Source organism: Nesterenkonia sp. NBAIMH1 (assembly GCF_007922635.1).
GTDB classification, from domain to species: Bacteria; Actinomycetota; Actinomycetes; order Actinomycetales; family Micrococcaceae; genus Nesterenkonia; species Nesterenkonia pannonica.
This window is the reverse complement of the sequence record NZ_CP042335.1, coordinates 1420349-1534302: the sequence shown is the minus strand read 5'-3', so window position 1 is coordinate 1534302 and position 113954 is coordinate 1420349. Positions and strand designations below refer to the sequence as shown.

Sequence of the window (113954 nt, the reverse complement as noted above, 5' to 3'; positions counted from 1 at the left end):
TCTCCGAGCTGTACCGGCAAGGCGGAATGGAAGGGAACGACGAGGCCGTGCATGCCGCCATGGGCAGAATCGAATCGGAGGCCACGCGGCTCGGCGACCTGGTGGAGGACCTGCTCACGCTCGCCAGGCTGGATGAGCAGCGCCCCATGACGCCGATGCCCCTGGACCTCAACATCGTGGCGCATGAGGCCATGATGGACATGAGCGTCAACGCTCCGGATCGTGAGGTGCGGGTCATCGGCCTCGACGATGGACCAGCTCGGCCGGCGCCTGTCATCGGCGATGAGGGGCGCATTCGACAGGTCGTCACCAACCTGGTGCAGAACGCCCTGCGCTACACACCTGCCGGCTCACCGATCGAATTGGCGGTCGGCACAGAGAGTCTGATCGAGGGACGGCCCGAATCCGTCATCCAGGTGCGCGATCACGGTGAGGGCATCAGCCATGAGGACGCGGAGAAGATCTTCCAGCGCTTCTACCGCGCCGACAGTTCGCGACAGCGTGAGACCGGGGGCACGGGCCTCGGTCTGGCAATCTGCGCCGCCATCGCGGCCCAGCACGATGGAAGCGTCCGCCACTCCGAGACGGAGGGCGGAGGCGCAACGATGACGCTTCGGCTGCCCAAGGCGGAAGCTCCCGACGACGACGGCTCCGATGACGATGCTGATGCCCTGGAGGAGGACCAGACCTTCGACACAGGAGACATTGAGCACCTGCGTGAGGCCGCTCTCCAGCACCGCAGCGACTGATCCCGCAGCACAGGCTCCCTCTTGCACAGGCGCGCAGACTCCCTGCCGACGCCCCACCTTCCCCACAGCTGAGGCCGAGGGCCTCGCCGCACCCCTTGCGCCTCCATAGCGTCGGCGCAGAAGGAAAAGCCTTCGAGGGACGCACGGAAGGGAACCGATCATGGCAGTTTTTCAGATCGACACATCAGACCTGCTGGCCAAGAGCCAGAACGTCGAGGCGACGCTGGGACGTATTCAGTCCGACGTCAATATGATGGAGGGCCAGCTCAGGCAGCTGCAGGAGACGTGGAAGGGATCAGCAGCCGTCGCCTTCCAGGACGTGCTCACACAGTGGCGCTCCACGCAGGCGCAGGTGGAGCAGTCCCTGGCCAGCGTCAGGCAGGCCATGGCCTCGGCGTCCAGCCACTACGAGGAGACGGAGTCCGCGAACACCCGCATCTTCGGCCGCTGAGCTGAGACCGCGCAGACCAACGACGAAGGGGCCCCGCAGACGCGTGGTCTGCGGGGCCCCTTCGTCGCATTGAGCGGGTTATGCGGTGATCACATCATTCCGCCCATGCCGCCCATCGGGTCCATGCCTTCGGCTCCGCCTCCGGCTGGGTGCTTCTCGGGAATGTCAGCCACCACTGCCTCAGTGGTGAGGAACAGCGAAGCGATGGAGGCAGCGTTCTGCAGTGCAGAGCGCGTCACCTTCACCGGGTCGTTCACCCCGGCCTCCAGGAGGTCCTCGTACTCGCCTGTAGCGGCGTTGAGGCCCACTCCGTCGGCCAGGCCCTTGACCTTCTCCGCCACAACGCCGGCCTCGAGGCCTGCGTTGACGGCGATCTGCTTCAGCGGGGCTTCGACTGCGAACTTCACGATGTTCGCGCCCGTAGCCTCGTCGCCCTCGAGCTTCAGGCTCGCGAAGGCTCGTGCGCCGGCCTGGATGAGAGCCACGCCGCCGCCGGCGACGATTCCCTCGTCCACGGCTGCCTTCGCGTTGCGGACAGCATCCTCGATGCGGTGCTTGCGCTCCTTGAGCTCCACCTCGGTGGCGGCGCCGGCCTTGATCACGGCCACACCGCCGGCGAGCTTGGCCAGGCGCTCCTGGAGCTTCTCGCGGTCGTAGTCGGAATCCGAGTTGGAGATTTCGGCCTTGATCTGGTTGACGCGGCCAGCGATCTCGTCCGCATCGCCTGCACCCTCGACGATGGTGGTCTCGTCCTTGGTCACGACCACCTTCCGGGCGGTGCCGAGCAGGTCGAGGGTGGTGTTCTCCAGCTTCAGGCCGACCTCTTCGGCGATGACCTGGCCGCCGGTGAGGACCGCGATGTCAGCCAGCATGGCCTTGCGGCGGTCGCCGAAGCCGGGAGCCTTGACAGCCACGGACTTGAACGTGCCCTTGAGCTTGTTGACCACCAGTGCGGCCAGGGCCTCACCCTCAACGTCCTCTGCGATGACCAGCAGCGGCTTGCCGGACTGCATGACCTGCTCGAGGACTCCGATGACGTCCTTCACGGACGAGATCTTGGAGTTCGCAATGAGGATGTAGGGGTCCTCGAGGACTGCTTCCTGACGCTCTGCGTCGGTGACGAAGTAGCCGGAGAGGTAGCCCTTGTCGAAGCGCATGCCCTCTGTGAGCTCGAGCTCCAGGCCGAAGGTGTTGGACTCCTCGACCGTGATGACGCCTTCCTTGCCGACCTTCTCGATCGACTGGGCGATGAGGTCACCGATCTGCTTGTCAGCAGCGGAGATGGAGGCCGTCGCAGCGATCTGCTCGGTGGTCTCGATCTCCTTGGCGGCCTTGAACAGCTCTGCTGTGACTGCCTCCACGGCCTTGTCGATGCCGCGCTTGAGTCCGACCGGGTCAGCTCCGGCTGCGACGTTGCGCAGGCCTTCCTTCACCAGAGCCTGTGCGAGCACAGTGGCAGTGGTGGTGCCGTCGCCGGCGACGTCGTCGGTCTTCTTGGCGACCTCCTTGACCAGCTCGGCCCCGATCTTCTCGTAGGGGTCCTCGAGCTCGATCTCCTTGGCAATGGAGACGCCGTCGTTGGTGATGGTGGGGGCGCCCCAGGACTTCTCGAGCACCACGTTGCGGCCGCGGGGGCCCAAGGTGACCTTGACGGCGTCGGCGAGCGCGTTCAAGCCTCGCTCGAGACCGCGTCGGGCCTCTTCGTCGAATGCAATGGTCTTGGCCATATGTGCACTGTCCTTCCTGGACCTTTTTGATCTGACGATATTGGGGGAACCCTGTCAGATGCCCGCGACGGACGGCCCGCTCCCGCGTCACCGGGAGCATGGAATGGCCTTCACCTGTCAGGTTCAGCTTTTAGCAGTCTCACTCTGAGAGTGCTAACACAATTTTTAGCACTCACCCCCGGCGAGTGCAAGGGAGGGGGCACCTGGAAGGACACCGTCCTGCCGGTATTGTTGGCGCGATGACAGCTGTGACAGTACGCCCCCTCTCTGCCCAGGAGCACCTTGACTTTCTGGCCGGCAGGCCGGAGGCGAGCTTCCTGCAGAATCCGCACTGGTCGCAGGTCAGCTCGTGGCGCTCCCAAGCCCTCGGAATCTGGCGAGGCGAGGAGCTCGTGGGCGCGGTCCTGGTGCTCGGCAAACGGGTGCCGCTCCCCGAGCGGGTGCCTGTGCTGGGACGCAAGCATTTTGCGTACATCCCTGAGGGGCCTGTCCTGGACACCTTTCGATGCTCCTACGCGGAGGCGCTCCCGCCCCTCGTGCAGCATCTGAAGGACAGCGGAGCCTTTCTGATCCGTATGGGTATGCCCACCGTTGCCCGCCGGTGGACTGCGGCCACCATTCGCCAGGCTCTGGCCGACGGGAGCGCCTCCACCATCCCGGACATCGAGCCCGACTATGTCGATGACCAGGCCCTGGCGCTTCAGGCCGACCTGCTCGACCTGGGATGGAAGGACCTGCCGATCAGCATGAGCCTGGAGGCGGGCTGGCCTCAGTTCCAGGCGCGCATTCCGCTGGCTGACGAGGACGGCCGATCCCGGGACCTGGACGGGGTGCTGTCGGGAATGAGCTCGAGTGCACGCAAGTCCATGCGAAAGTCCGCTCGAAGCGGCGTCGAGGTCAATCTCCACGGGCCGGAGGCTCTGGAGGACTTCTACGCCCTGCACCACCAGACCGCGCAGCGTCACGGATTCACTCCTCGCAGCAAGGAGGGCGTGCGGACCCTCATGGATGCGCTGGCCAGCTCAGGCATTGCTGAGACGAAGATCTTCCTCGCAGAGTTCGAGGGGGAGAAGCTTGCGACGAGCCTCTACGTGGGCCAGGGCGAGAGCGGCCACGCCCTGTATGCAGGCTCCTCGGAGCCGGAGGAAGCTCGAAGCTCCCCTCTGCCTGAAGATGCAGCAGATCGAGCACCTGCTGGCCAACGGCTCGCGCTGGTTCAATCTCGGAGGCGTGAGCCCGTCCTTGGACCCGGCCGCTGCGACCACCGGCATCACGCAGTTCAAGACGAAGCAGGGGGCAGAGCTGATGCAGACCCTCGGCGAGTGGGACTACGCCGCTGAGCCGGCCCTCGCGGCCCTGTACAACAGGTACCGTCCGCGCCGGTGAGAGCGCGCGGTGCCCGCCGGAGGGCGCGTGCTACTCCGCGTCCACGAACTGCTGAAGCTCGTCCGTGGAGTTCTGCAGGGAGTACTCAGGCCCACGACGATGACGGCAGTCTCCCACGCAGGGTTCAGGGATGTGTTCTCGAAGCCCATCGCCTCAGCGACCTCCTGAGCAAACTCCGCCTGACCCTCCTCGGGGTAGAAGACCACCGGCGTGCCGACTTCGCCCCATGAAGGCTCCCAGTCCAGGCGTCCCGTCACATTGAAGCCCTGCTCGGCCAGCCGGTAGTTCACATCGCTGGCCGACCAATCGGGCGCACCCGCGTTGGCGACGCGCACGGGGGTGTCGAGATCGACGCCCTCCTCCTCGTCCTGAGCGGCATCCTCAGCGTCCTCTTCCTCCTCGGGAGCAGCCTCGTCCTCCGCGGCCTCCCCTTCAGCCTCGTCGTCCGCTGCGCCCTCTTCAGCATCGTCGCCCGGCTCCTGCTCCTCGACCTCATCCTGGTCGCCCGCCTGGCCGGCCTCCGGGTCCTCGTCGGAGCCGAAGAGCGGCAGAATCAGGTACACGGCCACCACCGCGACCAGCACCACAGCAGCCGCCAGGCCGATCCACTTCATCGGACCGGAGGCTCCCGATGCCGCCGCCGCTCCGCCGCCGGCGGGATACGCTCCGTAGGCGCGGTGCTTTCCGGCCTCGCCTGAGGAATAGGGGGCGACGTCGTCGAACTCGTCGTGGGGGAACTGGCTCATGGACGCGATTCTACGGGCGCAGGAGCAGGCAGTCCCGCATTTCGCGGCCTGTTCCCGGCGGGTGCTTCATTAGGGTGGTCCCTATGGGAGTGAGTGATGAAGCATCTGCCCCGCTGGACGCGGGCTGGGAGCGAGCGCTCGAGGGGCTCGAGCCTCAGTTCGCGAAAGTCCGCGAGGAGCTCGTCGCGCGCCGCCGCGGAGGTGAGCAGATCCTTCCCGAGCCCCACCATGTGCTGCGTGCGTTCAGGCAGCCCTTCGAGCGCGTCAGAGTGCTCATCCTGGGTCAGGACCCCTACCCCACGCCGGGCCACCCGATCGGGCTGTCCTTCGCCGTGGAGGAGAGCGTGCGCCCCCTGCCGAAGTCGCTGAACAACATCTTCAAGGAGCTGGAGTCCGACTGCAGCGTGCCCCCGAGCCCCCACGGCGATCTCACTGGGTGGGCTGACCAGGGGGTGCTGATGCTCAACCGTGTCCTGACCGTGGCCGCGGGAAGGCCCGCCTCTCACCGGGGCATCGGCTGGGAGGAGATCACGGAGACCGCGATCCGGGCGCTGGCCGGGCGCGGCACACCTCTGGTGGCCATCCTGTGGGGCGCAGAAGCCCGTCGGCTCCAGCCGCTGCTCCATGAGGGAGCGAACACCCAGGTGATCGTCTCCCCGCACCCCTCTCCGCTGTCCGCCTACCGAGGGTTCTTCGGCTCTCGGCCTTTCAGCAGAGCGAATCAGGCCCTGGAAGCTATGGGTGCGGCGCCGGTTGACTGGCGACTGCGGTGAGACCGCCGATCAGCGTCGGCGGGAGCGCGAGCGTTCGTTCGACTTCAGCGCCGTGGTGAAGGGGCGCATGATGACGTCGCCCAGCACGATGCCGGCGGCGATCGCCATAATGATGATGAGCGCGTTGAACAGCTCGAACAGTCCGCCGATCATGGAGGCCGTGGTGTTTTCGATGGCCAGCTGATACATGCCGCGGAAGACCATCAGTCCAGGCAGCATGAACATCATCGCCGGGACCGCCACCACCAGCTGGGGGGCGCCCAGCCGCAGCGCCACCACACGCCCGAGGGCCCCGACGATCGCCCCTCCGATCACAGGAGTGAAGCGCTCGCTGAGGCCGATGAGCTCGCCCGCGTAGAGCCCGCAGAAACCCAGAGCCCCCACTGCCCCCGTGGGAAGGATGAGCACCGGTCGGCTCTGCTCGACCACTGCAGCGGCGGAGCAGGCCACGAATACCAGCGCAATGAGGATCAGCGGGTGGTAGATGCGCTCCAAGCCCTGCGCCAGCTCCTGCTGGCTGACCCCGAGCAGGTCGGAGATGACGACGGCAGCCATGATGCCGGCGGTCATTCCCGAGAAGGCCATCAGGGAGGACACGATCCTGCCCGCCGACGTCAGCGGAAAGCCGTTGATCGTATCCTGCAGGGCGCCCACGATGCGCACGCTCGGCAGCAGAATCATCAGCCCGCCGGCAACCACCATGGAGGGGGTGACCTCCGCATCCAGGCCGAACACCGTCATCGCGAACGCGGAGGCGATGAAGCCCCCCGCCGCGAGTGTGAAGAACTCTGGGACACGCCACGCGGCAAATTGCCGGGTGGCCCACAGGACAAGCAGCGTCGCCGTGAAGCCGGCGATCGCGTCGAAGATAGGAGCGCCCAGGTAGCTGACGAAGAATGAGGCGAAGATTCCGCCGCAGAGTGTGACGAGCCAGCGCGGATACGGCTTCGGCTCTCGCGTGATCTCCGTGAGCCTCTGCTCCGCCTCACTGCGAGTCAGCCGGCCGGACGTGATGTCCGTGACCAGCCGGTGAACGGCGGAGAGCGCGTTGAAGTTCGAGGACCACGACCGCACCACACGCACCCTGGAGTAGGGGATCTTGCCCTCGGGCGCCCAGTTCAGGCTGATGGACTGGTTGGTGATGTCCACCTCGGTGTTCTTCATGCCGAACGCGGCCGTGGCGGCGATGATCGATGTCTCCACCTCGAGCGCCCCAGCGCCGTAGCGGAAGAGCGTCTCACCCAGGTCCAGCACAAAGCTGATCGTCTCCAGCTCATCCGCCTGAACAGGAAGCTCCGCGTGCTGGCTCTGAGGAGACCGCTGGACATGCTCGTAAGGGGTTCCTGTGAGCCGGTCCACAATCGACATCTGGCGCGTCGCCAGACGCTCAGGCTTCATCAGCCTGTTGAAGACGTGCTGAGGGCTGACACGCAGGTCGAAGACCGTCCGGTCGAGAAGCTGTCCTTTGGATGCCTGGTGCCCGATTCGCTCCTTCAGCCATGAGGGATGCAGCACCGACCGTCGCCGCAGGGGCGAAGCAGGCGGCGGCTCGGAGCTCGCAGTCTCAGCGATGCCGAGAGCGGGCGTCCCGGGGGTGGTGGGATTCGGTCCCGTCTGCGGCTCGGCCGATTCGGCGAGGGAGAAGTCGTTGGAGTACGAGTGCCGCGTCTGCTGCTGCGTCTCGGCCTCTTCGAGAGCACGCGCGGCGGCTTCGGCGTCGTACTCCTCCCACTCGAGGGTCGCCTCCTCAGCCGCGGACTTCCAGGAGGAGGCGATGGAACCGGTGAGACTGGAGACGAAGCCTTCGTCCTCCGCAGGCACATCGGCGCTGGGCTTCACGAGCGGTATCAGGCTCGTGTCCACCTCAGGCTCTGAGATCACAGGATCGATCGGCTCTGACTCGTAGCCGGTCAGACCCGTCTCTGAGCTGAGGGGATCACGGGGCTTCTCTCCGGCGTTCGAGCTCCGGCGGTGCTCCTGCTCCACAGCACCCTCCTCCGGAATCATCACTGCGACTGCAGACGCAGCCAGAAACCCGACGGTCGTTCGGTGCTCGCCACTGGATTCGAACCAGTGACCTCACGCGTGTGAAGCGTGCGCTCTAACCAACTGAGCTAGGCGAGCGGACTGATGCCGCGAACGGCAACGCCCAACCTTATCAGGATTTTCGAACTGCCTTCCAGTTCAGCGGATCGCTTCGGCGATCGGGGTGCTTCCGTCGAAGAAGTTCACCCGGGTGCGCTCTGCGGCATCGCTCTGGAGGACGTGACGAATCACTTCAGCAACATTCTCGCGGCTGGTCGAGGCGACCTCAGCATCGTCGGCTTCGACGACGCGAACAGTCCCGCTGGCCGGCTCTTCAGTCAGCTTGCCGGGACCGAGGATCGCATAGTTCAGCTTCGTGCTGCGCAGGTGATTGTCGGCGTGGTGCTTGGCCGCCGCATACGGATAGAAGCTGCTGTCAGTGTCCAGGGTGTGGATGTCCGTCTCACTGCGGGCGTAGGAGACCATCACATACCGAGACACCCCGGCCTGCTCTGCGGCATCCATGCTTCGGATGGCCGCGTCCTGGTCCACCGCACGCGTCCGCTCGGGGTTGCCGCCGCCTGCTCCGGCGGAGAATACGACTGCCTCAGCACCTGCGAACGCTTCGGCCAGGGCAGCGGTGCCGGCCTCTTCGACGTCCAGGACGACGGGTTCTGCCTGCGCGCTGCGCACATCCTCGGCCTGCTCCGCCTTGCGGATCAGGGAGCGGACGGAGAATCCGGCCTCTGCCAGCTTGGGGGCGGCGAGCAGGGCAATCTTCCCGTGGCCTCCGATGATGACGACGGTTCCGCGTTCAGCCATGTGAATCCTCCTGTGTCGTGGTGACATGCCTCTCAGGGGCGTCAACACTCGACCCGGTGGCCTATTCCCGAGATTTACCAAGACAGGTATTTACTAATAGGGGAAGGCGTGTATAAGGTAGTCCTCACTTGGGTGCGACAAGAAAGAGGCCCGGCAGATGGTGCGTCTGCCGGGCCTCGCCCATGTTCGGAGCTTCTCAGTGCTCGCAGCTCAGTGCGAGGCCCCCTGTCGCTCGTCCGAGGGCTCCGCCGCCGGCGTGGCCCGCAGCGTGAAAGCCAGGATGAGCGTCAGCACGCTCAGCGCGGCCGCGAAACGGAAGGCCGTTCGGAAACCTTCGACCGCTGCCGCATCGGCGCTGAGCCCGTCTGCCGCCGCCATCGAAGCCCCCACCCCCATGACCGCAACCAGCGCCGCCGTGCCGATCGCCGCCGAGAGCTGCTGAAGGGTGTTGAGCACCGCCGAGCCGTGGGAGTAGAGCGCAGCGGGGAGAGGATTCATCGCGGTCGTGAACGCGGGGGTGAAGAGCAGAGCCAGACCCGTGGAAAGGATCAGGTGCCCCATCAGAATCATCCACCAGGGCGTGGTCTCGCTGATGAAGCCCAATGCCGTCATCGACAGCACGAGGACGCTGGCGCCGGGCACCACCAGGGGCCGCGGCCCGATCCGGTCGTAGACACGGCCGATGATGGGTGCCAAGAGCGCCATCAGCAGCCCGCCGGGCAGCATCATCAGCCCTGTGCGCAGGGGCGTGAGGCCGTACACCTGCTGAAGGAAGAGCGGCAGGAGGATCAGCGCCCCGAAGAGCGCAACCATCATCAGCAGCATCATCAGCAGAGCACGTGTGTACTGGGTATACGTGAAGGGCTTGAGGTTCAGCAGCGCAGACTCTGTCTTCTGGAGCCGCAGCTGGAGAAGCACGAACGCCGCCAGGAACACCACTCCGACGAGCAGCACTCCCACCGCGACCGGATCGACCGAGGCGCCTGCATCCTCCGGATCCAGCTCCTCGGTTCCGTGGCCGCCGCCGATCTGGCTGATTCCGTAGACGATCCCTCCGAAGCCGGGCGCTGACAGCAGCAGGGACGGAACGGAGAGGCGCTTGTCCCGCGTGCCGGGGTCCGCGTTCAGCCGGGGGCGGCCCAGCAGCAGCGCAGCCACAGCGATCGGCAGGATGGTCAGGAACATCCATCGCCAGTCGGCGATCTCCAGGATGATGCCGGAGACCGTGGGGCCGATCGCTGGGGCTACCGAGATCACGATGGCGATGTTGCCCATCACCACGCCTCTGCGATGCATCGGCACCAGCGTCAGAACGGTCGTCATCAGCAGCGGGAGCATGATGGCGGTACCGGCGGCCTGAATGACGCGCCCGGCCAGGAGCACCGGAAAGCCGGGGGCTGCGGCGGCCAGGGCGGTGCCCGCAGCGAAGAGGAGCATTGCGGCGGTGAAGACCCCGCGCAGACTGAACCGCTGGATGAGGTAGCCGGTGGTGGGAATCACCACCGCCAAAGTCAGCATGAACGCGGTGGTGAGCCACTGCACGGTCGGCTCGGGGATCTGGAACTCCTCCATCAGCGGAGAGAGCGCCACGTTCATAATCGTCTCGTTGAGGATCATGACGAACGTGGCCACCAGAAGGGCGCCGATGGTCAGTTTGTCCGCCCTCGGCATCCTCTCGGCGTCAGAGGCGGCGACGGGGGTATCGGTAGATTGCACAAGAGACCGCAACGCAAACCAGTGCCCGGGCATTCCTGAACGTGGCGTTCAGTTTTTCTGAGCCCCCTGCCGGGTTCGAACCGACGACCTGCTGATTACAAATCAGCTGCTCTACCAACTGAGCTAAGGAGGCACGGTACGGACGCTCAGCGGCGTCCGCACCAGGGATCGAGTCTAGCCCCGAAAGGGATCACTCGTCATCTTCGGGGACTTCGACCGCGCCCTCCTCGGCCTCATCCTGCTCCGCATCCGTCTCGGCGTCGGGGTCGACGTCCGCCTCGACATCGTCTCCGGCCTCAGCGGCGTACGCATCGATCTCCTCGCCCAGAGCCTCCATGAAGTCGAGGCCGTACTCCTGATCGTCGATGAAGACGGTAGGCGTGGCGAACTGCACACCCATCTGGGCCAGGGTGTCGCTGGCCTGGTTGGTGGTCCAGGAGCCGAAGGGCCGATAGGTGCCCTCCTCGACGCAGCTGGAGATGTCCGCGTCGTACCGCTCCTGAGCCGCCTGGGCCAGACCCTCGTTGCTGAGCTCATCCTGGGCGTAGGTGGCCGTGATGTCGGTCAGGTAGTCCTTGTAGTTCTCGGGCGACTCCTCAGCCATACACGCGAAGGCGTTCGACGCACGCGCCGAGTAGTTGGTGGGCGAGCCCACCACCTGGACCGACCGGAACTCCGCAGTGATCAGCCCCTGATCGAGCAGCTCGGCCATCGTGGAGCCGTAGGTCTCCTCCATCTGCTGGCAGGCCGGGCACCCCGGGTCCGTGTAGATGACCAGGTGCGGGGCCTGCCCCTCCTGACGGGGAGCGGTGCCGTTGTCATCCCGCTCCGGCACATCCTCTGCGTCCACGGTCCCGATGTCGGTGCCGTCGGCAACCTCTGTGGACGAGGTCAGCGTGATCCCGCCGTACTCGTTGGCCACCGAGGGCGCAGGCCCTTCGGTGTACGCGGCGTCATCGTCGTCGCGGTTGACCACCCACAGGACGAGGCCGGCCACCATTGCGACGGCCAGGACCACCACGATCACGGGCAGAAGCAGCGTGGATCGCTTCTCCTTCTTGGCCTGCTCAGCCTGCATCTTGCGGGCGCGCTCGCGTGCGTCGGCGCTTTCGGTGCTACGTGCCATAGGAAGGCGTCTCCCAGTGTGCGGATGGATACTCAGAACAGCATCTGACAGCGTACCTCTCGTGACCGCCCCACCGGCTCGACCAGGGGTTTTCAGCTGACGTCCAGCATATTCCTAGAGGGTGGCCGCATGGAGCACCAGGGGTATGAGTTTGTGGTCGTCGCCAATCGTCTCGCCGTCAACCGCGTCACGACGAATGAGGGCGCCACCGGCTGGGAACGCTCCCCCGGCGGACTGGTGACAGCTCTTGCTCCCATCATGGCCGCCTCTGAAGGCGCCTGGGTGGGCTGGCACGGCGCAGCCGACGAAGAGCTCGAGCCCTTCGACCATGAGGGACTGCATCTGCACCCCGTCCCGCTGACCGAGCGTGAGGTGCACGACTTCTACGAGGGCTTCTCGAACGACACCCTCTGGCCCCTGTACCACGATGTGATCGTCCGGCCCAGCTTCCACCGCCGCTGGTTCAATGCCTATCGAGAGGTGAATCAGCGCTTCGCTGAGGCTGCGGCCAACGTGGCGGGCCAAGGTGCCACCGTATGGGTCCAGGACTACCAGCTGCAGCTGGTGCCCCAGATGCTCCGCGACCTCCGGCCGGACGTGACCATCGGATTCTTCAACCACATCCCGTTCCCACCTCCTGGCATCTTCGCCCAGCTGCCGTGGAGGCACTCCGTGCTGCGCGGCCTCCTGGGAGCCGACCTCATCGGCTTCCAGCGCGAGTCGGACGCCAGGAACTTCCAGCGGGCCGTGCGCAGCCGCCTGGGCCACTACATCAAGTCAGACCGCGTCTACGTGCCCAATGAGTACGACTCGCAGGCCGGCTCGCCCCTGAAGGGCTTCGACGCCGACCCCGAGCGAGGCACTGCGCCGCGCCAGCTGTCCGCTCCGGAGGAGGGCACCTACCGCACTGCTGAGGCTCGGGCGTTCCCGATCAGCATCGACACAGAGACGATCCAGGAGCTGGCCCAGGATCCGTCGATCATCTCCCGAGCGGCTCAGATCCGGGCCGAGCTCGGCCACCCGAAGACGATATTCCTCGGTGTGGACCGCCTGGACTACACCAAGGGAATCCGTCACCGCCTCAAGGCCTACGAAGAGCTCCTGCGCGAGGGCGAGCTGCAGGTCGGTGACGTGACGCTGGTGCAGATCGCGTCGCCGTCCCGAGAGGGCGTGGCGTCATACCAGCAGCTCCGCGACGAGATCGACCTCACCGTGGGCCGCATCAACGGCGAGTACGACACGATGGGACACACCGCAGTCCGATACCTCCACCACTCCTACCCCCTCAGGGAGATGGTGGCGCTGTACCTCGCGGCCGACGTCATGCTGGTCACCGCCCTGCGCGACGGCATGAACCTGGTGGCCAAGGAATACGTCGCCGCCCGCAAGTCGGGTGACGGGGTGCTTGTGCTCTCCGAGTTCACCGGAGCTGCCGATCAGCTGCGCCAGGCCCTGCTGATCAACCCTCACGACATCGAGGAGCTCAAGGCCTCGATGGTCACGGCCGCCACGATGGACTCAGATCAGGCGCGCAAGCGCATGCGCAGCCTGCGTCGCCAAGTGGTCTCCAACAATGTCTCCCGATGGGCCAAGGAATTTCTTGAGAGCCTGTCGCAGCAGCACACCTCCGCATAACCCACTGCCGCCTCGATCCTTCCAGGAGGGACCCGTGAGCTTCACCCTGCCGAAAGACCTGCACCAGGCCCTCGAGACGCTGGCGTCCAAGAAGAAGGTGCTCATGTGCCTGGACTTCGACGGCTGCGTGGCCGAGCTCGTCGCCGACGCCTACTCAGCAGCCCCCGTTCCTGCGAACGGGGAAGCAATCGACCGCATCGCTGCACTCAACGACTCAGACATCACGCTTGCCTACGTCTCCGGCCGTCCCATCAGCGACCTGCAGCGGCAGGCATCCCCGCCTGCGGGCACAGTCCTGATCGGATCGCACGGCGCCGAGAAGCACATGGGGCCCGACTCCCCCGGCCTCCAGCTGACACGGGCTGAGGAGGCCTCACGCGAGGAGATCATCTCGGTCCTCCAAGGCATCGCCGACGAGCACGATGACGTGTGGGTGGAGCACAAGCCTGCCGGAGCGGCCGTGCACGTCCGGCATGTGACCGACCCCTCCATCCAAAACGCGGTGCTCAGCGAGGCCCACGCCGCACTCGCCCTGATCGACGGAGCGCATCAGAAGGAGGGCAAGCAGATCCTTGAGGCGGTCGTCCGGAAGTCGACGAAGGGCGAGGCCATCGAGGAGCTCCGCCGGGACCTTGAGCCTGACGTCGTCTTCTTCGCCGGCGATGATGTGACGGATGAATCCGGCTTCGCTGTCCTCTCAGGCGACGATGTCAGCCTCAAAATCGGTGAGGGCGACACCGGTGCCCGGTTCCGCGTCCCGGAGCCCGCCTCCCTGGCGGAGGTCCTCAACGCCTTCGCCGACCTGCGCTGACCCTCGGGGTCAGGCCCTCCGGCTGAGCTTTCGCCCTATCTCTGCCGCTGTGCGCGACATCAGCGGGGCAGCATGGCGGATGAACATGTCGTTCATACGGGCCGTGGGACCTGAGACGGAGAGGCCCATACGCGTCGGGCCGTGAGGGATCGCCACAGCCAGACAGCGGACCCCGAGCTCCTGCTCCTCATCATCCAACGCATACCCCTGCTGAGCGATCACCGGCAGCTGCTCGATGAGAGCGTCCGGCTTGGTGAGGGTCTTCGGCGTCATCGACGGCATGCCGGTCAGGGCCAGCACCTCACGGACCCGGTCACGCTCCATCGTCGCGAGCATCGCCTTCCCCACCCCCGTGGAATGCATGTAGGCACGGCGGCCCACCTCAGTGAACATACGCATCGAATGCGGGGACGGGGCCTGGGCGATGTAGACGACCATCTCCGACTCCATCGCGGCCATATTCACGCTCTCGCCGAGCTCGCCCACCAGCGACTGCATCTGTGGCACTGCCAGTCCGCCCAGCTGACGGGTCGCTCCCTCCCCCAGGGGCACAAGGTTCGCTCCGAGGGCATAGCGTCTGTCCGGCAGCTGGTGCACCATGCCGAGACCCACCAGCGTGTGCAGCAGCCGGTGCACCGTGGGCCCCGCCAGCCCGGATGCCTCTTTCAGCTCTCGGGCTGTGGCCGCCCCCTGACGCTGCCTGAGTGCTTCCAGCAGCCCGAAGGCGCGTTCGATGACCTGCACCCGCTGAGGATCACGAACTCCCCCCGAGTCCGCATTGCGGACTGCATCTTCCATATCGTGAATCATATGGCATAAGAATAGGGGGAGCCCAGGCTCTTCCCCCTGAGAACCGAAGGAGCACCATGAGCATCACCGTCAATCCGCCCTATGAGGTCGAAGGCACCGGCCTCATCATGACCGATGAGGCCCTGCAGTTCATCGAGGAGCTGCACGAGCGCTTTGCGCCCACCCGCGACGAGCTGCTCGGCCGACGCTCCGACGCTCAGGCCGAAGCCGCCCAGACCGGAGCCCTCGACTTCGACCCCGCGACCAAGGAGATCCGCGAATCGGACTGGACCGTGGCTGAGACGCCTGCATCCCTCCGAGACCGCCGCGTCGAGATCACCGGCCCGCCCGCTCCGGCCAAGATGGCGATCAATGCGCTGAACTCCGGCGCCAAGGTGTGGCTCGCCTGCTTGGAGGACGCCCTCTCCCCCACCTGGAACAACCTCGTGGACGCGCAGAAGAATCTCTACGAGTCAGCCCGCGGGACCCTGCAGTTCACCTCCCCGGAGGGCAAGGAGTACCGACTGCGCGACGACATCACCCTCCCCACCGTCGTCGTCCGGCCCCGGGGCTGGCACCTGCCGGAGAAGCACATCGAGATCAACGGCGGCCCGGCCGTCGCCGGACTCGTCGACTTCGGGCTGCACTTCTTCCACAACGCCAAGCACCTCCATGAACAGGGCACCGGCCCCTTCTACTACCTGGCCAAGCTCGAGCACTACCTCGAGGCGCGGCTCTGGAACGACATCTTCACCTTTGCCGAGGAGCGGCTCGGACTGCCCCACGGCATCGTGCGGGCCACCGTGCTCATCGAAACGATCCCTGCTGCGTTCTGCATGGACGAGATCCTCTACGAGCTGCGGGACCACGCCGCCGGCCTCAATGCCGGCCGCTGGGACTACCTGTTCAGCATGATCAAGTACTTCCGGTCCTCTGGGGAGAAGTTCGTGCTGCCGGACCGCGCCCAGGTGGGGATGACCCAGCCGTTCATGCGCGCCTACACCGAGCTGCTCGTGAAGACCTGCCACCAGCGTGAGGCCTTCGCCATGGGAGGCATGGCCGCGTTCATCCCCAACCGCCGCGAGCCCGAGGTCACCGAGCGGGCCATCGAGAAGGTCCGGGATGACAAGTCCCGGGAGGCCGCCGACGGCTTCGACGGCTCGTGGGTCGCCCACCCGGACCTCGTGGAGCTGTGCAGCGAAGAGTTCACGAATGTTCTGGGCGAGAAGCCCAACCAGGTCGACAGGAAGCGCCCCGAGGTCAGCGTCACCCCCGAGGATCTGCTCAGCACCGGCTCGGCAGAAGGCGACGTGACGGAGAAGGGCGTGCGCACCAACCTCTACGTCGCCACCTACTACACCGCCGTGTGGCTCTCAGGCAACGGTGCCGTCGCGATCCACAACCTCATGGAGGACGCTGCGACCGCCGAGATCTCACGCTCCCAGGTGTGGCAGCAGATCCACAACGGCACCATCACCTCAGACACCGGACACCAGGTGACCCGAGAGCTCGTCGACACGCTCCTCGAGGAGGAGGTCACTCGTCTGCGCGAGGAGATCAACGACCCGGGCACGTTCGCGTCCTACTTCGAGCCCGCCGCAGACATCGTTCGCAGCCTCGTCCTCTCCAAGGACTACGTCGACTACCTCACCCTGCCCGCCTATGAGCACCTCAGCTGAGCCGGGCTTGAGCACCTCACCCTGAGGGGCGGGCCTAGAGGTCGCGGAAGAGGCGTTCGTCGGGATCGGCGAGCGCCTCTTCCAGCAGCAGGCGGTTGCGGCGCAGCGTCTGCAGGTCCTTGCTCACCACGTCGTCGCGGGTCTTGGCCACGGCTTCGGCCATGAGGCTGATCTGACCCTTGAACTCTTCGGCGTGGCGCGGCTTGGCGGTGTTCGGCAGCTCGAGGAACAGTTCCAGGGTGCGGGGCAGGTGCCGACGAATGGTCATCGCGACCGCGTCCTGCTGCTCGGGCGCTCGCCGCAGCGCCTCCCAGCGCTGAATGATCTCGTCGAGCCCCACCACCATCATGCGCAGCTGGCCGTGGGTGGAGGGGGGAAGCTCGCTCTGCCGGGTGCGCATCGTCGTCTCAGTCCGCTTCAGCTGCTCCCGAAGGGACTCCTGCTCCGAGCTGATCTGGGTGGCCTCATGCCGGGCCTTGGTCTCTCGCCCGTAGAGGGTTCCGTAGGTGCCTGCGCCTGCGGCACCGCCCACGAGCAGGCCTGCCACGATGCCCCACGCATTGGGAAGCATCACCAGCATCACCGCTGCGGCCCCCAGCACGAAGGCCAGCACCGAGGCGGCCCAACGAAGCTGCTGGTCTCGGCGCGAAGGTTCGGATTCGTTCACCGAACCAGCCTATCTCTGCCGGGCCGAGAGCCCGCCCAGGCCATGCACGGGTCTCAGGAACGACGGAATCCAGCCGTCCGGGACGTCCACAGCGTCGCCGAAGTCAGGATCAGCGAGGCTCTCGATCCCCAGCGCGCTCGGATCGCCGATGTGGACCGGGGCCCCGTGGACACCCGGGTAGCGGGAGCTGATGCGCACCGCGTCGGAGACCATGTGAGGCGGCATGGGCCGCATGGAGACCACCATGGGGCCGGCGAGCGAACCTGCAGGCTCGCAGGCGATGCTCGTCCGGTACATCGGCACATTGACGCCCTGCTGGATGTGCGCGATGGGCAGGCCCGCCTCCTGCAAGGGCGCCTCGAAGGTGAAGCTGCAGCCGATGAGGAACGCGACGAGGTCCTCCCGCCAATGGCCGAGCACTTCGGAGACCTCGTCGACCAGTTCTCCGTGCCGATAGATCCGGTACGTGGGAAGGTCCGTCCGTATGTCGCCGCCGGCGCCTCCCAGCAGGGAATGCGACGTCAGCTGCCCCGCCTCCAGGACGCCCAGCACCGGGCAGGACTTGGGGTTGCGCTGGGCGAAGAGCAGCATGTCGAACGCCTGGGCGCTCGGCAGAGCGATGAGATTCGCCTGGACATGGCCGGAGCTGAGGCCGCTGGTGGGCCGTCGCAGTCCGGCGCGGAACTGTGCCCGCGCTTCCGCGGGGGATGTCTGAGCCCCGATGGGAGGCTGACCCGCTGTTCGGTTCGTCATAGGTGCCGCTCCCGATCCTCGCCTCAGCCCTGCGCCCAGAGGTCTGCGATGCCGGTCAGGGAGCTGACGCCCATGTAGATGGTCAGCAGCCAGATCACGGTGCCGCTGATCAGAAGCCACTTGGGGTAGTTGTAGCCGCCGAGGAGCGTGTCGCGCTTGAACCACGCGGCGATCAGGATGACCGCGAAGCCCAGCGGCAGCACCGCGCCGTTGAATGCCCCGGCCATAATCAGCAGGGTGGCGGGAGCCTGTCCGAGAATCAGGTAGATGCCGCATGTCAGGGCGAGGAAGCCGATGAACATGGCGGCACGGACCCGCGGAGACGTCTTCTGCGTGGTGATGAAGGAGACGGAGGTGTAGGTGGCGCCGAGGATCGAGGTGATGGCTGCGACCCAGAAGGCCACCCCGAACACCCGCAGTCCCCACTCGCCGAGCACCAGGAGGAACGCTGAGGCGGCGACATTGTCCTGGCCGGTGCCTTCGATCTGTGCGACGGAGTAGGCGGTGACCACTCCCAGGATCGCCAGGAAGAGCAGGTAGCGGATGACGCTGGCCACGATGATGCCCATGACGGACGTCCGAGCGATGGTGCGGGCGTTCTCCGGCCCGGTGTGGCCTGAGGCGATGACGCGGTGGGCTCCTGCGTAGGTGATGTATCCGCCTACGGTGCCGCCGATCAGCGTGGTGGTCACGAAGAAGAAGGTGCTCAGCCCCTCGCCCTCAGGCAGCGTCGGGGCGAAGGTCTGCAGGGCGGCCTCCCCCACCGGCGGGCTGGTGGCGATGGCCATGTAGCCCATCAGGAGGATGAGCACGGCGCCGCAGCCGACCACGATCCTGTCCAGGGCGACCCCTGCCCGCTTCGACAGGAAGATCGCCATGGCGATGAGCACAGACACGGCGCCGCCTATCTGCGGGTCCAGGCCCGTCATCGCCTGCACGCCCAGGCCGGCGCCGGCGATGTTGCCGACGTTGAAGACGATGCCGCCGAAGAAGATGAGTCCGGCGAGCGCCCACCCGAGGCCGGGCAGAATGCGGTTGCCCAGCTCCTGGGCGTAGAGGCCGGAGACGCCGAGGGTGCGCCATACGTTCATCTGGATTGCGATGTCCACGATGACTGAGATGAGAATGGCCGCTGCGAAGGCGGCGCCGAGCTGCAGGGTGAACTCGGAGGTCTGGGTGATGAAGCCCGGACCGACGGCTGAGACGGCCATGAGGAACATGGCGCCGAGCATCGCGGTGCGCCGAGTGGCGGTGAAGGTGGGGCCTTTGGGCCTCTGCTGCGCCTCTGCGGCGGGTGCTGCGGGTCTCGGCTCAGACATGATGGTTCCCCTCGGGACGACTGGTGCGGTCGGGCAGCCATGATCGCGATCACACTGCCTGGGCCAGACACTAGAGGTTGTTCAACAATCGGGGCAAGGGATTGTCCAACAATCGCGCGAAGTTTTACTCAGCCGTAACAGCAGAGGGCGCTCATGCCCGTTCCAGGTGCGCGATGAGGTCGTTCTCCGCAGTGACGAGGTACTCCATCAGATAGGTCTCCGCCTCCGCCCGCCTGTTGCCGCGCAGCAGCTCGGCCAGCTCCCCGTTGCGGCGCACATACCGGGTGTGGAAGTCGGACTCATGCCGACGAGTGAGGAAGGCCAGCCGCATGCGTGCCAGCACCTGGCTCATCAGGCTGTCCAGGGTGGAGGAGCGGGCCTGAGCAACGATCAGCTGGTGAAACTGCTGGTTAGCCTCGGCCATGCCGTGCGCGTCCCCCTCGGCGAGCGCAGCGTGCGCCCGATCGACGATCTCCTGGAGCGCCGCCGTCGCCTCCGCGGAGAAGTCGGCGGCACGCAGGGCCCCGGTCTGGATGACGCGGCGGACCCTGTAGAGCTCCCGGATGTCCTCGGCCTGGGGCTCATAGACGAAGACTCCGCGGTTGGGGCGACGCTGCACCAGGCCCTCGCCGGCGAGGATCTGGAATGCGCTGCGCAGCGTGTGGCGGGAGATCCCGAGCTGCTGGGTGATGCGCACCTCGGGCAGCTTGGCTCCGGGGACCGCGAGGCCGGCGGCGACCTGTTCGCGCAGTGCGGCCGCTGCCCGCTCGGGCAGGTGGGCGTGGTCCTCGGGCTCGGAGCCGATCGGCTGCAGCGAGGCCCAGACTTCGTCAGACATGGCCTCAAACCTACCCGCCGCGGGGACCTCAGCTGATGCGGGCGAGCACCTGGCCGCCGGTGACGGAGGCACCGGGGCTGAGGCTCTCCCTGGAGAGGACTCCTCCGGCCGGAGCTGTGACCCTCTGCTCCATCTTCATCGCCTCGACCACTGCTACCGGATCCCCTGACTGCACCTCGCTGCCGTCCTCGGCGAGCCAGGTCACCAGCGTGCCCGCCATCGGCGCGGTGACGGCGCCGGCGTCCTCGGACCGCTGGTCCGGATCGGCGGCTGCGTCGGCGGAGCCGAACAGGCTCAGCAGCGAGGAGGGCAGGCCCAGCTGCACGGCCCGGCCGTCGATCTCTACGGTGGCGCGACGCATGGTCTGCTCACGGTGCCGCACAGCGGATGCCAGATGCTCGGATTCGACGAGAGCGTCCTGGAAGTCCGTTTCGATCCAGCGGGTGTGAACGGCGAAGTCCTCAGCCCCGCGCTCAGCGGCGAAATCCTCAGCGTCGAGCACCGCGCGGTGGAAGGGCAGCACCGTGGGGATGCCTTCGATGCGCATCTCGGCGAGGGCCGTGCGCGCTCGGATCAGCGTCGTCGCCCGATCCGGCCCGGTGACGATGAGCTTGGCGAACATGGAGTCGAAGGCGCCGGAGACCTCGTCACCGGTGCGCAGCCCCGTCTCCACGCGGATGCCGGGGCCGGTGGGCGGACTGAAGAGCTCCACGCGCCCAGGAGTGGGGATGAACCCGAGGGCGGGATCCTCGGCATTGAGGCGGAACTCGAGGGCGTGGCCGACGGCCTGGGGGTCCTCGGAGAGGCTGAGCGGCCTGCCCTCGGCGATGCGCAGCTGCTCGGCGACAAGATCGATGCCCGCCGTCTCCTCGGTCACGGGGTGCTCGACCTGCAGGCGGGTGTTGACCTCCAGGAAGCTCAGCAGCCCGTCGGGGCTCAGAAGATACTCGACGGTCCCAGCGCCCACGTACCCGGCGGCGGCGCAGATGCTCCGCGCAGACTCGTGGATCCGCTGCCGCGTCTCATCGGTGAGGAAGGGAGCGGGGGCCTCCTCCACGAGCTTCTGGCTGCGGCGCTGCAGGGAGCAGTCGCGCGTGCCGACGACCACCACGTTCCCGTGGGCGTCGGCGATCACTTGGGCCTCCACGTGCCGGGGGCGGTCCAGGAAGCGCTCGACGAAGCACTCGCCGCGCCCGAAGGCGGACTCCGCCTCACGAACGGCGGAGGCGTAGCCCTCGTCGAGCTCCGACTCGCTCCGGATGATCCGCATGCCGCGGCCTCCGCCGCCGTGGGCAGCTTTGACCGCCACGGGCAGGCCATGCTCGGCGGCGAATGCCCGGACCTCCTCGGCCGAGGAGACCGGGCCGTCGGTGCCCGGCACCAGAGGGGCGCCCGCATCGACGGCGATCCGACGGGCGGTGACCTTGTTCCCCAGTGACTCGATGGTCTCGGGCCTGGGCCCGATCCAGGTCATTCCGGCGTCCGTCACGGCTCGGGCGAAGTCCGCGTTCTCCGAGAGGAACCCGTAGCCGGGGTGGACTGCGTCGGCTTCGAGGGTGCGGGCGGCCTCCAGGATCCGCGGAATGCTCAGGTAGGTGTCCGCGGCCGCATCTCCTCCGAGCGCTGCGGCAGCATCAGCCATTTCCACGTGCAGGGCGGCGGCGTCCTGGTCGGCGTAGACGGCGGCCGTGCTGTATCCGGCCTCGCGGGCTGAGCGGATGATGCGCACGGCGATCTCTCCGCGGTTGGCGATGAGGATGCGCTTCATGGTCGGGCCTCCAGGATGTGGGTCGGGGCGAGTGTGTCAGGGTCCACCGGCTGCAGGGAGACGGCGGTGCCGGGGGCCAGCTGGGCAGCGATGCTCAGGTCCTCGGGCACGACGACGCCGATCACCGGGTAGCCGGCGGTCACCGGGTGGTCGTTGAGGAACAGCACCGGACTCCCCTCCGGGGGCATCTGCAGCGAGCCGCGCGGCACTCCCTCGCTGGGGAGCTCGTCCTCCTTGGCGCGCCGGAGGGGACGGGCGTGCTCGTCGTCGGGGTCCGGCGCCAGCCGCAGGCCGATGCGGTCGGCCTGCGCAGTGACCTGCCAGTCCTGCTCCGCCAGGCGCGCCTGCTCGGCGCTGTCGAACCAGTCCTGGCGGGGCCCGTAGGTGAACCGCAGGACGGCGCGGCCTGCGTCGTCGGGCACGTAGAGGGTCGGCTGCTCCGGGACGCCCACCGGCGAGAGTCCCTGCGGCTCGGCGAGGGACAGGCCCTGGCCCTCCGCCAGGGGGGCCGGACCGAGTCCGGACATGGTGTCGGAGGATGCCGAGCCGAGCACCGGCTCAGCGTCGATCCCCCCGCGAACGGCCACGATGCTCCGCAGGCCCCGTGTCGGTGCGCGGAGGGTGAGGGTCTCACCCTCCATCAGGACGAACGGCGCGCAGAGCGGGGCAGATCGAACGGATTCGGGTCCGACGACCTCGGCCTGCGCCTGAGCGCCGGTGAGGGCGAGCACCACGGTCCGTGCGGCGCGCAGGCTCAAACCCCCCATGACGGCCTCAAGAACTGCTGCGGACTGCGGGTTGCCGACGAGACGGTTGGCCTGAGCGGCGGCGGCCTCATCCGCGACGCCCGCCCGCGAGACGCCGAGGTCGCTCAGACCGGCGCGCCCGAAGTCCTGTACGAGAGTCTGCATGCCGGCAGAGACGACCTTCAGCGCTGCGTTCTCTGAGCCTCCGTCAGGGCTCGCGGGCGCCGCAGCGGCGGCCTCCGGCAGAGCGTCGACGGCGCGGTAGCTGACGGTGTCGCCGGGGCGCACGAGGGCCGGGCTCTCCCGCTCCAGATCCCACATGGCAGCGCCGGTGCGCCCGATGAGCTGCCAGCCGCCCGGGGACCTGCGCGGGTAGATCGCCGAGAACTCCCCGGCGAGCGCTACGCTGCCCGCCGGCACGGCCGTGCGGGGAGACCTCCTGCGGGGCACCTGCATGCTTCGGCTGTCCGGCACGCAGTAGGCGAATCCTGGGGCGAAGCCGCCGAAGGCCGCCGTCCATGTGCGGGAGGTGTGCCATTCGATGAGCTGTTCGACGCTCATGCTCAGCTGCTCGGCGAGCGCGGGCAGATCTTCGCCGTCGTATACGACGTCGATAGTGACCTCGCGAGCTTCACTGCGCTGCCTCTCCGGCAGCGGCGTGCGCTCCAGCTCGGCCCGCCCTGCGGTGAGGGCTGCGGGTGAGGAGAAGCGGATCATGACGGTTCGGGCGGCGGCGACCAGCTCCTCCTGGCCGTGCAGCGGATGGCGGCTGAGCTGCTGGTGTGCCGCGAGGACCGTCTCCAGTGCGTCGAATTCCAGCAGCAGGGCTCGAGTGCCTGCGCGGCGGACGCTGGCGGCGGTGTGTCCGATGGTCATCGTGCGGCTCAGGCGTCGACGAAGCTGCGGATCTGCACCCCAGCGTCTTCGAGGGCGGCCCGGAGCGTGGCGGCCATCTGGGCGGCGCCCGTCGTGTCGCCGTGGGTGCAGATCGACTCCGCCTCGGCCTCTATGCGGGTGCCGTCGTGGGCGATCATCACACCGTCCTGAGCCAGTCGGAGCATGTTCTCCACCACGCGGCTGGGATCCTCGATCACCGCGCCGGGCTCGCGGCGGGAGACGAGAGTGCCGTCCGGGTTGTAGGCCCGGTCCGCGAACGCCTCCGAGACTCCCCGCAGCCCCTGGCGGCGGGCGTAGTCCAGTGCGTACCCGCCCGGCAGCAGCAGGACGGGCAGCGTCTCGTCGTACTCGCCGATGGCGTCGATGACCGCGTGCGCCTGATCCTCGTGGTGGACGATCGTGTTGTACATGCCCCCATGAGGCTTGACGTAGCGGATGCGGGTTCCGGCGGACCGGGCCAGCGCTTCGAGCGCCCCGAGCTGGTAGGTCACCTCAGCGGCGAGCTCCTGAGGGTCGTAGTCGATGAAGCGCCGTCCGAAGCCGGGGAGATCCCGGTAGCCGATGTGCGCCCCCACAGCCACTCCCCCGGCAGCCGCTGCCCGAAGCGTGCGACGAATCGTCAGGGGCTCGCCGGCGTGGAATCCGCAGGCGACGTTGGCGCTGGAGACGATGTCCAGCATGGACTCGTCAGGAATGGACCAGTTGCCGAAGGACTCTCCGACGTCGCTGTTCAGATCGATCCGGGTCACAGGTGTCTCCTTCGCTGACAGTGCACGTGCGATTGTTCAACAATAACAGCGGCTCTGTTTCAGCTCTGTGACTGGAGGAACCTGTAGACCTCCTCCGAATCCACCCCGGGGAACGCCCCCTGCGGCATCGCCGCCAGCAGATGCGTGTTCGCCCGCGCCGTAGGCCATGCGTGCCCGTCCCACACCTCGGAGAGCTCCGCGGGCGGGATGCGGCAGCAGGTGGGGTCGTCCGGGCACCGGGATTTGGACCGGAACCCGGTGGCGCGGCCGCGGAACCACTTGGCGTGCTCGAAGGGCACTCCGATGGAGAGCGAATACACCGACGAGGAGTGCGACTCGGTGCGCGCCGTGCACCAGAAGGTGCCGCGGGGGGTGTCGGTGTACTGGTCGAAGGAGCGGAACTTGTCCTCCACGTCGAACACCTCCCGGGAGGTCCAATGCCGGCAGATCGTCTGGCCCTCGATGGCCCCGGAGTGGTCGGTGGGGAATCGGACCCCGTCGTTCTCGTAGGCCTTATGGATGATCCCCGACTCATGGACCTTCTGGAAGTGGCAGGTGATGCCCAAGTGCTCGGTGGCCAGGTTGGTGAACCGGTGCGCGGCCGACTCGTAGCTCACCGCGAAGGCATCTCGCAGGTCCTCGATGGCCAGCTCCTTGGACCGCTTGGCCTGCTGCAGGAAGTCCGTGGTGGACGCCTCAGGCATGAGCAGGGCGCCGGCGAGATAGTTGGCGTAGACCCGCTGCCGGAGGAACTCCGAATAGTCCCCGGGCGCCTCATGCTTCAGCACCCGGTGCGCCAGCGCCTGCAGCAGCACCGACCGAGCGTCCCTGGCCCCCGTCGCAGACTGGGTGAGGTAGATGACCATGTTCCGCTGGTCGGTGACCGACTGCGTCTCATGGGGCAGCCGCGAGACGTAGCGGATCGAGTAGCCGAGATGCTCGGCGATGTCGGCAGCCTTGTGATGGCTCAGCGGCCGGTGCTGCCCCCCGGGGCCCGCGTCGTGGCGAACCGCTGCGAGCAGCTCGGCCGCCTGCTTCTCCAGCTCCGGGTAGTAGTTGTTCTTGGCGCGCTGCTCCTCGCGCAGCTCCGTGTTGGCCCGCCTGGCCTCCTCCGGCGTGGCAGCCTGCTCCTCGAGGCGACGCTTGAGCTCGCGCTGCAGAGCGACCAGCGACTCGAGGGCATCGGTGGGAAGCCGCGAGGAGATCCGCACATTGGGAAGGTTCAGGGCGGCGTAGAGGGGTCCGCGCTGCGTCTTCTCGAGCTCTATCTCCAGGGCCGCGCGACGGTTGGGGGGCTCTGCGCCGAAGAGCTCGTCGACCCCGACTCCGAGCGTCTTCGCGATCTGGCGAAGCTGGGAGAGCTTCGGCTCGCGACGGCCGTTCTCCAGCAGAGACAGCTGGGAGGGGACCGTCCCGACGGCCTCAGCGAGGTCATCGAGGGTCATCGGCTGCTTCTTGCGGAGGTGGCGGACGCGACGGCCCAGGGCAATCAGGTCGACGCCCTCGTCGCTCTCCTCGTCCACACTCCGCCCTGAGCGCATGTGAGTCATGCTACAGCTCCATCGTCCTGCTGAGAGACGGGACCGACCCCCAGAAGGACCTCGAAAACCTCTGGGGGCCGGTGGTTCCGGACGAGCCTGCAGGCTCTACACTGCCTGCGGACCGGCAGCCTCAGCATCGTCAGCATCGGTCGTCATGACGTGCAGTGAGGCGCGGGGGGCCTCAGGGACGCCGTTGATCAGGATTCCTGCAGCGCTCATGGTCATTCATCTCCTCAGTGGAACTGTCCCTCTTCGGTCGACCCCTTGAGGGCGACCGTCGAGGAGTCAGGGTTCAGGGTGGTCGAGATGGCGTCGAAGTAGCCGGTGCCGACTTCGCGCTGGTGGCGGGTGGAGGTGTATCCGCTGCCCTCAGAGGCGAACTCAGCCTCCTGCAGCTCCACGTAGGCCTTCATCTGCTCCTCCTTGTAGCCCTTGGCGAGGTTGAAGGAGGCGTAGTTGAGGCTGTGGAAGCCGGCCAGGGTGATGAACTGGAAGGTGAAGCCCATCTTGCCGAGCTCGTTCTGGAACTTCGCGATGGTCTCGTCGTCCAGGTGCTTCTTCCAGTTGAAGGACGGCGAGCAGTTGTAGGCCAGCATCTGGTCCGGGTGCTCAGCCTTCACCGCCTCGGCGAACCGACGCGCCGCCTCCAGGTCCGGGGTGCCCGTCTCCATCCAGATGAGGTCGGAGTAGGGGGCGTAGGCCTTGGCGCGCTCGATGCAGGGCTCGATGCCGTTGCGCACCTTGTAGAAGCCCTCGGCAGTGCGCTCGCCGGTGATGAAGGGCCGGTCCCGCTCGTCGACGTCCGAGGTGATCAGCGTGGCAGCCTCTGCGTCGGTGCGGGCGATGATCAGGCTGGAGACGTTGTGCACGTCGGCTGCCAGACGGGCGGCCTGCAGGGTGCGCACGTGCTGTCCGGTGGGGATCAGCACCTTGCCGCCGAGGTGGCCGCACTTCTTCTCGGAGGCGAGCTGGTCCTCCCAGTGCACTGCTGCCGCGCCCGCGTCGATCATACTCTTCATGAGCTCGTAGGCGTTGAGGGGTCCGCCGAAGCCGGCCTCTGCGTCGGCGACGATCGGGACCACATAGTCCTCGACGTCCCTGACGCCTTCGAGGTAGTCGATCTGGTCGGCGCGCATCAGAGCGTTGTTGATGCGGCGCACCACGGTCGGCACGGAGTTGGCCGGGTACAGCGACTGGTCGGGGTAGGTGTGGCCGGAGTTGTTGGCGTCGCCGGCGACCTGCCAGCCGGAGAGGTAGATGGCCCGCAGGCCGGCCTTCACGTAGTTGACCGCCTGGTTGCCGGAAAGTGCGCCCAGGGAGTTGGTGTACCTGCCGGCTGCGTGCTCGTCGGTGAGCTGCTTCCAGAGCTTCTCCGCGCCGCGCTTGGCGAGGGTCTTCTCCTCCTGGACGGTTCCCTGGAGCTTCACGACGTCGGTGGCGGAGTAGTCACGCGTGACGTTCTTCCAGCGGGCATTCGTGGTCCATTCCTCCTGGAGGGCCTCCACCTTGCTGCTGAAGTCGGGATCGATGGTCGATGCCGGCTCCTGAGCCACGCCGTCGACCTGAGTGTTCAGAGTGTCGGTCATGGTGAATCTCCTTTGAATCGTTGACCGTTCCGCACAACCTCGTCGTTGCGGGATGTGACTCCAGTCTCAGCGGGGGGCAACCCCTGGAACCACCGGATCTGAGAAAAAGATCTGCACTTCTTCGATCCAGCGAAGAACGTGCAGTCTGCGACGCGAACTGTCGCCCTGAGGCGTTCCGGACCGCACCGCGAGCCCATGTCGAGGCCTCTCCTGCCCATTGAGCCTCTAGCCAACGAACGGCCTGGTCAGACTAGGATGACCCCTAGAGAAAATTTCTTCACTGAGCCAGCGATCCCGTTCGGTCACCCATCATGAAGGGCTGCGCGCCTGATGAGAACGTTCGTATCGGATGAACCCGACCCGTCTGAGCACAGCGCCGCCCTGATCCAGCCCCTGTCGCCAGCGGGCGCGGGACTCTCTTCGGAGCGATCGCCCGCTCAGCCCTCCCTCTTCATTCCCGCACTCGCTCCGGATGTGCTGGACCGATCCCGCATCCGCGCCCTGATGGACGACGCCGCAGCGCCCGGCCGCCTCGCCATGCTCCTGGGGCCGCCCGGCACCGGCAAGACGACGGCAGCGGCGCTGTGGGCCCGCCGCTGCGAGCGCCCCGTGGTCTGGCTCGACGCGGAGGAGTCAGCAGGCGACCCGTGGGAGTTCTACGCCGATCTGATCGACGAGCTGCAGAGGGCGACGGGCACGACTGGCCTCTCGTCGATCATCGCCGGCTTTGAGCAGCCCCGTCCCCTGAGACGCATGGGGCCGTCCTCGCGCGGGAGCTGCTGCGCAGAGGCACTGACGCTGCGATCGTCGTCGATCATGCAGAGCTGCTCGGCGATGAGGCACTGGACTTGTGGAGGTGCTCGCCGCCAGACTCTCCAGCCTCAGCTGGGTCCTTCTTGCGGTCAGCCTGGACTCCGACTTCATCCTCACGGCCGAGACCAAGCTCTCCGGGCGCCGTCATTGACTCCGAGGACCTGGAGCTCACCGCCGAGGAGGCACTCTCCGTGCTGAGAGAGGCCGGCATTGTTGATGTGAATCCGGAGGTGCTCCCCACACCGCCAGTCCCCTGATGATCCGTTCCCTGATCGCCCAGACCAGGCGACGGGGAGGGATGGACCCGTGACGGCCGAAACCCTGAACGACCTGCAGAAGGACCTCGCCGCGCGGTCCCTGCGCAGAATCATCGCCGAGGGAGCGCTGACCTCGGAGCATCGGACGTTTCTGCTGGCTTCACTCACCCAGACGGCCGACAGTGAGCTGATCTCGGGCCTGCTCCGCGTCTCCCCAGCGAAGGACGCGCGACCCTTCGTCGGCTGGCGCGCCACGGGCTGGGCTTCCTCGACGCCGACGGCATCCTCCACGTGGAGGAGAATCTCGGCAGCGGCATGCGGGAGATCGCAGAGGAGAGGCTCCAGCCCGCGGACCTGGCGCAGGCTCATCGGACCATCTGCGACTGGCACCTGAAGCACAGTCGTCCCGCCGACGCGCTGCAGCATGCCGATTGCGCAGGCGATTGGGAGCGGATCTCGCTGCTGATGCTTCTGCACTTCCACGAGCTCTCCGCCGCTGCGAAGCGGCAGGCCGGCCAGATCCTCTCGCGGGATGCCGTGCGGCATGCTTGGCACCCACCCCCTGATGGGATGGTTCCGCATACTGCTCCTCAACGATGCCCCGGGCACCACGCTGACCACCCTTCAGGCGGCGGGGAGACCATTCTGGGGAGCCTCGACCCTGCGGCGGAGGGCCTGCACGCGATGGTGGTGGACGGTGTGAAGTTCGCCGTGCACCGGACTCTGGGCGACTTTGAGACCTCCGATGAGCTGATCAGCGGCCTCCTGCCTCAGGTGGAGGCGCTGCGGGGTCACAGGCGTGGCCGAGCACGCACTGACGATGACCGTGGACCACTACCTCATTCTGCAGGCCGTTGAGGCATGGCTGAGCACGGCTCTGCGGCAGTATGCGGCCTCCTCGAAGCTCTTCCTCGGAGAGTTCGACGAAGCTCTGGCGCTGATCGACCCCATCACCGGCCCGCTTTTCGACGAGCACGGGGAGTTCAGCTGGACCGCTCTCTACAGCCACGGGGTCAAAGCTCTCACCCTGGCCGTCGCCGGGCGCTATGCCCCGTGCCGGCAGGCCCTCGAGCAGCTCGAGGAGGCCGAGCTGCCCCGGGATGGGACGAGAGTCGCGCGGGGATCCCCGCCTGCATCGCACGAGCGCATACGGCGCTCGTCGACCGACGCCCTGAGCGCGCACGGGCTGAGCTGGAGCTGATCATGCGTCACCACGGCTCGTCCGAATGGTGGCCGTTCGTGCTCGCCCTCCGCACGAGAATGTCCTTCTACTTCCCGGAGCCCGGCATGATCGGCTATGCGACCTCGCAGCTCTGGTCCCACAAGGAGAGCCCTCCCACCAGCCGCTTCATGCAGGTGCATATGCACTGCCAAACGGCAGTGGCAGCGCTGGCCGCGGGCGGGCTGCCACAGGCTGCCAGGCACCTCGAGCGCGCGAAGGAGCTCGACTATCCGCGCCGCCCCGGGCCTGCATCGAATACGCGGCGGCGATGCTCCACGCCGGGCGCGGCGAGTGGGAGCATGTTCGACTGATCACAGAGCTGGCACTCGAGTCGCGCGAGCCGACGCCGCAGCAGGAGGCCGCCCTGGGGCCTGCCGGCTCCATGCAGGGGCCCAGCTCCTGCGCAGCGGCGCCCCGGACGCACAGGCGGAGCTCCTGGGGACCGAATTCCGTGCTGCTCTCTTCGCAGCAGACACCTCCGGCTCCTACTTCGACCTCCTGCTGATCCCCAGCAGCCTGCTGCTGCCCCTGATCGCAGAGCATGCCCCCGAACGAACAGACCTTGCTGCGGGGGCGCGCGGCGCTGCGTCGTCACCCGTCGAACCGGTCCAGGAAGGGAGTCCGCACCTGACCGGGTCGGAGAAGAGGGTGCTGGACGAAATGCTGCGGACTGATTCCCGGGCGGTGATCGCCCACCGCCTCTACCTCTCGGAGAACACGGTGAAGACGCATCTGCGTCGGATCTATAAGAAGCTTCAGGCCCGCTCACGCGATGAGGTGCTGGAGCGGGCGTACGCCTTCGGCCTGCTGGACCGGCCCCATGAGAGCTCCTGACACGCTCGGCACGCGCCCAGCCGTCGCCATCTTCCGCAGGCCTCGGGTGACCCGCATTCTTGACGAGGCGGTGAGCAGCTCGCCCATCACTCTCATGGTGGCTCCGCACAGCTTCGGCAAGCTGACGGCCGCGACCCAATGGGCGGCTCGGCAGAAGAGCCATGTGCTGTGGGTCAACGCCGCCGCGTCAGGGGGCCACGGCTGGGACTTCTACCGCAGCCTCGTCACGGCCCTGACCTCAGTCTCCGGGGGCGAACGGCTCCCAGAGCTCACCGGCGGCCTCGACGGTCAGCGGCCGCTGCGTCGCATGGGGACGATCCTGGGGCGCGAACTGCACCGATGCGGGATGGAGGCAGCAGTCATCGTCGAGCATGCCGAACGCCTCCCGCGGAGGCGCTCACCCTGCTGCGCACCCTCGCCGATCGGCACCCCGGGTCCGCTATGTGGTTCTCGCAGCCGAATTGGACACCGACTTCATCGCCCACGCTCAGGCGCAGGGCGCCGCGCTCATCGGCCCCGACGTCCTGCAGCTCCACGCCGAGGAGACCGCCCAGGCAGTGGCGGAGGCCGGCCTGCGCACGGCATCCGCGGACGCGCTGGACCTGGTCACCACGCCTCTGATGCTGCGCTCCGTCATCCAATACGTTTCAGGCCTGGGAGAGCAGGTCATCACTGCGGCTCATCGGCAGCACGTCATCAGACGGCTCGCGTCCCGGTCCATGGCACGGATCCTCGCCGACTACACCGGCGGCTCCAGCAGCGCGTCCCTGCAGATCCTGTCCTGGCCGGCGCCTCGAACGAGGAGCTGGTCGCCCGACTGCTGCGCACCAGCCGTCCCGCCGCCCACGCCATCCTGGAGAGCCTGAGCCAGCAAGGCATGGGACGGTGGAGCGACGGCGGCCTCTTCCGGCTCGATGAGTCCCTGAACCGTGGCCTGTCCGAGATCGCGACGGAGCAGCTGCAGGACTCGGAACGTGCCCGCACCCACCGGATCACTGCGGCATGGATGTATGAACAGGGCCGCATCGAGGGGCACTCCTGCACGCCGAACGCGCGGAGGACTGGGGCTCATCGGACGCATCGTGCTGGAGCGCATGAGCGACCTGCCCGAGCATCGCGGTGAGGCCTTCCTGCGGATGCTCGAGCGTGCACCTGATCACGCCCTGCGTCAGAGCCCCTGGCTGAGCTGGCACCGGCTCCACCTCCTGGCCGGCACCCCCGGAGTGACGTACGCACAGCTGGAGGAGGTCGCGGCTCAGACACTGAACTCGATGGACCCTCAGGCTCGTGGCACGCGTCGTCTCATGCAGGAGGCCTTCGTGTTCGGGGTGCGACGCGTCCTCGGCGACTACGAGGGGGCGGAGGAGATGCTCGTGCCGCTGCTGACCAGCATCGAACGCCTTCAAGCACCTGTCGCCGGCTCACGCCCCCGGACTCCGCTGAGACATCCGTGCTCCGCGCATTCGAACGATGGGTCGCGCAGGCCGTGCGCCTCTTCGGGGCCAGCGGCCGGCTGCTGATGGGAGATCACCAGTCAGCTCTGGAGATGATCGCGCCTGCCATCCGGCCCCCGCGGGATGAGAACGACGTCTTCGAATGGCACGGCCTCTACAGCGCCGGCCTCAAAGCGCTGACGCTGGCCTCCAGCGGCAGCATCAGGGAGGCTGAGAGGGAGCTTCGATGGATTCGAAGCTTCCGCCTCCCGGAGGGCTGGGAGGAGAGCCACTACGGCCTGCCCACCCTCCTCGCCGAAATCTATGCGGCCTTCGCCCAGCAGCGCCGCGAGACGGCGAAGGCCCTGATCGCAGGGCTGGGACGCTTCGAGATGACCCTGGATCTGTGGCCCTTCGTCTACGAGCTCCGCGCCCGGAGCGGGTACTACTACGGCGAGGCCGGTGCGTGGCAGGCCTTCGCGGCCGCGCTGGCGGCGCGCCCGGATCAGCCGGTCGCCTCCCGCTACTGGCACCAGAACCTGTGGGGCCGGGTGGCGTCGCTGGCCGCGGCCGCCGGCGACAGGGAGGCTGCGGAGCTCTACATGGCGCGCATGAGGGAGATGGACTACCCCTCCCGTCGCGGGGCCGTGCTGGAGCGCGCTCAGCTGAGCCTGCATCTTCAATGGAGGGAGTACGCGGCTGTCCGTGAGCTCGCTGAGGAGCTGCTGAGCCGCAAGGACCTCAATCTCAGGGAGGAGACTCAGGCGCGCGTCTCCATGGCAGCAGCCCTGCACGCCCTCGGAGATGCCCCCGGTGCACGAGACCACCTGCGCCTGGCCCTGGACCTGGCCGACGACTCCGGGCTGCTCTTCGAGGCCCTCCACGTGGCGCGCCGCTCGATCCGGGAGATGACTGAGCTCTACGCGCCGGAGCGGACGCCGATGCTGAGGCTGCTCGCACCGATGGAGAGCCCGGAGCGAGTCCCGCAGATGACCGAATCTGAGCTGCGCGTGCTTCAGGAGCTGGCCCACACCGAATCGCGGTCAGTGATTGCGCACCGGCTTCACCTCTCCGTCAACACCGTGAAGACCCATCTGAGAAAGATCTACCGCAAGCTCGGCGTCGGCTCGCGGCTCGATGCGGTGGAGCGCGCCTACGCTTTGGGACTCATCCAGACCTGATCAGCACGGATACAGGCGCTCGTAGGCCCGCGCCGTCTGCTCCCACGTGAAGCTCCTGACGGCCTGGGCGCCCGCATGCCCCAGCGAGCGCATCCGCCTCTCATCGGCCAGCAGCTCCACTATGCGCGCGCTCATGCCTGCTGGGTCCGCGGGGTCGATGAGGAGCCCAGTGACCCCGTGCTCGAGGAATTCCGGCGGGCCGCCGTGCCCAGTGGCGAGAACCGGCACCCCGGCACGCCACCCCTCCAGCACGGTGATGCCGAAGGGCTCCACCACACTGGGAACCACCAGCATCTGAGCCGCCGCCATCGCCGCCCCCACCTGAGGCCGGCTGAGCCGGCCGACCAGATGCACACGGTGCGCGATGCCGCACTCCGTGGCCAGCTCCTCCAAAGCCGAGCGCTCCGGCCCCTCCCCGCCGATCACCAGATCCGTGCCGTCGGCGGCATCCTCCGCGCAGGCGCGTGCGAATGCGCGGATGAGCCGGTCGAACCCCTTGGTGCCCACAAGCCGCCCCACTCCGAGCACATACCGGCCCGGAAGACCAGGAACTTTGCCGTCAGCGGCCTCATTGAGATCCACGCCGTTGAAGACCACCTCCGCGGCGCCCGGCGCCAGACCGAAGCGGAGCAGATCGTCGGCGGCGAAGCGGGAGCAGGAGGTGACCGCTGCGGCCTGCCTCAGACTGCGACGCAGGCCGCTGCGCAGCAGCGCGGACTGGTCGAAGACGCCGTTCGCATCGCCGAATGTCTCTCCATGGTGGCTCAGCACCAGGGGCAGGCCCGCCGTGCGGGCCAGCCGGGCGGCGTAGAGCCCATTGGGGCCGAAGCAGTGCACGTGCAGGAGCTCAGGCTGATCCCTCCGGAGGGCCGAGCGCCACGCAGCCCATGCGCGCAGGGCAGCCGCAGCGAATCGCAGAGCCGGTCCCGGAGCCCGGGCCGGCAGGGGGCAGGGAAGGTAACGCAGCGGAATGCCGCGGAATTCGGACGGAACGTCGTCTCCCTGGTCCACCGACCAGATGACAACGTCGTGGCCGAGCTGCCTGAGCTGCACCGCCACGTTCGCCACGTGCTCCTCGACGCCCCCGGCGCGGGGAACAAAGGAACTGGTCACCAACGCAATACGCATTGACGCTTACCCCTATCCAGGCCGATGAAATCCGCTTATGATGTCGTTCAGGCCAGCTTCGCGGCTTCATGAAACAATGCGGGCGCTTGCCTGGGAAGAGTATAGAGGTGAGCCTTTTGCCCCACCTGGTGCTGGCTGCCACAGCCTCAGACACCCCCATGGGCGCCGAGCGCTACCAGGAGGAGGTGAGCCTCCGAGCGCCCGAGGCCCTCCCCCACTGGCGCGTCACAGAGATCGTCGCCCGCTCGCTGCGCTCTCCTCTCCCCGGCAATCGCCGTCTTCCGATGCGATGGCTGCGCGGCGCCACCGCACGCCAGCGCCGCGTGTTCGGACGTGCCCTGTACGGCAGCGGCCGTCCGGTCACCCACCGCATGGATCTGCTCCTGCCGCCCGGACCAGGCCCCAATCTGGCCACCATTCACGACACCGTGGCGTGGCGCTTTCCCGACGAAGCCCCGCCCGCCCTCGCAGCGGCGGAGGAGGCACGCCGCGCCGACGCCGTCATCTGCGTCTCAGAGTTCTCGGCGCAGGAGGTCCGGGACCTCCTGGGGGTGCGGAGCCCGACGGTGATCTACAACGGAGTGGACGCGCGGTTCTTCGACCCGACGCCCCTCACGGCGCACCAGCGGCAGGCTCTGGGACTGGAGCAGCCCTACGTGCTGCACTTCGGCGGCGCCTCCGAGAGGAAGAACCTCGGGGCGCTGGCCGAGGCATGGCCAACAGTGCGCCGCGCGCGCCCGTCGCTGCAGCTGGCCCTCTCCGGGCCGCCGCATCCGCGCAGGACCGAGCTCTTCGCGGGGCTTCCGGGTGTGAGGCTGCTGGGCAGCCAACCCTCCGAGATCATGCCCTCGCTCATCGGCAGCGCGGAAGCGGTGATCGTCCCCTCAACCTATGAGGGATTCGGACTCCCCGCCTTGGAGGCCATGGCGGCCGGCACTGTGGTCGCCGCCGCAGCCACATCGGCCCTGCCCGAGGTGGTGGGCGATGCCGGGCTTCTCATCCGTCCTACGCCGGACGGGGTGGCCTCGGGCCTGCTTGATCTGACCACGGACAGTCCGGAGATCTCCCGGCTGCGCGATCGCGGACGGGCACGCGCCGCTGAGTTCACCTGGGAGCGCTGCGTGCGGGCGCACGCGGACGTCTGGCAGTCCCTCGCGGACGGAGGAGCCGGATGAGGTCAGGCAGCAGCCCCCGCGTGGCGCTGGCCCACGACTACCTGACCCAGCGCGGAGGCGCCGAGCGCGTCGCCGCGATCATGGCTGAGGCCTTCCCTCAGGCTGCTCTGCACACCGCCCTGTATGACCCTGACGGAACGTTCGAGGACTTCCGCAGGCTCGACATCCGGGTGTCAGCCCTGAACCGCGCCGGCTTCCTCCGGCGGCACCACCGGGCCGCCCTGCCGCTGCTGGCACCTGCGGTCTCCGCCATGCAGGCGGATGCCGACGTGCTCCTGGCCAGCTCATCCGGGTGGGCGCACGCCGTGCGCACCACCGGGCGGAAGGTCGTCTACTGCCATGCGCCGGCGCGGTGGCTGTACCAGCGGCAGCGCTACCTGGGCCCGTTCGAGGGAGGCCTGCGGCAGAAGGCCCAGCACGCCCTCGCTGCCGCGGCTCTGGGCATCGTCTCTCCCGGGCTGCGCTCATGGGATGCGCGACGCGCCGCTGAGGCGGACCGCTACCTGGTCAACTCGACGGTCATCCGCGACGCCGTGCTCGAGACCTACGGCATTGAGGCGGAGGTGCTGCCGCCGCCGCCCGCCATGGAGCCGCAGGGCCCTGCTGAGCCCGTGCCGATCGCTGCGCCGTTCGTGCTCTGCGTGGCCAGGCTTCTGCCGTACAAGAACGTCGACATCGTCATTCGCGCGGTTCAGCAGATCGCCGGGCTGAGCCTCGCCGTCGTGGGACGCGGACCGGACGCGGAGCGCCTCCGGCAGCTGGCTGCCGACTCTCCGAACATCCGCATCCTCGGCGGAGTCTCGGAGGAGGAGCTCCGCTGGCTCTACTCCGAGTGCGTGGGACTTGCGGCCGCCTCCTTCGAGGACTTCGGGCTCACTCCTCTGGAGGCGGCGGCGTTCGGGAAGCCCACCGCCGCTCTGCGGGCGGGCGGATACCTGGACACCATCGACCCCGACGTCAACGGAGTCTTCTTCGACGAGCCGCGCAGCGAGTCGGCATCGGAGGCGATCGCAGCCCTGGCGCAGAGGCGGTGGGACGCTTCTGCCATCGCTGATCATGCCGAGGGGTTCAGCCGCGCACGCTTCGCCCATCGGCTTCAGCAGGTCGTCGATGAGACGCATGCTGCCGGGTGAGGCGATCCGCCGGATCCTCGCCGCGCTGATGCATGCCGGGGCGGCCCTCCTCTGCTTCGCGTACTTTGTGGGAACCCCGACAGGTCAGGCGCTCGACAACGCCGGGCTGGGGATGGACCTTGTGGGAATGCCGGAGGCCGAGAGGCTTCAGCTCTTCGACGGGGTGCGCGTGGGAGCGGTCCTGGCCCTCGCGGTCCTGGCCTGCGCCCTGGGCCTCTGGGCCCTGCTCCGCCGCCGAGCGGCAGCTGCGGCGGTCCTCGCCCTCGCAGCCGTCGGCGTCGTGGTCCTGGCCGGGGCTCTGCGGCGAGCGCTCATGCGTCCGGAGCTGGTCCCGGGCGGCTATGACTACAACACCTGGCCCAGCGGCCATGTGGCCGCGGCCTGCGCATTGGCCGTCGTCTGCCTGCGGCTCCTGCCCCCGGGCCGCCTCCGTCCCGCGGCCGCCCTGGTCGCCGCGACGGCTGTGGCCGCGGCCAGCTACGCCTCAGCCACCACCTTCGCCCATCGGCCCAGCGACACGATCGGAGGGGTGCTCCTGTGCGGCGCCGTGATGGCGCTGTGCCGGGCTCCCGGGCGCCGTCTTCGCAGCACATGGTGGGCGTGGACGGTGACGCTGATCATCGGGCTCGCCTCAGCGGCGCTGCTGATCCTCGGCCCTGCGCTGGACCCTCCGAACGCCTACGCGTGGGCGGCCCTGGGATGGGCGGCAGCGATGGGCTGCGCGGCCTGCGCTGTGCTGCTCCCCGAGTCGGCAGCGCCGGGCGTTCAGCCTGCATCGCCTCGCCTGCGGCGCGGCGATGCAGCGGCGAGCGCCTGACTCCAGACCTCGCCGCACACCGCTGCGGCGGAGGCTGCGCCGAAGCGCCTGCGAGCAGAGGCCGAAGCCCGCTGGGCCGCGGACTCGGCATCGCCGGGGTTGTCGATCACCCATCTCATCGCGGACGCCAGACCCCGAGGGTCTCCTGGGGCCACCAGCTGCCCCAGCGGGGTCCGGAGCACCTCACCGGGTGATGGGGCGGGGACCGGGTCCGGCGCTTCCGTCAGGATCTCAGCCGCCCCGCCGGCTGCGGTCGCGATGACAGGCACTCCTCGGGCCATGGCCTCGGCGATGACTTGGCCGAACGGCTCCGGCACGGGGGAGGCGTGGACCAGTGCGCTGAACCTGTCGAGGTCCGCCTCGGGACGGGCGGACCAGCCGGCGAAGCGGACCCGTCCAGCGAGATCCAGCTGCGAGGTCAGGTCCTCCAGCTGCTTCGCGTACTCATGGTCGTTGAACAGGGCTTGGCCCACTATGTGGAATGCCGCACTCGGATCGGCAGCCGCGACGGTGAATGCCGCCTGCAGGAACTCCCGCTGCCCCTTGGTGCTGCTGATGCGGCCGAGCATGCCGAAGACCGGTGTGGGCGGCGCCTGATGGGCCGCGGCGAAGGACTCTTCGGGCAGGCCCGGGTATGCGACCGCCACCCGCTCGGCCGGCAGCCTCACCAGCCGGGCCGTGGCATGCGAGTTGGCGACGACTCCGTGCGCGGTGCGGGCGAGCAGGCGCAGAGCCGGCACCGCCGCGGCGGGAAGATAATCGGCGCTGATCCGATCGTGCAGGTGCCACACCCACGGACAGCGTGCGCGACGAGCGGCCAGCGAGCCGAGGACGGCAGCCTTCAGCGTGTTCGCCACGACCAGCTCCGCCTGCTCCGCGCGGAGCAGCTGCGCCAGCCGTCCGACGAAGCCCCATGAGTCGCGGCCGGAGAGCAGCAGGGTTCGCGGATCCTTCAGCTGCGCCCGGCCGCGCGAGGCGGTCCGCTGCGCCAGGGGCAGGACCCGCACGGCGATTCCCCGCTGTCTGAGCTGACTCTCCAGCTCCCCCGGGGAGAAGAGGATCACTGTGACCTGCCACCGAGGGTCGAGGGCCTCGAGCAGGCGCATCAGGGCGATCTCCGCACCGCCGGTCTCTGCGGTGTGCCCCAGAACAGCGACCCGGACCGGCGCCACCTCAGGCGCCCGTTCGTTCGATCACGGACCGGTACACGGCTTCGGTCCTCTCCGCCTGCGCCGCGGGAACGAAGATCTCCCGCTGACGCTGCCGTCCCTGCTGCGCCAGCGCGCCGCGCGCTTCGGGGTCGGCTGCCAGCTGCCGGAGGGCTGCCGCCGCGGACGCCGCATCCCCGGGACGGAAGCAGAAGCGGTGCGCCGGCTGCGGAAGGGTTTCGAGATGACCCCCTGATCTGCTCGCCACCACCGGCAGCCCGACGCTCATCGCCTCCAGCACACCCAGCCCGAGCCCTTCGACGGCGCAGGGCGCCAGCATCAGCCCGGCCGCGCCCATCAGCTCAGAGACGTCCGTGCGCATCCCGAGGAACTCGGTCGACTGTGCGATGCCGAGCTCGGCGGCCTGCCGCTCCAGAGCGGGGCGCAGCGACCCGTCTCCTGCGATGCGCAGCCGCCAGCCGCGAGCGGCCAGCTCCGAGCGCGCAAAGGCCTCGATCGCCGTGGCGGTGTCCTTCTCGGCCTCCAGCCGCTGCGCGATCAGCACGACGGGCTCTCGCTCCGCGCTCGGCAGATCCGCGCTCGCCACCCCGGGGAAGATCACCGTCGACGCACCCTCGACCCGGTCGGCGACGTACCCGCTGATGGCGATCTGCGCGTCAGACCGGCGAACGATGAGCTTCGCCGCCAGGCCTCCGAGGCGTGAGCTGCCCCGGGGGCCTGCGAAGTGCCGCGTCACCACCAGAGGAGTCCCACGCGTGGGGCAGTACGAGGCTGCCGCGGCCGCACACTCGGCGGCAGTCATGTGGGCGTGGACCACATCCGCGCCCCCTCCGGCCCTGATGAGCCCCTGCAGCACCTTCGGCACCGTCTGCCCCGGCATCCACGTCACTGGGGAGCCGGCCAGCGCCGGACGCATCTGGTCGGCGCCGCCGCCGATGACGACGACCGCATGCCCCTGCTGGGTCTGCGCCCGGGCGAGCACCGCCACATGCCTCTCCACGCCGGCGAACCCGTCGGACCGGATGGCGTGAAGCACCCGAAGGCGGCTGCTCATAGCCGCTCCCCCGTCCCGGATTCGAAGAGCCGCAGGTACTGCTGAGCCACCGCCTGCCAAGAGTGCCTCTCGGCGGCGGCTCTGGCGGCCTGCGACCGCGCAGATCTGTCGCCGCGCAGGCAGCGGCGTATGCCGGCTGCGATGGAGGGCGCGTCCCTGGAGACGACGATGCCGTTGGTCCCGTCGATCACCTCCGGCACACATCCCACCGGAGTGGCCACCACCGGGACCCCGCAGGCGAGCGCCTCCAGGACCACCAGCCCGTAGGACTCGTAGGCACTGGGCAGGACGAACACGTCCCCTGCCTGGAGGAAGGGCCGGGGGTCTGCCTGCCTGCCGAGCAGGTGCACGCGCTCCGCGGCACCGGACTCTGCGGCGCGCCTGTGCGCGTCGTCGACCATGTCAGGGGTGCCTCCCACCACGATCAGATGGAGGTCCGCAAGCTCCCGGAGCGCCTCGATCACCTGAGGGAGGCCTTTGCGGTCGAACTCATGGCCGATGAACACGGCGACCTCTGTGCTGGGGGCCAGCCCGAGCTGCTCCCGCACGTCTCCTCGCTGCTGAGGATCGGGCTGGTACCGGCTGATGTCCACTCCGTTGCCGATCACAGCGGCGGGCGGGCGCACCCGGGGGTAGGTCCGCTCCAACGCGCTGCGCTCCGCCTCGCACAGGCTGATCACCGCGGAGTGGGTGCGCCCGGCGAAGCGCGCTGCGTCGCGGGCCCAGACGAACAGGTGGAGCGGGTTCCGGAGCATCCGAAGCGCCGCGCCGCCGCGGGCGCGCATCGCCTCGGCGGTGATGCCATGATTGACGTAGTAGTCCCCGGCGAGCGCATCGTTGTGGCAGATGCTCACCGTTCCCTCAGGCTGGCGAGCCAGCTCCCGTCCGGCCAGCACGCTGCCGACGGTGGAGAACCACACCACCCGCGCAGCGAGGGTGAGCCGCCCCTTCACCCCTCCGCCTGCTGCCGGCAGCCAGGCGCCGCGCGCGTCGGCGAGCGTGAACCGGCTGGTCTCGACGCCCAGCTTCGCCCATTCCTGCTCCAGGTGGTACGCCACTGACTCCACTCCGCTTCCGGTGCGGATCTCGGGGGCGATCTGAAGGATCCTCATGCGGGCCGCCCGTCGTCCGCCATCGCCAGATGCTCCGCGAGGAAGCTCCAGGACAGGCTCCAGTCGTGGTGCTCGGCATAGCGGCGGGCGGCTCGTCCGTGCTCTGCCGCCGCATCCCGGTCGTCCAGGAGCTCCTGCAGGGACCGCGCGAGGGCGTGCGGATCCCCAGCGGGAAAGAGATGCTTGGGGGAGGCGATGGCTTCCGGGATGCCGCCGACGTCGCTGGCCAGCACCACCAGCCCTGATGCTTGGCCTTCGGAGACGGTCAGGCCCCATGGCTCGGGCCATCGTGAGGGGACGACGAGCACGTCCTGGGAGCGCAGCACCTCAGGGAGGGTGCGACGGTCGACGGAGGGGAGGAACCTCACGGGCGAGGCGAGTCCGGGCGCGGTCTGCCGGAGCCTGTCTTCGAAGGCGCTCAGCGGCGCCTCGGGGTCGAAGCCGTCGCTGCCGATCACGGTGAGGGCCAGGTCTGCTGTGCCGAGGAGCTCAGCGGCCTCCAGGAGCACGTCCGCTCCCTTGGAGGGGATGACTCGGCCGAGATAGGCGACCCGCAGCGGCTCTCCGGCCGCGCGGGTCCGAGGCTCCTGCGCGGCGGTGAACTGCAGGCAGTCGGCCGCATTGGGCACCACGACCACGCGGCGGTGCATCGCCCCGGGCAGCTGACGCTTCAGCCTCTCCGCCAAGAAGCTGCTCACGCAGACGATGAGGGCGACGTGGGCCAGCGCCGCTGCGGCCTCCCGCTGCGTGTAGGTCCGCAGGAGATCGTTGTGCGCGTAGAGCACCGCCTGATGACGAGTGTGGTCCACCAGCGGAATCAGCTGCACCAGATTGTGGGCGATCACGGTGCTGGGCGGCCATGTGCCCTGCTCCGCCAGCAGCGGCTTCAGCTCCCTGCGCTGGAAGGGCCTGGAGCCTGAGACGGTGCCGACCGCGGCGTCGATCACTCGGCGGCCGCGTCCTGGGGAGGGCGCCTGAGCGTATTCGCGGCAGGTGACCTGCGGATACCTGTCCGAGTAGGTGCCCTCGGCGATGAGCACGCCCTGCTCCGGCGAGCCGTCCTCGCGCGCTGCCGCACGGGTGAGGCCGTCGATGACGGTCGGCACGGCACTGCCGGTGCGGGGGGAGAAGTGGTCACCGGGTGTGATGGCGTGCAGGATCGGCCTCATGCCCACCTCCTTCCGCATCTGTCGGCTGGGCCTTCTCCCAGGCCATGACCCCCACGGCCAGGCCGGCCATCATCCAGGGGATGGCGGCCTGCCCGGCGACCCAGAAGAGGTCGAGCTGGCCCTGCACGAATCGGGCCACAATGACGGCGGCGGCGATCTGGCCGTAGCGGGCGGGAAGGGCGAGCACGACCCACAGGGTCGTGACGCACAGGACGACGAAGCCTGCAAGGCCCAGGAGCCCGGCCGAGGAGAGCATCTCAAGGAACGCGTTGGGCGGTTGGAAGCCTCCGTACTCCTCGGTGTACCACCACCTCAGCCCGACGCCGAAGATCGGGGAGACCTCCCAGATCTCCAGCGAATCGTCGAACCACTCCAGCCGCTGCGCGACGGAGTTGAACGGGTTGGCCTCGGAGAGCTGGTCCCGCACGGAGTACATCACGTAGGCGACGGCCGGCAGGCACGCGAGCAGGAGCAGCCTCGCCCGTCCGCCCCCGTTCTCCCGCCGCCTCAGCGCCAGGAGCGCGACGACGACGAAGACGGACACCATGGCCTGACGCGATCCGGACGCGGCGATGCCGGCCGCGCACAGCACCATTCCTGAGAGGGCCAGCGTCCGGTTCCAGCGGAGCCAGTCGGGACGGAGCCACAGCATCAGGAACGCGAAGGCCAGCGTGTTGCCGATGAAGTTCTTGTGCAGGAAGGGCAGGTACACCTCGCCGTACGAGCCGGTCTGCACCAGCATCAGCAGCCCTGCAATGACCGCAGCCGCAGCGATGCCGGCTGAGCCGACCACGTAGAGGGTGAGCGCGCCTCGGGCGTAGCCGCCCCGGCCCACCACCCAGCCCACGGCCAGGCCGCCCATCACCAGGGCGAGGACATGGAACCACTCGAGAAGATTCGCCAGGTAGGGATTGAGCAGCACCGTGGGCACCAGCATCAGCTGGAAGGCCAGCGCCGCCCACATCAGCGGCCTCATCCGAGAGGCGTCTCCTCCGCGCAGATACAGCAGAGCAGCGGGAAGCAGCGCAATCGCGAGCACCAGATCGGACACGCTCACCGGCCCAGCCCGGACCATCACCAGGGTGGCGGGGAATGCCAGGACGGGCAGCAGAGCGATGTTGGTGGAGAGAATGCCCAGAGCGAGCAGCCCCACGGCCACAAGGACGAGGACGGTCTCGATGGGCACGTTCATCGGCGGGCCGCCTCCAGCTCAGGCAGCGCTCCCGAGCAGCTGCGCAGGAGCTGGTCGATGAGTCGGTCAAGATCCCCGATCGCAGCTCGCCATGCGCGCGCCGGCCGACCCATGGGGTCGGCGATGTCGTCCGCCGCGCTGCTGCCCAGCAGCACGGTGCGGGAGCGGCCGGCTGCCGCCTGCCCGACCCATGCCTGGAAGTCGGCCCCCTGGGGCGCAGGGTTCTCGTGGGCCCATCGAAGAAACTGTCTGAGGGGGTGCACACGGGGCCACGTCTCCGGCAGCTCCGCCACAAGGTCACGAGCTTCGGCTCGCCCAGAGGTGAGGATGAGGTCCGCGCGAGCGAGCTGGTCGGCGTTCGCGCGGCGGCTGCGATGCGCCGAGAGGTCTATGCCGGCCTGGGCCGCAGCGCGGATGCCCACCTGCGGGGTGAGCTCGCCGGGGCGCAGCAGCCCTGCGGACGAGACGGTCACGCCGAGGCCCAGCCGATAAGCCTTGTCCCGGGCGAGATGCTCGGCCAGCGGGGATCGGCACCGGTTGGCCCGGCAGATAAAGATGAGCTCTGGAGCAGCGATGACCATAGCGGACCCATACCGTCCCTTCGCCGATCCGGGCGCCTCGTGTGTGTCATCATAGCCCCAATATCGGCTTACGGCTGGGGGCCTCATGACGGACTCAGAGACACATCAGCTGCGGGTGCTTCGGATTGCCCACCACGGCGTCGTCTCGGCCTGGAGGCAGCGGGAGCGCGAGCTGCGGCGCCTAGGGCTGCACGTCACCCTGGTCTCGGCGAAGCGATGGAACGAGGGCGGCCGCGACGTGCAGCTGGACCCGGGCGACGACGACTTCGTCCAGGGAGTGCGCACGCTGGGCCGGCACCCGAACGCCTTCCTCTACTCTCCGTGGGCGCTGTGGCGCCTCCTGGGCCAGCCCTGGGATGTGATCGATCTTCACGAGGAGCCGGCGTCCTTGGCGACGGCGGAGGTTCTGGCGCTCCGTCGGCTGCGGCGCCTGAGCACGCCCTTCACCCTCTACTCCGCCCAGAACATCCCCAAGCGCTACCCGGCGCCCTTCCGCTGGTTCGAACAGTATGCGCTGCGCCGCACCGCAGGCGTGTCGGTCTGCAATGCCGAAGCAGGCGAGATTCTGCGCCGCAAGGGCCTGCGAGCGCCTGCCCGGCTGATCGGCCTGGGAATCGATCGATCGGTGTTCGCACCCGCAGCCTCTGCGGGCCCGCAGCGCCCGCTGCGTGTGGGATACGCCGGAAGGCTGGAGCCCCACAAGGGCGTGGAGGTGCTGATCGAGGCCATGAGCCGCCTGGAGGGCTGCGCTCTGGAGCTCGCCGGTGACGGCTCGCAGCGCACGCACCTTCAGGAGCTGGCCCGTCGCACCGGCGCTGCCGACCGGGTGACCTTCAGCGGCCACCTCGGCGACCGACTGCCGGACTTCTACCGACGGATCGATGTGCTGGCGGTCCCTTCGCTGCCGACGCCGGGCTGGCTGGAGCAGTTCGGCCGGGTCGTCGTGGAGGCGTTCGCCTCCGGGGTGCCGGTGGTCGCCGCAGACAGCGGCGCACTGCCGGAGGTGGTGGGGCAGGCGGGCGTTCTTGTGCCGCCCGGGGATCCGCAGGCGCTGGCCGACGGCATCCGTGAGGCGTCCCAGCCAGTTCGCTGGGCAGAGCTCAGGGAAGCGGGCCTGCAGCGCGCCCAGCAGTTTGACTGGCCGGCCGTGGCGCAGGCCCATGAGGAGCTTCTCCGCACGGCGCTGAGCCCGCCGGCAGAGGACCTCGACTCCGTCGAGGGGGAGGCGACGGTGCCGCCTGAGATCGTGGTCGTCGCCTACGGACCGACCCTGCCCCTGGCTGAGGCTCTGGAGCCGCTGGGCGAATACTCGGTGACCATCGTGGACAACTCCTCCTCCGAGGAGACCCGCCTGCTGGCGGAGAGGACGGGCGCCCGCTACATCGACCCGGGCGCCAACCTGGGATTCGGCGCCGGGGTCAACCGGGGCCTTCAGGACCTGGCGGCCCGAGGACGCAGCGACCGCGACGTCCTGCTGCTGAACCCCGATGCCGCGGTGGCTCCGTCCGCGATCCGCCTGCTGCAGGACGAGCTGCGCCGCAGGCCCGAGCTGGCGTGCGCGGCCCCGGTCCAGCGGCACCCCGATACGGGACGGCCGGAGCGGGTCGCGTGGCCGTTCCCCAGCCCCTCAGGAGCATGGCTCGAAGCGGTGGGGCTGGGCAGGCTGGACCGTCGTGCGGGGTTCGTGATCGGTTCCGTGCTGCTGCTGCGGGCGGCTGCCGTCGCCGACGTCGGGCACTTCGACGAGAGGTTCTTCCTCTATGCCGAGGAGACCGACTGGCAGCGCCGTGCGGTGAGCCGAGGGTGGTCGACGGGGATCGTCCCCGCGGCGACGGCGACCCACGTGGGCGCCGGAACAGGCGGGGACTCCACCCGCCGGATGGAGATGTTCAACACCTCCCTGCTGGAGTACATGAGCAAGCATCACGGCCGACGGGGCGAGCTCAGCTATCGCACAGCGGTGCTCGGAGGAGCCCTGCTGCGCCGGATCCTCGCCTCCGGGGAGGTGCGTGAGCGCTCCCGGTGGAGGCTCGGGTTCTACACCTCAGCTCCTCGGCCCGCCGGAGCGCAGGAGCAGCCCCTGTGGACCTGATCGTCTGCTCCCTGGAGCCGTGGGACAACATCTGGCGCAGAAACCAGTTCCTCATCGACGGACTGCTGCGACGGGGTGAGGTTCAGCGGGTCCTCTTTGTGGAGCCCTCGTGCGATCCGATCCACCAGCTGCGACGCCGCAGAGCCCCTCGTCGCGGAGCGGGCCTCTCAGCGGTGCCCGGCTATGAGGGACGCCTGCACCGCCTCGAGCTCACCAAGTGGCTGCCCCGCTCCGCCGGCCCGCTGGCCGACTTCGGCCTGCGGCGCGGGGTCCGCTCAGCGGCCCGGCGACTGGGGATGGACGACCCTCTCCTGTGGGTCAACGATCCGGGCTGGGCCCACCTTGCCGACTCTGCCGGATGGCCGGTCCTCTACGACATCACCGACGACTGGACCGCCGCCGATCGCCCCGCCCGCGAGCACGCACGGATCCTGGCCAATGAGCGCCTCCTGCTGCAGATCGCCCGCAGCGTCGTCGTGTGCTCCTCAGCCCTGGCGCGCAGCCGGGACCGACTGCGCACGGTGGAGCTGATCCCCAACGCGGTGGACACCCAGCGCTACGTGCGGCCCCAGCCCCGACCCGCAGATCTGGGGTCAGGGAGGACGGCCCTCTACGTGGGCACCCTTCACGAGGACAGGCTGGACGTGCAGCTGTGCCGCCGCCTCGGCGAACAGCTCGATGGGCAGGGCGCCTCCCTGGTCCTGCTCGGGCCCAACGCGCTGAGCCGGGAGAACACCGAGCTCCTGCAGCGCAGCCGCGGGGTGCGCATCCTGGGCTCGAGGGCGCACGATCAGATGCCGGCGTACATGCGGCACGCCGATGCGCTCGTCGTGCCGCACACGGTGAGCACCTTCACCGACAGCCTGGACCCGCTGAAGCTCTACGAGTACCAGGCGGCGGGACGGCCGATCGCCGCGACCCCGGTCTCAGGCTTCAGGGAGCTGCACGGCCTGCCGGGCGTCGCGATAGCGTCCGCTGAGACCTTCGCTGAGGCCGCCGCTGACCTGGTCGTCCGCCCTCCGGAGCGGATCGGCCCCTTCGAGCCCCCCGACTGGAGCGACCGGGTGACGGCGATGGCAGGCGTCATCCGCGCCGCCGCAGCCTCCTGATCAGCTGTCTCGCCGCGCCGTCGACCAGCCCTGAGGGAGCGGTGCGCGCCGCCCATCCCAGCTCGCCCGCAGCACTCACAGGGCCCTCCTGGGACCATCGGCGTCTGGCAGCCCGCGCTGCGCCCCACCAGGCGAATCGTCGGTTCTTCTGCAGGCTCTCCCGCAGAGCGGCTGCGAGCTCTTCGCGGCCCGCGTCCTCAGCGAGGCCCAGGTGCAGCTGAAGAACCCGGTCGATGCCGGCCACCAGCTCACGGTGCCGACCCGTGGTGTTCGACGCGTGCGCACGGTAGTCCACCAGGGCCTCCGGCACGCAGACGAATCGGCCGAGCTGTGCCAGCCTGAGGATCAGGTCCAGGTCCTCGGCCATGCGCATCCCCGCATGGAACCCGCCCGCAGCGATCAGCGCCGACCTGCGCACCATCAGGTTCGGCAGGATGATGCCGACGCTGCGCCGGGCGATGCTCAGCGCATCGGGGACCTGCCGCTGATCCGCATCCGCCACCACCTGGCCGTGCTCATCGATGCTGCGCATTCCGCAGTACGAGGCAGCCGCCTCGGGATGGGAGGCCAGGGCTTCGGCCTGCCGCTCGAGCCGCTCAGGCGCCCAGCGATCATCGTCGTCGAGGAAGACCAGCAGATCCCCGCGCGCCGCGGCGGCGCCCACGTTGCGCGCAGCGCTGACTCCCGCCGCCCGACGGTGGATGATCCGTGCCCTCGGAACCGCAGCCGCAGCCCGCTCGATCGCCGCAGGGTCCTCGGCCCCGTCGTCCACCACGATGACCTCCAGCGGCTGTCGCGTCTGGAGGGCGACCGAGCCGAGGGCTTCGTCGAAGAACGGTCCGGAGCGGTTGGTGGCGACCACCACGCTCACCGACGGCTCCACGCTCATGCGCCACATTCTAAGCGGAACGCTCTCACCTCTCGTTTTAGTGGGCGTAAGGGGATATGTTAAAGATAATCCGCGTTTAGAGGGGACAGAATGTGGCATCAGCTCCAGCAGTAAGTGTGTCCGGCCTGGGCAAAACCTATAGGTTGGGGGCCGCCGGCGAGCGCCCCTCCACGGCTGCGCAGGCCGCGGTGCAGTGGCTGCGCTCCACCGGCATCGCCAAGTACACGCTCTTCGACGCCCTCAAAGATGTGTCCTTCGACATCCCTCAGGGCGAGGCGGTGGGCATCGTGGGCCGCAACGGGGCCGGGAAGTCGACCCTGCTCAAGCTCCTGACTCGAGTCACCGCTCCCACGCAGGGGCGCATCGAGCTTCATGGCCGGGTGGGCTCGCTCCTGGAGGTCGGCACCGGCTTCCACCCGGAGCTCACCGGCAAGGAGAACATCTACCTCAACGGCTCGATCCTCGGGATGAGCCGCCGGGAGATCAAAAAGCGGTACGACGAAATTGTCGAGTTCTCCGGCATCGAGAGATTCCTTGCCACCCCCGTCAAACGCTATTCATCCGGAATGCAGGTACGCCTGGCCTTCTCCGTCGCAGCCCATCTGGATACGGAGATCCTCGCCATCGACGAGGTCCTGGCCGTGGGCGACGCGGAGTTCCAGAGACGATCCATCGCCAAGATGCGTGAGGCGGCCGCCGGCGGGCGAACCGTGCTCTACGTGAGCCACCAGCTGCAGACCGTGCAGTCCCTGTGCAGCTCCGCGATGCTGCTGGACCGCGGCACGCTCACCTACTCCGGCACCGTCGAAGGGACTCTGGCCGCGTACCGCGACAGCTTCGAGAGCTTCGCCCTGGCCCAGCGCGACGCTGACCAGCGCCCCGGCACGGGCGCCCTGCGCCTGAGCAGCGTGTCGATGGAGGACGAGTTCCTGAAGTCCGGCGAGGACATCAACGTCCGGTTCAGCGCGCCCTCGGCGGAGCACCTCGTCGGCAGCTACTTCGTCTCAGCGCACATCAACAACGACCAGGGCGTGATCGTCGCCCAGTGCGATTCGCGCCTGCTGGGCGCATGGTTCGACCCGAACTCCCCCCATGAGGGGCAGCTGACCGTCAAGGACCTGTGGCTCAAGCCCGGGCAGTACACCGTGGATCTCTTCGTATGCCAGGCGGGCATCCTCGACGCCTGGGAGGGCGCCTGGCGCTTCGAGATCCTCCCCGACCTTCCCTACCCGGAGTTCACCGAGTCCTCCGGCACGGAGAAGGGCCTCGTCTTCGTCAACTTCGACTACCAGGTGGACTGATATGGCCGACACGGAGCACACCATCATCAACCCTCCCGGGCGGCTCAACATGCCGCCCTGGAGGGAAATATGGCGCGCCCGCGAAGTCGCCGTCCGGCTCGCCCAGCGGGACATCATCGTCCGCTACCGGCAGACGATCTTCGGGGTCACCTGGGTGCTGCTGCAGCCGCTCGTCACCGCCGGAGTGTTCACGATCGTCTTCGGCGTCATCGCCGGCCTGGAGTCCGACGGCATCCCGACCTTCATCTTCACCCTGTCCGCCATGCTGGCGTGGAACCTGTTCAACGGGGCCGTCGGGCAGGCCTCAGCCTCCATGGTCGCCAACCAGTCCCTGGTGCAGAAGGTGTTCTTCCCGCGGATTCTGGTGCCGGCCTCCAGCCTGGCATCGATCGTGGTGGACTTCCTGGTGGGGTTCGCGCTGCTGATCGTCCTGCTCTTCGTCTTCGGCATCGTTCCCGGGTGGGGCCTGCTCATGCTGCCGGTGTGGGTCGTTCTGATCCTCATGTTCGGGCTGGGCCTGGGCCTGATGGCGGCCGCCTACATGGTCAAGTATCGGGACGTGGGCTACGTGCTTCCCTGGGTGCTCCAGGTGCTGATGTACGCCAGCCCCCTGGCCTACTCCGTCTCTGCGGTCCCGGAGAGCGTGCGCTGGCTGTTCGAGGCCAACCCGATCACATGGTTCCTCGAAGCGTTCCGGTGGTCCACCCTGGGCGCGGACGTTCCGCCCACCTGGCAGATGGTCGCCCTGGGCGCAGCTGCGCCGCTGGTTCTTTTCATAGGCATGCTCGTCTTCCAGAAGAACGAGCGGGAATTCGCGGACTTCATCTGATGCGCCTCACCGCTTATGTCCTGGCGGCCGATCCGAACTACCTCGCCTCGAGCGTCAGGGCCTACTACCCCTTCGTGGAGCGGATCATCGTCTCCTATGACCGGAGCTCCACGTCCTGGACGGGCACCGCCCTGCCGGTGCAGGAGTGTCTGGACATCCTCAGCGCCCTCGACTCCGAGGGCAAGTGCGTCCTCACGCCCGGCGACTTCGCCCGGCTGGACCATGACCCCCTGAGCAATGACACGTTCCAGCGCCAGCACGCCCTGGACGCCGCCTCCGAGGACGCCGACTGGGTGGTGCAGCTGGACACCGACGAGGTCATGCTCAGCCCCGAGACGTTCTTCGCCTGCCTCGAGCGCGCCGAGAAGGCGGGCGCCTCCGCCCTGGACTACCCCTCCCGGTGGCTCTACTCCAGAACGGCAGGCGGGCAGTACCTCGAGGCGAGCACCCGCTTCGGCCGGCCGCGGGCCGACTACCCGGGCCCCCTGGCAGTCCGGGCAGGCACCCAGCTCGTGCAGGCCCGGCAGACGCCAGCGCCCCTCTACCGCGTGGACCTCCGCCCATGGAACACCGACCCGGCCCATAACCACGCCGTGACGGTCCACGAGGTCATCCCGCCCGATGCGGCCGTGCTGCACTTCTCGTGGGTGCGGGATCACGACACCATCCGGCGGAAGTTCGGCTGGTCGGGCCACGCCGAGGACTACTCCAAGCCGGAGATCTACCGCCTCTGGGCGGCCCGCCAGCGTCGTCCGCGGCTGACCGCGCTGAGCTCGCCCCTGCGCCGCCGCGCCTGGTTCCGGCTGGCGGCGATTCCCGACCGGGGCATCACCCCGTGAGCGGCGCCGGCTCGGCGTCCGTCAGCGTCATCGTCACCGGGGCCCACCGCACCGAGGAGCTGGCTGCGTGCCTCGACCTCCTCAGCCGCCAGCGTCGCGCACCGCATGAGGTGCTGGTCGTGGGCCGAGATGCCGAGGATCAGCAGCAGGCGATCCAGGCGTGCGGCGGGGATATCGTCGCACTCATCGACAGCACCTCCCGCCCTGCCCCCACATGGCTCGACAAGCTGACGGCACCTTACGGGGACCCTGCTGTGGCCGGGGTCGGCGGGCCGATCATCTGCGGCGACGGCAGCGCGGCCGAGGGACGCGTCAGCGAGATAGGCCGCCTCCTCCCCAACGGCAGCATCACCATGGGATTCGGCCTCGACCCGGGCCGGCCGGTGCTCACGGATCACCTGCCGCACGGCAACGCGTCATTCCGCCGCGCAGAGCTTCGCAGGGCCTCAGGGCTGCTCGGACCCCGAGCCCTCCCCGAGCACAGGAGCGCCACCCTCATCTCGCTGACCCTGCGCGCCGCAGGATCACGCCTGGTCTTCGAGCCGGCCGCGTGCGTCACCGCGCCCAGCACCGAGTTCCCGCCGGGCCAGGATCCCTTCAGCTACAGGGACCGGTACCTGCACAACCGTGACCTGGTGGTCATGCTGATCGAGGCGTTCGGCTGGCGAAGTCCCTACGCGACACGGTTCGCCCGGACCATGCTGCGCCGCCAGCAGGAGCACGTGCGCCGCTTCGTCCGCACCGCAGCGCCGCGAGGCGCTGAGGAGCCGGGCGGCGGCCCAGCATCATCGGCGGAGTCCTGGAAGGCGCTCCTGTGGATCCCCACTGACACGGCCGGGGTCGCTGCAGGCTTCGCCCACGCCGCACGCCGCAGCATGCCGGGCAGGCGCCAGAGCCTCCTTCAGACGCTCAGCCGCGCGTCACCTCGGAGTCGTACACCCGGACATAGTCGACGAGCATCTCCGCAGGCAGGTGCGAATCATCGGCCGGTTCCCCGGCCCACCCGCCGACTGCCAGGTTGAGGGTGATCGAGTAGGGCCGGTCGAAGGGCCACTGCTCCTCAGGCGCCAGCTCCGAGCGCTCCACGCTGAAGGTCTCCTCGCCATCGGCGAAGAACACGATGCGGTCGGCATCCCACTCCACGGCATAGACCACCCACCTGCCGCCCCACGGCTCCTCCGCCTGCAGCACGTGTGTCCGCAGCCATCGCTCGCCGGCCTCATCAGCGGCGATCACCGAGCTGTGCAGCTCAGAGGCGTCACCGAGGAGCTCAACGATGTCGATCTCACCCACCTCGGGCCAGCTCTCATCGCCCAGGGAGTCTCCGAACAGCCAGAACGCCGGCCACAGTCCCGAACCGGCGGGTGCGAGGATGCGCGCCTCCACCCGTCCGTACTGGAAGCGCGCCGTGCTCTCGACGCGCCCCGAGGTGAACTCCCCGGAGAAGCCCCGGGGATCCGTGTACGGCTCGGCCCGCGCAGTCAGGCGCAGTGAGCCCTCGCCGTCCTGGCGGACGTTCTCAGGCCGGCCCGTGTAGACCTGCAGCTCCTCGTTGCCGTAGCCGTCGCCCCGATCGGAGACGGTCCATTCGGCCTCGTCGAGCGGTTCGCCGGGTCCGCCGTCGAACTCTGCGGACCACACGGGCTCCGGCCCCTGCTCGGCCTCCGGCTCCGGCGAGGCCACGGGCAGGTCCTCGTCGGCGGAACCCTCCGGCGGGTCGCCGGCCTCGCCGTCTCCGCCGCCTGAGGCGCAGCCCGGAATGGCGAGGGCCACGAGCAGCGCTGCGACGATCATTCGCCTCGTCCGCACCGCGCCTCCTCCTCAGGACGCAGAGAGCCTCTGACGTCCGCGTTGCCCCGACGATCCGCCTGGCTGACTGTTTGGGCTATCATACAACTGTCACTTCGGCCAAAAGCCTCTGCAGAGACGTGGGGTCAGCACTGTGGGCAGAAGCAAAGCAGGCGTCCTCGTCAGACGGGGCAGCATCGAGGGCCACACACGCCCGCCGGGAGGCGAATTCGCTCAGCGAGCGCTCATCCCGAGCCGGCTCACCCCCCTGCTCTCCTCCTTCCTCGGCATCCACTGCGTGGACACTGCCGACCGTGCCGTGGCCCTCACCTACGACGACGGGCCGCATCCGGAGCACACTCCCCGAATCCTCGACGTGCTCGCCGATCATCAGGCGAGCGCCACGTTCTTCGTCCTCACGCCAGCAGCGCGCGCCCAGCCCGGCATCCTGCGCCGCATGCTGGACGAGGGCCACCGCATCGGCCTGCACGGCGCCGATCATCGGTCCCTGCTGACCATGAGCACCCGCGCCGCTGTCCGCGCCGTCGCGCAGGCCAAGGATGAGCTGGAGCAGCTCGCCGGCACACCGGTGACGCACTACCGGCCGCCGTACGGGCACCACACGCCGAGCCAGGCCTGGGCGCTGCGACGGCTCGGCCTCGAACTGGTCCTGTGGTCCGGCGACGGCATGGACTGGGTGGACCAGCCGGCGGCCGACGTCGTCGAGCGGGTCGCTGCCTCCGCCTTCCCGGGCGGCATCCTGCTGATGCACGACGATCGAGCCGACCCGGAGACCCTGCAGCCCGGTGAGTCGCTGCCCGCTTTCGACCGGGCCCTGGTGGCCGACCATCTGCTGCAGCGCCTGGCTGCTGAGCGCCTCACGATCGCCCCTCTGGAGGAGATGCTTGCCCGGGCGCCGCATGTCTTCAGCGGCTCGCGCGAAAGGATGCGCCGACGATGACGCCGAGCATCAGCGTGGTCATCGCGGCCTACAACGCGGAGGAGACGCTCGCCGCGGAGCTCGACGCCCTGGGGCGCCAGACCTTCGACGGGGAGTGGGAAGTGCTGGTCTGCGACAACGGCTCTGCAGACGGCACTGCGGCCCTCGCCGCCTCCTACGCCGAGACCCTTCCGCGTCTTCGAGTCATCGACGCCTCCGCGGTGAGAGGGCCCGGTGCCGCACGCAATGCCGGCGCCCGCGCCGCCGCGTCTCCCCTGCTCGCCTTCTGCGACGCCGACGACGAGGTCGCAGACGACTGGCTGGCCGTCATGCACGCCGCCCTCAGCCAGGCCGACTTCGTCACCGGCCGCGCCCGGCGCCTCGAGTTCAACGCGCGTCCCGGCGAGGAGCGCTACTTCAGCTGGGGCATCTATCACGTGCCGTTCTTCCCCTATCTGCCCGCCGCCGGTGCAGGCAACATGGGGGTGCATCGTCAGGCGTTCCTGGACGTCGGGGGGTTCGACGAGAGCATGCGCACCGGTGAGGACCTGGACCTCTGCTGGCGCCTGCAGCTGGCCGGCCACACCCTGGTGGAGGAGCCCGCGGCCGTCGTGACCGTGAGCAACAGGGAGGGACTACGGGCCAGTATCGCCCAGACGTATGCCTATGGAGTGGGGGACGCCCGCCTCAAACACAAATATGCCCAGGTGGAGACCGCCTTCAGAGCCGCCCCACGGCCTTCTGCCCCCACCGCCCCCGACGCCGAGGAGGAGCCGGCAGTCCGGTCCCGCGCCGCGGCCGTCCTCACTGCCGCGCCGAAGCTCCTGCGCAAGGTGATCGCGCTTCGCAGACCCTCAGACCTCACCGAGGTCGCTCGGCGGATCTCGGCTCAGGCCGGATACCGCTTCGGGCGCATCGACCGCTCCGCGCCTCAGGTCACCCCGCCCGAAACCCTGCCCGGCACAGGCGCGCCGTGATTCCCCCAGACCCAAGCGTCAGCGTCATCATGCCGGCGTTCAATGCCGCGTCGACCATTGAGGTGCAGCTGGGGGCGCTCGCGGCCCAGCGGGACGCCCCGGAGTGGGAGCTGATCGTCGCCGACAACGGCTCCACAGATGCCACAGCCGAGAAGGCCCGCGAGTGGGGGAGCCGCATCCGCGGGCTGCGCGTCATCGACGCCTCCGCCCGCCGCGGACCGGGGGCCGCACGCAATCTCGGCGCCCAGCAGGCGCGCGGAGAGATGCTGCTCTTCTGCGACGCAGACGATGCGGCTGAGCCCCATTGGATCGCCGGGCTGGCGGAGGCTTTGGGCACTGCCGACGCCGCCGCCGGCGCCCGGGGCTACGCACAGCTCAACGACAGCGCCTCCGGCCCCTCCGACTGGCCCGCGCCTCTGTTCTCCAAGCCTCCCCTGGAGGACCTGGCGGCGGCACCGTCCCACAGTCTCGGGGTCCGCCGCTCCGCCTTCGACGCCGTAGGGGGCTTCGAGGAGCGGCTGCGGACCGCGGAGGACATCGACCTCTGCTGGCGGCTGCAGCTCGCGGGCTTCTCCTTCTCTGCAGCGCCGCGAGCGGTGATGCAGATCCGGCGCCGCACCGGTCTCAGGGCGGGCTTCAGGCAGGCGTGGGCCTACGGACGCGGCGATCGGGTGCTTGAGCGCCGATTCGGTCCGATCGCGCAGAGGCGACGAGCAGCTCCTGACCAGGCTGCCGCCTCGCCCGACCCGCCGGCTGAGGGGTCCGCCGAGGTCTCGGCTCGCCGCCTCCGCCTTCCGGACCTGGAGTTCCACGCATACCGCATCGGGCATCGGATGGGGCGGGCTCTGGGCAGGGACGAGGTTCCGCCCCTCGACGCCCTGGAGGTCCGGTGACTGCCGAGCGGCCGCCGGCGCTGTCGGTGATCATCGCGGCGTACAACGCAGAAGCGACTCTGGCTGCCCAGCTGCACGCCCTGCGTCGGGAGCGTTCGGCACTTTCCTTCGAGGTCCTGATCTGCGACAACGGATCCACGGACGGGACCCCAGAGCTTGTGCGACGGATGGCACCGGGTGCGCCGAGCATGCGCCTGATCGATGCGTCGGCGCGACGGGGTCCGGCTGCGGCGAGGAACATCGGCGCAGAGACGGCTGTGGGCGAGGTGCTGCTCTTCTGCGACGCCGACGATGTCATCGCCCTCGGCTGGGTCGAGACGATGGGCAAGGCTGCCGCAGCCGCGGACCTGGTGGCCGGGCGGCTGGAGGGCCGGGCGCTGAATCGCGGAAGACGCACCTCCGTCTCGTGGGAGGTGAGCTCGGAGATCACCGTGGCGTACTGGCCCCGGTATCCCGCCGCCGCCACGTCGAACCTGGCGGTGCGGACGAGCGCCTTCCGAGCAGTGGGGGGCTTCGACGAGCATCTGGGGACCGGAGAGGACGTCGATCTGTGCTGGCGCATTCAGCGCGCCGGCTTCTCCTTTGCGCGGGCACCGCAGGCCGTCGTGCACTCGCGTCAGCGCGAAGGCGTCCGGGCGGTGTTCCGACAGTCCTACTCCTACGCCGCTGGGCACCGAGCTCTGCGCATCAAGTACGCCCGGCTCATCGACGCCCAGCCCTTACCTGCTGCGCCGCCGATCAGCGCCGAGGACGGCGCTCCCCCGCTGCCCGTCGAGCCCCTCATCCTTCGGCTGCGCCGCGCCGCCCTGAGCAGGGCCGGGCAGGCCAACCTCGCGTGGCGGCTGGGCGAGCTCCTCGGCTCACGCTTCGGCCGCGTCCACCCCGACGTCGGACCTCTCGCGCCGGACTGACCGGCCGCCGCGGATTCTGTCGCGCACGGTGCGCGCCAGCGGGAGCCCTCTCACGACGGCTCGGCCTTTCGCGGTGGTCCCGATGAGCAGATCGACATGCTCCCGCCGCTCGGGATAGAGCTTGGTGCTGGCCGCATACGACGGGTCGAACGCGGGGTCGAAGTGGCTGACCCCGGGGACTCGCGTGATGTAGGCCCATTCCGCCAACCGGCCCACAGCGCCGGGGCTGGAGCGCACATATTCCTCGTTGTACGCATCGATGAACCCGAAGGCGGCACGGCCGGAGAGGAGGTCCAGGGACATGAAGATGACCTCATCGCCGGCGAGCGCCGACGGGGCCAGCAGCGCGTCGTCCTCACGGAATCCTGCCAGCACCTCTCTGCACCAGCGCTCGTGATAGGGGTCCAGGCGGAATGCGCCGCCGCCCTGCGCGGGGTCGCCCTTCCAGCCGGCTGCCTGGAAATCGAGGAACTCCTCCACGAGGTCCCGGTCCCCGCTCCGGTCGACGATCGTCAGCGGCGCACCCGCCTGCTTCTCGATGGCGCGGACTCGCCGCCGGAACTCCTTCCTCGCCTTGGAGCTCATGTGTCCGACGTCGATGACCCCGTCAGTGAGGCGTCCTGCCGCGCCCCCCGCGTAGGCGCACTCCAGGCGCACCCGCTCGAGGGCCGAGAACCCTCCGGCCCGAACAGCCTCGGTCACGGCCTCGGCGACCGGCCCGTGGGCGGGCAGGTGGCGCAGCAGCACCAGGCCGGCCTCGCGGGCGCCTCGCACGGCTTCGAGAAGCGCCTGGACGGTCCGCGCGGGGTCTTCGGCTGAGAGCAGAGGGTGGTGCCGGTCTGCGTGGGTCGTCATGAAGCGGCCGCCGGTCGAGGCCACGCGCACGGGCCAGCGGTCCTCCAGCAGACCTGGCGCGAACTGCAGCACTCCCTGAGCTCTCCGCTGCGCTCCGCGAACACCATGCGAATGTCGTCTGCATCCGGCCTCCTGCCGGCCGGCAGGAGAAACCGGGGTCCAGGTAGGCGTTGGGCTCCAGCGCATTCTCGGCGAGGTCCTTCCAGCGGGCGGCGTCCCGCTCTCCGACCTCGCGCAGCGGCACGACCCGCGTTCTCCATGTCATGAGGCTCTCCTCCGCAGCCGGGTGCGTGCGCGCCTGAGCGCCGGATACGCGCCTACTGCCATCCGCGCGCGGGAGGGAGGGCCGGCGACGAGCAGCTCGGCGTATTCGCGATGTGAGGGGAACGCGGCGCCGGCCTGCACGTAGGTGGGCTCCATCCCCGGGTCGAACGGCGGCGCCTCCGGCTCACGCATGAGGGCGCCGATGAGGGCGAGCCGGCCGACGAAGCCCGGCGAGAAGCTTTCGAAGTTTTCGCTGTAGACATCGTGGAACCCGAACGACTGGCCCCCTGAGATCAGAGTGAAGGCGATGTAGACGGTGTGCTCCCCGCAGTGACGTGCCAGGCGCGCAGCCTGCCGCCGGCCTGAAATGCCTCGAGCACGCTGCGGAACCACGGCTCGCGGCCTCTGCGGCGAAACTGAGGCCCGTCTTTGGAGGCGTCGCCCTTCCACCCGGCCGCTTGGGCTCCAGGAACTCCTCAATCAGCTCATCGGAGGCCTCGACCTCCCTGATGCGCAGAGAGCCGTCGGCGGCTGCCTCGAGGCGCTCCATGCTCCTGCGCGCGTTGCGCCGGGTCCGTTTGCTCAGGTGCGGCATCGGGTAGGACAGCGGGCCGGCGCCCTCCTCGTCCCACACCGTCCCGTCCGGGTCGATGTCCGTGCGACGGGCCAGGGCACGACGGTCCCGGGACCGCTCGGCCACTCGCAGCGTGCCCTCCTGCCTCCCAGTGCGTCCAGGGCCGCGAAGGGGACCGTCCAGAGGAAGGCCGTCAGGCTGAGGAAGTCCCCGAATCCTTCGTCCCGCATTCCCCAGAAATAGGGCCCGGAGAGCCTCCTGCGGCTCCTCAGGTGCGATGAGGGGTGGTACTTCGAGGCTTGGTCGAACATGAACTCGCCGCTGGTGGTCGCGTGCCGCAGCGGAGCCCCGGAGAGGGTTCGCGCCATGGTGAAGGGAAGCACCAGAGCGAAGTCATCATCGGTCTCCACGATCCCCAGCCGGACCTTCTCGGCGGCGAGGCCGCAGCCCAGGGACGTGTGAAGGAAGCGCGGATCCGCGTTGGGGTTGGGGTCTGCGGCACGATCAGCCAGACGCTGCCACCGCAGACGATCGTCGGGCGATACGTCTGTGAGCGATACGGTTCTGAATTTCACCGGTCCTCCTGCACTCGCTCGAAGCCGAATGACCAGCGAGCGCTGGAACATCATCAGACTACTGACCGCCGCACAGGTTTACCAGTACTCTTATCAGCGTCTGCACAGCTTTGAACTCAGCGCGAGCAGGAGCACCCGCATGAACACCACCCGTCGAGGGAAGGGCCGTACGCATGCGGCTGAATGATGCGGCCCTGACCGAGGTCACGCCGGACGCTGCCGCACGGTGGCGCGTCCTCGCCGACGCGGCGAGTGAGCCCAACGCCTTCGCCGACCCCCGTTTCCTTCTGCCCTCAGCCGCTGCGCACCCCCATGCACGCGCGGGGCGCGTCATGCTCGTCGACGACGGCGAGGCCACGGTGGGCGCCCTGTCGTACGCACGGCGGGAGCGGAAGGTCGGCAGACTCACCCTGCGGACGGTCTCCACCTCAGAGTCCTTCAGCGCCTTCGAGGGCGAGCGCTTTCACCCGCTGACGGCGCCCGGCCGCGCAGAGGAGGTCTTCATCTCGCTCATCGAGGGGGGCACGGGCTCAGCGCGCCCACCTTCTGGAGATCGGCCGGCTCCCCCTGAACGGCGATCTCACGGGCGCGCTGATGCGAGCTGCCCGAAGGATGGACGCTCCGGTGCTGCCGGAGGGCGAGCAGGAGTTCGCGTGCGCGGCTCCCGCCCCCCTCGACGGGGCCGCCGAGGACGGAGAGCTGCTGACGCTCTCCCACCTCTCGTCCTCATCCAGAAAGAACTTCCGGAGGCTCGCCCGCAAGCTGGAGCGGGACGAGGGCGGGCTCGAGATGGTCGAGGAGAGCGAGGACCCGGAGGCCATCACCCGGTTCCTGCGCCTCCAGAACGCCGGGTGGAAGGGCGACGCGGCCCAGGACGGCAAGAGCTTCGAACGCACCGGGCTGGACTCGTGGTTCCGCGACGTCACCGCAAGCTTCCGAGCAGACGGGCGCCTCTCGGTGCTCAGCCTCCGCACCCCCAGCCGGACCGTCTTCACCACTGTGGTGCTGCACAGCGGCTCGCGGGGCTTCGGGTTCCACGATGCCTACGATCAGGAGCTCGCCGCCTACAGCCCCGGAGCTCTCGGCCGGCTGGCTGAGCTGAAGGCGCTGCTCGGCTCGGGCCGGGCGGAGATGTTCGACCCGAGCATGGACGACCAGAAGTACCCGCAGGCCTCCCACCTGTATCCGGACCGTATGCGGTGCGGCTCCTTCACCGTGGGGGTGCGCGGTCCCGGACGCCACGTCGCCCGGCACCTGCCTATGGCCCGCCGTCTCCGGGACCGGCTCCGGCGCTCTCAGGGGTGATTCTGCGGCTCGCCGCGCTGCGCAGCGCCCGCAGCCGCTCCCCGCATTCCGCGCGGCCCGCACCGCAGCGAGCTGCAGCGTGGGCACCGGGCCGGGCGCCGAGAGCAGCAGCCTCAATTGCTCCCGACGGTCGGGGTAGGCCCGGGCCGATTCGGGGTAGCCCCAGAACATGTTCGGGTCGAAGGCCTCAATCCCCTGCTCCGCGAACCAGTTCAGGCACCCGGTGCGCGCGGCGCTGCCCAGCCCGTGGGGCGCGCCGGCCTCGTCGTAGGCATCCTGAAGGGCGCACACGCTGCCTCCTGAGCGGAGGCAGAGCATGATGTAGAGGGACCTGTCTCCGGCGCAGACGTCCAGTGCCAGGAGCTGCCCCGGGATCTGAACTTGTCGGTCACCTCACGGAGCCACTCGGCCCGCCCCGTCACCTGGTAGGCCTCTCCCTTCTTGGACGCATCGCCCTTCCATCCCGCGGCCTGCAGGGCGAGGAAATCCTCGACGGCCTGCGGATCGTCGCCTCGATCCCGCAGCGAAAGCTCGCCCCCGAACCGCCGCTCCAGAGCCTCTCGCGCCCTCCTGGCCCGGCGACGCGTCGACGCGCTGCGGTGGTGCGGGGTCGTATCGAACGTTCCGGAGCGGTTCGGCTCCGGCGGGGTGCGCATATGCGCCACCGGCCAGGCCGAGCGCCCCCTGATGTCCCAGCGGCCCTGCGGCTCCAGGGTCCGGCGCAGCAGGGCCGCGGTGGGGAGCCCTCGGCCGGCACTGTGACGATGTCGACCAGCCCCGGCAGGCCCAGCGCAGCAAGGCCTTCAAGCCCGGCGAGCAGCGCCCCGGCCGGGTCTGAGTCTCTCAGGATGGGAAAGAGCCGGGTCGTCTCATCAGCCAGTGTGAGGTCCCACGTGGACATGACGGGAAGGGGAGCCACGGGTGCAGGGGCATGATCCTGAACGGCATCACCATCTGCATCTCATCGTCCCGCTCGACGAGGAGCAGCCGCACGGATGCAGCCGCTGGCCAGTGCGCCGACCCCGGCTGGAGATAGTCCGCACTGAGGTAGGGGACGGGCTCCAGGGCGCGGGCGTCGAGCCGTCGCCAGCGCTGGAAGTCATCCGGGGTGAGCTCGCCGAGGGCTGCCGTGCGCACCGTGCAGCCCCCTGCGACCGACACCTTCCTCACGTGCGTGCGGGCTCCGTGGGCCAGGGAGTGTCCCAGACCGTGGCGACCGTTGGGTCTTCGAGCATCATGCGGACCCTGTTGCCGCGGGGCGCCTGCGTGTCTGACAGGCGGAACCACCAGTGGGCGAGGGCGACTTGGATGTCCCGAAGCACCCGTCCGAACTCTGACCCGGAGGCCACGTACCCGGTGCCGAAGATGTCGGTGGCGATGTCGCTGATCTCCAGCACGGCCTGCCGCACGGGCATGCCGACCGACTCGATCCAGGCCGTGTCGGCAACGCTGGGGGCTCCGGAGTCGCTGGAGGCGGCGATGCGATCGATGTGCGCCGCGTAGCCGCGCAGTCCGATCACCATCATGTCCAGGGATGCCATGGCCTGCGTCAGTCGGGCGGTGTCGTGGAAGCCGATGGGAGCTCCCTTGGCGCTCTTGGCGCGCAGCGCGGTCATCGTCAGGTCGACGAGGTGCTCGGCGGCGCCGACCATGACCCCCATGAAGGAGAAGAAGTACGGGCGCCGGTCAGCTCCGACGTTGAAGCTGTGTCGCCGCGGCACCTCGATCGTCTCGGTGAGCCGGTAGGAGGCGCTGCCGGAGGACCGGACGCCGAGGGGGTCCCAGTCGTCGAGCTGACGAACCTTCTCGGGCGGCAGCCACACACCGATGATCTTCTGCTCGCCGGTCTGCTCGCAGATCACCGGCTCGCCGTTGGTGTCCCAGACCATGGCCCCGCCGATCCACCGCTCAGCGTGGTATCCGCCGCTGCCGAGCCGCCATGTGGTGCCCTCGTCGAGGCGGTACCGGTCCCCCTCGACCTCCACGGCCCGTGCCAGCGGGGTGGCGGAGAACGCGGTGGGCAGGTCGGCGTGGGGGTAGATCTCGGCGAACGCCTCATCGGTGAGCCGGCCGGCGATGTCTCCGTGGGCGGAGAGCCAGGTGGTGACCCAGGCGGTGCCCACATCGACGCGGGCGAGCTGGGTGATGGCCTCGAGGCGCTCGGCGAAGGAGGCGCTGAGCCCGCCTCTCTCCTGGGGAAAGCCCCAGCGGAACAGTCCGGCTGAGCGCAGCGCCCTGCCGGCGAGCGGCGTGACCCGGCCCATGCGGTCGCCCTCGGGGGCCTCCTGGTGCAGAAGGGGCTTGATCCTCTCCAGGTTCCGCAGAACAGCGTCGCAGGATGCGGGCTCTTCGAGCCCCAGCTCCAGGATGCGCGGATGGTCCGCGGGGCATCTCCCGCGGGGTGGGGCCGGATTCGCGGGCGACGGGCCTCGTTGCAGGGGTCTGAGGGGTGGGCTGGGCAGCGGCGGAAGGCTGAGGTGAGGGTGCGGGCGCCCTGCGCCTCCGTCCGAGGATGCTCAGGCCGGGGATGCCGCGGCCGCGCGAACGCTGCCACTTCAGGGCTGCGGCCGCCAGGCCCACCGCGGCGACGAGCGCGATGACCAGCACCGCCGTCACGACGATCAGGATCAGGCTCAGAAGGGTTTCGGTTGACATGGTGCCTCCTTGGGGCAGCGGGGTTCAGGCGGGGTCGGAGCCGGCGCCGGGGCGGGGGTAGGACTGGGGGTGGGGGCGGGCTGGTAGTACGAGGTGTAGCTGCGGTGGGCTTTGCGGCGGGACCTGTTGGCTACGATGCCGACGACGGGCACGCTGCTCAGCTCCAGGCTGTGCAGCATGGCGGTGAGGTCCCGTTTGGCGGTCGTCCGGAGCGAGGCGACCACGACGACGCCGTCGGCCTGCTGGCCGAGCAGGGCGGCGTCGGCGATCTCCAGGCCGGGGGCGCATCGATGAGGACGACGTCTGCGAGGCCTCGCAGACGCTCCATGATGGAGGGCATGCTCTCCCCGGCGAGCAGGTCACCGGGCTGGCGGCGAGGCGCCCCGGACGCGAGCAGGCGAAGGTTCTCGAACTCTGTGGGGATCAGGCGCTGCTCGATCTGCTCCGGAGGCGTCGTCGTTCTCGAGCGCTTCGGCGAAGCCCGGGCTCTCCGGCTCCGCGCCGAAGAAGCTCGCGAGTCCCGGGCGGCGCAGGTCTCCGCTGACCAGGAGCACGCGGCGTCCGCTGCGTGCGATGGAGACCGCGAGGTTGGCGATGAGGAATGATTTGCCGTCTCCCGGGACTGGGGCTGGTGATGACGATGGCGGGGCGGCGCTGCGGGTATGCCACCTGAAGGGAGGTGCGCAGGCTGCGGATGCTCTCGTTGAATGGGGAGGGCGTGGGGTCTGCCAGGGGAAGGGTGGCCTCGCCTCTGCGGCGGCGGATGGCGGGCACCTCGGCGAGGAGGGGCTTGCCGGTCTGGCTCTCCATCGCTTGGGAGCTGCGCAGCCGATCGTCGAACTGTTCGCGCAGCAGCGCAGCGCCGGCGCCGGCGATGAGGCCGCACACCGCGCCGATGATCAGCAGAAGGTACGGCTCCGTCCCCAGCGGCCGCCCGGGGCGGCGTCCTCCATGAGGACGGCGGGCGGTCCGGCCTGTTCGAGGAAGGTCGTCTGGCTTTCGATGCTCACCACCTCGGTGAGGGCCTGGGTCAGCTGCTGCTGGGCGAAGAGGTCCTCGGAGTCGTCGGTCGCGGCCTCCAGCGCTTCATCCCTGTCACTCTGGGCGCCCTCAAGCTCCTCCTCGAGCTGCCCGTGGTGCTCATTCATCTGCTCCTCGAGGTGTGCGACGTAGGCCTGGGCCACCGCGTCTGCCTTCTGCTGGCTGGCTTCCGGGGTGGGGGCCTCGCTGGTGACGGCCAGGCGCAGGGCCCGCGTGCCTTCCATCAGGGTGGCGACGGTGCCGTTGCGCAGCGTCTCCACGGTCTCCCCTGAGGCAGCTGATGCCTGTTCGAGCACCTCCTCGGAGGTGACGAAGAAGGTGTCCAGGTCCAGGTCCATGCCCGGATAGCCGGCCTCTCCGCCTTCCAGGGACTGGGAGGCGGCGCTGCTGAACCGAAGGATGGTGGTGGATTCGTAGCTCTGTTCGGTGAGTGCGGCGTAGACGCCGGCAGCACCGGTGATGAGCAGGGCAGTGACGAGCACGGTCAGCCATCGCTGCCGGATGATGCCCAGAACGTCTTTGAGTGTCATGGTTTCCTCAGTAGGCCCCGGCGCCGACGGTGACGGCCCGGAGGGTGCGGAAGATGATGCCGATGTCTGATGAGAGCGACCAGTTCTCCACGTAGTAGAGGTCCAGCCGGACGCTGTCCTCCCAGGAGAGGTCGGAGCGGCCTTGGATCTGCCAGAGGCCTGTGATGCCGGGTTTGACGAGGAGGCGGCGGTGGCCGGCGTCGTCGTATTCGTCGACCTCTGATGCCAGGGGCGGACGGGGCCCGACGATGGACATGTCGCCGCGCAGCACATTGATGAACTGCGGGAGCTCGTCCAGGCTGCATCGTCGAAGCAGCCGGCCGGTGCGGGTCACTCGAGGGTCGGCCTTCATCTTGAACAGCACGTCGTTGCCTTCGGACTGCTCGAGCAGCATGTGCTTCTGCGCCTCGGCGTCAACCACCATGGAGCGGAACTTCAGCATGGTGAAGCGTGTGTGCTTGAGCCCCACACGTTCCTGCCGAAAGATGGCGCCTCCCGGGGTGTCTCTGCGCACTGCCCATGCAATGACCGCCAGCACGGGTATCAGGGCGCAGAGGGCGAGGAGCGAGAACCCGATGTCGAAGGTGCGTTTGGTCAGGGCCGCCGAGCCGGAGAGACGGGGATAGTCCACCTGCACGAGGGAGAGCCCTGCCACCGGCAGGGAGTGCAGGCGCGGTCCGCCGACGTCTGTCAGGGAGTGTGCGGCGATGACGTCGACGTCGAGTGCGGAGAGCTCCCACCCGAGTTCGCGCATCGTTCTGGGGTCGAGTGCGTCGGCGCTGGTGAGCAGCACGGTGTCGGCACCGGAGGCGGTGACGGCGTCGAGGATGCTGGCGACGGTGCACTGGGTGTCTGTGTCGATCACGGTGAGTCCGGCGCCTGGGCGGGCTCGACGAATCTGTTCGAGGGCGTGGCTGACTTTGGTGGGCTCCCCGGCGAGGACTGCGCGTCGGTCCCATAGGCCTGCGGCGCTGTGGACGGTGAGTCTGCGGCGCCACAGCCATCGGGTGATGAGCAGCAGTCCCAGGCCGAGGGGCAGGGCGATGATGAGGTAGCCCCTGGATATCTGCCATTGGGCAGCGAATGCGATGATCGCGAGGAGGCCGAAGACAGCGAACGTCGCTTGGGCGACTCGGCGGTATTCGACTGCCCCGCTGCCGATGATTCTGCGGTTTCTGCTGGCGGCGGCGCTGAGCGCTCCCATCCACAGGACGAGCAGGATGAGGGAGACGGCCCAGTGGTCCTGGCCGAACCAGGTGAGGGGACCTGGGGGCACTTCGTCGGGGACTGCGGCTCGGTCGGGCCAGATGTCGGTGAAGCGCACTGTGCGGGCTGTGACGAGGGCGATGATGATGCTGAGCAGGTCGGTGGTGAGGAGTCTGCGTCCGTATGCGTGCTGCCAGCTTCTGGTGCGGGCGGCTCCGCGAGGGTGTGCGGGGTGCAGGCTGTGCCGGGCTGGGGCGGCCGCGTCGGGGGCGGGAGAGGGTGTCACTCATGGGTGTGGCCCTTGTGGCGGCCGAAGTACATGAGGCCTGCGAGCCCGATCATGGCGGCGGTGGGGTGGGCTCCGGAGTACATGCCTTTGAGCAGGTGCTTGGCGCCCAGGGCGAGTGCACCGGATTCGAAGGCTCCTCGGGCGATGACGGAGGTGGTGAAGTCTCCGCGCGCTCGGTCGGAGACGGTGGCGGGGAGGCTCTGCAGCCATGAGCGAGTCCTGCCAGCTGGATGCGCGGGAGTCGGCTGCTCCGCGGGGTCGGGGAAGACTCGGACGAGGACGTCGTCGAGCTGGGAGATGCGGACGCCGGCTTCTTGGAGTCTGACGAGCCAGTCCCAGTCCTCTTGGTGGACGAGAGTGTCGTCCCATGGGACCCATTCGGCTGTCTCGCGGTGGCAGATGAGGGTGGAGGCGGGCATCAGGCATCGTCGGAGCCGGACGGTGGAGCGGTCCATGACGTAGTTGCCGATGGGGGTGCCGGGGACGTAGAGCCGCTCGGGTGTGATGCGGCTGGTCTGCTGCACTCGGAGGCTCCGGGAGGAGATGACTGTTGTGCCCCATGTGGCGGTGGCTTGGCGGAGCGCGTCGAGCTGGGTGTGGGTCTTGTGGGAGACCCAGGCGTCGCGTTCGTCGAGGAAGGCGATGTACTCGGTGGTGGCGGCTTCGACGCCGATGTTGCGTGAGGCGGCGAGGCCTTCTTCTCCGCGGGTGGTGATGAGTCGGTAGTGCAGCCCTGCGAGGCGCCGGCGGATGCTGGTCTCTGCTTGGGGCTTGTCGAGGACGATGAGTGGGGTGACGGGGATGGTCTGTCGGGTGACTGATTGGACGGCGTTCTTCAGTCCGAGCCATCCGGTGGAGACGATGATGGCAGTGACGGGAGTGTCGGTGTGGTTCGTCACTGGTGTGGCCCTCTCGGGGAGCGAGGGCGTCGTGCGTCTGCCTCGAGCGGCTGTGCGGTGACAACCACCCCCGTGCAGTAGAGGACGCACAGAAAGGTCCGCAGGATCATTGCGAGATGCCCCTTGAGCTGCTGGTAGTCGGTAGTGCGCATCGGTCAGATGCGCCACTTCCACTATCCTCGTGCGTTCGGCTCGCACCAAGCTTCTGCGGGGTGAACACTAAGGATCACCCGGGGGTGATCGGGGTGCTTGGGGGTGACGCCGTGGGGTGATGGCGCCAGCTGGGGGTGATTCTTTGCGGAGTGTGCGGCGGTGGCGCGGGCACGGGAAGAGCCCGGCATCGGGGTTCCGACGCCGGGCTCTTTCTGTGGGTGGTGATGGGTGGTCGGGGTGACAGGATTTGAACCTGCGGCCTCCTCGTCCCGAACGAGGCGCGCTACCAAGCTGCGCTACACCCCGGGGCGCTGTGCGCAGTTGTTTATCTTACAGGGTCTGTTTGTGGTGGAGCTAATGCGTGGGGACGCGAAAAAGGCCCCCGTGCTGCGTCTTTGCAGTTCGGGGGCCTTTTCTTGAAGAGATGTCCGGCGGTGACCTACTCTCCCACACCGTTACCAGTGCAGTACCATCGGCGCTGTGGGTCTTAGCTTCCGGGTTCGGGATGGGACCGGGCGTTTCCCCCACGCTATGACCGCCGTAACCCTAGACCAAACCACCCCAACATACCGGAGGGGTTTGGAAACCTATAAAAGGGTCACAACACGTGACACTATTCAACTGTAACCATTCAACCATCACCCCCACCATCAGTGAGGGGCTCGTGCTCACCACCAGCCACCCCCAAAAGAACTGGGGGGCAGGCGGGTGGGGTTTGTTGGTCAGGGACCGCAGAGTGGACGCGTAGCACACAGTGTTCACACCTATTGAGTGAAACGTTGTGGTGGTGGTGTAAGTGGTCGGCTTATTAGTACCAGTCAGCTTCACGCATTGCTGCGCTTCCACATCTGGCCTATCAACCCCATCATCTATAGGGAGCCTTCACACATTGAATGTGATGGAGATCTTATCTTGAAGCCGGCTTCCCGCTTAGATGCTTTCAGCGGTTATCCATCCCGAACGTAGCTAACCAGCGGTGCACTTGGCAGTACAACTGGCACACCAGAGGTTCGTCCGTCCCGGTCCTCTCGTACTAAGGACAGACCTTCTCAAATCTCCTGCGCGCGCAGCGGATAGGGACCGAACTGTCTCACGACGTTCTAAACCCAGCTCGCGTGCCTCTTTAATGGGCGAACAGCCCAACCCTTGGGACCAACTCCAGCCCCAGGATGAGACGAGCCGACATCGAGGTGCCAAACCATCCCGTCGATATGAACTCTTGGGGAGGATCAGCCTGTTATCCCCGAGGTACCTTTTATCCGTTGAGCGACGGCCCTTCCATACGGTGCCGCCGGATCACTAGTCCCAACTTTCGTTCCTGCTTGACATGCCTGTCTCACAGTCAAGCTCCCTTGTGCACTTACACTCGACACCTGATTGCCAACCAGGCTGAGGGAACCTTTGGGCGCCTCCGTTACTCTTTGGGAGGCAACCGCCCCAGTTAAACTACCCACCAGGCACTGTCCCTGGACCCGATCAGGGCCCGAAGTTAGATGATCCACAACACCAGAGTGGTATTTCAACGATGACTCCACCAGCACTAGCGTGCCGGCTTCACAGTCTCCCACCTATCCTACACAAGTGATGCGAATCACCAATACCAAGCTATAGTAAAGGTCTCGGGGTCTTTCCGTCCTGCTGCGCGTAACGAGCATCTTTACTCGTAGTGCAATTTCGCCGAGTTCACGGTTGAGACAGCGGGGGTCTCGTTACTCCATTCGTGCAGGTCGGAACTTACCCGACAAGGAATTTCGCTACCTTAGGATGGTTATAGTTACCACCGCCGTTTACTGGGGCTTAAATTCTCCGCTTCGCCCACAAGGGGCTAACGGGTCCTCTTAACCTTCCAGCACCGGGCAGGAGTCAGTCCGTATACATCGTCTTACGACTTCGCACGGACCTGTGTTTTTAGTAAACAGTCGGACCCCCCTGGTCTCTGCGGCCACCACACCCTTTCGGAGCAAGTCCTAATAGGCGAGTGGCCCCCCTTCTCCCGAAGTTACGGGGGTATTTTGCCGAGTTCCTTAACCGTGATTCTCTCGATCGCCTTGGTATTCTCTACCTGACTACCTGTGTCGGTTTAGGGTACGGGCGGCTTGAACCTCGCGTCGATGCTTTTCTCGGCAGCATAGGATCACCGGATCCCCCACCCGAGGTGGGGGCCCATCAAATCTCAGCCTGTATGACTGGCGGATTTACCTACCAGTCGGCCTACATTCTTAGACCCAGACAACCATCGCTGGGCGGCTACCTTCCTGCGTCACACCTGTTAATACGCTCGCTAGACCACTTCAGGTCCCACGCTACTGACTGCCGCGAAGCCCCCAAAAGGGGCAACTGCAGCAGCGTTCGGGTGGTTAGTATCAGCGGGTTCGCGTGGGCGGTTCTTCGCCGGTACGGGAATATCAACCCGTTGTCCATCGACTACGCCTGTCGGCCTCGCCTTAGGTCCCGACTAACCCAGGGCAGATTAAACGGACCCTGGAACCCTTAGTCATTCGGCGGACACGTTTCTCACGTGTCTTTCGCTACTCATGCCTGCATTCTCACTCGAACAACCTCCACCACTAGCTTCCGCTGCGGCTTCACCGGCTTGCTCGACGCTCCCCTACCCATCCAGGACGAACCTGAATGCCACGGTTTCGGCGGTGTGCTTGAGCCCCGCTAAATTGTCGGCGCGGAATCACTTGACCAGTGAGCTATTACGCACTCTTTCAAGGGTGGCTGCTTCTAAGCCAACCTCCTGGTTGTCTAAGCAACTCCACATCCTTTCCCACTTAGCACACGCTTAGGGGCCTTAACCGGTGGTCTGGGCTGTTTCCCTCTCGACGATGAAGCTTATCCCCCACCGTCTCACTGCCGCGCTCTCACGTCTCGGGCATTCGGAGTTTAGCTGACGTCAGTAACCTTGTAGGGCCCATCGGCCATCCAGTAGCTCTACCTCCCGGACGAAACACGCGACGCTGCACCTAAATGCATTTCGGGGAGAACCAGCTATCACAGAGTTTGATTGGCCTTTCACCCCTACCCACAGCTCATCCCCCCAGTTTTCAACCTAGGTGGGTTCGGTCCTCCACGCGCTCTTACACGCGCTTCAACCTGGCCATGGGTAGATCACTCCGCTTCGGGTCTAGACCCAGCAACTAAGACGCCCTATTCAGACTCGCTTTCGCTGCGGCTTCCCCACACGGGTTAACCTCGCTACTGAGCACTAACTCGCAGGCTCATTCTTCAAAAGGCACGCCATCACACCAACCAAGGGTGCTCTGACGGATTGTAGGCACATGGTTTCAGGTACTCTTTCACTCCCCTCCCGGGGTACTTTTCACCATTCCCTCACGGTACTGATTCACTATCGGTCAACAGGATGTATTCAGGCTTACCAGATGGTCCTGGCAGATTCACACACGATTCCTCGAGCCGCGTGCTACTCGAGAACCCAGATCAGCCGGCGGAACGCATGTCAACTACGGGACTCACACCCTCTACGGTGAAGGACTCAACCTTCTTCGTCTATACGCCCGCACCTCAACTGCCAAGACTGGTAGATCTTGGACACTGGGCCTCACAACCCCCATCACGCAACCCCTACCAGGTATCACACGTGATGGGTTTAGCCCCATCGGCTTTCGCTCGCCACTACTCACCGAATCACTTTTGTTTTCTCTTCCTGACGGTACTGAGATGTTTCACTTCCCGTCGTTCCCCCCAAACCGCCTATACATTCAGCGGCTGGTCGCGCACCATAACAGTGCACGGGGTTTCCCCATTCGGACATCCTGGCCTCAACGCTCGGTTATCAGCTCCACCAGGCTTTTCGCAGATTCCCACGTCCTTCATCGGCACCTGTTGCCAAGGCATCCACACATGCGCCCTTAAACACTTACACCCACTACACATAGCGATGTAAGCCACCAAACGACACATCAACGCACCAACCCCCAATCGGAGCCAGCGCGCAGACGAACACTCAACAAAAAAATTGCAAACAAAGATGCTCGCGTCCACTATGCAGTTCCCAAACAACAACCCCCACAGCCACCACCACACCAGACACGGTGCAGCAGACCTGCTGCAGAAGCACGATCCAAAAGGACGCCAACCAAACGGCTGCGGCCTCAGGACCCAACAGTGCGCCAAACACCAACCAGCAGACACCAGCCGCACACCCTTCCAACACACTCCAAAGAGCATGCGTACTAAGCAACTGCGGCCAACACCACCAGCCGGTGACCACGACAAAACGTGGTATTCGTTGATATTCCACCCATGAGCAAACCCCGGGACACCACATTCGGATGCCACAACGGGGCGGCCGCGACTCGCAGCCAGCTCCTTAGAAAGGAGGTGATCCAGCCGCACCTTCCGGTACGGCTACCTTGTTACGACTTAGTCCCAATCGCCGGTCCACCTTCGACCACTCCCCACAAGGGTTAGGCCGTGGGCTTCGGGTGTTACCAACTTTCGTGACTTGACGGGCGGTGTGTACAAGGCCCGGGAACGTATTCACCGCAGCATTGCTGATCTGCGATTACTAGCGACTCCAACTTCACGGAGTCGAGTTGCAGACTCCGATCCGAACTGAGACCGGCTTTTAGGGATTAGCTCCACCTCGCGGCATCGCAACCCACTGTACCGGCCATTGTAGCATGCGTGAAGCCCAAGACATAAGGGGCATGATGATTTGACGTCGTCCCCACCTTCCTCCGAGTTGACCCCGGCAGTCTCCCATGAGTCCCCGGCACTACCCGCTGGCAACATAGGACAAGGGTTGCGCTCGTTGCGGGACTTAACCCAACATCTCACGACACGAGCTGACGACAACCATGCACCACCTGTGAACCAGCCCCGAAGGGAAACCATATCTCTATGGCGATCCGGTCCATGTCAAGCCTTGGTAAGGTTCTTCGCGTTGCATCGAATTAATCCGCATGCTCCGCCGCTTGTGCGGGCCCCCGTCAATTCCTTTGAGTTTTAGCCTTGCGGCCGTACTCCCCAGGCGGGGCACTTAATGCGTTAGCTACGGCGCGGAAAACGTGGAATGTTCCCCACACCTAGTGCCCAACGTTTACGGCATGGACTACCAGGGTATCTAATCCTGTTCGCTCCCCATGCTTTCGCTCCTCAGCGTCAGTAACAGCCCAGAGACCTGCCTTCGCCATCGGTGTTCCTCCTGATATCTGCGCATTTCACCGCTACACCAGGAATTCCGGTCTCCCCTACTGCACTCTAGTCTGCCCGTACCCACCGCACGATCCGGGTTAAGCCCGGATTTTTCACGGCAGACGCGGCAAACCGCCTACGAGCTCTTTACGCCCAATAATTCCGGATAACGCTCGCGCCCTACGTATTACCGCGGCTGCTGGCACGTAGTTAGCCGGCGCTTCTTCTGCAGGTACCGTCACAAAAAGCTTCTTCCCTGCTGAAAGCGGTTTACAACCCGAAGGCCGTCATCCCGCACGCGGCGTCGCTGCATCAGGCTTTCGCCCATTGTGCAATATTCCCCACTGCTGCCTCCCGTAGGAGTCTGGGCCGTGTCTCAGTCCCAGTGTGGCCGGTCACCCTCTCAGGCCGGCTACCCGTCAAAGCCACGGTGAGCCACTACCTCACCGTCTAGCTGATAGGCCGCGAGCCCATCCAAGACCGCATAAAGCTTTCCACCACCACCCATGCGGGCGATGGTCATATCCGGTATTAGACCCAGTTTCCCGGGCTTATCCCGAAGTCAAGGGCAGGTTGCTCACGTGATACTCACCCGTTCGCCACTAATCCGCTCCCAGCAAGCTGGAAGCATCATCGTTCGACTTGCATGTGTTAAGCACGCCGCCAGCGTTCATCCTGAGCCAGGATCAAACTCTCCATTAGATGAATAGTTGATCTGGCATGTTACGTCTGACCACACGGGGGTGTGGTAGCGTAACTACCAATAAATAAATTGGTATCAACAAATTTGGCACACTATTGAGTTCTCAAGCAGCAATCGCTGTCGACACCACCGGAAACTTTGTTTCCGGATCGCTCCGAAGCAACTTTTCTATCTTACCTGACTCCCTGGCGGAGTGTCAACTCCGCTTTTCCGAGTCATTCTAGACAGGGTTTGGATCTAAGTGATCCTAGATCGCCTCAAGCTTTCTGCCTATCGGCTGTGCTCTGTGGCGCGGATAGAAACTTTATCTCATCTCCGCACCCCGTGCAACTCCGGATTTCTCCGGGTTTATGGGGCCGCTCCGAAGAGCGTGTGTATGACTCTATCTGTGCCGAGCTCAGTTGTCGACCTGGAGCAGCATGCTCGGTCGAAAGACCCACTGGCCGCGCCAGCGACGGAAGAGATCCAGTGCTTCTGTGAGCATGGCAGCGCGGAAGAACACGCTGTCCACGCCCGCCGAATCGGCGTCTGACTCCCGATAGCCGGACAGAAACGCCTGGGTGAACTCTTCGTACCACTGGCCGAAGTTCACCGGCTCGGCCGGCGCATCGCTCTGGCCCTCCTGCTCAGCCTCGGCGGCCTCCTGCTCGGCTGCCGCCCGCAGGATCTCCGGAGTCTCGGCCGCCACGCTCATCACCGCATCTGCTGCGGAGATCAGCACCGTCACCACGTCCCGCAGGCCCAGTGCGTGGGACATCAGCCCTTCGGGCTCACGGATCACCCACGCGTCTCCTGCGGTGCGATGCAGGTGCTCCGCGCCGAGGTCACCGTGGATCTGCTGAAGCATGAGCGGCTCGTCGGCATCGCGAAGCTGCATCCGCATCAAGTCGATGACCTCGTTGAGATCCGCCGCCTCGTCATCGTCGAACTCGCTACGGACCTGCTCCCACTGCTGGGTGAGAGTGGACTGAACGTTGGCGGTCATGATGCGCAGCTGCTCCTGCGTCTGCGGGTGCGCGCCGAAGGAGCCTGCCAGATCCGCGTGGAAGGTGCCGACCGCGCGGCCTGCTGCCCGTGCGCTGTCGCTGAGATCGTCGCCCGCCTGCAGCGCCCGGCGCATGATGGACGTGCCATCGGGCCCGGAGATCCCGGCCTCGCGAATGACGCCCAGGATGCCGGAGACCCAGTACCCCGCGTCGTCCGCATCATCCTTCTGCTTCCATGCGCCGTCGATCGTCCCCAGCACCTTGGGGATGACTTCGCAGTTGGCCTCGCTCAGAGTGATCAGAGATTCGAGGAGCTCATCCTGCTCCCCTGCGGGCCGGCGCAGCAGGTCCATGACGATTTCGTCGCGATCATGCTCGCCCTGCGAGTCGGCATGCTCTCGACGCACGATGGAGCGGGTCACACCTTCCTTAGGAGCGTCCGCGCCGGTGCGCCGGAGCTCAAGGGTCCAGGGCGAGCCGAACGCGAAGCCAGCGTGGGCACGGCCGCGCGACCGGCCGTTGCGGCTTCCCTGCTCGCGCCGGGACATCTCGATCCAAGCCGCCAGGAAGGCCCGGTCTCCGGCCCCGTCGTACACCCAGAGCTCACCGTGCTCGGGCGAGGTCAGCTTGCCGATGAAGGCCGACTTTCCGGCAATGGCCGAAGGCCGGGAGCGCAGCGCGACGGGAACGGAGATGCGGACCGGACCGTCCTGATGCGCCACCTCGAAGATATGAAGCTCCAAGAAGACCCGGCTGTCGGAGTCGCCCGCGGGTGTCGGCAGGCGAAGCCCGCCGACCCGCGTCAGGGACAGGCGTCCTCGTGGGGCACGGAACCAGGGCTGGCGCGGCAGCCACGTGCCCAGGACCTCGAAGAAGCCCGGCTGCTCCTCACCCCGGACGCGGGGGCTCATCACTGCCGGCCCCCCTCACGAAGAGTCGATATCTCGTACAGGCTGATTCCGACGGCCATCGAGGCGTTGAGCGACTCTGTGGAGCCGGCGATCGGTATGGACACGATGGTGTCGCAGGTCTCGGAGACCAGGCGCGAGAGGCCTTTGCCCTCAGACCCGACCACGAGCACCAGCGGCTCATCCGCCAGCTTGAGACCGGGAAGGCTTGCGTCCCCGCCGCCGTCCAGGCCCGCCACGAAGTAGCCCTGCTCCTGCGCATCCTTGAGCATCTGCGTGAGGTTCTTGGCCTGGGCCACCGGCACTCGCGCCGCAGCTCCCGCCGAGGTCTTCCACGCGGTCGCGGTCATCCCGGCACTGCGCCGCTCGGGCACCACAACGCCCGATGCGCCGAAGGCTGCAGCCGCGCGGAGGATCGCGCCCAAGTTTCGGGGATCTGTGATGGAGTCGCATGCGACGAAGAGCGGGGGGTGGGCGACGTGCCCCTTCTGGGCTCGCTCCAACTCGTCCCTGAGCAGGTCATGGGGGTCCGCATACTCGTACGGCTCCAGCACAAGAGCGACGCCCTGGTGCACCGCGTCGCCGGTGAAGCTGTCCAGCTGCCGACGACCTACCTCCTTGACGCGAATCCCCTGCTCAGCGCAGCGCTGCAGGGCCTCACGCACTCGGCCGTCGTACTCGATGTCCGTCGCCACACGCATCTCTACGGACGGAACCTGCTCAGCCAGCGCCTCTACGACCGCATTGCGTCCGGCCACAACATCGTCCGCTCCACGGCCGGAGCCTCGCACCCGCGGCTGCTGGGCAGCACGCTTGGCGTCGGCCCGCTCGGCCAGCTGCTTCTGCCGGTACGCCTTGTGATACACACGGTCCTCGGCTTTGGGCGTGGGGCCCTTGCCGGCCAGCTTCCGCCGGCCCTGGCCTCCGGAGCCGGACGTCGGGCCCTTCTTCTCCTTGCGGACGGCCGCGCTCTTGGGACGAGAATCCTTCGCCATCAGTCCTCCACCTTCTTCAATGTCCAGGAGGCGCCGTGCGGAGTGTCCTCCACTGCGACGCCGGAGGCGCTGAGCCGCTCACGGATCTCGTCCGCGCGCGCATAGTCCCTGCTCCTCTTAGCTTCGGCCCGCTCCGCCAGCTGCGCTTCGACCAGTCGGCCCAGGGAGGCTGCCTCCAGTCCTCCCGCCGTGTCCGGCTCGGGCACGTCGGCGAGGCCCAGCACCTCGAGCATCCGCCGCACCGACGCCCCGCAGTCTGCAGCGTCATCCGTGCGGCCATCGTCCAGCGCGGCGTTGCCGGTACGGACGGTTTCGTGCAGAGCCCCCAGAGCGGCAGGCACGTTGAGGTCGTCATCCATGGCCTCGGCGAATGCGGCGGGCAGCTCGCCGCGCACCGCAGGATCGGAGGCCGGCGTGCGGGCCAGGAAGGTCTCGATCCTCTCCAGGGCCGCTTCGGCCTCCTGGAGCGAGCCTGGGCGGTAGTCGAGCTGGGAGCGGTAGTGCGCCTGTCCCAGGAAGTAGCGCACCGCTTTGGGGCGCGCCTGATCCAGCATCGTCTGCGGGGAGATGGTGTTGCCCAAGGACTTGGACATCTTCTGCCCTTCGAAGGTGACCATCCCGTTGTGCAGCCAGAAGCGGGCGAACCCGTCTCCCGCCGCCGCTGACTGCGCGAGCTCATTCTCATGATGGGGAAACCGGAGGTCGAGGCCGCCGCCATGGATGTCGAAGGTGTCGCCCAGGTACTTCGTCGCCATCGCGGAGCACTCGAGATGCCAGCCCGGGCGTCCTGTGCCCCACGGCGAGCTCCATGCCGCGGTCTGCGGCTCACCCTCCTTGTGCCCCTTCCACAGGGCGAAGTCCCGCGGGTCGCGCTTGCCGCGCGGATCGGCATCCGGAGCGTCCTGCATCTCGTCCACGCTCTGCCTGGTCAGCTCGCCGTAGGACGGCCAGGAGCGGACGTCGAAGTACACGTCTCCCGATCCGTCCTCTGCGGGATAGGCGTGGCCGGCGTCGATCAGCCGATGGACCAGAGCATGCATCTCGGTGATGTGCCCCGTGGCGCGGGGCTCGTACCGGGGCCGGCGCACCCCGAGCGCGTCATAGGCGGAGTGGAAGGCCTGCTCGAACCGGTAGGCGAGCACGAACCAGGGCTCCGCCGCCGGATAGTCCTCACCCGGCTCGAAATCTGGTGCGGAGGAGGCGGCCGCCTTCTCGAGGATCTTGTCGTCGATGTCAGTGACGTTGCGCACCGACAGCACGTCGAACCCGCTGGCCTCGAGCCAGCGGATCAGAATGTCGAAGGCCACTGCCGATCGGACGTGCCCGACATGGGGACGGCCCTGGACCGTTGCTCCGCAGTAGTAGAGCGACACGCGGCCGGGCTGAAGGGGCTCAAAGTCGCGGATATCCGCGGTCTTGGTGTCGTACAGTCGCAGTGCCACGTGGCAACTCTACCGTGCAGCCTTCAGGACGCAGCATAGATCAGAGCGGTGGCCGTAGCCATGATTCCCTCGCCCCTGCCGGTGAATCCCAACCCGTCCGAGGTGGTGGCCGCCACGGAGACCGGAGCCTGCGCCGCTCGGGTGAGAGCGGCCTCCGACTCCTCGCGACGCGGCGCGAACTTCGGCCGATTCGCCACGAGCTGAATGGAGATGTTCCCTATCGCATAGCCGGAGCCCCGCACCAGATCGGCTGCCTGCTCCAGCAGCCGCACTCCGGATGCGCCCTCCATGTCCGCCCGTGCGGTGCCGATGGTGTCCGCGCCGAAATGCGTGCCCAAATCGCCCATGCCGGCGGCAGAGAACAGAGCCGCGCAGGCCGCATGCGCCGCAGCGTCACCGTCAGAATGCCCTGCCAGGCCGCGCTCCCTCGGCCATTCGAGCCCGCCCAGCATGAGCGAGCAGGGCTCGTCAGGGGAGGCGAAGGCGTGGATGTCGTGGGCCACGCCGATCCTGGGCACCACCGAGGGCACGTGCGGCCCGGATGCGCCAGTCTCGCCGAGAAGACCGCGTGCGGTGACCAGATCGGTGGGCGTGGTGATCTTCAGTCCGCGCTCATCTCCCGGCACCACGACGACGCGGTGGCCCAGGTGCTCTGCGGCCATCCCCTCATCAGTGATCTGCTCCGCCTGCCTGTCATCCAGGTCGGCCAGGTCCTTGCGGATCCGCTGCAGCACCTCGAGGGAGAAGCCCTGCGGAGTCTGGACGGCGCGCAGCCTGGCGCGCGGCGGCGTCGCCTCCACGGACTCCTCGCCCTGCCCATCGGAGGGACGGATCTGTTTGATGGTGTCGGCGACAGGGAGGCCCGGCACCGCAGCAGCTGCTCCTGCTTCGACGGCGTGCGTGACGCGACGGTACACATCGGAGGGGGTGAGAGCGCGCGCAGCGTCGTGGATGAGCACGGCGGTGCGCTCCGGATCCCACCCCTGAGATCGTGCGTGCTCCTCGACCTGGTGCACCCCTTCGGCCACGGACGCTGCCCTGCTGGCACCGCCTGCGGTGAGGCGCACGTCAGCTCCGATCCGCGCTGCGAGCTCACCGCGCAGGTCGGGGAGCCGCTCGAATCCTGATGCGTCCGAGGGCACGACGATGACCACGACGCCGAAGCCCAGCGGCTCGGTCACCGCGTCGAGCGCGTGCTCGAGGATGCTGCGCCGACTCAGGGGCACAGCGGCCTTGGGCAGGGCATGCCCAAGGCGGGTTCCGGACCCGGCGGCCACAACAATGAGCGCCCGGCGATGGGCTGACGACGTCAGGCCACCCTCCGGGCGCTCGAAAGATGCGGTATTCAATTGGGGGAGGCTGCGGGTCTCAGGCCTTGTTGGCGAGGACGTCGTCCAGCAGCTTCTCGGCCGGCTCCTCCTCCAGGTCCCTGGCCAGGCGCAGCTCAGACACCAGGATGCGGCGTGCCTGCGACAGCATCCGCTTCTCGCCTGCGGAGAGTCCGCGGTCGTTCTCGCGGCGCCACAGGTCACGCACGACCTCGGCGAGCTTGTGGATCGACCCTGAGGCCAGCTTCTCCACATTGGCCTTGTACCGCCGGGACCAGTTCGTAGGCTCCTCAGTGTGCTCGGCCTGAAGGAGGCCGAAGACCTTGTCCAGGCCCTCCTGGTCCACAACATCCCGGACCCCGACGAGGTCTACGTTGTCCGCGGGGACCTTGATGGTCAGATCGCCTTCCGATACGCGAAGGGTGAGGTAGGTCTTCTCCTCGCCCTTGAAGGTCCGCATCTCGACCTCTTCAATGGTGGCTGCACCGTGGTGCGGGTATACAACTGTCTCGCCGACTTCGAAATTCATGTATTTATTCCCCTTTCCCGGACCCAACTTTAGCACGCCGACGGGCAGTACGGCGTGTCATAGCCGGGGATCATTGGTACTCAGCATAAGGTTCGCGCCGCAATCTTTCTTCTACAAAGCGTAGAAGGCGCGGCGAATGAAGTACCCTGGAAAGGACGCCGAACACGCACCTTTTACAAGGAGAGACGCACCTGTGAAACCCGCTCCTTCCGCTACGGGCACTGGTCGCCTGCGCCGCGCAGCCATGGGCTTCGTCGCTGCCGCAGCGGTCATCAGCACCGCTGGCTGCAGCGCCAGCAACTACATGGCCACCACGCACCAGTACTCCGGCTCCGACGGCGTGCGGGCCGACATCGGAGAGGTTCAGTTCCGCCACATCATGTTCGTGGCCAACGAGCAGGGCGGCGATGCACGCCTCCTCGGCGCGGTGAACAACCGAACCGGTGACGATGTCTCCATCGAGATCGAAGCCGCAGGCGACGCCTTCACGTTCGACTTGGCCCCCGGAGAGCTGGCCAACCTGGAGCACGACGAGGAGTACATCGTCGAGTCCATCGAGGCCGCACCCGGCTCCAACCAACAGACCACCATCAGCGTGGACGGCGAGGAGCAGGAGATCGGAGCGACCGTCAAGGACGGCGCCCTGGAGGAGTACCGCGCCTACGCCATGGAGCTCGACGGCTTCGACGAGGAGTCAAGCCTTGCCCACCTGGACCACTGCCCCGTCACGTGGGGAAGCGGCGCCGCGCACGACCCGCACGTGAGCCAGGCTGAGATCGAGGAGCTCTGCTCCGACTTCATGATCGAATACGCCGAGCAGCGAGAGGGCCCCGGACACCTCGGCGCCGACGAGGACGACGACCTCGGCTTCGACGCCGAGGAAGAGGGCACCGAGATGCAGGACTGACGCTCCAGCCACAGCCTCACAGGGGACCCCGTCTGCGGACGGGGTCCCCTTTCTCAGCCTCGCCGAACCCGCACCGGGCCTGAGGACTTCTGCACCACGGATGGACTTAATCGCCCAAAATGTGGTGTGATTCACATGTCAGGGCACGATGGTCATGGACGATCGGCCCGGACAGTTCACCTTCACTACGGATCGTCGGGCACGTACCTGCCCGTGAAAGGGAAGCAATGGCCTCCGTGACCTATGACCTCGCGAGCCGCGTCTATACGCCCGGCGCGCGCCCCGCCATCAACCAGCTGGACCTGGAGATCGCCGACGGCGAGTTCCTCGTCCTCGTCGGGCCCTCCGGCTGCGGCAAGTCGACCGCGCTGCGCATGCTCGCCGGCCTCGAAGAGATCAGCGAAGGCCGAATCCTCATCGGCGGGGAGGACGTCTCGCACGTGTCCCCCAAGGACCGCGACATCGCCATGGTCTTCCAGAACTACGCTCTCTACCCCCACATGTCCGTCTCGGAGAACATGGGCTTCGCCCTGAAGATCGCGGGCGTCTCCAAGGAGGAGCGCGCCGAGCGCGTGCACAAGGCCGCCGAGATCCTGGACCTCGTCCCCTACCTGGACCGCAAGCCCAAAGCGCTCTCCGGAGGCCAGAGGCAGCGAGTGGCCATGGGGCGAGCCATCGTCCGCTCCCCCAAGGTGTTCCTGATGGACGAGCCGCTCTCCAACCTGGACGCCAAGCTGCGCGTCCAGACCCGTACGCAGATCGCCGCCCTGACGCGTGACCTCAAGACCACCACGGTCTACGTCACCCACGACCAGGTGGAGGCCATGACGATGGGCGACCGGGTGTGCGTCCTCAAGGACGGCGTCCTGCAGCAGGTCGACTCGCCCCGCAACCTCTACGATGAGCCCGCCAACGTGTTCGTCGCCGGCTTCATCGGCTCCCCCGCGATGAGCCTGTTCAAGACCACTCACGACGGCAGCAGCGTCAGCCTGGGCGAGGATCGGCTGCCCATTCCGGGCAGCTCGCTCACCAAGGCCAACACTGACGAGGTCATCCTCGGCGTGCGGCCTGAGGATATGGCCCTCTCTGAGGATGGGTCGGGCATACCCATGGTGGTGGACGTCGTCGAGGAGCTCGGCGCAGACGCCTACATCTACGGCAACCCGCAGGGGATCAGCACCTTCCAGCCCGTGATCGTGCGAGTCAACGGCCGCAGGCCTCCCGCCAAGGGAGAGACCGTCCGGCTCAAGCCCCAGCCCGACGCGGTGCACCTGTTCGACATCGAGACAGGCCTGCGCCTCAACGGCGAACCGCCTGTGGGAACACCCCACGCGCAGCTGGCCGACGTGGAGGCGCTCGCGGAGGCGGACGGATAGCCCGCACTCATCAGCGTTTCCACAGAGCGCAAAGAGGGGCCCGCCGGTACCGGCGGGCCTCTTCGTGTGCTGATCAGTGCTGAGTGCTCAGAGGAGCACGACGATCAGGATGATGACGAGAATGATGGTCAGAATACCGCCACCGATGTAGATTCCACCGCCCATTGCGATCACTCCTTACATATTTGGATCTAAAGGTCCGCTGTAACGAACACTGGTGTGAACGCCATGACCCCACGCAACCCTGCCTAACTGCACACTTGCTGAAAGGATGCTCGACGCATCGTATGAATCGTGCAGTAAGCGCACTTTTGAACCGTCCGCAAGGGCTCAGGCTGCCAGTCCCTGCGCAGGACGGACCTTCGACATCCGGCGGGCGGGCAGCCACGCCGCGAGCAGAGCGGCCGCCAAAGCTGCCAGCCACACCGCGCCCATGCGCAGCCACGGAATCTCCAGTGTCACGACCCAGTCCGGCCGGGGTGCCACTGACGCGACGCCTGCCCAGCCGAACAGCGCACCCAGAGCGGAGCCCACGATGAGCGCCGCCGCCGCCATCAGAATCGCCTCCACGCTGATGGTTCGCGCCACGGCCCGGCGGGACATCCCCACCGCCCGGAGCAGCGCCCCCTCCCGACGGCGCTCAAGGACCGAGAGCGAGAGCGTGTTGGAGACCCCGATGACGGCCACCACGATGGCAGCGCCGAGCAGCCGGAGAACGATGCCCAGCAGAATGTCGACGAAGCCGACCATCGAGGCATGAGAGGGGGCGCCGTCGAAGATGACCTCCTCCGACTCCAGCTGCCCCGCCAGGTTTGCGATCTGCCCCATCGACAGGCCGTCCTGAAGTCGTACGATCAGGGCTGTTCCATCCGTGGCGGGATCCAGAGCGGCCCAGGTCTCCGAACCTTCCTGCGCCGAGATCAGCGTCGTTCCCTGGGGCAGGCCGAAGTCCTCACGGCCGGTCACGGTGATCGACTGCCCCTCAGCCTCAAGCGTCAGCGAGGAGCCCACCCCCATCTGCCCGACCGTGTCGGCACTCATGCTGATCTCACCAGGTTCCGGGTAGAAGTCCGAGTGACGCACCATGTCCGCATGTGACTGCGGGTCGGCCACCAGCACCGTGACGGGCTCACTCTCCTGCTGGTCCGCACCGGTGAGTGTGCCTTCAGCAATGCCCAGCTCTGCGGTGCTCTCAACCCTGCTGTCCTCCGCCAGCAGCTCCTGATCGGCTTCCGAGAGCCCGACAGCGATCCCATCCACCGGGAACGACTCGTCCAGTTCGTCGTAGAGGAGCCGTTCCGCGGTGGCCGCGCCGATGGTGAAGGTTGACACCAGGGTCACGCCGATCAGCAGCGCTGAGGCCGTCGCGGCCGTGCGTCCGGGCACCTGCCGCGCATTCTCGCCGGCCAGGCGTGCGACCATGCCCAACCCCGGCACATGGGAGAGCACTGCCCCCAGCCAGCCCACCAGCGGCGGAATGACGAGGCGCGCCAGGAGGAGGGCTCCGAGGAACATCGTCATCGCCCCCAGCACGCCCACCACCACCATCGGCAGCCCCAGGACCGCAACAGTGGCCGGCTCCAGAGTCCCGTCGATCTCCTCCCCGGTGCTCAGCCCGGCCCACAGCACCATCGCCAGACCGACAGCGGCCATCAGAATGCCCGCGAGGAGCCGAACCGTGGGGAACCTGGGAGCCGAAGCCGCGAGCCCCACAGGCGCCAGCGCGGCCATCGGGGACACTCGGCCCGCACGAACGGCCGGCCAGACGGAGGCGAACGTCGTCATCCCCACGCCTACCACCAGCCCCACGGCAGCGGCGCGGGACATCGAGTCCGACGAGGGGCAGCCCCGCATCGGCCACGGCGTTGGCGACCACGACGAAGACCGTTGCGCCGCCCCACCCGAGCAGGACGCCGCCGACGGCCGACGCCGCTCCCAGGACGGCTCCCTCGGCGATGGTCGCCCGGCGCAGCTGGGCCGCATCCGCACCCACGGCACGGAGCAGAGCCATCGTGCGCTGACGCATGGCGACGAGCACGCTGAACGTGTTGGTGATGACAAGGATGGAGACGAAGACCGCCACGGCGCCGAAGCCCAGAGTGATCCAGATCAGGACATCCGCACTTCCGGTCTGCTGCTCGACCCACTCATCGACCACTTCCTGCTGGGTCATCACCGGCAGCGACGTCAGCTCCTGAACCTGCTCCCTGACAGCTTCCTGATCCGACGCGGCATTCTGGCCATCAGGGAGCACAACCCTGATCTCCGAAGGCGTGGGGTTGTACGGCAGCCTCTCCATGCCCCCTCAGTGAGAAGGCTCCGCGGCGACCCGGGAAGGTCAGCGATGCCGACCACCTCATAGTCCGTCTCCAGAATCCGGCCCTCAGCCTCTTCGTCGCCGTCTGCCTCCTCGTCGGCGACCTGGAGCGAGGCAGTCAGCGTGTCGCCGACCGCAATCCCGAACGCCTCCGCCGCCACCTCGCTGACCATCGCCTCATCGTCGGCAGAGGGAGCCTCCCCGTCCAGCATCTCGAACTCCATCGAGTCGGTCAGCTGCGAGGCCGACACCCCGAAGGGCACGCCGTCAGCCTCACGGGCGGCACTCGTCTCGAGGAAGGCGCTGCGGACCGGCTCCGCCGACGCGACGCTGTCGAGAGCCTCCACCTGCTCCATCAGGTCCTCGTCGGCGTGCCGCTCGAGCTCGGAATCCTGCTCATAGTCGTCCCAGGCGTCGGGGTCCTGCCCGTCGATCAGCGAGTCCGTCCTGATGATGAGATCGGCTCCGGCCGCCTCGGCCTCGGCCTCCTCCGCGACGCTGGCGTTGAAGCTGCCCACCAGCAGCAGCCCCGCGACGATGAACGCTGTGGAGATCGCCACGGTGATGCCGGCTGCGATCAGCCTGCTGCCTGAGGTGCGGATATTCGCGCGCAGGATGCTCATGATCGGACCTCCAGCATCCGTGCCGCCAGCGCCTCAGCGCTGGGGCGCTCGACCACGTCGACCACCCGGCCGTCGCTGAGGATGACGACGCGGTCAGCCTCAGCGGCCGCCGAGGCGTCGTGGGTGACCATCACGACTGTCTGCTGGTATTGGTCCACCGCGGAGCGCAGCAGCCGCAGCACCTCAGCGCTGGCGGTGGAGTCCAGGTTGCCCGTCGGCTCGTCCGCGAAGATCACCGCAGGCCGGGAGACCAGCGCCCGGGCCACCGCCACCCGCTGCTGCTGCCCCCCTGAGAGCTCGTGCGGCCGGTGGCCCAGACGGTCCGCCAAGCCCAGCTCTTCGGCGATCCGCTCCAAGGCGCCCTTCTCAGGAGCGGGCCCGCCCAGAGTGCTCGGCAGGAGGATGTTCTCCCGTGCCGTCATCGCAGGCACCAGGTTGAACGCTTGGAAGATGAAGCCGACGTGCTCGCGGCGAACCCTGGTGAGGCGCCGCTCATCCAGCTGCATCAGCTCCACCAGCCCGGCATCGGTGGCCAGCTGCACTGTGCCGGACTCTGCGGTGTCGAGGCCCGCAAGGACGTGCATCAGCGTGGACTTTCCTGATCCCGAGGGACCCATGATGGCCGTGAACGTCGCGGCCGGCACCTGAACGGAGAGGTCGTTCAGCGGCCGCACGGCCGTGTCACCGGTGCCGTAGGTCTTGGTGAGATGGGATGCGGCGAGGGCCGGCTGGACGCTCGTCCGCTGAATCGTTGAAGTGGTCATGGTCCAACCCTAGGAAGCGGCTGCAGGGCACACATCAGGCCACGGTCTGAACTGGGCCTCCACCTGCAGGATGAGGCGCCTAGGACCGAACAACCCCGGATTCGTAGGCGAAGACGACGGCCTGCACCCGGTCTCGCACGCCGAGCTTGGCGAGCACCTGACCCACGTGGGTCTTCACGGTGGCCTCGGAGACGAACAGCCGCTCAGCAATCTCGGTGTTGGAGTCCCCTGTAGCCATCTCCTCCAGCATCTGGCGCTCCCGCGCCGTGAGCTGATCGAGCTTCCTCTGCTGCTGGGCATCGGCAGTCCGGGGTGCCCCGCGGGCGAGAAGCGTGGCATCCAGCAGGCGTCGGGTGGTGCTCGGGGCGACGACCGCCCCGCCGCGCATCACGGTGCGGATGGAGTCCAGGAGGGTCTCGGGCTGGACGTCCTTGAGCAGGAAGCCGGCAGCGCCGGCCCGGAGCGCCTGCAGCGCGTACTCATCGGTGTCGAAGGTGGTCAGCACGATCACCCTGGTCGAGGCCAGGGCCGGGTCGGCGGCTATCTGCTGGGTCGCCTCGAGCCCGTCCATCGTCGGCATGCGAATGTCCATGAGCACCACATCGGGATGCTGATCCCGTGCGGCGGCGAGCGCCTCGGCGCCGTCGGCACCCTGACCTACCACCTCGAGGTCCGGCTGGGAGTTGATGACCATCGCGAACCCTGCTCTCAGGAGAGCCTGATCGTCGGCGAGGTAGACAGTGATGCTCATGCTCAGGCACCTCTCTTCGGGGCAGGCTGGGATCCGCCCGCCACCACTTTGCGCAGCGGGAAACGGGCGGTGAGCCGGTAGCCGCCCTGCTCGGCGGACGCGTTCAGCACGCCTCCGTAGAGACGGGCCCGTTCGGACATGCCGAGTATGCCTGAACCGGACCCGTCCGAGGGCGCATCGGCGCCCGCTCCGTCGTCCCGGACGTCGACGACCAGCTCAGGCGTGGCCTCGGAGGCGGTGTGCTCGACGGTCACGCGCAGCTCCGCTCCGGCGTCGGGACCGCCGTGCTTGAGCGTGTTGGTCAGCGCCTCCTGGATGATCCGGTAGACGGCCAGTCCCGCGCCTTCACTGAGGATGGGAAGGTGCTCGGGCGCGGACATCACGCGGACCTCCAGCCCTGAGGCGCGGATGTCGTCGAGCAGCTGCGGAAGCTGGTCGAGGCTTGGTGCCGGTCTGCGCTGGAGGTCCTCGGAGCCTTCTCGGAGGACTCCGAGCATGCTCCGCAGCTCGCTCAGCGCCTCCCGGCCGGTGCGCCCGATGGCTTCGAAGGCCTGCTCGGCCTGCTCGGCATCGTTGCGGAGCACGTATCTGCCGCCGTCCGACTGGGCGATCATGACCGACATGGAGTGGGAGACGACGTCGTGCATCTCGCGGGCGATGCGCATCCGCTCCGCATCTGCGGCCAGCCGGGCCTCCTGCTCCCGCTCGACCTCCAGCAGGCGGTTCTTCTCATTGGTCGCCGCCTGCTCGCGGCGTCGTCGTCCGCCCAGGTCGCCGAGGGTCCATGCGCCCACGACGACGGAGGCGCAGAAGCCCGTGAGCAGGGTCCCGATCATCACGACGAAGGGCATTGCCGTGCCGAGGCCCCCTGGTTCCTGCACCACGGGCCCGAACTCATCGCGGGACCACAGCACCACGTATGAGCCGACCAGGAACGCTCCCGCGAGGAGTGCCCCAGCAAGCCCCCACCAGAGACTGAGCAGCGAGATGCGGCGTGACCCGTATTTGGCGCAGGCGTAGACCACCGCGGGCACGGCCAAGGAGGCCCAGCCCGGTCCCTGCAGCAGCAGGATCTGAAGCGTGCAGGCTGTGCCTGCCGCTGCGAGCGCCGTGCCCGGCCGGATGCGGCTGATGACCAGAGCGCCGATGGCGATCAGGTCGAGGACGAGCATCAGCGGCCAGCTGACGTCGGCTCCCAGCATCCCGAACTCCGGGCGGTTCCGTCCCCACGTCACCAGAGCGAGCAGAAGCAGGGGGGAGGCGAGCAGCAGCGAACCCACCCAGGGTCTGCTCTCGAGGAACCGGCCCAGCCGCACGTGCACCGGCGGGCGCGTCTGATGAACGGGGTGAACGGTCACCCCATAAGTCTAGGAGCGGGCGGGGCCCCTGGCCTCAGACTGTGGGATGAGACGCCTCAGGAGACGCTGCCGGCTCCGCCCTGCTTCCCCTCACGCCTCTGCGCCTCTGCCACCTCTTCGGGGGCCATGGTCTCGGAGCGCCCGCGCACCGGCTTCCCGGGGTGGGCGGCTCGATGGCGCACCGTCATCGCGATGAAGTAGACGATGGGCCCCAGCACCGGCACAGCGGCCACCAGCACGAACCATCCTGCGGCGCGCGCCGGCGACCCGTGCTTGGTCTGAACGAATATCATCATCGCGGCGATGAACAGCGCCCCGGCCACCAGGGCGAGCCAGCGGGCCCACCAGGGGAAGAGGGGTGCGGCCGACAGCATCTCAACCATCTGCCCAGCCTACGGCCGGAGGCTGGGGTGCACCTCAGAGAAGCGTGGTCAGAGCCTCAGGGGCTAGGTGCACCGGCTGCGCTCTGGGGCCAGTGCCCGCGGGTGCGCATCACGTCCGCCAACGCCTCCACGTTGTCGGTCACGAGACCGTCGACGCCCATGTCCAGCAGGCGGGTCATCTCCTCGGGGTCGTTGACCGTCCACACATGGACCTGCAGGCCTGCTCGGTGGCAGCGCCGGACGAACGCCGGGCGGACCACTCGCAGCCTGCGGTGCCGGGCAGGCACCTGAACGCAGTCGATCTCGCGCACTCCCCGAAAGAGCCGCGCGGCTCTGCCGAAGGGGCCCAGCAGCACCAGGAGCCAGGCGAGCCGCCGGTCGGCGGAGCTGGCTGTCCGAGGCCCCATGAGACGGCGCGTCCGACGGCGTCGTGCATGGTCGAAGCTGGCGGCGAGGACACGGTCGTGGGCGCCGAATCTCTCGACTGCGGCGCAGAAGGGCTCGACGGCTGCGTCCTCCTTCAGGTCCACGTTGAAGTGGGTGTCCGGGAACAGCTGCAGCGCATCCTCGAAGCGCAGCAGGGAGCACTCCGTGCCGTCGCTGCCCCGCACCGTCACCTGGGCCAATTCGTCCCAGGTCATGCTGCTGATGGTGCCGGTGCTGCCGGTGGCGCGGTCCAGCACGGCGTCATGGAAGAGGACGAGCACACCGTCGGCGGTGGTCCTCAGATCGATCTCGATGTACCGGAAGCCCAGCTCCACAGCCCGCCGGAGGGCCAGCTCCGTATTCTCCGGGCCGGGCTCCCCGCCACGATGGGCCAGGGCCAGGGGCCAGCCTGCCAGGGGCCCGCTCCCTGAGTTCAGCAGATACGGCACGGATCTGCGCAGATGCCGGCGCGCCCCATCCCGGCGCCCAGCGCGCGGCGCAGGCTCTGCGCTCAAGGCTGGGTCGTCTCCAGCGCAGCGGCCAGCTCGGCGGCGCTCGGCGGCTGCGCGCCGAACCGGGAGGAGGTCAGGGCAGCCGCTTGTGCGGACACTCTCAGCACGTCCTGCATCTCCTCCAGGGTGATGCTGCGCAGCGCCGCGCGATTCTCTGCGCCGAGCAGACCGCGCTCGGACAGGCTGGACAGGGTCGCAGCCATGAAGGAGTCGCCGGCGCCGACGGTGTCTGCGACCTCCACGCCGAAGACGGGCTGCTCGGCGGAGCCGCTCGCCGCCAGGGCCGTGGCCCCGGATCCTCCGCGGGTCACGGTGATCAGGGACGGCCCGAGCTCCAGCCAGGCGTGCATCGTCTCCACGTGCGTCCGCTCCGGGTAGAGCTGCTCCAGGTCGTCGACGGATGCCTGCACCACATCGGAGAGAGCGATGAACTCCTCGGCCTGACGCCGAGCCTGCTCCCGGTTCGGAATGATCGTGGGCCGGTAGTTGGGGTCATACGAGACGGTGGCCGTGCCGCGAGCCTCCTGGAGCACCGCCTTCACCGTCGAGGCGCCGGGCTCGAGCATGGACGCGATCGAGCCGGTGTGCAGGTGCGCGCGGCGGCCCGGCTGAGCGCTGAACCTCTCCTCGAGCTGGGCCGGGTCCGGCAGCGTCCAGTCGAGTTCGAACTCGTAGCTGGGCTGTCCGGTGGGATCCAGGGTCGCGGCGGCGACGGAGGTGGCGCGAGAGTCAGGTCCCAGCAGGCTGGTGATCCCTGCTGACCGCAGGGAGCGGGCGATCATCCGTCCGTAGTCGTCATTGCCGCGGCGGCCTGCGAAGACCACTGGGTGGTCCAGCCGCGCCAGTCCCACGGCCACGTTCAGGGGGCTGCCGCCCACATGGGCCATGGGTGGGGACGTCTCGGTGTGGACGACATCCACCAGGCACTCGCCTATGACTGCCAGGTAGCTTCTCACCCCTCTACACTACCGAAACGTTCACTGAGCCTGGCGGTAGAGCTCATAGCCGCCCATCAGATTGGCCAGCGGGAGATCGGGATTCTGCTGCCTGAACCAGTCGACTGCCTGCCTGGACCGGACCCCGTGGGCGCAGTAGAGCACCACCGGACGATCCGCCTCCGCGTCCTCGGCGCCGGGCACGCTGCCGCTGCGGGCCAGATCCCCGAGCGGCATGCGCACCGCACCCTCGATGGTTCCCCCGGCCCACTCGTGGGGCTCGCGCACATCGACCAGGCCTCCGACAGCCCCGGCGGCGATGGCTTCGCGCAGCTGACGGGGCGTGAGCTCATCGTCGCGCTTGGGCTCGCCGGTGAATGGGTTGAAGTCCAGGTCCTCGGGCTCAGCATCCGCCGAGGAGTGCGTCTGCCCAGACGTCTCGGCCTCAGCCGGCGCGGGCTCGGGCGCCTCGGACGCCTGTGCAGGGCCGCCGCCGATGCCCGTGACGTCGGCTCCGATGGTCGTGACCGGCTCTCGCTGGGGGTCTGGGTTGAGGGTCAGCTCCCGGAACGACGAGGTCAGGGCGTCGTAGGTGATGACGCGGCCCAGAAGGCTCTGCCCGATGCCGGCGAGGAGCTTGACCGTTTCTGTGGCCATGAGCGTGCCGATCACTCCCGGCAGCACGCCGAGGACGCCCGCTTCGGCGCAGGTGGGGACCTCGCCGGCGTCGGGGGCCTCGGGGTAGAGGTCGCGGTAGCCGGGGCCCCGAGAGCCGGCCGGCCAGCGCTGGGCGTCCGGCCCGTCGGGGAAGTCCGGCTGGGACCAGAACATGCTCACTTGGCCCTGGAAGCGCAGGATCGAGCCGGAGATGAGCGGCTTGCCCGCAATCTCGCATGCGTCGGCGGCCACGTACCGAGTGGCGAAGTTGTCGGAGCCGTCGACCACCGCATCGGCGGGGCCGATCAGCTCGAGGGCGTTCTGCGCGGTGAGCGGCTCCCGGTGCTCATGGATGACGATCTCCGGGTGCAGGCCGCGCATCGCCGCCGCTGCGGAGGCCGTCTTGGGCTGGCCCAGCGTCGCCTCCGAGTGGATGACCTGACGGTGCAGGTTGGACCGGTCGACCTCGTCGTGGTCGATCACATCGATGGTTCCCACGCCGGCGGCTGCCAAGTAGGTGAGTATCGGGGCGCCGAGGCCTCCGGCTCCGATGACGACCACCCGCGCGCCGAGCAGCTTGGCCTGCGCCTCGATGCCGAAGTCCTGCAGGGCGAAGTGCCGCTGGAACCGTTCGGCCTGGGATCGGGAGAATTGGCTGAGGTCGCTCACGTGAGGTCCTCCACAGGGTTGATGATGCCTTCCATCGGGGAGCTGGCGAGCGCATGCTCGCGCTTGGGGATCCGGCCCGCGCGCGCCGAGAGGCTGCCGGCTTCGACGGCCAGGCGGACGGCGTGGGCCATGGTCTCCGGCTGCTGCGCTCGGGTCACCGCGGAGGCGACGAGCACCGCCGAGCAGCCCAGCTCCATGGCCAGTGCGGCCTCGCTTGCGGCGCCGATGCCGGCGTCGAGGATGACCGGCACCGAAGCCCGTGAGGTGATGAGCTGCAGGTTGTGGGGGTTCAGGATGCCCAGGCCGGTTCCGATGGGTGAGCCCAGGGGCATCACCGCGGCCGCGCCGGCGGCTTCGAGGCGGAGCGCGGTGGCCGGGTCGTCGATCGTGTACACCAGGGGGGTGAATCCCCTGTCCGCGAGCTGCTCGGTGGCTTCCAGGGTCTCGACGACGTCGGGCAGCAGGGTGTGCTCGTCGGCGATGACTTCCACCTTGATCAGGCTGGTCTCCAGCGCCTCGCGGGCGAGCTCTGCGGTGAGCACGGTGTCCTTGACCGTGTAGCACCCCGCTGTGTTGGGGAGCACGTCGATGCCCAGGCGCTCCAGCAGGCTGAAGACGCTGGTCCGGCTCTCCGGGCTGAAGCGTCGCATCGCCACGGTGGTGAGCGTGGTTCCCGAGGCCACCAGGGCCTTCTCCAGCGCGGCGAGGTCCGTGGTTCCCCCGGTGCCCATGATGAGCCGGGAGTCCAGCGAGTAGTCGCCGATCATCAGGGGCGGGGTCTGGGGGGTGGGCATGGGCTCCTTCTGCATCTGCGCCTCTCTCAAGCCTCAGCCGCCCTGCACGGCGGTGACGATTTCCAGCTCTGTGCCCTCGGCGAGCGTCGTGGAGGACCACCTGCTGCGCGGCAGCACCTCCCCGGCGACCGCGACCGCGACCCCGAGCCTGCGGCCGTCGGCGGGCGTGCCGTCCTGCTGCAGCTCCCTGCCGGTGGTCTGGGCCACGGCGTCGAGCACGGTGGCCGACTCCGGGAGGGCTGTGGAGGTGTCATTGATGGTGACTGTGGGCATAGGCCCTATTCAACACCAGTGCCGCAGGCGGTGTTCCCGGGGCGGCGATTCACCGGTGCCGTCTGGGGCTCATCGCTTCCAGGTGGGCCCGGTCCGTCTCGGTGAGCGTTCCGTTGAGCATGCCTGCGGTCAGGCGGGCTGCCAGAGGAGCGAGCAGGATGCCGTGGCGCGAGTACCCGGTGGAGACGACGACGTCGGGGCTCAGGAGCCCCAGGTAGGGGCGGTCGTCCGGGGTGCCCGGCCGGGCCCGTGCGGTGACCTCGTGCAGCTGCATGTCCCGCACTGCGGGCAGCAGCGCGATGGCATCGGCGAGCAGCTCGGCGACGGAGCCCGCGTGCGCACCGGCGCGCCCGTCCTCACGGACGGAGGCTCCGACGACCAGCTCCTCCCGTTCGCGGGGCACGAGGTAGACCTGGCGTCCGGAGACCCGGCCGCGCAGGGTGGCGCTGATGAGGCGCCGTTCCCCGGCGCTGAGCTGCCCGTCGGTGTACCGCAGCCGGAGGATGTCCCCGTAGACGGGCCGGAGGTCCAGCTGGGGATGCTCCCGCGTAATGCCCGTGATCTGGGAGTAGCCGAGCCCCGGAGCCAGCACCGCGGCGGCCGCGTCGTGCTCCTCATCCTGCTCGGTGCTCAGCTGCACCCCGCCGAGCTCGTGCCGGATGTCTGTGACTCGTTCGGCCCGCCACGCGGCGGGAGGGCCGGCGTTCGGGAAGGAGGTCGGGTCAAGGTCTGCGTTGAGCGCGGCCGTCAGGGCGGCCACGAACTGGCGGGGATCGATCTGGTGGTCCCCCGGCACGTCCCATGCCTTGGCGATGGCCGGCGCCAGTGCGGGCTCGCGCGCCCGCAGCGTGCGCGAGGTCAGAGGCTCGACCTCCATGCCGTGGGATCGGTGGACTGCCACGAGGTCTTCGACGGCGCTGCGGTCCCCCGGGTCGGCGGCGACCAGCAGGGTTCCGTTCTCCCAGTAGCCGGTGGGGACACGGACGGCCCTCTGGAGCTCAGCGAGCTGTTCGGGGTAGTGCTCGAGGGCAGCGGCCATGAGCGGCCACAGCTCCTCCTGTCCGTACTGCACCTCGCTGAGCGGGGCGAGCATTCCTGCTGCGGCGTAGGAGGAGTCGGAGGCAGGAGCGGGATCGAAGATCGTCACCGCGTGGCCGGTGAGGCGAAGCTGCCACGCGGTCAGCAGGCCCACCACTCCGGCTCCGACGACAGCGGTAGACAAAGGGGACCACCTTCGGGTCGAAGGCCGCTGGGCGGCGAGGTCTGGCAGAGAGCCTGAGCTCTCGAAGGGGAGGATGCATGACCCTCATGTGAGCGGCTGACGGGAATCGAACCCGCGTCGTCTGCGTGGGAGGCAGAAGCTTTGCCACTAAGCTACAGCCGCTGGACGCCGTGATGAGTGCGAGTGATCCCACGGTCACGGCGTGGGAGTCAGTGTACTACCTCAGGGGCGGCCCGCATGACGGATTTGGGACGGCCGGGGCCCGCCGCCGGAAGCCGACTGCGGACCCCTGTGGCATGCGTCTCAGATCAGGTCAGGGCCTTCTGATTCAGGCCTTTTCGACCAGGCTGATGAACTCGCGGTTGAAGTCCTCGAGGTCATCCGGGGTGCGGGAGGTGACGAGGCCGTCGGAGACGACGACTGACTCGTCGACCCAGCGTGCGCCGGCGTTCTTCAGGTCGGTGGTCAGCGAGGGGAAGCTGGTGACGGTGCGGCCCTGCGCTGCGCCGATCTCGGTGAGGATCCACAGGCCGTGGCAGATGGCTGCGACGGGCTTGCCCGCGTCGAAGAATGCTCGCGCGAACTTCTGGGCGTTCTCGTCGATGCGCACGGTGTCGGCGTTGAGCGTGCCGCCGGGCAGGACCAGGCCTGCGTAGTCGGAGGCATCGGCGGAGGCGAGCGTGACGTCGACGTCGAAGTGGTCGGCGTGCTCCCAGTCGCCCTTCATCGCCTGGATCGAGCCCTCTTCGGGGGAGACGACCACTGCCGTGCCTCCCGCGGACTCAATGGCCTTCTTGGGCTCGGTCAGCTCGGGCTGCTCGACGCCGTTGGTGGTCAGGATTGCGATCTTCTTGCCGGTGATGTCAGCCATGAGCATCCTCCTTCGTGGGGATCTGTCATTTGTCGCGTACAGGTGAAAACTACTGGTCAGGCCTTGATGCTCAAGCCACGGTCCCTGGATTCTTCCTCAGAGGATCTGGGAGGCCTCCGCGAACTCCAGGCGTCCGGCCCGCTCGCCCACCGCTGATGCGTCCTCTGCATCGGCTGCGTGGCCCACGTTGATGGCTACGAGGGTCTTCCATCCGTTCTCGGCATGCAATTCCTCATCGAAGGCGGAGGCCTTGAGCCCGGTCATGGGTCCCACCTCCAGCCCGTGCGCCCGCAGCGCGGTGATCAGGTAGCCGACCTGGATGAGGGCGGACTGTTTGCCGACGTCCTCGCGCATCTTCTCGGCGTCGGCGAAGCGCTCGCGGGCGCCCTCCCGCTGGGGCTGCAGCGTGGGCAGGTGCTCGTGCCAGTCAGCGGTGTAGGCCGCCACGAGGGTCAGCGGCGCGGCCTTCGTCTTGTCCTGGTTGCCCTTCATCATGTGCTCGATGACGGCATCGCGCCTGGGACCGTCGGTGAGGACGCTCAGCCGCAGCGGCTGGGCGTTGAACGCGGTCGGGGCCCAGCGCAGGTCCTCGTACACCTGCTGGATCAGGGACAGGTCGACGGGCTCGGCGGTGAAGGCGTTGGTGGTGTGGGACCCCTCGAAGAGGCGGTCGATGGCGTCTCGGTCGAGGGTCTTCTCCATGGCGCTGGCGCTGGTCACAGGTGCCGCTCCTTCGCATCGTAAGGGTCAGGTTCCGTGGATCTCCAACATCCGTCCGGGCTGACTTCTTCCGGGTTCCGCCGGTAGCGTGCTGGCACGGCCGAGCAGAAGGAGCGGAGACAGCAGTGGCACAGGCAGGGGACGGAAGCAGTCGGGAGAGGCCGCAGATCGAGCTGCCCGGACTCGGCAGCGCGGAGCCGGCGGACGTGATAGTCCGGTTCTGGGCGCGGGTTGTGGACGCGGTGCTCCTGTGCGTGCTGCTGATGGCCGCCGCGGTCTTTGCCTGGGGCCTCGCCTCCGGCGCCGGCATGGAGAGCATCGTGTGGCAGGTCGGAATCGTGATGCTGTTCGCCGTCCTCTACGAGCCGGGCATGACCGCATGGAAGGGCGCCACGCCGGGCAAGCTGATCGCCGGCATTCGAGTGGTGGACGTCCGCACGGGCCGCTGGCCCCGGATTGGCTCGTCGCTGCTGCGGTACGGAGTCCTCTTTGCGCTGAGCCTGATGTACCTGCCGGGGAGCTGGAGTCTGCTGGGGCTGCTGGCACTGATCGTGCTCGCGATGGTCATCGGGACCCACCCGCAGCGCAGGGGCTGGCACGACCGCGCCGGCCGAACCGCCGTGGTGCTGGCAGACACGCTCGACCGGACATAGCGCACCGGCATGATTCCTGGACGTGCGCGCCGAGCGTCAGGCGGGGAGCTTCTCCACCAGTTCGCGCGAGGCGGCAGCGGGGTCCGGCGCCTCGGTGACGGCGCGCACCACGACCACTCGATCGGCGCCGGCTGCGGTGACCTCGCCGATGTTCTGCGCGTTGATGCCCCCGATCGCGAAGAACGGCTTGCCCGTGTCCAGCTGTGAGGCCTGCGCCGGCAGCTCGGTGCCCACGGCTGCACGACCGGGCTTGGTCGGCGTCTCCCAGACGGGCCCGGTGCAGTAGTAGTCCAGCCCCGGGTCTGCTGCGGCGTCGCGCACCTGCTCGAAGGTGCGGCAGGAGAGTCCGATAAGGACATCGTCGCCGAGGATCTGCCGGGCCTGCTCCGTGCTGAGGTCATCCTGGCCCACATGGAAGACGTCCACGCCGCTGATCAGTGCCAGGTCGGCACGGTCGTTCGCGGCAGAAAGCCCGCCGTACGAGTCGGCCACCTCTTTGAGCAGTGTGAGCGCGGTCAGCTCGGTCTGCGTGGAGACCTGCTTGTCCCGGACCTGGATGATGTCGGTTCCGCCTTCGAACGCCTCAGCGTAGAAGCGCCTGAGCGCCTCGAGGTCCAGCTCATCGACCGGCCCGGCCTCTGGGTTCGTGATGAACCGCTGCAGGTCGGTGCACACGTACAGGCGCGCCGAGAGCAGCCGCTCGCGCCGGAGCTGGCCGAGCTGCGTGGGCTCGGGAACGGTGGTGGTGGTCATGCTCTCCTCAGTCATGGCACCACTGTAGAACGCCGAGGCTGGACGCCCGCTGAGGAGACGCTGAAGGCCGGTGAGGGTCAGCCTCTGCGCCGCCGCGCTGCGGGCCGTCTTCCCTGCCGGGGACCCGGCTGCCTGTTCCTACGCTTCTCACCGCCGTCTGCGGGAGTCCGGCGCGACGCCTGCTTGGGCGGCTTCTTGGGCGCGCCGGCCAGCTGGGTCCTCGCTGACTGGGGCTTGCGTCCGCGGGCGATGCCCACGAACTCTTGGATCTCGTCGCTGTCCCTCTCCCGCAGCCAGGCGAGCGCGACGTCGTACCCGGGCTGGTCCTCCACCCGTCGGATGATCACGTCCTTGCGCGAGAGGGCGCGGGCGAATGAGTTGGGCAGCAGCAGCAGCCCCGCACCGGAGGCGACGACTTCCATCGCGATCCGTTCGGCCCGGGCGAGCTCCTCGCCGCTGTGCGGCACATGCGGCTCCGGCTCCTGGCCGGGGGTCATGTCGGCCGGGCTGAAGAAGGTCTCCTCTGCGATGTCTGCCCAGGTGACCGACTCCTCCGAGGCGGCGATCCAGTGGCTGCGGGCGGCGCAGACCACGGGATCTTCGGTGTAGAGGACCACGCGGTGCAGGTCGGGAACCTCGGGTGCGGCGCCTTCGCGGCTGCGCATGTAGGCGATGTCGACGGTGCCCTGGGTCAGCCGCTCACGTGCGGCGTCGGGGTCATCGCCGCCCGGATCGTCGAAGTAGCTGACGGTCAGAGGAATGTCGGGAAAGCGCGCGCGCCACCGCCCCACCCACTTGTCGGGGGATGCTCCGGGAACCACGCCGAGCGTCATCCCGGAGAGTCCGGGCGCATTGTCCTCAGGGGCGGGGCTGTCGCTCACTGCTCCAGCCTATAGACGTGTGGGCCGCTGATGGGCTCAGGCCACCTTCTTGCGCAGGAAGTCGACCGCGCGTCCCCATGCCTCGGCGGCCCTGTCTGGGTCATAGGTGCCGATCGCGTTGGTGTCGTTGTGGAAGGCGTGTCCTGCGTCGTAGTAGAAGAACTCGACCTCGGCGCCGGACTCCTCGCGGATCTGAGCCTCCTGACGGCGGGCGTCCTCCTCGGGGTACATCTGGTCCTGCTTGGCGTAGTGGCCCTGGACGGCGGCCGTCAGGCCGCTGTAGGACTCGGGGACTGCCTGCCCGACGCCGTAGAAGGGAACGGCGGCGGAGACCTTGTCGCCCTGCTGGGCGGCGAGCGCGAGGACGAATCCTCCGCCCATGCAGAAGCCGATCGCGCCGACTGTGCTGGAGGTGGTGGTCTCGTGGGCCAGCAGGAAGTCGGTGGCCCCTGCGAGCTGGCGGGCGCCCTCCTCGGCGGGGAGCTTGGACATCATCTCGCCGGCCTCGTCGCCGTCGTGGGTGATCCATCCGCCGTAGAGGTCGGGGGCCAGGGCGACGAAGCCTTCGACGGCGAGGCGGTCGACGACCTCCTTGATGTGGTCCGTCAGCCCCCACCACTCCTGGATGACGATGACAGCGGGTCCGGAGCCCGATGGTGGAGTGGCCAGGTATCCGTGGCCTGTGCTGGTCACATCGGAGCCCGGGAGGGGAAAGGTGACGTTCTGGTGGGGAGTCTTCTCGGCCATGGGGTTCCTCCTGGAAGTCGACGTCGTCGCACCTCACACTACCGAGGAGTGCTCCTTGCGCCTACCCCCGGCGCATGCAGGCAGGGTCCCTGCCGCAGTGCGCGGCAGGGACCCTGGGCCGGACGGGGGCAGCCCCCGGGCATCACTCCACTTCGTCGGCGAGGTCGGACTCGTAGAGGGACTCGAACTCGTCCTCGACGCGCTCCATCTCTTCGGCGACGTCGGCGTCAGAGGTGAGGATGCTCTCCAGCGTCTGGGCGAGCTCCAGGTCGGCGCCCGGCAGGAAGACGCGGGCGTTGTCCTGCACCCGGGCGCGATCGAGCTGGTCGACGGCGGTTTCGAACTGGGGCTGGTCCTCGTAGACGCCGGACATGTCGGCCTCCGTGTGGGAGGGCACATACCCGGTGCCTTCGGAGAAGAAGGCCTGGGACTCCGCGCTGGTGAGGTGGCCCATGAACATGGCTGCGGCCAGCTGCGCCTCGGGGTCGGACTGGGAGGCCAGCATCAGGCCGGCGCCGCCTGTGGGCGTCTCGCCCTCGGCTTCGGGGCCGTCGGGAAGGAAGGCTGTTCCGACCTCGAAGTCGGCGGAGTCGAGGATTCCGCCCAGGGAGCCGGTGGACTGGATGGTCATCGAGGCCACGCCGGAGGCGAAGTCGTCGGTCTGGGAGGTGGCTGCCACGTTGGCCCATCCGTCCTGGACGCCGGACTGGGCGAACTCGATGGCCTCGACGGTCTCTTCGCTGCTGACGGTGGAGAAGTCCCACTCGTCGGACCAGGCACCGCCGTAGCCCCAGACGAGGTTCGCCATGCCCCAGGCGGGGTACTCGTTGGAGGGCGGAAAGGCGTAGCCGTAGTCTGCGATGCCTTCGTCGACGATGGTCTGTGCGTTCTCGGCGACCTCGTCCCAGGTCTCCGGCGGGCTGTCGATGCCGGCTTCCTCGTAGTGGTCAGCGTTGTAGTAGAACAGCGGGGTGGAGCGGGCGTAGGGCACCCCGTAGTGGCTGCCCTCGTACTGGTAGTCCTCGTAGAGGGCGTCCACATAGCCGTCGGTGTCGACCTCTGCGGCGTCGAGCACGTCGTCGACGGGTGCGAGGGCGCCGTTGAGATAGTTGGGGAACCAGGTGGCGTCGGAGAGGACGATGACGTCAGCGTTGGAGCCGCCCCCGGTCTGGAACCACTGGGAGGTCTCTTCGTAGTCGGCGCCTGAGGTGATGACCTCCACCTCGATGCCCGTCTCGGCGGTGAAATCCTCGATCATCTCGGTCTCGAGGTCTTCGGAGCCCCCGGGGTGGTTGGTGGCGAAGGTGATGGAGTCGGCCGGCTCAACACCGTCCCAGTCGGTGGCCTCGGCCTCCTCCTCCTCGCCTCCGTCGTCGCCGACGTCGGGGCCGCAGGCGGTCAGTGCGAGGCTGGCGATGCTCACGGCCGCGAGTCCCTTCCAGGCGTCGCGGCTGATCAGAGTGCTCATGGTGTTCTCCTCAGTGTGGTGATTCAGGTGCACGAGTGGGGGTGGTCGAGGGGGCGCTACTTGACCGCGCCTTGGGTCAGGCCTGCCACGATGTAGCGCTGCAGGGCGGCGAAGACGATGAGCATGGGGATGATGACCAGCACCGCGCCGGCCATCAGCACTCCGTAGCTCGCGACGTCGTCCTCGACGCTTCGAAGCTGGTTCAGGGCCACCGGCAGGGTCATGCTGCCCCGGGTGTCGGTGATGATCAGGGGCCAGAGGAAGCTGTTCCACTCGTTGACGACCGTGACGAGGGTGACGGTGGCGATCGCGGGCGCGGAGACCGGCACGGCGATCTGGACGAGCTTGCGGAAGTGGCCGGCGCCGTCGAGCTCGGCTGCCTCGAAGAGCTCCTTGGGGAGGGACTTGAAGTGCTGCCGCAGCAGGAATGTGCCGAATGCGGTGCCCAGTCCGGGCAGGATGATCCCCCAGAGGGTGTCGCGTCCGCCGAGGGCCTGGATGGTCATGAAGTTGGGAAGCATGGAGACCTCCGGGGGCACCATCAGCGCCACCAGGATCCCGAGGAAGATGAGGTTGGCTCCGGGGACGCGGATGAAGACCAGTGCGTATGCGGTGGTGATCGCGAGCACCACCTTGATGACGGAGCCGACGGCGGTGACGATGAGGCTGTTCTGGAAGACGGTCAGCAGCGGGATCCGCCGGTCCACGGTCTCGTAGTTGTCGAGGCTGGGGTCCTGGGGCAGGAACGTGGGGCTGAGCGTGATGATCTCGTTGACCGGCTTGAAGCTCGAGGAAATCATCCAGGCCAGGGGCAGCACGATGATCAGCAGGGCGACGAGGATCGGCAGATAGCCGGTGAGCATGGTGTCCGCAAGGTTCTGCCGGGTGAAGGCTTTGCGCCACTCCGGCAGCACGCGGTGCTGGGTCGGCGTCTTCGCCGCGGTGCCGCCGGAGGTCTGGGCCGACTTCTGGGAGGTGGTGCTCATCGGTAGTGCACCTTCCTCTCGATGAAGCGCATCTGGGCTGCGGTGACGAGGAAGAGGGTGAAGAAGAGCACCACGGAGATCGCTGCGGAGTACCCGGCCCGGTTGTACTGCCCGAAGGCCTGCAGGTAGATCTCAAAGATGATCGTGTTGGTGCCGTTTCCGGTGGGCGTCATGACCCGGAGGATGTCGAAGGCGTTGGTCATGGAGAAGATGATGTTGGTGACCAGCAGGAAGAACACGGTGGGCGTCAGGAGCGGCAGGGTGATGCTGAAGAATCGGCGCACCGCCCCGGCCCGGTCGATCATCGCCTGCTCGATCAGGTCCTTGGGGATCGACTGCAGGCCGGCGAGGAAGACGACGGCGCAGTAGCCCAAGTTCTTCCAGACGTAGACGATGATGACCATCAGCAGGTTCCAGTCGCTGTCGAGGAACCAGGCTGGGGAGCTGATGCCGAAGGCGGCCAGGATGTGCGCCAGGGCACCGCGGTGGGGGTCGAAGATGAACATCCAGACCAGTGCGACTCCGACGCCGGAGAGCACATAGGGGCTGAAGACGGCCGTGCGCGCGGCGGTCCGCCCGGGGATCCTCTTGTTCAGCACCAGGGCGATCAGCAGGCCCAGCACCATGGAGCCGATGACGGCCCCGGCGGTGAAGATGGCGGTGACTCTCCACACTTCGATGCCGTCCGGCGAGGTGAAGAAGCGGATGTAGTTGTCCAGCCCCACGGCGCTCGCCGTCGGGGCGCCGAGCCTCCAGTCCAGGGTGGAGTAGTACATGTTACTGATCAGCGGGTAGTAGATGAACGCGAGGATCAGCAGAATGTTGGGTCCGGCGAACAGCAGGAACAGGGACCAGTTCTTGGAGCTCTGACGACGCTTGGCCCGCTTGCGCTCCTGGGCGAGCTGGGCGTCGCTGGGACGCGGGGGTCGAGGGGTTGAGGCCTCAGCGGCCGGCTTCTTGGGGCCTGCCTCCCGCGCAATCGTCGTCAAAAACTGTTCCTCTTTCGTTGCAGAATGCGAATCGCGCGAACGCTGATTCAGTCCGGCGGGCGCTGCGGCCCGGAACGTGTCCCATTGAAGGGAGTGTAAGCGACCAGATGCTTAACCCATGGTGAACCGAAGATGAACCTGTCGTTCGGGGTCCGGTCAGCCGCCCTGCAGGTCCGTTCAGGCGGAAGCTGACAGAATTGTGATGTTCCGTGCCCGCTGACGAGGGGGGAATGCCCGCTTGGGCTGCTCCCAGAGGAGGATCGTTGGTTGAGACTGTGCTCGCGGCGGTCTTCGTCGTCCTGGTGCTGAACCTGGTGGCCGCCCTGGTGATCTGCGCCCGTCGCCGCCGTGCCGGCTCGTGGCTGCTGGTCATTCTCCTGGCGGGGACCTCGGGAGCTGCGCTGGCGGGGATCCTCGCTGTGACAGCCGAGGACGGGGAGCGATACTTCGACGTGGCGCTGGTGCTCACCGGCACCGCAGCTGTGACGGCGGCGGTCCGTGCCGCGCTGCCGAATGCACGCGGCAGAGATGCTGTGGAGCACGCGGCCGCCGGTTCTTGGCCGAGCGCTCAGGATGGACCCTCATGAGCGTCGCGGCGGATCTCTTCGGCCTGGCGCTGGTGGTGGTCGGCGCCCTGTTCTTCACGGCCGGAACGGTGGGCCTGCTCCGCTTTCCGGACGTGCGGAGCCAGCTGCACGCACTGACCAAGGCCGACAACCTGGGGCTGGGCCTGATGCTCGCCGGCGCTGCCGTCCTGCTGGGCAGCGTCACCGTCGCCGGGGCGGCCCTCCTGACCTGGCTGCTGGCGCTCGCGGCCGCATCGGTGTCGGCGCGCGCTCTGGGCGCCGTCGAGGCTGACTCTCTGGACGGCGGGGAGGCGGCCGATGGGTGAGGCGGGTCTGGTCGACTGGATTCTGGCGGCCGCGACGCTGGCCGCGGCCGGCGTGGTGGTCTCTGCCCCCCTGCGGATGGCGCAGGCCATGGGGTTCTTGGTCTTGGGTGTGCTCGCGTCCCTGGTGTGGCTGCGCATGGGCAGCGTGGATGTGGGGCTCGCGGAGGCTGGGCTCGGCGGCGGCCTTCTGGGCGCTGTGCTCGTCGTCCTCGCCGCAGCGCCGCAGCGTGCCCCATCGTCGGAGTCGCGCGGCATGCCCGCAGCTCCGGCGGCACTCTTCGGGACGGTGGCCGGGGTCCTGATCACCCTCGTGCTGGGGGCGGCCTGGCTGCGGGCAGCGCCTGCGCTGGAGCAGCAGTCTCCCGGCTGGTCTGAGCCATTGGCCGAGCAGCTGCCGAGCACCGGCGTCGAGCACGGCATCACGGGGGTGCTCCTGGCGTTCAGGGCCTATGACACGCTGCTGGAGTCAGGGGTGCTGATGCTGGCGGCCCTGGGGGCGTTGGCGCTGATGGACCCGGCGCGGCTCAGCGCACCCCAGACCTTCTCTGCGGTGCCTCGGAACCTGAGCTGGATGGTCCGTGCGGCGGCGCCGGTGCTTCTGGTCGCCGGCATGTGGCTGCTCTTCGCCGGGAGCACGGATTCCGGCGGGGCGTTTCAGTCCGGGGCGGTGCTGACGGCGCTGCTCATTCTGCTGCGCGTCTCGGGGGCGGATCTGTCATTTGTGCACCGGGTGCTGCTGCGCCCTGCCCTGGTGGTGGGCGTTCTGGCCTTCATCGCTGCAGGGCTGGTGGGGTATGCGGCCACCGGTGACTGGCTGGGGTGGGCCCCGGAGTGGGCATTCGCCGCTGTCCTCACCGTGGAGATTCTGCTGACGGTGGGCATCGCCGCGGGCCTGTATGCGATCTTCCTGGCCGTGGAGCCGCAGAGCAGGAGCGAGGGGGCCGTCGTATGAGCACCGCTGCTCTCTACCTGATTCTGGGCACCGCCGTGGCTGTGTCCGGCACGGTGCGCATGCTGCTGGTGCGGGACGCGGTGGCGCGGCTCATTGCGATGAATGTGGTGGGCGTCGGCTCGCTGCTGGTGCTGATGGCGATCGCGGCGCGCGCACCCGAGGGCACGGAGCCGGTCCTCTCTGCCCTGGTGATCACCGGCCTGGTCATCACGGTGGCGTTCACGGGCTTCGGCGCGGTGCTGATCCGCCGGATCGAAGAGGCGGGTGAGGACCCGTGAGCATGGCGTTCGTCCTGGGGGCCGCTGTGCTGCTGCCCCTGGCGGCTGCGGGGGCGGTCGCACTCCTGGGCCCCCGCACCGCACGCATCGTGGGGCTGGGCTCGACGCTGCTGACCGGCGTTCTGGGCGTCCTGCTGGCGGCGGAGGTGTCCCTGCACGGTGTGCAGGAGGTCGCCCTGGGCGGCTTCGAAGCCCCGCTGGGCATCCATCTGCGCGCAGATGGCCTGAGTGCAGTCTTCCTGGCCCTGACGGCCCTGGTCTCCGTGGTGCTCAGTGTCTTCGCGGCCACGTCGAAGGACACTCCGGGAGGGTTCTGGCCGCTGTGGCTCGGCTGCCTCTCGGGCCTGAACGCTGTCTTCGTCTCGGGGGACCTGTTCAACACCTATGTGGGCCTTGAGCTGGTGGGCCTGACCGCGGTGGCGCTGGTGGCCCTCGGCGGTCGGGGTGCGTGGGGGCCGGCGCTGCGGTACCTGTTCGTGGCGGTGCTGGGCTCCCTGCTGTTCCTGGTGGGCGTCGGCCTTCTGGTGTCGGTGACGGGGACGCTGGACATCGCGCAGACGGGCGCTGCGATGCATCAGGCGAGCGCCGAGCAGGAGGCTGCTCTGCTGATGGCGGCGGGCCTGATGACCGTCGGCATGGGCCTGAAGGTGGCGCTGGTGCCTATGCATGCGTGGCTGATCAGCGCGCACTCGAGTGCCCCGAGCGTCGTGTCCCCTCTGCTCTCCGGATTGGTGATCAAGGCCGCACTTTTTGTGGTGCTGCGGGTGTGGCTCTGGGTGCTGCCGGAGGCGCAGCTCGCCGAGCCTCTGGCCTGGGCTCTTGGAGCGTTGGGGGCGGTCGCGGTGATCGGCGCCTCGATGGCGGCTCTGCGGCAGGATCGGCTGAAGCCGCTGATCGCATATTCGACGGTGGCGCAGGTGGGCTACTGGTTCTTGGCGTTTCCGCTGCTGGTGGAGTCGACGCCGGGCCATGACGACGTGGCTCCGGGGGCGTACAGCGGAATCGTTGCACTGGCGGTGGGGCATGGTGTGGCGAAGGCAGGCCTCTTCGCTGCAGCCGGGTACTTGAAGTCTGTCTACGGAACGGATGAGATCGCGGAGCTGCATGGGGCGGTGCGGACCCATCCCATCGTGGTGATGAGCATGGGCCTCTCTGCGGTGGGGCTCGTCGGCCTCCCGGTGTCGTTGGGCTTTGCAGGCAAGTGGCAGGTGGCCACCGCTGCGGTGGAGGCTGAGCAGTGGTGGATGCTTCTGGTGATCGCGGTGGGGACTGTGCTGGCGGCCGGCTATGCGGTCCGCGGCATTGCGCCGCTGCTGATGCAGCAGGACCCTCACGCCGGCGATGCCGATCTCAGCAGCGAGGACACCGACGAGGGGCCGACCATCAAGACGTCCCGCAACTTCACGTCCGTCCCTGGAATGGCGGTGCTGACGCTGGGCTCGGCGACGATCATCACTGGGTTCGCTCCCACGTGGCTCGCCGAGGTGCTGGAGGTGGGCGCCCCATGGTGAATGAGCTGACGCAGAGCCATCTGGTGCTGACCGCCGTGCCGGTGGTGATGATCGCGCTGTCCTTGGGCGCTGCGACGATCATCTTCCCGCTGGGTGAGCATCAGGTCCGTCTGCGCTCCTCGATCAACCTGGCGGCGGCCAGCCTGAAGGTGCTGCTGCTGATCGCACTGGTCCCGGGGGTGGTGGCCGAGGGGCTCCGGCCCGAGTTCGCGGTGCCGTTCCTGCCCACCCCTGGCGGTGAGCCTATTGAGCTGGTGCTGAGGGCTGATCCTCTGGCGCTGCTGTTCGCGGGGCTGTCGGCGATCCTGTGGCTGCTGACGACCGTCTATGCGATCGGCTACTTGGAGGGAAAGCCGAACCGTTCACGGTTCTTCGGGTTCTTCAGCCTGTGTGTGACCGCGACGGTGGGACTGAGCTTCTCCGGGAACCTGATCACCTTCCTGGTGTTCTATGAGCTGCTGACGCTGACGACCTACCCGCTGGTGGCGCACTGGGGCGACGAGAAGTCGCTGAAGGCGTCGAAGATCTACCTGCGCTACGCCTTGGGCGGCGGCGTGGCGGTGCTGATGGGCGTGGTCTGGCTGACCATGGAGGTCGGCGCGGTGGACTTCGAGGAGGGAGGCGCCGCGGAGGTGGCGGACTTCGCGCAGTCGAACCCGGCCTCTGCGGCGATCATCTTCGCGCTGCTGGTGGGCGGCATGGGGGTCAAGGCGGCGCTGATTCCTCTGCACTCGTGGCTTCCCATCGCCATGGTGGCTCCCGCTCCCGTCTCTGCTCTGCTGCACGCGGTGGCTGTGGTGAAGGCCGGCGTGTTCGGGATCGTGCGTGTGATCGACGATGTGTACGGGATCCGGACGGCGGAGGAGCTGGGGGTGCTGACCCCGCTGCTGGTGGTGGCGAGCGCGACGGTCATCTACGGCTCCTATCAGGCGCTGCGGGCGCAGGAGATCAAGCGTCGGCTCGCGTTCTCGACGGTCTCGCAGGTCAGCTATGTGGTGCTGGGGGTGGCGATGTTCTCGGTGGCGGGAACCGCGGGCGGGATCATGCACCTGGTGCATCAGGGGATCATGAAGATCACGCTGTTCTTCTGCGCGGGTCTCTTCGCCGAGTCCATGGGGGCCCATACTCTCGATGACCTTCGGGGGGCCGGGCGTCGGATGCCGTGGACGTCGGCGGCGTTCACGGTGGGGGCACTCGGCATGATGGGGCTTCCTCCCACGGCGGGATTCATCTCCAAATGGCAGCTGGGGCTGGGGGCTCTGGACTCCCCGCATCCGTGGGTGCTGGGGGTGCTGGTGGCCTCGTCGGCGCTGAACGCGGCGTACTTCCTGCCGGTGGTGTTCAGAATGTGGTTCTCTGATGCTTCGGAGGAGACCGGGTGGGCGCCGAGCGGCGGCCGCAAGGAGGGCGAGGAGGAGCCCGAGGAGAGCGGGTTCGCTGCGCGGGCGATCCGTGAGCCGAAGGCCCTGCTCCTTCCTGCTCTGTGCACAGCCGGCTTCACGCTGGCGCTGGGGCTGGGCGCCTCGTGGGCGTTCTCGCCGCTGGAGGTTTCGCGGTTCATCGCTGAGGGGGTGTTCAGCTGATGATGATGCTCGCTGCCTTCCTTCTTCCGCTGGCCGCTGTGGCGGTGATCGCCTCTGCGGGCGCTGCGGTTCCGGCTGCTGCGCACCGGGTGCGCCGCGCGACGGCGATCGCGGCTCCGCTGACCACCGTGCCGGCTGCGCTTCTGTGCGTGTTCGACGCTGGCGCGCGGCTGGAGGTGCCGTGGCTGCTGTTCGGGTCCGAGTTCCATCTGGACCCGGCGGCGCGTGCCCTGACTCTGATCACAGCACTGCTGTATGGGGCGGCGCTGATGGCGGTGTCGTGGGCGAAGCTGCGCGATGCGGAGAAGGGCTCGGGGGCGCTGAGCGCGTTCCTGCTGCTGTGCTTTGTGGGCAACATCGGAACGTACGTGGCTGCGGATGCGGTGAGCTTCTATCTTGCGTTCGCCCTGATGAGCTTCTCCGCGGTGGGGCTGGTGATCCATTACCGGTCGCAGGAGGCCAGGCGCGCGACCCGCATCTATCTGATCATGTCGGTGGTCTCGGAGACGGCGATCTTGGCGGGTCTGATTCTGACGGCGAGCGCGGGCGGCTACCGGGTGGCGGATGCTCCGGCGGCGGTGGCGGACTCGGAGTTCACGACGCTCATTGTGGTGCTGCTTCTGATCGGCTTCGGGGTGAAGGCGGGCACGGTGCCGCTGCATGTGTGGCTGCCGCTGGCGCACCCTGCGGCGCCGCCTGCTGCCTCGGCCGTGCTCTCGGGGGCGATGGTGAAGGCGGGCCTGGTGGGGTGGCTTCGCTTTCTGCCGCTGGGTGAGATGGCGATGCTCGCGGTGGGCTACACATTGTTGGGGCTGGCCCTGCTGGGTGCGTTCGCGGCCGCGGTGGTGGGTGTGCTGCAGCGGGACCCGAAGGTGGTGCTGGCGTATTCGACGATCAGTCAGATGGGGTTCATCACGGCTCTTCCGGCGGTGGGCCTGCTGGTGCCGGAGCTGGCCTCGGCGACGATCACGGCCGCGGTGCTCTATGCGGTGCACCACGGGTTGGCGAAGGGTGCCATGTTCTTGGGCGTTCCGGTGATGAAGCATTTCGGCACTGGGCGGACGCGGTGGCTGGTCGCGGCGGGCCTGGTGGGTGCGGGCTTGGCGGTGGCGGGGGCTCCGCTGACGTCGGGTGCGTACGGCAAGTACGTCTCGAAGGAGACGGTGGAGGGGATCACGTTTGTGGGGGCGGACCTGTATGACCTGCTGCCGCTGGTGGCGACGGGGTCGACGGTGCTCCTGATGCGTTTCGGGTGGCTGCTGTGGTCTGCGGAGCGGCACCCGGAGCACCGTCCCGCCGGGGAGCTGGCCTCATGGCTGCTGGTCTGCGCGGCCGGCATTGCTGTGCCGTGGCTGGTGGGCATGCACTGGTTGGGCGCGGGGGGCTTCTCGTGGGAGGCGGGCCCGCTGTGGGATGCGACGTGGCCGCTGCTGCTGGGCTTGGCTGTGGGGTCGGGCGTGTGGCTGCTGTCGGCGCGCGGCTGGCTGCCCGGGTGGGTGGAGCGCGCGGACGGCTCTGCGCTTCAGCCGGGCGATCTTGTGGTTGCGGAGGAGTCGGTGGGGGCGCAAACGGCCCAGGGCGCGGCGTCGGTTTTGGAGGCTGCGCACCAGGGGGCCACCACGGTTCGGGAGTCGGCGCTGGGTCTGGTGACGCGGTGGGGTGATCGTGCTGAGGGGGCCATTGATGGGGGTGAGCGCCGGTTGGCGCCTTGGGCTGCGAGCGGTGCGGCCGTGCTGGTGGTGCTGACGGGGAGTCTGCTGCTGTTGGCTGGGGGGTGGCTGCTGTGAGGTTTGTGGTGTCGGGTGTTCTGCGGGGGCTGCTGCTGGCGCTGGTGTGGGTGGCGTTGGCGGGGTTCGCGTCTGACTATGCGATCTACGGGGTGGTGAGTGTGGCTGCGGGGACGGCATTGAGTCTTGTGCTGCTGCCGCCTCGCCGCGACTCTGGGGGTGCTGGTTGGTTCGGGCGCCTGTGGGGTTCGGTGCTCTTGGCGGGCTGGTTTTTGTGGCAGTCGGCGCAGGGCGGGGTGGATGTGGCCCGTCGGTCTGTGGCGCGGGTGCCGGATATTGATCCGGAGGTGGTGACGGTGCCGGTGGCGCTGCCTGAGGGTGGGGGCCGGCAGGTGGCGCTGCTGATGATGAATCTGATGCCGGGCACCATGGTTCAGCGGGGCCCGAGGGCGCTGCCTGATGGGTCGGAGTGCATTGAGCTGCACACGTTGTCGGCGGCGTTGGAGCCGGCCGCCCAGTGGGGGGCGCTGCAGCTGAGGGCGGCTCGTGCGGCGGGTGTGGAGCTTTAGCCGCGGGTGAGGCGCAGTGCGCTGATGTGCGCGATGGTGGGGTCGGTGTCCCAGCGGCTCATGGGGAGTTCGTCGTGGGGTACGAAGCCGTATCGGGTGTAGAACCGGATGGCTCGGGGGTTGTCTTTGAAGACTTCGAGGTAGCTGGGTTCGGGGCCGAGGACGTGGTCGATGAGCTGTGGGGCGAGTCCGGTGCCGTGGTGGGCGGCGAGGATGTAGAGCCCGTAGAGCTGGTGGGAGCGCGGGGCGTCGTCGTCTTTTGCGGGCCCGTAGTCGGCGAATCCGACGACGTGGTTGTGGTGGAGGGCGATGCGTCGGGTGCCGGTGAAGGGTCGGCTGAGGCTCTGCTGCCACATGGTGATGCGTTCGGCTTCAGCGTCGGCGTCGTAGAGCCGTTCTGGGAGGAAGTGGGCGTAGCTTTCGCGCCATGCTTGGGTGTGCATCCTGCCGAGTGCCTCGGCGTCTTCAGGCTGGGGCTCCCGGATGAGGTAGTCGGTATTCACAGCGTTCCAGCATATGCACGACGGTGGGGTCGGCGCCTGCTGCCTAGAAGTCTGCGCTGATGGGGAGCGGGTCGGGGTCGTTGAGGTACCAGTGGTCGCTGACGCTGATGACGTCGTAGAGGGCGGGGCCCGCGGGGTAGTCGTCGGTGGCGGGGGTGTGGTGGATGCTGGCTTCGCCGTTGTCCTGTTCGTGGATTTCGGTGTCTCCTTGGGTGAAGACCTGCGCGATCGTTTCGACGTCGTCGCTGGCGGGCTCCTGCTGAACCCATTCGGCGAGGTCGTCGTGCTCGTCGACGCAGGCCTGCTGGTCCGCGTCGTTCCACTGCGCGTAGGTGCCCCCGCGGTCTTCTGAGTGGGTGAGCTCGCAGGCAGCTTCAGCGTCGCCCTGTTCAAGGGAGGCCCAGTACTGCTCAACTGCCGCTTCGGGTTCTTCCGCCCCAGTGTCTTCCTGGCCGTTCTGGCCGCAGCTGCTGAGGGCAAGGGCCAGCACCACCGCTGCCGATGCAGTGCCGAGAGCAGACGTCGAAAAGTGAGTCACTGTGTCTCCTGAATTGGGTGCGCGGCTAATTCGTCTCGATCGGGTGGAAATAGTCGAAGAGCGTGTGCTCAATAGGTTCAGTGAAATGGAGCAGCATTTTGACGACACTCAGAGGCTCGCCGCTCTCGTCCGGCATCGTGGTCTGTTCGGCATCCTGAGCGTGTGCCTCACCCAAATAATAAAAGTCAGTCCCTTCAGCGTCGTCACGCTTCACAAATACGTGCACGTCAACTTCTTGGTTCACGATCGCTTTGACCTCAGCGCTTTCGAGAGTGCGTCGGCTGCGGGTAAACCACCGCAGCGTTGATGGGTCAAGCAACTCATCCTCATAGGCCACGCTCGCTTCGACGTCCTCACCCTTATGGAGTGTGACGAAGATGGGGGCTACACCACTCCGAAGGTCGGTGCGGTAGCCGTACATGGTGGACGCGTTGGAGCGAGCCCAGCCAAGAAGCCGACTCACGTCCCGACGCGAGTACTGGCTTCCCGTAGTAAACACCCGATCATGCCGATATTCAGTGGCATTGCGCCGTTTCGCTGTCCACAACAGGTCATCAACGGCGCTTCGGAAATTGCCCGATCTTTCGTAGGAGGCGTGGAACTGCTCTGACAGCTGAACGCTCCCGTCGTTCGCCATCTCCGCCACGGGCAATACGTACCGTTTCTTGTCACCCGCGTTGTAGCCCTCGAGAGTGAAGGTGTCTATTGCGCTCTGAACCGTTTTACCGTCCGCAATCAGTCCGCTCCCATCGAACGCCGCCTGGACCTGCTCCGTCGTAAGCGACCGCTGGAGGAGGAGGCGCTCAAGCAACACACTTTCGTGGAGCCGCTTGGCCGGCAGCACCTCGTACGACAGCAAATGCAGAAGTCGCGACTCACTCTCCGACAACCCGGACTCCGCTTTGATCGTCCTAACGAGAAGTTCGGGATAGTGCTTCTTCTTCGTCGCCAGAACGACCGGGTCAACAGAGTTCTGTTCCCAGAAGTCACGCAGTCGTGGTGGGCGTCCCACACGCTGCTGGATCCGTTCCACTTCCTTCTTGAGCTCCCTCAGGTCATCCAGCCTCGCGGCGGCGATCGATCGCATCACCCGGTCTCGTGCGATCTCGTCGAATCGAACGCTCGACAATCCTGGCAGGAAACTATCTTCCTCAGCAGCGTTGAGGTTCTTCCTCATCGATTCCTTATTCAGTGACTGGTCACCAAATAAGGCGATCGGGATCATGTAGTTGTTCGTGTAGTTCCCGATAAAATCAATCACTGTCAGGTGGTCTTTGCCCTCTGCTTTTCGAAGGCCGCGGCCAAGCTGTTGGACGAAAATTATGGCGGACTGGGTCTGACGAAGCATGACCACCTGGTTCACGCTCGGGATGTCTACGCCCTCGTTGAAGATGTCCACGGTGAGGAGGTAGTCCAACTCCCCTGCTTCAAGGGCCTTCACCGCCTCGGCCCGCTCCGCATTCGAAATGTCACCCGTCAGCGCACGAGTGCGCAGCAGATTATCGCCAAGCCGTCTCTGGTTGAGCTGATCTGACAGCTGGCGAGCTTCTTCTCTACGGCTGCAGAAGATCAACCCGCGAGTTTTCACTCCCTGCTGCGAGTATCGGTTGATGGCTCCCATGATGTGCTCGACTCGGAACGAACTCACCAGGGTGCCCAAGTTTGCATCGGCCTCCACCGTGAACCCGTCATCGAAGGTGACGTCAGCGACCCCGTAGTAGTGGAAGGGCACTAACAACCCAGCATCTAGCGCACCATTGAGCCGAATCTCATACGGCACCGTGTAGTCGAACAGCTCAAAAATGTTGAACCCGTCGGAGCGCTCCGGCGTCGCTGTCATGCCTAACAAGAAGTCCGGCTGAAGCCGTTCAAGAATGCGCTGGTAGGTTGCAGCACCTGCACGATGCACCTCATCAATCAACACATAATCAAAGGCCTCAGGGTGCACAGAGGCAAGAACTTCTGGCCGCGAAAACGACTGAACCGTGGCGAACACATACTTCGCCTCGAGGTTCTTAGCCGATCCGGAGACCTTGCCGTACTCCGCGCGGTCCCCTCCCAGTACTCGGTGATACTCCTCGATCGTTCGGTCGATAATCTGCTCGCGGTGCACGAGAAACAGGAGTCGCTGGGGTGCGTAAGCTCTCACGTCCAGGGCAGAGAGGATCGTCTTACCGGTGCCTGTCGCCGAAATGACCACGGCACGCGTCTTGCCCTGCTCTCGCACCTCTTCAATAGCTTCGAGCGCTTCCCTCTGCATCGAGTTGGGCTGGATCGTGCCCGTAGCGGCTGCGGCCGGGGGAGTTGCCCTCGGCAGCGCCTCCCGCCACACCTGGGCCGGCTGAGCTTCATAGATCGCGCGGTATTCCTCGATCCACTCCTTGGAGAGGGGGTTCGATGCGTCGCGCTGCTCGTTTTCGAGACGTGCAAGCTGCGCACCGAGGTCGCTTCCGTCAGCAGCCGAGACTTTGAGATTCCATTCGTGATTTCGAGTGAGTGCTGCTTCGGTAAGATTTGAGCTACCGATCAGAGCAGTGACACCTCGTCCATGGCGGAAAATGTAGCCCTTCGGGTGGAATGCACCAGCGTGGTGAATTTGAACATCAATGTCTTTACCGAGTTCCCGGAGGTGCAATAGGTCGGCGAAAACAGAGGGCTGGTTAAAGTGGAGGTAGTCCGAAGTGACGATGAGACCGCGCCCATCGAACTCGAGTAGGTCCTGCTTCAGCATGGCGACTGCACCTGGTGTCACGAAGGCCACAGAGAAGAGGAACTCATGGGCTCTGCGAAGTTCTGCTCTTAAAGATCGCGCGACGGTCAGACCGTCCCCGGTGTTAAGAACGACCTCAGGCGTGTCCGGGCCAACGCCTCGGGATTGTTGGCTCAGGAAGCCGTGACGGACATCGAACTCGAGGGAGTGCCCTCCTGCGATGTAGTCCGGTCTGAGGCTCATACGTCGTACTTGGCCTGGATTTTCTCCACAGCGGGGATGTCGGCGGGAGCCCACTCGAGCTCGTTGAGCTCGGCCGGAGCTATCCAGCGGACTTCGGCATGTTCTGTGAGCTGAGGGGTGCCGTCGATCAGTTCGCAGTAGAACGTCGTGAGAGTTACGACTCCGAAGTCGTACTCGTAGCTCGTGACGTCGATCTGCTCACCCACTTCGACGTGACATTCGAGTTCCTCGGTAATCTCCCTCACGAGCGCTGCGATGGGAGTCTCGTCCTTTTCGATTTTTCCACCAGGGAACTCCCACATGTTTGGGAGGGACCCACCTGGGCCACGTTGGGCGCAGAGAATCTTGTCGTCTTGAACAATGGCTGCCCCGACCACGTTGATCTGCTTCTTCATGGCGTCCCCACTACTCGGCGTCTTTCGTTGTTATTGCCACCCTAAGCGTCCAGCCCCTCCGCCAGTAGCGCTGGTGCGATGATATCGGTCAGCAACGGGGCTAAATCGTCGTTGCCCTGCAACTCATCCTGGGACACCCAGCGGACTTCTTCGATCTCCGCAGCCGGCTGGATGCGAGAAAGAACTGCCTCCGCGTCGTCGTCGAGCTTCACACGAAACGTGTCGCACACGACTGTGAGGCCGGGCTCGTTCGCCGCCGGCGCCGAAAATTCACCCATCGGCTCCAGCTGACCCAAGTCCAGCTGGAGTCCCGTCTCCTCGAACGTCTCCCGCAGAGCCGTCTCCGCGCCGCGTTCCCCCGGCTCCGGCTTCCCACCCGGCTGCATGAACCTGTCCGTCCCCCGCTTGCGCACCGTCAGCACGCGCCCCGCCGCGTCCGTCAGGACCACCGCAGCCACACGGACCACCTCAGCATCAGCACCAGTCACGACCGAGACGTTAGCAGGACGCACAGCGAATCAGCCCCCCACTGGGGCGGCATCACGCTCGTCCTCGGGAAACATGGCCTCGACCAGCATCGCCGCCACATCCCGGCTCTCCCCCGCCCACGGGTAATGGTGGCCCGTCATCAGCGGACTGCTGTTGACCTCAAGAATATGGGGGGCATCGCCCTTGCCGTCCCGTGGCAGAAGCATGTCCAGACCGGCCACCCTGAGGCCCGGGACAGCCTTGGCCACCTCCTCCGCCATCGCGATCTCCTCGGCGGTCAGGTCATCGGTGGCATCGTGTGCCTCGCCGCCGCTGCTGACATTGGAGTTCGACCGCAGCCAGACCCGCTGCCCACGCGCAGGAACACTGTCCAGAGTCATGCCTGCAGAGGCCAGCTCACGCACAACGACGTCGTCGACGGGTATCTGCGCATCCACATAGATGGCGTTGTTCGACTTGGTCCTGAGCCGGTTCTTCTTACGAATGAGCTTCCGCACGGACGATCTGCCGTTCCCAATCACATGGGCGGGCACTCGGCGCTGCGCCGCGGCCACTTTGCCGTAGATGAGAAGCACACGGTGCTCCACCCCCTCTACGAAACGCTCCACGAGCACCTCACCAGAGGCCTCTGCCACAGCCGCAAACGCCTGCTCGAAGTGGTCCGAGTCCGTCACTCCGACATGAACCAGATCTCCCTTGCCCCCATTCGGAGGCTTGACCACCACAGGGAGCTCGTAGGCGGCCCAATCCCAGGCCGCGCGAACCTGATCTGCCGCGAAGACGACGTTCTGCGGAGCATTGACCCTGTGGCTCCGCAGCAGGCGGGCCGTGACGTCCTTGTAGCGCACGCAGCGCTGAGCAAGAACTTTGTTAATGTTCGACTGCGCGCCGTCGAACCACACTCGCCGCCTACCGCGCTGCAGCGTCAGGCGCTGCTTCTCGTCGGAGTAAATGCGAATTCCGCGCTGGATCGCGCGGTGAGCGATCAGAGT

Annotated in this window: 107 protein-coding genes, 4 tRNA genes, 3 rRNA genes and 3 pseudogenes (2 of these 117 running past the window's edge); 43 read left to right on the top strand and 74 right to left on the bottom strand. The window is 67.6% G+C overall.

Features of this window, described 5'->3' with window-relative positions; translation table 11 throughout:
- Both FS388_RS07245 and FS388_RS07240 read left to right on the top strand, forming a co-directional pair.
- Positions 1-749, top strand: the 3' end of a protein-coding gene (locus tag FS388_RS07245) for a cell wall metabolism sensor histidine kinase WalK (RefSeq protein WP_146340810.1). The gene continues 838 nt to the left of window position 1, outside the view; 749 of the gene's 1587 nt are visible here — the last part of the coding sequence; its start codon lies beyond the left edge, outside the window; it ends in the stop codon at positions 747-749.
- A 160-nt stretch (positions 750-909) separates the two neighbouring features.
- On the top strand, positions 910-1200 hold the full coding sequence (locus FS388_RS07240; RefSeq protein ID WP_146340809.1) for a WXG100 family type VII secretion target: 291 nt from the start codon (positions 910-912) through the stop codon (positions 1198-1200).
- An 89-nt stretch (positions 1201-1289) separates the two neighbouring features.
- On the opposite strand, the gene groL is transcribed toward FS388_RS07240, so the two are convergent.
- Positions 1290-2927 carry a chaperonin GroEL gene (groL, locus tag FS388_RS07235; protein WP_146340808.1) on the bottom strand — a complete coding sequence of 546 codons (1638 nt, stop codon included), beginning with the start codon at positions 2925-2927 and terminating at the stop codon, positions 1290-1292.
- Positions 2928-3166: 239 nt separating this feature from the next.
- Here groL and FS388_RS07230 point away from each other — a divergent pair.
- Positions 3167-4078: pseudogene (locus tag FS388_RS07230) on the top strand (lipid II:glycine glycyltransferase FemX); the annotation flags it as partial.
- Entirely contained in the window at positions 4050-4313 is a 264-nt protein-coding gene (locus FS388_RS13455) for a peptidoglycan bridge formation glycyltransferase FemA/FemB family protein (protein WP_371708085.1), read from the top strand. The pseudogene FS388_RS07230 and the gene FS388_RS13455, both read left to right, overlap by 29 nt.
- Here the strand turns inward: FS388_RS13455 and FS388_RS07225 are convergent.
- Positions 4256-5059, bottom strand: coding sequence for a LytR C-terminal domain-containing protein (locus tag FS388_RS07225; RefSeq protein ID WP_146340806.1), 804 nt, complete (start codon positions 5057-5059; stop codon positions 4256-4258). The genes FS388_RS13455 and FS388_RS07225 overlap by 58 nt on opposite strands.
- An 83-nt stretch (positions 5060-5142) precedes the next feature.
- On the opposite strand from FS388_RS07225, the gene FS388_RS07220 reads away from it, so the two are divergent.
- Complete coding sequence (locus tag FS388_RS07220; protein WP_146340805.1) at positions 5143-5832, top strand: uracil-DNA glycosylase; 690 nt, start codon at positions 5143-5145, stop codon at positions 5830-5832.
- 9 nt (positions 5833-5841) lie between these two features.
- Here FS388_RS07220 and FS388_RS07215 read toward each other — a convergent pair whose 3' ends face one another.
- The 6 genes from FS388_RS07215 to FS388_RS07190 all read right to left on the bottom strand — a co-directional run bounded on the left by FS388_RS07215 (position 5842) and on the right by FS388_RS07190 (position 11521).
- Positions 5842-7818: a threonine/serine exporter ThrE family protein gene (locus FS388_RS07215; protein ID WP_168198647.1), complete on the bottom strand. Its 1977-nt coding sequence runs from the start codon at positions 7816-7818 to the stop codon at positions 5842-5844.
- 64 nt (positions 7819-7882) lie between these two features.
- Positions 7883-7956: transfer RNA gene (locus FS388_RS07210), tRNA-Val, on the bottom strand.
- A gap of 60 nt (positions 7957-8016) precedes the next feature.
- Positions 8017-8679 (bottom strand): NAD(P)H-binding protein, encoded by a 663-nt coding sequence (locus FS388_RS07205; protein ID WP_146340803.1) that lies wholly within the window; start codon positions 8677-8679, stop codon positions 8017-8019.
- A gap of 210 nt (positions 8680-8889) precedes the next feature.
- Positions 8890-10395, bottom strand: a complete 1506-nt coding sequence (locus tag FS388_RS07200) for an MDR family MFS transporter (RefSeq protein ID WP_246836144.1) — start codon at positions 10393-10395, stop codon at positions 8890-8892.
- Positions 10396-10455: 60 nt separating this feature from the next.
- A tRNA-Thr gene (locus FS388_RS07195) sits at positions 10456-10528 on the bottom strand.
- 57 nt (positions 10529-10585) lie between these two features.
- Complete coding sequence (locus FS388_RS07190) at positions 10586-11521, bottom strand: thioredoxin domain-containing protein (RefSeq protein ID WP_146340802.1); 936 nt, start codon at positions 11519-11521, stop codon at positions 10586-10588.
- A gap of 129 nt (positions 11522-11650) precedes the next feature.
- Between FS388_RS07190 and FS388_RS07185 the strand changes: the two genes are divergently transcribed.
- On the top strand, positions 11651-13156 hold the full coding sequence (locus tag FS388_RS07185; RefSeq protein WP_146340801.1) for a trehalose-6-phosphate synthase: 1506 nt from the start codon (positions 11651-11653) through the stop codon (positions 13154-13156).
- Positions 13157-13190: 34 nt separating this feature from the next.
- Positions 13191-13967 carry a trehalose-phosphatase gene (otsB, locus tag FS388_RS07180; RefSeq protein WP_168198646.1) on the top strand — a complete coding sequence of 259 codons (777 nt, stop codon included), beginning with the start codon at positions 13191-13193 and terminating at the stop codon, positions 13965-13967.
- Positions 13968-13976: 9 nt separating this feature from the next.
- Here otsB and FS388_RS07175 read toward each other — a convergent pair whose 3' ends face one another.
- Positions 13977-14765, bottom strand: a complete 789-nt coding sequence (locus tag FS388_RS07175; protein WP_146340799.1) for an IclR family transcriptional regulator — start codon at positions 14763-14765, stop codon at positions 13977-13979.
- 68 nt (positions 14766-14833) lie between these two features.
- On the opposite strand from FS388_RS07175, the gene aceB reads away from it, so the two are divergent.
- Complete coding sequence (aceB, locus tag FS388_RS07170) at positions 14834-16435, top strand: malate synthase A (RefSeq protein ID WP_146340798.1); 1602 nt, start codon at positions 14834-14836, stop codon at positions 16433-16435.
- A gap of 34 nt (positions 16436-16469) precedes the next feature.
- Here aceB and FS388_RS07165 read toward each other — a convergent pair whose 3' ends face one another.
- The 9 genes from FS388_RS07165 to aceA all read right to left on the bottom strand — a co-directional run bounded on the left by FS388_RS07165 (position 16470) and on the right by aceA (position 27299).
- Positions 16470-17102, bottom strand: a complete 633-nt coding sequence (locus FS388_RS07165; RefSeq protein WP_146340797.1) for a hypothetical protein — start codon at positions 17100-17102, stop codon at positions 16470-16472.
- A 9-nt stretch (positions 17103-17111) separates the two neighbouring features.
- A complete protein-coding gene (locus FS388_RS07160; protein WP_146340796.1) occupies positions 17112-17855 on the bottom strand; it encodes a putative hydro-lyase in 744 nt (247 codons plus the stop codon).
- Between the two features lie 23 nt (positions 17856-17878).
- Positions 17879-19174 (bottom strand): NRAMP family divalent metal transporter, encoded by a 1296-nt coding sequence (locus FS388_RS07155; RefSeq protein WP_371708080.1) that lies wholly within the window; start codon positions 19172-19174, stop codon positions 17879-17881.
- A 151-nt stretch (positions 19175-19325) separates the two neighbouring features.
- The gene (locus tag FS388_RS07150; protein ID WP_146340795.1) at positions 19326-20012 is read right to left on the bottom strand and encodes a GntR family transcriptional regulator; all 687 of its coding nucleotides are present in this window, start codon (positions 20010-20012) and stop codon (positions 19326-19328) included.
- A gap of 28 nt (positions 20013-20040) precedes the next feature.
- Positions 20041-21780 carry a biotin carboxylase N-terminal domain-containing protein gene (locus FS388_RS07145; protein WP_146340794.1) on the bottom strand — a complete coding sequence of 580 codons (1740 nt, stop codon included), beginning with the start codon at positions 21778-21780 and terminating at the stop codon, positions 20041-20043.
- Positions 21777-23402: a carboxyltransferase domain-containing protein gene (locus FS388_RS07140; protein ID WP_146340793.1), complete on the bottom strand. Its 1626-nt coding sequence runs from the start codon at positions 23400-23402 to the stop codon at positions 21777-21779. Before FS388_RS07140 ends, FS388_RS07145 begins: the two co-directional genes overlap by 4 nt.
- A gap of 8 nt (positions 23403-23410) precedes the next feature.
- Complete coding sequence (locus FS388_RS07135) at positions 23411-24172, bottom strand: LamB/YcsF family protein (RefSeq protein ID WP_146340792.1); 762 nt, start codon at positions 24170-24172, stop codon at positions 23411-23413.
- 59 nt (positions 24173-24231) lie between these two features.
- Positions 24232-25722, bottom strand: a complete 1491-nt coding sequence (locus FS388_RS07130; protein ID WP_146340791.1) for a helix-turn-helix transcriptional regulator — start codon at positions 25720-25722, stop codon at positions 24232-24234.
- 224 nt (positions 25723-25946) lie between these two features.
- Entirely contained in the window at positions 25947-27299 is a 1353-nt protein-coding gene (gene aceA / locus FS388_RS07125) for an isocitrate lyase (RefSeq protein ID WP_146340790.1), read from the bottom strand.
- A 330-nt stretch (positions 27300-27629) separates the two neighbouring features.
- Between aceA and FS388_RS13450 the strand changes: the two are divergent.
- The 6 genes and pseudogenes from FS388_RS13450 to FS388_RS07105 form a co-directional block, all read left to right on the top strand.
- Positions 27630-27926 (top strand): annotated as a pseudogene (locus tag FS388_RS13450) (AAA family ATPase); the annotation flags it as partial.
- 492 nt (positions 27927-28418) lie between these two features.
- On the top strand, positions 28419-28763 hold the full coding sequence (locus FS388_RS13055) for a hypothetical protein (RefSeq protein ID WP_168198645.1): 345 nt from the start codon (positions 28419-28421) through the stop codon (positions 28761-28763).
- A complete protein-coding gene (locus tag FS388_RS07115; RefSeq protein WP_168198644.1) occupies positions 28685-29227 on the top strand; it encodes a hypothetical protein in 543 nt (180 codons plus the stop codon). The genes FS388_RS13055 and FS388_RS07115 overlap by 79 nt, the downstream gene beginning before the upstream one ends.
- Positions 29169-29570 carry a hypothetical protein gene (locus tag FS388_RS07110; RefSeq protein ID WP_146340787.1) on the top strand — a complete coding sequence of 134 codons (402 nt, stop codon included), beginning with the start codon at positions 29169-29171 and terminating at the stop codon, positions 29568-29570. Before FS388_RS07115 ends, FS388_RS07110 begins: the two co-directional genes overlap by 59 nt.
- A 2-nt stretch (positions 29571-29572) precedes the next feature.
- Positions 29573-29902 (top strand): hypothetical protein, encoded by a 330-nt coding sequence (locus FS388_RS13260; RefSeq protein WP_246836143.1) that lies wholly within the window; start codon positions 29573-29575, stop codon positions 29900-29902.
- Positions 29883-30425, top strand: a complete 543-nt coding sequence (locus tag FS388_RS07105; RefSeq protein WP_246836142.1) for a helix-turn-helix transcriptional regulator — start codon at positions 29883-29885, stop codon at positions 30423-30425. The genes FS388_RS13260 and FS388_RS07105 overlap by 20 nt, the downstream gene beginning before the upstream one ends.
- A gap of 238 nt (positions 30426-30663) precedes the next feature.
- On the opposite strand, the gene FS388_RS13345 is transcribed toward FS388_RS07105, so the two are convergent.
- Entirely contained in the window at positions 30664-30798 is a 135-nt protein-coding gene (locus FS388_RS13345; protein ID WP_256369547.1) for a hypothetical protein, read from the bottom strand.
- On the opposite strand from FS388_RS13345, the gene FS388_RS07100 reads away from it, so the two are divergent.
- The 3 genes from FS388_RS07100 to FS388_RS07090 all read left to right on the top strand — a co-directional run bounded on the left by FS388_RS07100 (position 30797) and on the right by FS388_RS07090 (position 33039).
- Positions 30797-31291, top strand: coding sequence for a hypothetical protein (locus FS388_RS07100; protein ID WP_146340785.1), 495 nt, complete (start codon positions 30797-30799; stop codon positions 31289-31291). The two genes, FS388_RS13345 and FS388_RS07100, sit on opposite strands and share 2 nt — an antisense overlap.
- 144 nt (positions 31292-31435) lie before the next feature.
- Positions 31436-31945: a hypothetical protein gene (locus tag FS388_RS07095; RefSeq protein WP_146340784.1), complete on the top strand. Its 510-nt coding sequence runs from the start codon at positions 31436-31438 to the stop codon at positions 31943-31945.
- The gene (locus FS388_RS07090; RefSeq protein WP_168198643.1) at positions 31876-33039 is read left to right on the top strand and encodes a response regulator transcription factor; all 1164 of its coding nucleotides are present in this window, start codon (positions 31876-31878) and stop codon (positions 33037-33039) included. Before FS388_RS07095 ends, FS388_RS07090 begins: the two co-directional genes overlap by 70 nt.
- Here the strand turns inward: FS388_RS07090 and FS388_RS07085 are convergent, their stop codons facing one another.
- Positions 33040-34152, bottom strand: coding sequence for a glycosyltransferase family 4 protein (locus tag FS388_RS07085; RefSeq protein WP_168198642.1), 1113 nt, complete (start codon positions 34150-34152; stop codon positions 33040-33042).
- A gap of 122 nt (positions 34153-34274) precedes the next feature.
- Between FS388_RS07085 and FS388_RS07080 the strand changes: the two genes are divergently transcribed.
- The 3 genes from FS388_RS07080 to FS388_RS07070 are packed head-to-tail and all read left to right on the top strand — an operon-like array spanning position 34275 to position 37292.
- On the top strand, positions 34275-35342 hold the full coding sequence (locus FS388_RS07080) for a glycosyltransferase (protein ID WP_246836141.1): 1068 nt from the start codon (positions 34275-34277) through the stop codon (positions 35340-35342).
- Complete coding sequence (locus FS388_RS07075) at positions 35339-36475, top strand: glycosyltransferase (RefSeq protein ID WP_146340780.1); 1137 nt, start codon at positions 35339-35341, stop codon at positions 36473-36475. The genes FS388_RS07080 and FS388_RS07075 overlap by 4 nt, the downstream gene beginning before the upstream one ends.
- On the top strand, positions 36453-37292 hold the full coding sequence (locus tag FS388_RS07070) for a phosphatase PAP2 family protein (RefSeq protein ID WP_146340779.1): 840 nt from the start codon (positions 36453-36455) through the stop codon (positions 37290-37292). Before FS388_RS07075 ends, FS388_RS07070 begins: the two co-directional genes overlap by 23 nt.
- Here the strand turns inward: FS388_RS07070 and FS388_RS07065 are convergent.
- Genes FS388_RS07065 through FS388_RS07040 form a run of 6 tightly spaced genes read right to left on the bottom strand, consistent with a single transcriptional unit; the run spans position 37241 to position 43569 of the window.
- The gene (locus tag FS388_RS07065; protein ID WP_146340778.1) at positions 37241-38464 is read right to left on the bottom strand and encodes a glycosyltransferase; all 1224 of its coding nucleotides are present in this window, start codon (positions 38462-38464) and stop codon (positions 37241-37243) included. The genes FS388_RS07070 and FS388_RS07065 overlap by 52 nt on opposite strands.
- A 1-nt stretch (position 38465) precedes the next feature.
- The gene (locus tag FS388_RS07060; protein WP_146340777.1) at positions 38466-39515 is read right to left on the bottom strand and encodes a glycosyltransferase family 4 protein; all 1050 of its coding nucleotides are present in this window, start codon (positions 39513-39515) and stop codon (positions 38466-38468) included.
- Positions 39512-40627 carry a glycosyltransferase family 4 protein gene (locus FS388_RS07055; protein ID WP_146340776.1) on the bottom strand — a complete coding sequence of 372 codons (1116 nt, stop codon included), beginning with the start codon at positions 40625-40627 and terminating at the stop codon, positions 39512-39514. The genes FS388_RS07060 and FS388_RS07055 overlap by 4 nt, the downstream gene beginning before the upstream one ends.
- Positions 40624-41796, bottom strand: a complete 1173-nt coding sequence (locus FS388_RS07050; protein ID WP_168198641.1) for a glycosyltransferase family 4 protein — start codon at positions 41794-41796, stop codon at positions 40624-40626. Before FS388_RS07050 ends, FS388_RS07055 begins: the two co-directional genes overlap by 4 nt.
- On the bottom strand, positions 41762-42988 hold the full coding sequence (locus FS388_RS07045; RefSeq protein WP_146340774.1) for an O-antigen ligase: 1227 nt from the start codon (positions 42986-42988) through the stop codon (positions 41762-41764). The genes FS388_RS07050 and FS388_RS07045 overlap by 35 nt, the downstream gene beginning before the upstream one ends.
- The gene (locus tag FS388_RS07040) at positions 42985-43569 is read right to left on the bottom strand and encodes a hypothetical protein (protein WP_168198640.1); all 585 of its coding nucleotides are present in this window, start codon (positions 43567-43569) and stop codon (positions 42985-42987) included. The genes FS388_RS07045 and FS388_RS07040 overlap by 4 nt, the downstream gene beginning before the upstream one ends.
- Positions 43570-43654: 85 nt before the next feature.
- Between FS388_RS07040 and FS388_RS07035 the strand changes: the two genes are divergently transcribed.
- Together FS388_RS07035 and FS388_RS07030 are read left to right on the top strand one after the other, a co-directional pair.
- Positions 43655-45661 (top strand): glycosyltransferase, encoded by a 2007-nt coding sequence (locus tag FS388_RS07035; protein WP_146340772.1) that lies wholly within the window; start codon positions 43655-43657, stop codon positions 45659-45661.
- Positions 45652-46770: a glycosyltransferase gene (locus FS388_RS07030; RefSeq protein WP_146340771.1), complete on the top strand. Its 1119-nt coding sequence runs from the start codon at positions 45652-45654 to the stop codon at positions 46768-46770. Before FS388_RS07035 ends, FS388_RS07030 begins: the two co-directional genes overlap by 10 nt.
- Here the strand turns inward: FS388_RS07030 and FS388_RS07025 are convergent.
- Positions 46745-47659 (bottom strand): glycosyltransferase, encoded by a 915-nt coding sequence (locus FS388_RS07025; RefSeq protein WP_168198639.1) that lies wholly within the window; start codon positions 47657-47659, stop codon positions 46745-46747. The two genes, FS388_RS07030 and FS388_RS07025, sit on opposite strands and share 26 nt — an antisense overlap.
- 92 nt (positions 47660-47751) lie before the next feature.
- On the opposite strand from FS388_RS07025, the gene FS388_RS07020 reads away from it, so the two are divergent.
- The 4 genes from FS388_RS07020 to FS388_RS07005 are packed head-to-tail and all read left to right on the top strand — an operon-like array spanning position 47752 to position 51650.
- Entirely contained in the window at positions 47752-48960 is a 1209-nt protein-coding gene (locus FS388_RS07020; protein WP_146340769.1) for an ABC transporter ATP-binding protein, read from the top strand.
- A 1-nt stretch (position 48961) separates the two neighbouring features.
- Complete coding sequence (locus FS388_RS07015) at positions 48962-49789, top strand: ABC transporter permease (protein WP_146340768.1); 828 nt, start codon at positions 48962-48964, stop codon at positions 49787-49789.
- Complete coding sequence (locus FS388_RS07010) at positions 49789-50628, top strand: hypothetical protein (RefSeq protein WP_146340767.1); 840 nt, start codon at positions 49789-49791, stop codon at positions 50626-50628. The genes FS388_RS07015 and FS388_RS07010 overlap by 1 nt, the downstream gene beginning before the upstream one ends.
- Positions 50625-51650 (top strand): glycosyltransferase family 2 protein, encoded by a 1026-nt coding sequence (locus FS388_RS07005; protein WP_146340766.1) that lies wholly within the window; start codon positions 50625-50627, stop codon positions 51648-51650. The genes FS388_RS07010 and FS388_RS07005 overlap by 4 nt, the downstream gene beginning before the upstream one ends.
- Here FS388_RS07005 and FS388_RS07000 read toward each other — a convergent pair.
- Entirely contained in the window at positions 51538-52437 is a 900-nt protein-coding gene (locus FS388_RS07000) for a family 16 glycosylhydrolase (RefSeq protein ID WP_146340765.1), read from the bottom strand. The genes FS388_RS07005 and FS388_RS07000 overlap by 113 nt on opposite strands.
- A gap of 133 nt (positions 52438-52570) precedes the next feature.
- Between FS388_RS07000 and FS388_RS06995 the strand changes: the two genes are divergently transcribed.
- The 4 genes from FS388_RS06995 to FS388_RS06980 are packed head-to-tail and all read left to right on the top strand — an operon-like array spanning position 52571 to position 56137.
- The gene (locus tag FS388_RS06995) at positions 52571-53377 is read left to right on the top strand and encodes a polysaccharide deacetylase family protein (protein ID WP_168198638.1); all 807 of its coding nucleotides are present in this window, start codon (positions 52571-52573) and stop codon (positions 53375-53377) included.
- Positions 53374-54333 carry a glycosyltransferase family 2 protein gene (locus FS388_RS06990; RefSeq protein WP_146340763.1) on the top strand — a complete coding sequence of 320 codons (960 nt, stop codon included), beginning with the start codon at positions 53374-53376 and terminating at the stop codon, positions 54331-54333. The genes FS388_RS06995 and FS388_RS06990 overlap by 4 nt, the downstream gene beginning before the upstream one ends.
- A complete protein-coding gene (locus FS388_RS06985; RefSeq protein WP_146340762.1) occupies positions 54330-55226 on the top strand; it encodes a glycosyltransferase in 897 nt (298 codons plus the stop codon). Before FS388_RS06990 ends, FS388_RS06985 begins: the two co-directional genes overlap by 4 nt.
- Positions 55223-56137 carry a glycosyltransferase family 2 protein gene (locus FS388_RS06980; RefSeq protein ID WP_168198636.1) on the top strand — a complete coding sequence of 305 codons (915 nt, stop codon included), beginning with the start codon at positions 55223-55225 and terminating at the stop codon, positions 56135-56137. The genes FS388_RS06985 and FS388_RS06980 overlap by 4 nt, the downstream gene beginning before the upstream one ends.
- On the opposite strand, the gene FS388_RS06975 is transcribed toward FS388_RS06980, so the two are convergent.
- From FS388_RS06975 to FS388_RS06965, 3 genes are all read right to left on the bottom strand, one after another.
- On the bottom strand, positions 56087-57064 hold the full coding sequence (locus FS388_RS06975) for a GNAT family N-acetyltransferase (RefSeq protein ID WP_146340760.1): 978 nt from the start codon (positions 57062-57064) through the stop codon (positions 56087-56089). The genes FS388_RS06980 and FS388_RS06975 overlap by 51 nt on opposite strands.
- Positions 57065-57253: 189 nt before the next feature.
- Entirely contained in the window at positions 57254-57649 is a 396-nt protein-coding gene (locus tag FS388_RS06970; protein ID WP_146340759.1) for a hypothetical protein, read from the bottom strand.
- Between the two features lie 189 nt (positions 57650-57838).
- Positions 57839-58405 (bottom strand): hypothetical protein, encoded by a 567-nt coding sequence (locus FS388_RS06965; protein WP_146340758.1) that lies wholly within the window; start codon positions 58403-58405, stop codon positions 57839-57841.
- A gap of 594 nt (positions 58406-58999) precedes the next feature.
- Between FS388_RS06965 and FS388_RS06960 the strand changes: the two genes are divergently transcribed.
- Positions 59000-59710: a GNAT family N-acetyltransferase gene (locus FS388_RS06960; protein WP_146340757.1), complete on the top strand. Its 711-nt coding sequence runs from the start codon at positions 59000-59002 to the stop codon at positions 59708-59710.
- A 212-nt stretch (positions 59711-59922) separates the two neighbouring features.
- Here the strand turns inward: FS388_RS06960 and FS388_RS06955 are convergent, their stop codons facing one another.
- The 3 genes from FS388_RS06955 to FS388_RS06945 form a co-directional block, all read right to left on the bottom strand.
- A complete protein-coding gene (locus tag FS388_RS06955) occupies positions 59923-60366 on the bottom strand; it encodes a hypothetical protein (RefSeq protein ID WP_146340756.1) in 444 nt (147 codons plus the stop codon).
- 187 nt (positions 60367-60553) lie between these two features.
- Positions 60554-60880 (bottom strand): hypothetical protein, encoded by a 327-nt coding sequence (locus tag FS388_RS06950; protein ID WP_146340755.1) that lies wholly within the window; start codon positions 60878-60880, stop codon positions 60554-60556.
- Entirely contained in the window at positions 60877-61974 is a 1098-nt protein-coding gene (locus FS388_RS06945) for a hypothetical protein (RefSeq protein ID WP_146340754.1), read from the bottom strand. The genes FS388_RS06950 and FS388_RS06945 overlap by 4 nt, the downstream gene beginning before the upstream one ends.
- Before the next feature lie 495 nt (positions 61975-62469).
- Here FS388_RS06945 and FS388_RS06940 point away from each other — a divergent pair, with 495 nt between their 5' ends.
- Positions 62470-62970: a hypothetical protein gene (locus FS388_RS06940; protein WP_146340753.1), complete on the top strand. Its 501-nt coding sequence runs from the start codon at positions 62470-62472 to the stop codon at positions 62968-62970.
- A gap of 294 nt (positions 62971-63264) precedes the next feature.
- Here the strand turns inward: FS388_RS06940 and FS388_RS06935 are convergent, their stop codons facing one another.
- The 12 genes from FS388_RS06935 to FS388_RS06880 form a co-directional block, all read right to left on the bottom strand.
- Complete coding sequence (locus tag FS388_RS06935) at positions 63265-63936, bottom strand: Wzz/FepE/Etk N-terminal domain-containing protein (protein ID WP_146340752.1); 672 nt, start codon at positions 63934-63936, stop codon at positions 63265-63267.
- Between the two features lie 7 nt (positions 63937-63943).
- A complete protein-coding gene (locus FS388_RS06930) occupies positions 63944-65428 on the bottom strand; it encodes a sugar transferase (protein WP_246836140.1) in 1485 nt (494 codons plus the stop codon).
- A complete protein-coding gene (locus FS388_RS06925; RefSeq protein WP_168198635.1) occupies positions 65425-66330 on the bottom strand; it encodes a glycosyltransferase family A protein in 906 nt (301 codons plus the stop codon). The genes FS388_RS06930 and FS388_RS06925 overlap by 4 nt, the downstream gene beginning before the upstream one ends.
- A gap of 382 nt (positions 66331-66712) precedes the next feature.
- A tRNA-Pro gene (locus FS388_RS06920) sits at positions 66713-66789 on the bottom strand.
- 120 nt (positions 66790-66909) lie between these two features.
- Positions 66910-67026 (bottom strand): 5S ribosomal RNA (rrf, locus tag FS388_RS06915).
- Between the two features lie 245 nt (positions 67027-67271).
- Positions 67272-70372 (bottom strand): 23S ribosomal RNA (locus tag FS388_RS06910).
- Between the two features lie 451 nt (positions 70373-70823).
- Positions 70824-72348, bottom strand: a 16S ribosomal RNA gene (locus tag FS388_RS06905).
- Together the 16S, 23S and 5S rRNA genes with 1 tRNA gene alongside form the textbook arrangement of a ribosomal RNA operon.
- Positions 72349-72746: 398 nt before the next feature.
- The gene (locus FS388_RS06900) at positions 72747-74246 is read right to left on the bottom strand and encodes a hypothetical protein (RefSeq protein ID WP_146340750.1); all 1500 of its coding nucleotides are present in this window, start codon (positions 74244-74246) and stop codon (positions 72747-72749) included.
- Positions 74246-75238, bottom strand: coding sequence for a 23S rRNA (guanosine(2251)-2'-O)-methyltransferase RlmB (gene rlmB / locus FS388_RS06895; protein ID WP_146340749.1), 993 nt, complete (start codon positions 75236-75238; stop codon positions 74246-74248). The genes FS388_RS06900 and rlmB overlap by 1 nt, the downstream gene beginning before the upstream one ends.
- Positions 75238-76680 (bottom strand): cysteine--tRNA ligase, encoded by a 1443-nt coding sequence (gene cysS, locus FS388_RS06890; protein ID WP_146340748.1) that lies wholly within the window; start codon positions 76678-76680, stop codon positions 75238-75240. The genes rlmB and cysS overlap by 1 nt, the downstream gene beginning before the upstream one ends.
- Positions 76681-76703: 23 nt before the next feature.
- On the bottom strand, positions 76704-78029 hold the full coding sequence (ispF, locus tag FS388_RS06885) for a 2-C-methyl-D-erythritol 2,4-cyclodiphosphate synthase (RefSeq protein WP_246836139.1): 1326 nt from the start codon (positions 78027-78029) through the stop codon (positions 76704-76706).
- Positions 78030-78048: 19 nt separating this feature from the next.
- Positions 78049-78537: a CarD family transcriptional regulator gene (locus FS388_RS06880; protein WP_146340747.1), complete on the bottom strand. Its 489-nt coding sequence runs from the start codon at positions 78535-78537 to the stop codon at positions 78049-78051.
- Positions 78538-78730: 193 nt separating this feature from the next.
- Here FS388_RS06880 and FS388_RS06875 point away from each other — a divergent pair, with 193 nt between their 5' ends.
- Entirely contained in the window at positions 78731-79444 is a 714-nt protein-coding gene (locus tag FS388_RS06875) for a hypothetical protein (protein WP_146340746.1), read from the top strand.
- Positions 79445-79671: 227 nt separating this feature from the next.
- Complete coding sequence (locus FS388_RS06870; protein ID WP_146340745.1) at positions 79672-80820, top strand: ABC transporter ATP-binding protein; 1149 nt, start codon at positions 79672-79674, stop codon at positions 80818-80820.
- Between the two features lie 330 nt (positions 80821-81150).
- Here FS388_RS06870 and FS388_RS06865 read toward each other — a convergent pair whose 3' ends face one another.
- From FS388_RS06865 to FS388_RS06790, 16 genes and pseudogenes are all read right to left on the bottom strand, one after another.
- Complete coding sequence (locus FS388_RS06865) at positions 81151-82647, bottom strand: FtsX-like permease family protein (protein WP_168198634.1); 1497 nt, start codon at positions 82645-82647, stop codon at positions 81151-81153.
- A 64-nt stretch (positions 82648-82711) separates the two neighbouring features.
- Positions 82712-82993, bottom strand: a pseudogene (locus FS388_RS13445) (FtsX-like permease family protein); the annotation flags it as partial.
- 14 nt (positions 82994-83007) lie between these two features.
- Entirely contained in the window at positions 83008-83760 is a 753-nt protein-coding gene (locus FS388_RS06855; RefSeq protein WP_146340743.1) for an ABC transporter permease, read from the bottom strand.
- Entirely contained in the window at positions 83757-84524 is a 768-nt protein-coding gene (locus FS388_RS06850; protein WP_146340742.1) for an ABC transporter ATP-binding protein, read from the bottom strand. The genes FS388_RS06855 and FS388_RS06850 overlap by 4 nt, the downstream gene beginning before the upstream one ends.
- A gap of 79 nt (positions 84525-84603) precedes the next feature.
- Positions 84604-85275, bottom strand: a complete 672-nt coding sequence (locus FS388_RS06845; protein ID WP_146340741.1) for a response regulator transcription factor — start codon at positions 85273-85275, stop codon at positions 84604-84606.
- Positions 85276-85277: 2 nt separating this feature from the next.
- Positions 85278-86633: a sensor histidine kinase gene (locus FS388_RS06840; protein ID WP_146340740.1), complete on the bottom strand. Its 1356-nt coding sequence runs from the start codon at positions 86631-86633 to the stop codon at positions 85278-85280.
- Positions 86634-86689: 56 nt separating this feature from the next.
- Positions 86690-87016, bottom strand: a complete 327-nt coding sequence (locus FS388_RS06835; RefSeq protein ID WP_146340739.1) for a PLD nuclease N-terminal domain-containing protein — start codon at positions 87014-87016, stop codon at positions 86690-86692.
- Between the two features lie 56 nt (positions 87017-87072).
- A complete protein-coding gene (locus tag FS388_RS06830) occupies positions 87073-87957 on the bottom strand; it encodes a glycerophosphodiester phosphodiesterase family protein (protein ID WP_246836138.1) in 885 nt (294 codons plus the stop codon).
- Positions 87954-88910, bottom strand: coding sequence for a carbohydrate kinase (locus FS388_RS06825; RefSeq protein WP_146340738.1), 957 nt, complete (start codon positions 88908-88910; stop codon positions 87954-87956). The genes FS388_RS06830 and FS388_RS06825 overlap by 4 nt, the downstream gene beginning before the upstream one ends.
- 21 nt (positions 88911-88931) lie before the next feature.
- Positions 88932-90215, bottom strand: coding sequence for a ThiF family adenylyltransferase (locus FS388_RS06820; protein WP_146340737.1), 1284 nt, complete (start codon positions 90213-90215; stop codon positions 88932-88934).
- Positions 90212-91009, bottom strand: coding sequence for a thiazole synthase (locus FS388_RS06815; protein ID WP_146340736.1), 798 nt, complete (start codon positions 91007-91009; stop codon positions 90212-90214). The genes FS388_RS06820 and FS388_RS06815 overlap by 4 nt, the downstream gene beginning before the upstream one ends.
- A 33-nt stretch (positions 91010-91042) precedes the next feature.
- The gene (thiS, locus tag FS388_RS06810; RefSeq protein WP_146340735.1) at positions 91043-91282 is read right to left on the bottom strand and encodes a sulfur carrier protein ThiS; all 240 of its coding nucleotides are present in this window, start codon (positions 91280-91282) and stop codon (positions 91043-91045) included.
- 49 nt (positions 91283-91331) lie between these two features.
- The gene (thiO, locus tag FS388_RS06805) at positions 91332-92504 is read right to left on the bottom strand and encodes a glycine oxidase ThiO (RefSeq protein WP_146340734.1); all 1173 of its coding nucleotides are present in this window, start codon (positions 92502-92504) and stop codon (positions 91332-91334) included.
- A 91-nt stretch (positions 92505-92595) separates the two neighbouring features.
- Positions 92596-92666 (bottom strand) — tRNA-Gly (locus FS388_RS06800).
- Positions 92667-92832: 166 nt separating this feature from the next.
- Complete coding sequence (locus tag FS388_RS06795) at positions 92833-93375, bottom strand: type 1 glutamine amidotransferase domain-containing protein (protein ID WP_146340733.1); 543 nt, start codon at positions 93373-93375, stop codon at positions 92833-92835.
- Positions 93376-93471: 96 nt separating this feature from the next.
- Entirely contained in the window at positions 93472-94095 is a 624-nt protein-coding gene (locus tag FS388_RS06790; RefSeq protein ID WP_246836137.1) for a malonic semialdehyde reductase, read from the bottom strand.
- Positions 94096-94220: 125 nt separating this feature from the next.
- Between FS388_RS06790 and FS388_RS06785 the strand changes: the two genes are divergently transcribed.
- Positions 94221-94748: an RDD family protein gene (locus FS388_RS06785; RefSeq protein ID WP_168198632.1), complete on the top strand. Its 528-nt coding sequence runs from the start codon at positions 94221-94223 to the stop codon at positions 94746-94748.
- A gap of 36 nt (positions 94749-94784) precedes the next feature.
- Here the strand turns inward: FS388_RS06785 and thiE are convergent, their stop codons facing one another.
- The 6 genes from thiE to FS388_RS06755 form a co-directional block, all read right to left on the bottom strand.
- Positions 94785-95516: a thiamine phosphate synthase gene (gene thiE, locus FS388_RS06780; RefSeq protein ID WP_146340731.1), complete on the bottom strand. Its 732-nt coding sequence runs from the start codon at positions 95514-95516 to the stop codon at positions 94785-94787.
- A gap of 62 nt (positions 95517-95578) precedes the next feature.
- Positions 95579-96382, bottom strand: coding sequence for a LysR substrate-binding domain-containing protein (locus FS388_RS06775; RefSeq protein WP_146340730.1), 804 nt, complete (start codon positions 96380-96382; stop codon positions 95579-95581).
- Positions 96383-96418: 36 nt separating this feature from the next.
- On the bottom strand, positions 96419-97129 hold the full coding sequence (locus FS388_RS06770; protein WP_146340729.1) for a dienelactone hydrolase family protein: 711 nt from the start codon (positions 97127-97129) through the stop codon (positions 96419-96421).
- A gap of 142 nt (positions 97130-97271) precedes the next feature.
- Positions 97272-98597, bottom strand: a complete 1326-nt coding sequence (locus FS388_RS06765) for an ABC transporter substrate-binding protein (RefSeq protein ID WP_146340728.1) — start codon at positions 98595-98597, stop codon at positions 97272-97274.
- Between the two features lie 56 nt (positions 98598-98653).
- Positions 98654-99583, bottom strand: a complete 930-nt coding sequence (locus FS388_RS06760) for a carbohydrate ABC transporter permease (protein ID WP_146340727.1) — start codon at positions 99581-99583, stop codon at positions 98654-98656.
- Positions 99580-100563 carry a carbohydrate ABC transporter permease gene (locus FS388_RS06755; protein WP_371708774.1) on the bottom strand — a complete coding sequence of 328 codons (984 nt, stop codon included), beginning with the start codon at positions 100561-100563 and terminating at the stop codon, positions 99580-99582. The genes FS388_RS06760 and FS388_RS06755 overlap by 4 nt, the downstream gene beginning before the upstream one ends.
- A 272-nt stretch (positions 100564-100835) precedes the next feature.
- Here FS388_RS06755 and FS388_RS06750 point away from each other — a divergent pair, with 272 nt between their 5' ends.
- The 8 genes from FS388_RS06750 to FS388_RS06715 are packed head-to-tail and all read left to right on the top strand — an operon-like array spanning position 100836 to position 108084.
- Positions 100836-101159, top strand: coding sequence for a hypothetical protein (locus tag FS388_RS06750; protein WP_146340725.1), 324 nt, complete (start codon positions 100836-100838; stop codon positions 101157-101159).
- Positions 101156-101464 (top strand): monovalent cation/H(+) antiporter subunit G, encoded by a 309-nt coding sequence (locus FS388_RS06745; RefSeq protein WP_146340724.1) that lies wholly within the window; start codon positions 101156-101158, stop codon positions 101462-101464. Before FS388_RS06750 ends, FS388_RS06745 begins: the two co-directional genes overlap by 4 nt.
- A complete protein-coding gene (locus FS388_RS06740; RefSeq protein ID WP_146340723.1) occupies positions 101457-102416 on the top strand; it encodes an MnhB domain-containing protein in 960 nt (319 codons plus the stop codon). Before FS388_RS06745 ends, FS388_RS06740 begins: the two co-directional genes overlap by 8 nt.
- A complete protein-coding gene (locus tag FS388_RS06735) occupies positions 102413-102694 on the top strand; it encodes an NADH-quinone oxidoreductase subunit K (RefSeq protein ID WP_146340722.1) in 282 nt (93 codons plus the stop codon). The genes FS388_RS06740 and FS388_RS06735 overlap by 4 nt, the downstream gene beginning before the upstream one ends.
- 2 nt (positions 102695-102696) lie before the next feature.
- Positions 102697-104205 carry a complex I subunit 5 family protein gene (locus tag FS388_RS06730; protein WP_146340721.1) on the top strand — a complete coding sequence of 503 codons (1509 nt, stop codon included), beginning with the start codon at positions 102697-102699 and terminating at the stop codon, positions 104203-104205.
- Positions 104199-105788 (top strand): complex I subunit 5 family protein, encoded by a 1590-nt coding sequence (locus FS388_RS06725; protein ID WP_146340720.1) that lies wholly within the window; start codon positions 104199-104201, stop codon positions 105786-105788. Before FS388_RS06730 ends, FS388_RS06725 begins: the two co-directional genes overlap by 7 nt.
- Complete coding sequence (locus tag FS388_RS06720; protein ID WP_210410163.1) at positions 105788-107575, top strand: complex I subunit 5 family protein; 1788 nt, start codon at positions 105788-105790, stop codon at positions 107573-107575. Before FS388_RS06725 ends, FS388_RS06720 begins: the two co-directional genes overlap by 1 nt.
- Complete coding sequence (locus FS388_RS06715; protein ID WP_146340719.1) at positions 107572-108084, top strand: Na+/H+ antiporter subunit E; 513 nt, start codon at positions 107572-107574, stop codon at positions 108082-108084. Before FS388_RS06720 ends, FS388_RS06715 begins: the two co-directional genes overlap by 4 nt.
- Here the strand turns inward: FS388_RS06715 and FS388_RS06710 are convergent.
- From FS388_RS06710 to FS388_RS06685, 6 genes are all read right to left on the bottom strand, one after another.
- Positions 108081-108587: a GNAT family N-acetyltransferase gene (locus tag FS388_RS06710; RefSeq protein WP_146340718.1), complete on the bottom strand. Its 507-nt coding sequence runs from the start codon at positions 108585-108587 to the stop codon at positions 108081-108083. The genes FS388_RS06715 and FS388_RS06710 overlap by 4 nt on opposite strands.
- A 43-nt stretch (positions 108588-108630) precedes the next feature.
- Positions 108631-109125, bottom strand: coding sequence for a hypothetical protein (locus tag FS388_RS06705; RefSeq protein ID WP_146340717.1), 495 nt, complete (start codon positions 109123-109125; stop codon positions 108631-108633).
- Between the two features lie 25 nt (positions 109126-109150).
- Positions 109151-111856, bottom strand: a complete 2706-nt coding sequence (locus tag FS388_RS06700; RefSeq protein WP_210410162.1) for a DUF3427 domain-containing protein — start codon at positions 111854-111856, stop codon at positions 109151-109153.
- Positions 111857-112074: 218 nt separating this feature from the next.
- Positions 112075-112473: a (deoxy)nucleoside triphosphate pyrophosphohydrolase gene (locus tag FS388_RS06695; protein WP_146340715.1), complete on the bottom strand. Its 399-nt coding sequence runs from the start codon at positions 112471-112473 to the stop codon at positions 112075-112077.
- Positions 112474-112514: 41 nt separating this feature from the next.
- A complete protein-coding gene (locus FS388_RS06690; protein ID WP_210410161.1) occupies positions 112515-112961 on the bottom strand; it encodes an NUDIX domain-containing protein in 447 nt (148 codons plus the stop codon).
- A 30-nt stretch (positions 112962-112991) separates the two neighbouring features.
- Positions 112992-113954: the 3' portion of an ATP-grasp domain-containing protein gene (locus FS388_RS06685; protein WP_168198631.1), read on the bottom strand. It continues 36 nt past the right edge of the window; the window shows 963 of its 999 coding nt (coding positions 37-999); its start codon lies off the right edge, out of view; it ends in the stop codon at positions 112992-112994.

Bases quoted from the DNA above. Each gene is read 5' to 3' on its own strand.
- FS388_RS07055 (WP_146340776.1), bottom strand. From the start codon at position 40,627: ATGAGGATCCTTCAGATCGCCCCCGAGATCCGCACCGGAAGCGGAGTG.
- aceB (WP_146340798.1), top strand. From the start codon at position 14,834: ATGAGCATCACCGTCAATCCGCCCTATGAGGTCGAAGGCACCGGCCTC.
- FS388_RS07140 (WP_146340793.1), bottom strand. From the start codon at position 23,402: ATGACCATCGGACACACCGCCGCCAGCGTCCGCCGCGCAGGCACTCGA.
- FS388_RS07155 (WP_371708080.1), bottom strand. From the start codon at position 19,174: ATGTCTGAGCCGAGACCCGCAGCACCCGCCGCAGAGGCGCAGCAGAGG.
- FS388_RS07190 (WP_146340802.1), bottom strand. From the start codon at position 11,521: ATGGCACGTAGCACCGAAAGCGCCGACGCACGCGAGCGCGCCCGCAAG.
- FS388_RS06870 (WP_146340745.1), top strand. From the start codon at position 79,672: ATGGCCTCCGTGACCTATGACCTCGCGAGCCGCGTCTATACGCCCGGC.
- FS388_RS07045 (WP_146340774.1), bottom strand. From the start codon at position 42,988: ATGAACGTGCCCATCGAGACCGTCCTCGTCCTTGTGGCCGTGGGGCTG.
- FS388_RS07225 (WP_146340806.1), bottom strand. From the start codon at position 5,059: ATGAGCCAGTTCCCCCACGACGAGTTCGACGACGTCGCCCCCTATTCC.
- aceA (WP_146340790.1), bottom strand. From the start codon at position 27,299: ATGACCGACACTCTGAACACTCAGGTCGACGGCGTGGCTCAGGAGCCG.
- FS388_RS07095 (WP_146340784.1), top strand. From the start codon at position 31,436: ATGAACAGGGCCGCATCGAGGGGCACTCCTGCACGCCGAACGCGCGGA.
- FS388_RS07025 (WP_168198639.1), bottom strand. From the start codon at position 47,659: ATGAGCGTGGAGCCGTCGGTGAGCGTGGTGGTCGCCACCAACCGCTCC.
- FS388_RS06695 (WP_146340715.1), bottom strand. From the start codon at position 112,473: ATGAAGAAGCAGATCAACGTGGTCGGGGCAGCCATTGTTCAAGACGAC.
- FS388_RS07145 (WP_146340794.1), bottom strand. From the start codon at position 21,780: ATGAAGCGCATCCTCATCGCCAACCGCGGAGAGATCGCCGTGCGCATC.
- FS388_RS07160 (WP_146340796.1), bottom strand. From the start codon at position 17,855: ATGACGAACCGAACAGCGGGTCAGCCTCCCATCGGGGCTCAGACATCC.
- FS388_RS07185 (WP_146340801.1), top strand. From the start codon at position 11,651: ATGGAGCACCAGGGGTATGAGTTTGTGGTCGTCGCCAATCGTCTCGCC.
- FS388_RS07015 (WP_146340768.1), top strand. From the start codon at position 48,962: ATGGCCGACACGGAGCACACCATCATCAACCCTCCCGGGCGGCTCAAC.
- FS388_RS07075 (WP_146340780.1), top strand. From the start codon at position 35,339: ATGAGGTCAGGCAGCAGCCCCCGCGTGGCGCTGGCCCACGACTACCTG.
- FS388_RS06865 (WP_168198634.1), bottom strand. From the start codon at position 82,647: ATGTCCCGCGCCGCTGCCGTGGGGCTGGTGGTAGGCGTGGGGATGACG.
- FS388_RS06720 (WP_210410163.1), top strand. From the start codon at position 105,788: ATGATGATGCTCGCTGCCTTCCTTCTTCCGCTGGCCGCTGTGGCGGTG.
- FS388_RS06740 (WP_146340723.1), top strand. From the start codon at position 101,457: ATGGGTGAGGCGGGTCTGGTCGACTGGATTCTGGCGGCCGCGACGCTG.
- FS388_RS07040 (WP_168198640.1), bottom strand. From the start codon at position 43,569: ATGGTCATCGCTGCTCCAGAGCTCATCTTTATCTGCCGGGCCAACCGG.
- FS388_RS06850 (WP_146340742.1), bottom strand. From the start codon at position 84,524: ATGACCACTTCAACGATTCAGCGGACGAGCGTCCAGCCGGCCCTCGCC.
- FS388_RS06795 (WP_146340733.1), bottom strand. From the start codon at position 93,375: ATGGCTGACATCACCGGCAAGAAGATCGCAATCCTGACCACCAACGGC.
- FS388_RS06855 (WP_146340743.1), bottom strand. From the start codon at position 83,760: ATGAGCATCCTGCGCGCGAATATCCGCACCTCAGGCAGCAGGCTGATC.
- FS388_RS06935 (WP_146340752.1), bottom strand. From the start codon at position 63,936: ATGACACTCAAAGACGTTCTGGGCATCATCCGGCAGCGATGGCTGACC.
- FS388_RS07060 (WP_146340777.1), bottom strand. From the start codon at position 39,515: ATGAGCAGCCGCCTTCGGGTGCTTCACGCCATCCGGTCCGACGGGTTC.
- FS388_RS06960 (WP_146340757.1), top strand. From the start codon at position 59,000: ATGCGAGCTGCCCGAAGGATGGACGCTCCGGTGCTGCCGGAGGGCGAG.
- thiE (WP_146340731.1), bottom strand. From the start codon at position 95,516: ATGACTGAGGAGAGCATGACCACCACCACCGTTCCCGAGCCCACGCAG.
- FS388_RS07130 (WP_146340791.1), bottom strand. From the start codon at position 25,722: ATGACTCACATGCGCTCAGGGCGGAGTGTGGACGAGGAGAGCGACGAG.
- FS388_RS06815 (WP_146340736.1), bottom strand. From the start codon at position 91,009: ATGCCCACCCCCCAGACCCCGCCCCTGATGATCGGCGACTACTCGCTG.
- FS388_RS13260 (WP_246836143.1), top strand. From the start codon at position 29,573: ATGCGTCACCACGGCTCGTCCGAATGGTGGCCGTTCGTGCTCGCCCTC.
- FS388_RS07115 (WP_168198644.1), top strand. From the start codon at position 28,685: ATGCGGGAGATCGCAGAGGAGAGGCTCCAGCCCGCGGACCTGGCGCAG.
- FS388_RS06725 (WP_146340720.1), top strand. From the start codon at position 104,199: ATGGTGAATGAGCTGACGCAGAGCCATCTGGTGCTGACCGCCGTGCCG.
- rlmB (WP_146340749.1), bottom strand. From the start codon at position 75,238: ATGGCGAAGGATTCTCGTCCCAAGAGCGCGGCCGTCCGCAAGGAGAAG.
- thiS (WP_146340735.1), bottom strand. From the start codon at position 91,282: ATGCCCACAGTCACCATCAATGACACCTCCACAGCCCTCCCGGAGTCG.
- FS388_RS07205 (WP_146340803.1), bottom strand. From the start codon at position 8,679: ATGGCTGAACGCGGAACCGTCGTCATCATCGGAGGCCACGGGAAGATT.
- FS388_RS07010 (WP_146340767.1), top strand. From the start codon at position 49,789: ATGCGCCTCACCGCTTATGTCCTGGCGGCCGATCCGAACTACCTCGCC.
- FS388_RS13345 (WP_256369547.1), bottom strand. From the start codon at position 30,798: ATGCTCGACGATGACTGCTGCCTCCATCCCGCATCGGTGCAGTTCGCG.
- groL (WP_146340808.1), bottom strand. From the start codon at position 2,927: ATGGCCAAGACCATTGCATTCGACGAAGAGGCCCGACGCGGTCTCGAG.
- FS388_RS06765 (WP_146340728.1), bottom strand. From the start codon at position 98,597: ATGAGCACTCTGATCAGCCGCGACGCCTGGAAGGGACTCGCGGCCGTG.
- FS388_RS06730 (WP_146340721.1), top strand. From the start codon at position 102,697: ATGGCGTTCGTCCTGGGGGCCGCTGTGCTGCTGCCCCTGGCGGCTGCG.
- FS388_RS07070 (WP_146340779.1), top strand. From the start codon at position 36,453: ATGAGACGCATGCTGCCGGGTGAGGCGATCCGCCGGATCCTCGCCGCG.
- FS388_RS07100 (WP_146340785.1), top strand. From the start codon at position 30,797: ATGCCGAACGCCTCCCGCGGAGGCGCTCACCCTGCTGCGCACCCTCGC.
- FS388_RS06900 (WP_146340750.1), bottom strand. From the start codon at position 74,246: ATGAGCCCCCGCGTCCGGGGTGAGGAGCAGCCGGGCTTCTTCGAGGTC.
- FS388_RS07175 (WP_146340799.1), bottom strand. From the start codon at position 14,765: ATGGAAGATGCAGTCCGCAATGCGGACTCGGGGGGAGTTCGTGATCCT.
- FS388_RS06990 (WP_146340763.1), top strand. From the start codon at position 53,374: ATGACGCCGAGCATCAGCGTGGTCATCGCGGCCTACAACGCGGAGGAG.
- FS388_RS06745 (WP_146340724.1), top strand. From the start codon at position 101,156: ATGAGCGTCGCGGCGGATCTCTTCGGCCTGGCGCTGGTGGTGGTCGGC.
- FS388_RS06760 (WP_146340727.1), bottom strand. From the start codon at position 99,583: ATGAGCACCACCTCCCAGAAGTCGGCCCAGACCTCCGGCGGCACCGCG.
- FS388_RS07035 (WP_146340772.1), top strand. From the start codon at position 43,655: ATGACGGACTCAGAGACACATCAGCTGCGGGTGCTTCGGATTGCCCAC.
- FS388_RS07220 (WP_146340805.1), top strand. From the start codon at position 5,143: ATGGGAGTGAGTGATGAAGCATCTGCCCCGCTGGACGCGGGCTGGGAG.
- FS388_RS06945 (WP_146340754.1), bottom strand. From the start codon at position 61,974: ATGGGCCGGGTCACGCCGCTCGCCGGCAGGGCGCTGCGCTCAGCCGGA.
- FS388_RS13455 (WP_371708085.1), top strand. From the start codon at position 4,050: ATGCAGGCTCCTCGGAGCCGGAGGAAGCTCGAAGCTCCCCTCTGCCTG.
- FS388_RS06770 (WP_146340729.1), bottom strand. From the start codon at position 97,129: ATGGCCGAGAAGACTCCCCACCAGAACGTCACCTTTCCCCTCCCGGGC.
- FS388_RS06700 (WP_210410162.1), bottom strand. From the start codon at position 111,856: ATGCTGAAGCAGGACCTACTCGAGTTCGATGGGCGCGGTCTCATCGTC.
- FS388_RS06845 (WP_146340741.1), bottom strand. From the start codon at position 85,275: ATGAGCATCACTGTCTACCTCGCCGACGATCAGGCTCTCCTGAGAGCA.
- FS388_RS06735 (WP_146340722.1), top strand. From the start codon at position 102,413: ATGAGCACCGCTGCTCTCTACCTGATTCTGGGCACCGCCGTGGCTGTG.
- FS388_RS07050 (WP_168198641.1), bottom strand. From the start codon at position 41,796: ATGAGGCCGATCCTGCACGCCATCACACCCGGTGACCACTTCTCCCCC.
- FS388_RS06835 (WP_146340739.1), bottom strand. From the start codon at position 87,016: ATGGTTGAGATGCTGTCGGCCGCACCCCTCTTCCCCTGGTGGGCCCGC.
- FS388_RS06880 (WP_146340747.1), bottom strand. From the start codon at position 78,537: ATGAATTTCGAAGTCGGCGAGACAGTTGTATACCCGCACCACGGTGCA.
- FS388_RS07150 (WP_146340795.1), bottom strand. From the start codon at position 20,012: ATGTCTGACGAAGTCTGGGCCTCGCTGCAGCCGATCGGCTCCGAGCCC.
- FS388_RS06955 (WP_146340756.1), bottom strand. From the start codon at position 60,366: ATGCGCACCCCGCCGGAGCCGAACCGCTCCGGAACGTTCGATACGACC.
- FS388_RS07240 (WP_146340809.1), top strand. From the start codon at position 910: ATGGCAGTTTTTCAGATCGACACATCAGACCTGCTGGCCAAGAGCCAG.